The sequence below is a fragment of the Nocardia sp. NPDC059236 genome (assembly GCF_042754085.1).
In the GTDB taxonomy this organism is placed as follows: Bacteria; Actinomycetota; Actinomycetes; order Mycobacteriales; family Mycobacteriaceae; genus Nocardia.
This window is the reverse complement of record NZ_JBHZAF010000023.1, coordinates 57,672-144,816: the sequence shown is the minus strand read 5'-3', so window position 1 is coordinate 144,816 and position 87,145 is coordinate 57,672. Positions and strand designations below refer to the sequence as shown.

The window sequence follows — 87,145 nt, the reverse complement described above, 5'->3', positions numbered from 1 at the left end:
TCCTCGAACCTACCCACACCGAAGGTGTCGTTGTCCGGGTCGGCGGTCTCCATCTCGATCGGCTTGCCGTTCGACATCATCGGCTTGGCCGCACCCAGCGCCACGCCGCCATCGGCCTCACGCTTGAAATAGATATTGAAGAACGCGGCGAACCGGTGCCACGCCACACCCCAGTCGATATTGCGGCTGACCACCACGACCCACACCAGCGCCGTCATCAGCTTGCAGAACGCGAAGACCGAGACCGCCGCGGCGCTCGCGGGCAGCAGCTTGGCGATATTCATGCTGACGAAGTCGCTGGCGGCATGGTGCTCACCGGTGTAGGCCTGCACCAGTGCCTTCACACCGACCATGCTGATGCCCTCGGCGAGCACAATGAGCTCGACGAAGTAGGCCGCCAGGAAGTTGGAGCCGGAGAACCGCGAGAGCCGCGCGGGCCGCCGCGGGTGGTTGGCCTGCCGAATGATGATGAGCGCCAACGCACCGACGATGGTGCCCAGGCCCAGCAGCTCGTCGAGCAGGTGATAGACGAGGGTGTCACCGATCCACGGCCACGTGAAGGTGGGGCTGAAGATCTGCCCCTGCGCCTGGAAGACGGTGACGAACCCGAGCAGGAAGCCGACCATGACCAGCCAGTGCGCCCAGCCGACGGTCCGGAACTTCACCATGCGGGTGTGCGCCGCGAATTCCTTGACCAGGGTGGCGATTCGGGGCAGAAACGGCCCGAACCGGTCCGGTGCCGGCTGCCCCAGCCGGATGGTGCGCACGATATTGCGCACCGCCAAGACGAACCCGGCCCACGCGGGCACACCGACCAGTATGGAGATGATGCCCAGCGTTATTTGCAGGGGGCTCATGCAGTGGCCTTTCATTCACGAAGCGACGCTGTGTCGCTCGGCGCTCGTCGCATCATAACCTGAGCTAAGTTACCCACGGGTAACTAATCTCAATCTATGTTACCAGCGGGTAGGGTATCAGCATTCTCGGCGGATCGAGGCGCCCCACGCGCGCCGGATATGGTGTGCCGCAAATTCATTCGATACGACCGCGCTCATCTCAGCGGAACCGGCTCGTCGGCACGATGGGGCGCAGCGGATTCCGGGAGCGCCGGGCATAGGCGGCCGGGTCGATGCCGCGCAGTCGGCAGATCTCGGCGAGCCCGCCGGTCAGCAGCAGGTCGGCATCCGCCAGCGCGCGCACGGTTTCCGCGCCGAGCACCACCATGAGCTGCCGGATCTGCGTGAGCCACGCGGTGATCGCCGCGATCAGCGCATCGACACCCTCGGACTCGAGGATCGTCAGGAAGTGCCCGGATACCCCCACCGCGCGGGCGCCGAGCGCCAGGGCGCGAACGACATCGAGTGGAGTGCGCACCCCGCCGGAGGCGAGCAGCGTGACACCGTTCGTCAGGGCCGCTTCGGCTCCGTCGACCAGGCAGGCCGGGGTGGACAGGCCCCAGTCGGCCGGCAGGCCGAAGTCGGCTCCTCGTCGCCGGGCATTCTCGATCAGCGCGAAATTCGTTCCGCCATTGCCGGATACGTCGACGATCCGCACGCCGAGCTCGGCCAGCCGCGTGACCGTGTCGGCGCTGATTCCGAACCCGACCTCCTTCACGATCACCGGTATGCCCAGCGTCTCGGTGAGGCGAGCGATATGGCGCGGCCAGGCCGAGAAGTCCCGATCGCCCTCCGGCATCACGATCTCCTGGATCGCATTGACGTGCACCTGCAGTGCGTCTGCACCCAACAGCTCCACCGCGCGCATCGCCATCTCCGGTGTGGCATTGGCGTTGACATTGGCGATGACGTAACCGTCCGGATTCTCGCCGCGCAGCACCCGGTAGGTCTCGGCCACCGAACCGTCTGCCAGGTATGCGCTCATCGAACCCGACGCGATCGCCAAGCCGGTCTCCCGCGCGGCGATGGCCAGCCCACGATTCACCTCGCCGGTGCGGGCGCTGCCGCCGGTCATCGCGTTGATGTACAGCGGCACCGGCCACGTCGTGCCGCCCACCTCGGTGGCGAGCGAGACGGCGTGCTCCGCGGTGCCCCGCAGGGCGTGGTGGACGAAGGCGACCTCATCGAACGGAGACGGGCGATGCCCGGCCATCGATTCGCGATGCTGCGCGACGGCCAGGCGGACATGATCGTCCTTGCGGCTGGCATAGCTCATCTGATGCTCTCTTTCCTCTCGGGTACCCGGAGATTCAGCGGTTCGATGCCGGCGGCTCGCCAGCGCTGCCGCAGGGTCGGCGCGCGGGCGGGATCGATCAGGGCGATCCCGCAGTCGCCGCCGCCCGCGCCGGAGCTCTTGGCCGCGGCACCGAGTTCCTCGGCCAGAGAGCGCAATCGAGACAGTTCGGGGCTCTCGATGGCGGTACCGGATACCGCGGCCAGGTCACGCAGCAAGCGACCGGCGGTGCTCAGCGCGAGCTCGGCCGCTCGATCGTCGCCGGAGCGGCACGCCGTCGCGAACTGCTCGACGCACTGATCGCTGGCGGTGACGAACTGCCGATAGGCCGAACCATGGTGTCGGACGGCCCGTTTCATGGCCGTGACCAGCGCGCTCGAATCCGCTGGTCGCCCAACCCATCCCACTTCCAGGGACAGCTCGCGAGGGGGCGGTAGCGACTGTACCGTCAGATGTTTCCACGGCCGCCGGATCAGCGCCCCGAGTTCGGTGTCCGGCCGCGCCAGCGCCGCGGTCAGGGCCGCGCGATCCGGGGTCCGGTAGTACACCCAGCCGCCGTGCGCCGAGGCCGCGACATCACCTCCGGAGCAGTTGCGATCCACCGAGAACACCGACAGCAGAGCCAGTTTCGTCTCGATGTCCGGATCCAGCGGCAACCCGTAGGCCCGGGCGACAGCCCGTACCACCGCGACGGTCACCGCTCCGGAGGACCCCAGCCCGTATTTGCGTCCGGTGGCGGAATCATCCAGTTGGGAGTCGATTTCGAGGGTGAAGCCCACCGGCTCGTGCCCTGACTCGGCGGCGTAACGATCGACGATGGCCAGGGCCGCCAGCACATGGGACAACCCGGCCGCTTCGGCTGACCTCACCGAGACGGGCTCGAAACCCGTTTCCCGGCAGACGAATTCGGTTGGACGACCGGGGGCGCGGCTGGTCATGATCGTCCGGACAGCGGGACCGTTCGAGCTCACCGGGGTAAGGCGCACGCGCACGTAGCGATCGATGCCGACCAGCACCGCCGCGCTGCCCGGCTCCAGGACCGCGTATTCGCCGACGATGTACAGCTTGCCCGGAACAGCAACGGTGATCATCGTTCTCCGCTGTCGGAGACGGCGGCACCGGGCCCGGCGGTGGTGACCACGATCCGCTCCACTCCCCCGGCCACCTCGGCGACGGCCGCCGCGACGACGGCGCTGTCGCGGGAATCGCACAGCACCTTCACATTCGGACCGGCGTCCATCGTGGCCCAGGCGCCGATGCCCGCGGCACGCAACTCCAGCACGAGGTCCAGCACACGCAATGTGCCGGGTGCGAAATACCGTACGGCCGGTCGGGCGCCGAGCATGGTGGCATGCATCCCGAGGGCGTTGGCCTCGGCGATCTCCCCGACGGTCGCCAGATCGCCCTCGCGCAGCGCCGCCCGCATGCGGTCCAGGTCTCGGCCGGACTCCGCCACCCACGGCGGATAGAACGGCGACGTGGCCATGGTCCGCCGCATGGCTTCCCTACTGGGAACCGCCTTTTCGCGGGTATCGACCAGGGCCACCACCAGCGCCGGGTCCAGCAGCGGCGCCTCGATCGGCTCGGCGAAGCTGCTCAGGTCACCGGCCGCGCCGGCACCCACCCCACGCCACCACACCGCGAAGCCACCGAAGACCGAGCGTGCCGCACTGCCGGACCCGCGACGCGCCAGCCGGGACAGCGCCGCTCGATCCAGGTCCAGTCCGTAGGCGGTCGCGGCGGCCAGCGCCAGTGCGGCGAAACCCGCTGCCGAGGAGGCCAGTCCGGCTCCGGTCGGCACCGTGTTCACGGTGTCCACCACCGCGTACCGCCGGTCGCCGGACCGCTCGCGCACCAGCTCGAGAAACCGCGAGACCGGCGCGGCGAATGCCTCGGGTGCCGGGGCGCCGGCGAAGGTCACCCGGTCGGCGGTCGGGCCCGGCCCCACCGTGACCCTGGTCGTGGTCGGGAATTCCCGCAGGGTCAGCGACAGGCTGGTGGTCATGGGCAGGTGCAGGACCTCGTCCCGCTTGCCCCAGTACTTGATCAGGGCGATATTCGGATGCGCGATCGCCGCAACGGAATTCATACGTCCACCGGATTCAACGGAACCTCGAGACAGCGCTGGGCACCCGCCGCGAGCAGTGCCGCGCGGATGGCGGGGGCGTCGGTGGTCAGTGCGATGACGCAGCCGCCGAGTCCGCCGCCGGAGAGTTTGGCGCCCAGAGCTCCCCCGGCCAGCGCGGCGGCCACCAGCTCGTCGACGGCCGGGCAGCTGACGCCCAATCGCACCAGAATCCGCTGTGCGCCGGTCATGGCATCGCCCAGCTCGGCGAACCGCCCGAGCCGCAGATCCTCGGCAGCACCGTGGGTGAGCTGCCCGGCCCGCTCGAGCAGATCCTCACCTGCCGCGCCGAGGGCGTGCAGTCGCCGGCGCGCGGTCGCTACCGCCTCTCGGGTGCTGCCCGCCACACCGGTGTCGCCCACCACCAGGACCGCTCGATCCGCGCTGTGCGCCACCGGAAGTGGCCGCGCCACCCCGTCCTGGAACCAGAGCGGCCCGGCCGAGCCGATCACCGTGCGCGCGTCCACACCGCTGGCGTTCCCGTGCGCCAGCGCCTCCGATTCCTGAATCAGCGCGAAAAGTGTTTCGTCGGAAAGCTTTCGATCCCACAGATCGGCGACCGCCCTGATGATGGCCGCCGCGATCGCCGCGCTCGAACCCAGACCCCGCCCGCTCGGGATATTGCTGTCGACGGTGATGGCCAGGCCGTCATCGGGAACCCGGAGATGGTGGCAGACCGCCGCTACCGCCAGCCGCGACACCGCGGTATCGCCCGGCCCCGCAGCCGGTCCCCGACCTGCCGCGTTCGTCGACTCCACGGTGACCGGGCCCCTGGATCGGCGCGCGGTGGCGGTGACCCCCACGAGCGGCACCGGCAGCGAGATCGCCGGACGACCGTAGAGCACCACATGCTCACCGAGCAGGATCAGTTTGGCGACAGCCCGGCCATGACCGAGGGTGGGGTCCGCCGACCGTTCAGCACCCATCCTCATGCCTGGATCAGGTGACATGCCTCGTACATTCGCGAATGCTCGGCAACGGCCCGCAAACGGAACGGTCCGGCCCCGTCGACCGCCAATACCGTCGATGAACCGTCCTCGGGCAACTCGAAATCCCTTATCTCACGATATCTTTCGTAGGAGATCGGCTCCCGTCGCGCGATGGCGGACTGGTTGGCCGAGGTTCGCAGTCGCCGCCGATATCCCGGCACCATCGACAATCCGAAAAACTCCGCGACACAACCCGATCCGTAGCTCAGCATTCCGACGGAGCGCCCGCCGAGGTCCTCGGCGTGGTCGAGCAACGACATGAGGCCCACGTACAGCGAGGCCGTATAGCTGTTGCCGACAAGGCGATTGTAGATAGTGGTATGTGCGAGGTCCGCGTCCAGCCGCGCGCTATCGGTGTCGATACCGTGGATTTCCAGCAACCGCGCGTGGGCCTTGTAGGCCATTCTGGTGAACGGCTGGTGATAGCAGAACGCCGCGAAATCCTGGATCGCCCGGCCGCCGCGGACTTCGTAGTCCTTCCAAACCTGTTCCACCGCTTCGAGATACAACGAGACCGACAGCTTGCCGTCCACCATCGGTGTCGAGCGGTAGTTGGGTCGCCAGAAGTCCTGCACATTGGCGGTGTACAGACCCGACACGGGCTCGAGGACCGCGACAGCTGGGTCCGCCGACACCAGCATGGCGACGGCGGCCGCGCCCTGCGTGGCCTCGCCGGCGGAACCGACATCGTATTTCGCGATATCGCTGGCGAGCACCAATACCTTGTGGTCGGGGTCGCGGTGCACGAGTCCGGCCGCGAAGTGCAGCGCCGACGTGCCCCCGTAACACGCTTGCTTCAATTCCACCGCCCGCGTCGAGGACGGTAAGCCCAGCAGGTCCTGCACATGGATCGCGGCCGCTTTGGACTGGTCGATCCCGGTTTCGGTGGCGAGCAGGACGGCGCGGATATCCCCGGCATCGTGCTCGGCCATGATCTGCTTCGCCGCAGCGGCGGCCATGGTGACGATGTCCTCGTCCGTCGCCGGGACGGTCTGCGTGCTCTGCCCCAGACCGATGGTGTACTTGCCGGGGTCGACGCCGTGCCGCTCCGCCAGCTCCTCGAGGTCCAGCGCGTAATGCCCGGTCGCCAACGCGATATCGTGAATTCCAATAGGAGACACCACGTCAATTCTCTCTATCCGATGGTGGGCGTTCGAAATTCAGATGCGTCCGCATCAGTTCGCCGGCGTTCGTCTGGGCCGCCAGCAGCGACAGTTCGCCGCACAGCACCGCCGCCGCTGTCACCACGGCGAGCCGGCGGGCGTTCGCCCCCGTCGCCCGGTCCGCACCGCAGCCCAACCTGGCGAGATTCGCCGCGGCGAAATCCAGTCCCTTTCCGTTTCCGACGGTTCCGACAATGATGTTCGGCAGCGTGCACGAGAAATAGAGATCACCATCGCGGTCCTCGGCGTGCGTGATGCCCTGCGAGCCCTCGACGATATTGGCCGCATCCTGGCCGGTGGCCAGGTAGACCGCCAGCAACATGTTCGCGTAATGCGCGTTCGCGGAACGGATTCCGCCCGCCAGACTCGTTCCGATCAGGTTCTTGCGGACATTGAGAGCCGCTACCCGCCGCGCGGTCGTGTGCAGATCGTTCGCCACCACGGCACGCGGGATCAGCAGTTCGGTCACCACGTTCTTGCCGCGGCCGAGAATGCCGTTCACCGCGGACGCCTTCTTGTCCGTGCAGAAGTTCCCCGACACTGATTCGTAACGCAGACCGGGGAATACGCGCACCAGGTACGCGAGAAGGGCATCGGCGGCCAGGGTCGCCATATTGTGGCCGGAAGCGTCGCCGGTAGCGAATTCGAATCGCACGAACAGCAGATTTCCGGCGATCTGGTGCCGGACATCCAGGAGTTCGGCATAGCGGCTGCAGTCGGCGACGATCCGGCGCATCTCCCCCATGGAATCCCCGAGCCGGCGGACCGCCGCCAGTGCCGCACCGGCGTCGTCGGCCTCGAGCAGGACCGACCGGGTCATCCGTTCGTCGACGAGCGTGCACACGACGCCGCGGTCGCAACGCCTGGTGATCTTGGCGCCGCGCGCCACCGACGGCCACAGCGGTGACTCGTAGGTGGCCAGCGGGACCTCGATCGGTTCGTCCACCACATTGCCAGTGATCTTGATCGGGCCCACCCAGCGCAACGGGACGACCGCCGCGTCCTTTTCACGCTCGGTACCGGTCATGGACATCGAATCTCCCCGAGCATATTTGTGTGATTGCGATTTACATATACGGAAACCGAAGTCGGCCACGGTATTACCGCACATGTCGATCTTCGGGACAAGGGCCGAGCGCACGTCGCCGATCCCACCGAGTGACGTATCCGACTGTGAGCCTGCACAGTGCACCCAACCACACCCCGTCAGGTCGTCTGTCCTGCAGCGATGGCTCGAATCACGCTGTGCAACTGCGGCTTTCGCCCAGTTGCACAGTCCAGGGAGTGGCGCACGGCCTGTGGATCGACACACTCTCACGGCACACAGAACGGTGGGCGATCACAACAACCATGCCGACCGGTCGAGTCCTCTTGCCGGAAGGGTGAGGCTGCGGTAATTTTCGAATTCTGACCCTGTAAGACCAAGGGGCACTACATATTTGGAGCACTCCTCGAAATTGAACCGCGTCAGAACAACCTTAGAGATTGCATCGCTGGTTACTATCGGCTCCCCGAGATCCGAGGGTGAGGATCATTCGCACATCGAAAGGTTGGTCGAGGCCGAGTGGCCTTTGCCGCCCATTCTCGTTCATCGGCCCACAATGCGGGTCATCGATGGATTTCACCGCACATTCGCCGCGCGACTGAAGGGATTCACACATATTGATGCATATCTGGTGGACGGTTCCGAGGAACTCGCATTCATCGTCGGGGTACGCGAAAACACAACCCACGGCCTGCCGCTGTCCCTGAGCGATCGGCGCGCTGCCGCGGAACGCATCATGCGGACGCATCCGCACTGGTCGGATCGTTCGATCGCGACCACCGCCGGCCTGTCCGCGAAGACCGTGGCATCGATCCGCGGCCGGATCGACGACGATTCGCGATCGAGCCATCGCCTGGGAAGTGATGGCCGCCTACGACCCGTCGACACCAAATCGGCCCGGCGCACCGCAGCCGAGCTGATCCTGGCGCGCCCGGACGCATCCCTGCGCAGCATCGCTCAAGAAGTCGGCTTGTCCCCGTCCACCGTTCGCGATGTTCGCGCCCGGCTCGAACGCGGGGAGGATCCGCTCGTTCATTCGAACGAAAACAGAACTCCCCGTACCCCACCGGAGTCGGAGAGCAAACTCTCGGACACCCCCGATCGGCTGACACCCCCTTCGCCTCCCGAGAAGCCGGCGGATCTCGGCGCCCTGCTGGCCCTGCTGGCCCGGGACCCGGCGCTGCGTATGAGCGCCAGCGGCCGCGACCTCCTGCGCTGGATGCATCAGCACGCGGTGAAGAGCACCGATATCGAGAAAATAGCCGACGCCATGCTCCCGCATACCCGGGACCACATCATCGAATTCGCGTATCAATGCGCGGTCAATTGGTCGAATATCGCCCAGGATCTGCAAAATCGCCCGGGCGCGACGCAGAACAACTAATTACTGGAGTAGTCGACATGTCAAAGATTGCAGTCCTCACGAGCGGCTTGCAGTACGATATCGTCGGAAAGAATCCGGAACGTCGGGCGGCGATCGCCGCGGCGACCGCACATGTGGCGGGATTCTTGTCCGATCTGCGGAAACGCGGCTATCCCGTCTTTCACCTGCAGCTCATCAACGAACCCGACGATCCCCTCGCCGAGCGGTACGACGGCCGTGTCCCCGCGCTGCGCGGCACGGCGGGCGCCGAGGTGATCCGGGACTTCCTCGAGCCGGACGATATCGTTCAGGAGCGGAGCAAGGACAGCGGATTCTACGAGACCGATCTGCACGAACGGCTCCAGGCAATCGGGGTCGAGACCCTGATTCTCATCGGTCTGCAAACCCAGATCTGCATTCAGACGACGGCGGCCGACGCATTCTTCCGCGGATACATTGTCGGCGTGCCCAGCGACTGCGTATTCTCCGCTGTCGAAGCCGATCGGCAGCGCGCACTCGAATGGCTCGAGGGCTACTGCGCCACGGTCGCCGATTCCGAGGAGATTCTGCGGACGATCGATGAGAACGGCGGTCTCCCCCGGAAGGAGACCAAGACACCGTGACCCTCGCAACCCAGCAGATCCAACTCGACCACGGCACCGGCGCGACACTGTCGAGCGAACTCGTGGCATTCATCGCGGAGACCTTGGGCGACGTCTATGTGGGCGAGATGGAGGACAGTGCCGTCCTCGCGGTGGAGGGCAGCCGTATCGCGATGACCACGGACAGCTTCGTGGTCGACCCTCCGTTCTTCGGCAATGGCGACATCGGAAAGATCGCGGTGTGCGGAACCGTCAACGATCTCGCGGTCTCGGGAGCGGCTCCGCGGTATCTCACGCTCGGAATGATCCTCGAGACGGGACTGCCGTTCGACCGCCTGTCCCGAGTGCTGACCTCCATCAGGGACACTGCTCGCGAAGCCGGCGTGCAGATCGTGTGCGGCGATACGAAGGTCGTGCGTGCCGGGGAAGCGGATCAGTTGTACCTCAACACAAGTGGGGTCGGTTTCTTCGGCCGGGAGCCGCTTCGGATGGACGCCGTGCGCCCCGGGGATGCGGTCATCCTGTCCGGTCCCCTCGGTAATCACACTGTGCATCTGCTGTCGATCAGGGAGGGTCTCGGCTTCGAAAGCCGGGTCCTCAGCGATTGCGCACCCCTCAACACCATGATCGACGGCGTTTTCGCCGCGGTGCCGACCGGATCGATTCGCTCGATGCGCGATGTCACCCGCGGCGGACTCGCGGCGGTGCTGCACGAGTACGCGGGCAAGTTGGACAAGACAATCCGGATCGAGGCTCCGGCATTGCCCATCCAGCACGAGACCGCGATGGCTGCGGACATGCTGGGGATCAATCCACTGCACTGTGCCAACGAGGGCTGTGTGGCGATCTTCATCGATCCCGAGGCGACCGATCAGGTGCTCGCCGCGCTCCACGCGCACGAGTACGGCCGGCACGCCGTGGCGATCGGCGAAGTGACCGCACTCGATGGCGCGGTGGTCGTTCTCCGGGATTCCGCCGGCCGCGAATCCACACTGCAACCTCTCCGCGGCGCCGAGCTGCCCCGGCTGTGTTGAACCGATGTCATGACCGAACATGCGACCTGGAAAATCAGGGTTACCGGCGTCGTTCAGGGCGTGGGCTATCGCCCGTTCGTCTACAAGCTCGCCCGTGAAAGGCACTTGGCCGGATGGGTTCGCAACGATCCCGAGGGCGTGCTCATCGAGGCGAGCGGCCACGAGTCCGTGCTGCGACGCTTCAGCGAGGAATTGGCGAGCAAGGCTCCGGAGTTGGCCCGCGTCGACGGGGTGGTAGCTCTCAGCAGATCGGCGGGGCGGTCGGCGGCCACCGATTTCGAGATCGTGCACAGTGCGCACAGCGGAGCGAAAGTCGCTCTGGTGCCCGCGGATACGCATGTGTGTGCCGACTGTCTGGCCGAGTTGCGCGATCCGGCCGATCGCCGTTACCGGTACCCGTTCATCAACTGCACGAACTGCGGTCCACGGTATTCGATCATTCGCGGACTTCCGTACGACCGGTCGCAGACCACGATGCGCTCGTTCACCATGTGCCAGAGGTGCGACCGCGAGTATCGGGATCCGATGAGCCGGCGCTTTCACGCACAGCCCAATGCCTGTGCGGACTGCGGACCTCGTCTGTTCCTCGCCGACCGGCAGGGAGCGGTCCTCGAGGGCGAGGACGCATTGCGCCGGTGCGCACGGGAATTGACGGCGGGGCGGGTCGCGGCCATCAAGAGTGTCGGGGGCTTCCACCTCGCCGTGGATGCGTGCCGCGCCGAGTCGGTGGCCGTGCTCCGCGAGCGCAAACGCCGGGATTCGAAACCCTTCGCCGTCATGGTTCGGGATCTGGCCACCGCCCATCGGATCGTGGAACTGTCCGCAGCGGAGGAAGCACTGCTGCGGTCGCCCGCGCGGCCGATCCTGTTGGCGCGCAAGCGTTCCGGCGCGCTCCCGGAAAGCGTCGCCCCGAGGAATCCGAATCTGGGCCTGATGCTGCCCTCGGCACCGCATCATCACCTGCTGCTGGACGAATCCGGTCTGGACACGGTGATCATGACGAGTGGAAACATCTCCGGCTATCCGATAGTCCATCGCAACGAGGATGCGCTCCGACAGCTTTTCGAGATCGCCGACGTGATCCTCTACCACGACCGTGAAATCGAGATCCGGGTCGACGATTCCGTGGTCCGGTTGTCCGCCCACGCCGAGTTGGACGGGCCCCTGGTGACGTTCCTGCGCAGAGCGCGCGGGTATGCGCCCTATCCGGTGGACGTCGGTCGTCCGCTGGCTCCGCTCGTCGCCTATGGCGCCGAACTCAAGACGACGGTGGCCCTCTCCGCCGGTTCCCGGGTCTTCCTGAGCCAGCACATCGGCGACCTGAAGAACGACGAAACCTTTGCCGCTCATCGCAAGACGGCGGCACACCTGGCGTCGCTCTATGATCTGGAGCCCGCGGCGGGTGTCTACGACATGCACCCGCAGTTCCGCTCCAGCAGTGCGCACGAGGGCATCGGCGAACCGGGCGATCCCGTGTTCGTCCAGCATCATCACGCTCATATGGCCGCGTGCATGGCGGAGAATCGGCTCACCGGACAGGCCATCGGTGTGGTGTTCGACGGAGCCGGCTACGGCACCGACGGCACCATCTGGGGCGGGGAATTCCTGGTGGGCGGCTTCGAAAAGTTCGATCGGGCAACGCATTTGCGACGTCTGGCACTGATCGGCGGTGACCGAGCGGTGCACGAACCGATTCGAACCGGGGTATCGGTCGCCCTGGACGCATTCGGCGATATCGACACGGCCGTCAAGGCGTTCCCGGCGATCGGCCGGCTCGAGCCGGATCGCCGGCACGTGTATTCGACGATGCGAGCGCAAGGAATCAATTCGCCCGAGGTATCGAGCATGGGCCGGCTCTTCGACGGCGTGGCCGCCCTCCTGGATATCTGCTGCTACGCCGAGTACGAGGCCCAGGGCCCGATCGAGTTGGAGGGCCTGCTCGAGCGTGACCTCGCCATGGCCGACGGATACGAGTTCGACTACACCACAACCGAAGTCGACTTCGGACCGGTGATCCGCGCGATCGCCGCGGACCTCGCCGCCGGCCTGCCGCTCCCGCAGATCAGCCGTCGGTTCCATTCCGGTGTGGTCACCATGGTCCGGCGGCAATGCCGCGAGATCTCCCGTGCCACCGGCATCCGGCAGGTCGTCCTCTCCGGCGGCGTATTCCTCAACGAATTCCTCCTGGTCAACTCCCTCACGATCCTCGAGCGCGACGGATTCGACGTCTACAGCCACCGCCACGTCCCCCCGAACGACGGAGGCATAGCCCTCGGCCAGCTGCTTGTCGCGGACCACCGGCGCGCCCTCGGGAACGGACGGGTCGGGTGAGGGCCGAGGTGTAGTTGGTGGACTCGCGCCCGCCGAGCTGATACCCGTCCTGCACCGACCGCACTGCCCTACGCTGACCGCCATGGAAGCAGCCGACGTCCTCGACCTGCACCGGGCCTGCGCCCGGGCCGGCATCACGATCTGGATCGACGGCGGCTGGTGCGTGGACGCGCTGCTGGGCGAGCAGACCCGCCCGCACAGCGACCTGGATATCGCGGTGCGCCGCGGCCAGGCCGATCGGGTGCGCGAAATCCTCACGGGGATGGGCTATCTCGCCGACCCCCGGCCGGACCGCACGGCGTGGAACTACGTCATGTCCAAGGGCCCGGACACCTCGGTCGACATTCACGTGTTCGACCACGACGCCGACGGTCGTGTCACCTACGGCATCGAATATCCCGCCGATTCCCTGACCGGCACCGGCACCATCGACGGCGAAAAGGTCGACTGCATCGCGGCCCCTTGGATGTTCACCTTCAAAACCGCGTACCCGCCCGCCCCCAAAGACCGCGCCGACGTCCAGGCCCTCGCCGCCAAATTCGGCTTAGCCATCCCCGACTCGCACCGATAGCCGGAACTACCAGCGGACCATGGGCATCGGGCGCGTCGGATGGGTCAGCGCATACCGGGCGGCTTGCCGGGCCAGGAATGCGTGGAATCCGACATAGGGCAACTGTGCGACAACAGCTTTCACCTCGGCCGGGGTCACCGGTCGATGAAGCAGCCCGCGTGTCACATCGATACGGTCGGCGATGCGGAAGGTCTCGGCCAACCGATCGTCGACGCCGCGAAGGCGATGATGCTCGAGCACCATCCGACGTGCAGTCTCGATATCGCCGATACCGAATTCAGCAGCGTGACCGCCCACCAGATCCGCCGACGCATCCAAATAGTCCCAGCTTCCCCCCGTCCAGATCCCCAGATCGTGCACCGCCCACGCCAGCGCCGCGACATCCGGCACCGCCTCCCCCAGCAACAACTGCTGATAGTTCAAACAGCGCAGCACATGATTCCGGTACACCGGCAAGGAATCACCGATCTCCCGCCGATGCTGATCGAGCACGGCATCCACAATCGGATGAGAACCCAGGATCTGCATCCGATCATCATGTCGCATCGACCCATGATGCGGTGGGTATGCTCGTCATCCCAGCGGTCGGCCAGGCGATGTCGTCGACGGCGAGCCAGGAGGTTACGGCGACGGCGGTGGGGGTGATGCCGGAGAAGGCGACTATGTCGCGGTGGAGGTGGGATTGGTCGGCGTAGCCGGATTCGGCGGCGACGCGGGCCGGGTCGGTGCCGGCGGCGAGGCGGTGGACGGCGTGGTCGAAGCGGATCAGGGTGGCGGCTCGTTTGGGGGGCAGGCCGAGTTGGGTCTGGAATCGGGACCACAGGCGTTTGCGGGTCCAGCCGAGTTCGTCGGCGAGGGCGTCGACCCGGACCAGGCCGCGACCGGAGCGGATGCGGCGCCAGGCCCAGACCACCTCCGGGTCGGCCGATGGCGCGTCCGCGTAGCGGCGGGCGAGCAGGGCCTCGATCAGTGCGAAACGTTGGTCCCACGACGGGGTTTCGGCCAGTTGTTCGCGGATGAGCGCGGACTCGCGACCCCACAGGGCGTCCAAAGGCACCAGGGCATCGGATAATTCGGCGAGGGAGACGCCCAGGAGCGGACCCGCGATCAGGGGAGACAGGCGCACCTGCACGCATTCGATCTGCGCGCCGCGCACGCGCCGGGTGCCGGTCCCGAGCCCGCCGACCAGGCTGCCCCCGCAGCGGCCTGCAGCGTCGTCGACGGTGACCGCGCCGGGGCCGAACTCCAGCAGCAGGGTGATGTCGGGATGCGGCAGCGCCAGCTGGTCAACAGGATTCACCCCGTGATCGCGGAACCCGGCCATGCGGATGCCGGGGAGCCGGCCGGGCCGCGAGGGGCAGACGACATCCCAGACAGGTTCGGGTGCGGTGACGCGCACGCCTTCATGGTGAAGGCCGCGGAACATTTGTTCAAGCCGGGAGGTAGCGGCGACGGCGACAGTTAGTGCGTGAATTCTTCAGCTCTACTCCCCGACCATTCGCAGCCAGCGCAGGCCGGGCGCCGCGCCCGGAAACGCGGCCCGCGCCGCCCGATAGCCGCTGCTGTCGTCGGCGCGATGCTCGTGCTCGGCAGCGCAGCGGTGACGGCACCGCAGAGCGCCGCGGCCACCGGCGATTCGACGCTGACCATCGACGGCCAGGACATCCATGTCAGCCAGGACGGTCCCACCGGCGATCCGGCCCTGGTATTGATCCACGGCCTCGGCGCCTCCGCCCACTGGTGGGACCGGCTGACTCCACTGCTGCCCGGCTATCACGTCATTCGCGTCGACCTGCTCGGCCACGGCGGATCCGCCAAACCCGTGGGTGACGAGTATTCGATTCCGCAACAAGGACATCGGGTCGCCGGTGTGCTGGACCAGCTCGGCATCCGGCACGCGCTCGTCGTCGGCCACTCCACCGGTGGCGCGGTCGCCACCTCGGTCGCCGAACAACGCCCCGATCTGGTGACCGGCCTGGCCCTGATCGACGCCGGCCCCGCCATGAGCGACGACACCTCCGAAAGCCCGGCCTCCCAACTGCTCACCACCCCCGGCGTCGGCGACCTGCTCTGGCAGGTTCGCACCGACGACCTCCTGCGTCAGGCCCTGCACAGCGCCTTCGCCACCGACACCTACCCGATACCCCAGCAGTTCGTCGACGACCTGCGCGGCATGACCTACCACGCTCTCATCGCGACCGACGCCGCCAGCACCGACTACATCACCCGGCGCACCCTCCCGGACCGCCTCACCGACCTCGGCAAACCCCTCCTGGTGATCTTCGGCGACCAGGATCGCCGCTGGCGCCCCGACACCGCCACGGACGAATACCGCAGCGTCCCCGGTGCGACAGTAACCACCATCCCCGACGCAGGACACTCCCCCTTCATCGAGAACCCCTCGCGCACCGCCGCAATCCTGTTGCCCTTCACCAGGATTCACGCCTCGTGAGCGGCCCCGAAACCGTCAGGAGAGGACCACGCGGCGTCGGGATCGAGCGCGGGCCTATGGTGGTCACAGGGAAAGGCAGGTAGCTGAGCCGACGGAGGCGGTCGTGGCAACCGAGGACAGGAAGCGAGCAGCACACCGCGCCCTGGTGGACCGGGTGCTGAACGGGACGGGCGCGGCGCCGGAAGACCTGCGCGCCCGCGCCTTTCACAATGCCGATCTTCCGCCCCCGTTGCGCGAGCTCATCGACAAGGTCGCCACCAGGCCGACGCAGACCGCCGACGCGGACTTCGCCGCCGCGGAGGCCGCGGGCTACAGCCAGGATCAGCTCTTCGAGCTGGTCGTCTGCGCGGCGGTCGGCCAGTCGGCCCGGCTGTACGAGGCCGGGCTCGCCGCCCTGGCAGCCGCAGAGGAGGACGCCTGATGCGCCCGGATGTTCTCAACGACGGCTACCGCCCGGCGACCAAGCTCCTGTTCGGCCTCATCAGACTGTTCTCCCGCCAGCCCGTGCCCGATGCCGCCAAGCTGGTCTTCTACCGCCCCGACTTCTATGGCGCCCCGGCGAAAACCTTCACGCACGAGGCCATGCGCGGCCCCTCGGCCTGGTCGGTCGCCGACCGGGAACTGATGGCCGCCTATATCTCCAAGGTCAACGAATGCGACTTCTGCATCGGTGCGCACACCGCCACCTCCGCCCAGGCCTACGCGGATGACGACCGTGTCCGATCGGTGCTGACCGATGTGGATTCGGCGCCGATCGAGGACGGTCTGCGGGCAACCCTCCGGATGCTCGGCATACTCACGCGCGAGGGCGCGGTGACCAGCGCGGACATGCGCAACGTGCTATCGGCCGGCGTCACACCGCAGCAGATCGAGGACGCCCTGGCGATCTGCGCAGCGTTCAACACGACCAACCGTCTCGCGGACGCCTTCGACTTCGCACTCCTCAGCCCGGCGGCCTTCCGGGCGGGTGCCGAGTACCTGCTCAAACGCGGATACCGCTAGATCATCGGTCCTGGCAACGATCACGGTGTTTGGTGGTGCGCTTGTAACGGCGGCCGCTCGGGATCGGTTGGGACGCATTGGATCTGCGGAGTTCGTGACGCTGACGCCACGCGGTGAGGTCGGGGCGTTCCGCCGGTGCCGAGCCGGCACTATCGGCAGGTGCGGGCTTCATGGGTCCCCCCTGGGTGATTCGAATCCGTGGACGCGAACACGGTAGGGGGTACAACGCCCGGGCTCCAGCGAATATTGCCGGAGCCAGGGTCAGCGGGTGGCGCCGGAATCCGGCAGCGAACCGGGAGCGTCGAAGGGCACCACGGGTTCTCGCACGCCCATGGCCTGCTGCGCGCCGCCTGGGTACGGACCGTAGGTGATGGCGGAACCGTACTGGGGCCCGGCGAGCACGGCCGGATCGGGGCGGCTGCCGCCGAACGGGAGGAATTGGCCGCTACCGAGATCGTCGGAGGTGCTGAGGGCGGTCAGCAGGAGCGCCACCACGGCCGCGGCCAGCGGCTGGGCGATCAGCGCGGCCCAACCCTCCACGGCGGGAGCGAAATTCACGATGGTGTGGAGGGCGGGATGCTGGGGGCGGGTGTGCAACTGGTCGGCGACGGCCTCCCCCACCACCTTCATCAGGAGGGCGCCGCCCAGCGAGCCGAGCAGAATGCCCGACAGCAGCACGGGCCCCCGTGCCCGGCGCCAGCGCCAGGACGCGGCCGTGCCGAGGACACCGAGCACGATGCCGATCAGCACGAAAATGGCGAAGGCATCGAAACGATGCATGCTCTCGCCGGTGAGGGCGGTGCCGCGGTCGGTTTCGACCACCAGCAGCTGCTCGGCGGGAGCGAGGAACGCCCACACCACCCCGGCCAGGGCGCTCACCGCGACGAGGACGGTGCACACCACCGCCGCCGCGCGCACTTCCCGCATCAGTACGTCGACGCGTAGTCCGCCCGGCTCGGCGGTGAGTGTGGTTGCCACTAGCGGTGTTCCAGGCTCGTGGAGTCGAGAACACCGTGGCGGGAGCATTTCGCCCACCAGCCGTCGGGGCTGACCTGCACGATCATGCGGCGGCCGCACTGTTCGCAGAAGCGCGGGGGCTCGAGGCCCAGAGCGGCGGCCGCGGGAACCGGATCATCCAGACCCGGCACGATCCGCTTACCCGTGAAAGGGTTGTAGCGCTCCTCGATGTCCACGATCACCTCGATGGATCCTTCGTGTCTCAATAGCAGTGCACGGTAAAGCGGGCCGGAGAGACCGTACCGCCACGGTACCGGTTTTCCATAGCCCGCTCGTCTCAGAGGGTTTCGTTGAGCGCCTTGATCGGCATCTTGAGCTCACCGAGCAGATCGATGTCGGCCTCGGCGGGACGGCCCAGGGTGGTCAGGTAGTTGCCGACGATGACGGCGTTGATACCACCGAGGATGCCCTGCTTGGCGCCCAGGTCGCCGAGGGTGATCTCACGGCCGCCCGCGAAACGCAGGATGGTGCGCGGGAGGGCCAGTCGGAAGGCCGCGACGGCGCGCAGGGCGTCGGCGGCGGGCAGCACCTCGAGGTCGCCGAAGGGGGTGCCCGGGCGCGGGTTGAGGAAGTTCAGCGGAACCTCGTCGGGCTCCAGTTCGGCCAGCTGCGAGGCGAATTCGGCGCGCTGCTCCAGGGATTCACCCATGCCGAGGATGCCGCCGGAGCAGACCTCCATGCCCGCCTCGCGCACCATGCGCAGGGTGTCCCAGCGCTCGTCGTAGGTGTGGGTGGTGACCACGTTCGGGAAGTGCGAGCGCGCGGTCTCGAGGTTGTGGTTGTAGCGGTGCACGCCCATGGCGGCCAGCTGATCCACCTGCGCCTGGTTGAGCATGCCGAGCGAGCAGGCGACCTGGATGTCGACCTCGTTGCGAATGGCCTCGACGCCCGCGGCGACCTGCGCCATCAGCCGCTCGTCCGGACCGCGCACCGCGGCCACGATGCAGAACTCGGTGGCGCCGGTCTTGGCGGTCTGCTTGGCGGCCTCCACCAGCGACGGGATGTCCAGCCACGCCGCGCGCACCGGGGACTGGAAAAGGCCGGACTGCGAACAGAAGTGGCAGTCCTCCGGGCAGCCGCCGGTCTTGAGCGAGATGATGCCCTCGACCTCGACCTCGGGCCCGCACCACTTCATGCGCACGTCGTGCGCCAGGCCGAGCAGCTCCTCGAGCCGGTCGTCGCCGAGGCGCAGCACCTCGAGGGTCTGGTCCTGGGTCAGGCCGACGCCGCGCTCGAGCACCTGCTCGCGGGCGATGGCGAGAATGTCATCGCCTGCTGTGGTCACAGCATCGGTGGTGACGGCTGCCTGAGTCATGTCCGCGCGAATCCCTTCATCCGACCGATGTGGCCGAGCAACTTGAACGGTGTTCAGGGTAGGCTAGCAGTCCGGTACGTGAGCCGGAACACGAGAGGGTCGGGTTTTTCAGTGCAACTCCATCGCACGGACGTGGTCGACGGGGCCATCGCCATTCTCGACCAGTACGGTCTGGCGGATCTGACCATGCGCCGGCTGGCAAGCTCGCTGCACGTCCAGCCCGGTGCGCTGTACTGGCACTTCCCCAACAAGCAGGCGCTGCTCGGTGCGATCGCCGACCGGATTCTCGCGCCCATGGACGAACCGGTCCGGGCCGACGAATGGTCCAAGCAGATGACCGAATTGGCGCACCGGCTGCGCGAATGCCTGCTGGCCTATCGCGACGGCGCCGAATTGGTCTCGGCCACCTACGCTTCCCGCCTCACCACCAGCAAGGGCCGGGAACGCCTGGCCAGCGCCGCGATTCGCGCGGGCATGACGCGCGAGGAAGCCGAACTCGCCGCCTACACGCTGCTGTACTACGTGCTCGGCCAGACGGTGGACGAGCAGTCGCGCATCCAGATGGATTCCGCGGGCGCCCTGACCGAGGAGAACTCGCCGCTCTACGACATGCCCGACGCCACCGCCCGTTTCGACTTCGGGCTCCAGCTGTTCGTCAGCGGCGTCCGCCACCTGCTGGGCAGCCGCATCCGCTGATCCGCCCCGCCGCCGACGACGCCGTACGCTGATTCGCCGATCGGGTCAGCGCCCGACCGAGAAGACCGCCGCCTCGTCGGCCTGCACCTGCCGCACGAACGGCACCACCTGCTGCTCGATGACCGTGTTGTACTCCTTCGGCCGCTCGATCGGGTTGGCGTGCCCGGTGGTTCGCGTGGTCACCACCAGCAGTGTCCCGTTCACGCCACCGACCTGGTCGATCAGCGCCTGGTGCGAGTACTCCACATCCACGATCGGATCGTCGTACGGGTTGTGCGGCCGGATGAACACGATGGCCGGACGTGGTTTGCCCGCAGCGGGTTTGGACAGCGCCCGCAGATCGTCGACCGCGCCGCCGGCCACGATGGCCTTGAACTGGGCCTCGATCAGGCCGTTGCTGGCGGCATTGGTGTTCAGGATCTTGTCGCGCAGAACGTTCTGCAGGGCCGCGCGGAACTCGTCGCCACGGATCACATAGCGTCCGCCGACGAAACTCTCATGGCGCGCATACGTTTCCACGATCAGCCGCAGCAGCCGGCTCTCCCGCGCGCCGGGCACCCAGCCCATCCAGCGCAGCATTTCCTCACCCTGGTCGCGGCTCTCGGGGCGGACCGCGTTCAGATCCACCGGCGTGCAGTCCAGGATCACCGCCCGCACCCGCTTCCTGCTGTCCTGGTGCAGGTGCTTGGCGATCTCCAGCGCGATGACCCCGCCCATGCTGTGCCCGGTCAGCACCACGTTCGGCACCTTGGCCGCGTCGGTGACCTTCACGATCAGATCCGAGATGACCTTGGTGTCGATACCGGCATTGTCGTAGCGCACCGCCCACACCGATCCCAGCCGCCGCAGCGAGGGCAGCGCCCGGGCGGTGTCACTGGCGTCGAGGACACCCAGCCCGACCAGATCGAAGACGGCGGTGTCGCCGGCCTGCGGATCCGACGGGCCCGCGATGGGCAGCACGGCGGGTTCGGTGCGCGCCAGCCGCGCCTGCTCCGGCAGCACGTCCAGACCCATGTATTCGGCGAAGGCGCCCAGCGCCACCAGCGGCACCAGGCTCAGCCGCAGGACCAGCAGCCGGGTCCGCCGCCAGCGGACCCAGCCGACGCCCGAACGGGTCGCGCGCAGGCGCGCGCGACGCCGCCGGTCGTCGTAGTCGGCGACGCCGGACGGATTCGGAAAACCCGGCAGCGCCATACCAATCAACTGTACGAATTTCCGGCTGGTCATCCAGGCTTGTTCTGCCGGTCATCTCCTGGTAGCGCACAGGTCATTTCGGTGGGCAGCGGTCATCTCCGCGCAATCCAGCGGGATCGAGGGCGATTTCCCGGGCAGTGTCAGTGGATTTCGCGGGCGGTGTCAGTCCTCGGCGGCCTGCTCGGCGTGCTCGGCGAGTTTGGCCAGGGCCGCGCGGAAGCCGATCTCGTTCTCGTCGGGCGAGAGTCCGGGCGGCAGGTTCTCGTGGTACGCCGTCACGCGGGTCCCGCCCGGGACGTCGTCGAGGGTGTATGTCACCGTCATCTCGCCACGCAGTTCCGGGTCGTCCGTTTCGAATTCGAGGGTCTGCACCACCTCGCGATCGGGCACGACCCGGGCGAACACACCGTGGAAGGTGTCGGTGTGCGGGGCCGTCTTCCCAGCCCGGGTGTGCAGGTCGTAGGTCAGCGAGATCCGGATCCGCCCGCCGACGCGGGGATCGAACTCATGGATGCGACTGGTCATGCCGTCGGGAACCATCCACGTGCGCACCGAATGCGCATCCAGGAGCGCCCGGAAGACATTCGGACGCGGGGCACCGACGAACTTCTCGACTCGAGTGGAAGGCACCGCGCCACCCTACGCCCGATGTGATGAAGATCACGACAACTCCGCCGAGCTGTCCGATACGTCCTCGGGCGCGACCGGCAGCGCGAGCGTGGCCAGGGTGCCGCCGCCCGGCGCCGGAGCCAGGGTCACCGAACCGGAATGGACGGTCGCCACCCATCGCACCAGTGACAGGCCGATGCCGTGATGCCCGCGCGCCCCGACCGCGCCGCGCCGGAAGGGATCGGCGAGCGCGGGATCCAGGCCGGGCCCGTGATCGCGCACCAGCACCTGCCCCGCCGCCACCCGCACCTCCACGGGCGTGCCGCCGTGCACCAGGGCATTGTCGATGAGATTGCGGACCGCCAGGGCCAGCAGATCCGGATCCGCCCGCACCGCAGTGGGTTCCGCGGTGAGGGTGACGTCGCCGCCGCATTCCGCGACCACGCCCTCCACCAGCTGGTCCAGGTACAGGCGCTGCCGATCCAGTTCGCCCACACCGGTTTCGGCGCGGGTACGGGCCAGCAGCCCGGCCACCATGCGGCCCATGCGGTCGGTGAGCGCGCGGGCGTCGGTGACCGCGCGCCGGGTGTCGGCCGGATCACGCAGCGCGGCATCCAGATAGAGCCGCAAAGTGGCCAGGGGCGTGCGTAATTCGTGCGAGGCCTCGGACAGGAAGCGCTCCTGCTGGTCGAGCATGCGCACCGCCGGGCGCATGCTCACCCCGGACAGCAGGTGCCCGGCCAGGGCGGCCAGCGCCACCAGGGTCAGCCCGCCGGCCCACAGGGCCACGACCAGGCTGCGGTGGTCGCTCGCCCCCGGCGCCGGGTCGCCGCCCGCGAAAACGACGGCGCCGACGGTGGAGTCGTTGTCCCAGGCCGGGGCCGCCGCCAGCCGTACCGGATTGCCGTCGCGGTCGGTGCGGCTGTGCCACTGGGTGTCCTCGGCATCGGCGGCCTGCTGCGCGAGTCCGGTCAGGTCCGCGGGCAGTCCGGATCGCCTGTGCACGAACAGTTCCTGCCAGCGGCCGTTCTGGTCGCGGACCAGAATCGCGACGGCGCTGGGTCCGCTCGCCAGATCGTCGTCGCCGCGCACGGTCTCCAGATCGATGCCGCCGTCCTCGTTCCAATACACCTCGCGCGCCAGCCCGGTCACCACCCGGTCGACGCCCGCATCCAGGGCCTTCTCCCGCGAATGCCCATCGATGGAGGCCGCGAGGGACGCGAGCACGATCAGGCAGACGGCGGTCAGCGCGGTGAACAGCCCGGTCAGCAGCCACCGCGTGCGCCGCAGCCGGCCCGGCGTGGTCGGTTGCGACGTGGGCCCGCTTCGCCGCCGGCGGGCGAGCCGGCCGCGCGAATCATGGTCCGCCGCACCGGGATCGGCGTCCGCCGGTCGCGCGCCCGCCTCACCGGGACGGCCGTGGGATGTCGTGCGCCTCCGGAACTTCACGGCGTGATGGTGAAACCGGCGCCGCGGACGGTTTCGATGAGGGGCGGGGCGCCGAGCTTGCGGCGCAGCTGGGCTACCACGACGTCGACCACGTTCGACGCGGGTTCGGCCATTTCGTCCCAGCAGCATTCGATGAGTTCGGCGCGGGTCACGACGGTTCCGGCGCGGACCGCGAGGAGCTCCAGGACACCGAACTCCTTGGGAGTCAAGGTGAGCAGTGTGCCCGCGCGGTGGACGCGGCGGCGCGGCCGGTCCACCACGAGGGTGCCGACGACCGTGCGGGTGGGTGCGGGCAGCTCCCGGCGGCGGCACAGCGCGCCCACGCGGGCGGCCAGTTCGTCCATGGCGAACGGCTTCACGACGTAGTCGTCGGCGCCGTGGGCGAAGCCGTCGAGCCGGTCGGCGAGGGCATCGCGGGCGGTGAGCATGACGACCGGGGTGCGCTGCCCGGAGTCCCGATGGGCGCGCACCAGGTCGAGGCCGTCGCCGTCGGGCAGGCCGCGGTCGACGACCAGGCAGTCGTAGGTGTTGACGGTGATCTTCAGGTCGGCGTCGGCGCAGTCGCGGGCCAGGTCCACGGCGAAACCGGCCGCGCGCAGCCCGGCCGCGACCTCGTCGCCCAGATTCCTGTCGTCCTCGCACACGAGTACCCGCACCTGCGCAATTACAGCATCCGTACCGGTCACGCGGCCACGACCCCGGGCAGCGGACGCGGGGAACCGGGCAGGACGTCCGCGGCCGGGACGCCGAACCAGCTCTCGGCGAGGGTGGCGTAGAACTCGGTCATATCGACCGTGGCGCGCAGATTGCCGTCCGCGTCGAGGGCGTGCAGTGATGGTGTTTCCCCGAAGACGCCGGGATTCGTCGGCCCGAGCAGCAGGGCCGTCCCGGCCGCGCCGTGGTCGAGGCCGTCCGAGTCGTTCACCGGGACGCGGCGGCCGAATTCGCTGTACGCGGCGACGAGCACGCGATCGGCGATACCCCGGGCGGCCAGGTCCCGGCGGAAGGCGGCCAGCGCCGTGTCGAGCTCCCGCATCAGGGTCTCGTAGCGGCGCGGGTGCTTCGAATGGGTGTCGAAGTCCGCGCCCATCGGGACGTGCACGATGCGCAGGCCGTGGTTGTCGTCGGCGAGCAGCCGTGCGGCCAAACGCAATTGGACCCCCAGGTCACTGCCCGGGTAGCCGTCCGCGGCCGCCGGGAGGGTGGCCGCCACATCCGAGAACCGCAGGGCGGACGCGCTGCCCGCCCGGGCGGTGGCGAAGAGCGGTGCGTCGGCGCGGTCGGGGTGCGCCATGGCCCGCTGGGCGGCCAGCCAGGCGGCGCGGACGTTCTCGTCCTCGAAAACCGGGAACAGGCCGTCGTTTCCGGCATCCACGGACAGTGTGGTGACCCGTTCGCAGGCGAGCGCCGGTGTGGCGCCGACACCCAGCGACACGCCCACCGCGGGTGCGGCCGGGTCGCCGAGATGGTCGCAGAGCCGCCCGAGGAATCCGGTGTCCGGGCGGGCAGTGCCCTCGGGATCGCCGGTCTGCCAGCGGTGCAGCATCTCGAAATGCGACAGATCGGGTTTGGCGGTGCCCACGCCCGGAATCACCGAGACGCCTGCGGCGGCCAGTTCTCTCAGCTGCGGATGCAGGCCGAGCGCGCCGTCGATGGCGTGCACGTGCTCGGCGGCGATGGCGGTGCCGCGCCGCAGGTCGCGGTAGCGGGAGTCGGCGTAGGGCACGGCCATCGACAATCCGTCACTGCCGCCGGCCATTTCGATCACCACCAGCCGCCGCTTGTCGAGCGCCGCCGCCCGTACCGGCGCCGGCGGATGCCAGACCTCCGGCGCACCCGACGAGCCGAGCAGCCGATGGCCCGCCACCCCGCCGACCGCGGCCACCGCCCCGGCGCCGATACCCGCCCGCAGCACAGTGCGCCGATTCAACGAGACCATGGAAAGTCCTTCCGGTTCATGCCAGCGTGAATTCCGGCGAGGTGATGACCAGGGCCAGCAGGGCCGTCGCGGCCTGTTCCGGGTACCGGCGCAGTTCGAACGCCAGATCGCGGGCGGCGGTGCGGGTTCCGGGGCTCGGGTCGAAGATCGAGGCGCGGGTGAACGCGGCCGCGACCGGGTCGCCGGTCCCCGCGATCTCGGTCAGCGCAGGCGCGTTCACCGCCAGCGCCGCTCGCACGACGGCCGTACCCGGCGCGACCCACCGACTCCCCGGCGGCCAGCCCGCCACATTCGGCGGATAGAACGGCGATTGACCGAGCGCGGTCATCGTCTCGAAAGCGGTTGCCGCATTGTCGATCCCGCAGACGGCGAGGGCGGCGGTGACCCATTCGACCGGATAGCGCGGGCGCGTGTACCTCGCCTCCGCGAACGACGGATCGTGCAGGATCGCCGCCACCAGGGGCCGAATCTCCAAGCGCGCCTGCGTGAATACCGCAGCCAGCTCGGTCAGCCGCTGGTCCGAGGCGACCCGGCCGACCAGGAAGTGGTGCAGTTTCGCGGCGATGAACCGCGCGCTCTCGGGCCGATCGCACAGCACGTCGACGGCATCGCGGACGGTGGTCACCCGACGTCCCAGCAGCTCCACGGCCCGCTGATTCCCGGATTCCGGATCGAATGCCACCGACCCGTGGTCGTCGACACTCCACCCCGACAACGCGACCGCCGCGGCCTCCACATCCCGCTGCGTGTAGTTCCCCCGCCCAAGGGTGAACAACTCCATGAGCTCCCGCCCATGATTCTCATTGGGCGCCTGCGCTACCGAACCGGCACCGTCGAGCCATTGCAGCATGGCCCCGTCCACGGTCACCGCCTGCGCCAGCTCCCGGAAGTTCCCCAGCGCGAATTTCCGGAACAACAAATGCTGCCGCCACATCAGGTCCCAGGTATCGACCTTGTCGTGACTCGACGTGAAATGCCCATGCCAGAACCACACCATCTTCTCGTGTACCCCGGCCGCCGGATCCGCCACCGCCCGCAGCCACGAACCAACCGGCCCGCTCGACGCGGCATCGGCCTCCTCGTCGAACACCGGCGGCGCCGGCGTCAGCGGAGCGGCGGCCAGCACACTCTCGACGACATCCCCGCCACCGCCCCGGCCCACCAGGTCCTCCACCCGCCCCGGAAAGGGCCCGAAGGTGGTGCGCCGCAACACATGCGCAACGGCAGCCAACTCATCCATGCCCCCAGCATGCGGAACCGCCCGTTAGAAATTCATGAGGCAACCCACCCGCCACCTGTCCTCAGCATCGCGCCGGCGGCACTTCGCGTCGCCGGTGCGGCTAACAGACGGCGAGGATTGCGGCCCTACGAGGCACTGGCCCACCCCACCGATCGCTAGGAACGGGTCAGGAGGTGGCCGGCGGTCCAGGTCTGGTCGAACCAGGTGGGGGCAGCGGCGGTGAAATCGGGGGCGGGCCAGGAGCCGGCGCCGGCGGGGATGGAGCCGATGAGGTCGACGCCGGTTACGGCGGGGAGGTCGGTGCGGTTGCACTCGGAGGCGAGATCCGGGGTGGCGGGCCAGGATCCGATGACGAGACCTACGCAGGGGACGCCGGCGGCGGTCAGGGCTCGGGTGGTCAGTTCGCTGTGGTTGAGGGTGCCAAGACCGGGGGCCGCTACCAGTAGCACCGGGGCGCCGAGTTTTTGGGCCAGGTCGAGGAGTGTGAAGTCGCCGATGCGGACGAGCAGACCGCCGGCGCCCTCGACCAGGACGAGGTCCGCGTCTGCGCAGGACTCGATGCCGGCGATGGTCTCGGACAGGGTCAGCAGCGGTCGGCCGCAGCGCCGGGCGGCGGTGTCGGGTGCCAGGGGCTCCGGGTAGCGGGCCAGTTCCAGGGTGCGGGTGACCCCGCTCAATCGGGTGATTTCGGCAAGGTCGCCGGGTTCACCGGGGGCTACGCCGGTTTGGGCCGGTTTGCAGACGGCGACGTCCAGACCGGCGGCGCGGGCGGTCGCCGCCAGGGCCGCGGTGACGATGGTCTTGCCGACGTCGGTGGAGGTTCCGGTGATGAACAGGAGGCGGCTCATGCCGGGACCACCTGCCGCCCACGGGCTTCGGCGAGGACCTCGCCGAGAACGGTTGCGATGGTGGCCAGCTCGGCCTCGGTGAGGTCGGCGCGGGCGGTCAGGCGCAGGCGGGAGGTGCCCTCGGGGACCGACGGCGGGCGGAAGCAGCCGACGCTGAGACCGCGGGCGCGGCAGGCCTGGGCGGCGTCGTAGGCGACCTGGGCATCGCCGAGGACGACCGGTACGACGGCCGAATCCGGTTGGCCGACACCGGCGATGCGGGCCAGATCGGCGGCGCGGTCGAGCACCCGCTGGGCCATCGCGGGGTCGCGGCGCAGCAGCCGCAGGGCCGCGCGGGCCGCGCCGACGGCGGCGGGCGCCAGGCCGGTGTCGAAAATGAAGGTGCGAGCGGCGTCGATGAGGTGGGCGCGCACCCGCTCGCTGGCCAGCACCGCGCCGCCCTGGGCGGCAAAGGCTTTGGAGAGGGTCGCGGTGATCACCAGGTCGGGCTCCCCGGCCAGCCCGCACTCCTGCACCAGGCCGCGGCCGCCGTTGCCGCGCACCCCCAGGCCGTGCGCCTCGTCCACGATGAGCACCGCGCCATTGGCCCGGGTCACCCGGTGCAGTTCGGTCAGCGGCGCGAGATCCCCGTCGGCGCTGAACACCGAGTCCGTCAAGACCAGTGCACGGTCCTCGGTGCGCTCGGACAGCAGGCGGTCCACGGCCGCCGGGTCGCAGTGCGGTGCGATCTCCACCCGCGCCCGCGACAGCCGGCAGGCGTCGACCAGCGAGGCGTGGCTGCCCGCGTCCGAAACCACCAGTGCGCCACGGCCGGCCAGCGCGGTGACCGCGCCCAGGTTCGCGGCGTAGCCGGAGGCGAACACCAATCCGGCCTCCGCGCCGACGAATTCGGCGAGTTCGGTCTCGAGCTGTTCGTGCTCGGCGGTGGTCCCGGTGACCAGGCGCGAGCCGGTCGCGCCGGCGCCCCAGTACCGCACCGAGGCGACGGCGCCCTCGATCACCTCGGGGTGGCGGACCAGCCCGAGGTAGTCGTTGGAGGCCAGGTCGATGCTCACCGTGTCGGAGGTGCGGGGGCGCAGTTCACGGCGCAGCCCGGCGTCCACGCGCTCGGCGGCGCGGGTGTCGAGCCAGCTCAGGGGATCGGCAGTCACAGCTCGGAAGCATACTTGAACACCGTTCAGGGGGCCATGGGTGTCGGTACACGGCGCTATGCTGGGAAGTCGTAAGGAGGCTGCGCGATGCCACGATGGGCAATAGTGGTCGAGCAGACGACCGGCTTCGGCGACAGCAAAACCTGGAGTCCGAAGATCCTCACAGAGGTGGTGGGAACCCGCGAACAAGCTCTCGCGAAAGTCCCGGGCCTCGTCTCGAAATTCCAACCCGATCATCCGAAGCTGATCAGCCGCCGCACCATCCTGCGCGACGGCGACACCTACATGCTGATCGCCCGTGGCTGGTCCGACGACTATCACTGCGTATTCAAGGTCTGGGAAGTCCTGTCAGACAGTGACAATTCAGACAAGGTACGCGAAAGACGGGCCAACCGTTGACGGCTCGCACCGCGCGAGCCGGCACGGCACCACACCGGTAGCCGAGACCGCGTCGGCCTACCGGACCAATCGGCCCAGCAGGGCCGACGCGGTGGCGACGCCGAGGGTGGCGGCCCCGGCCAGTACACCGAAGTCCAGCCAGAGGTCGGCCTGTGTGCCGATCAGCAGGCCACGCAGCGCGTCCACCTCGTAACTGAGCGGGTTGACGTGGCTGACGACCCGCAGCCACGTCGGCATGAGGTCCACGGGGTAGAGCGCGTTGGAGGCGAAGAACAGCGGCATGGTGATGGCCTGGCCGATGCCCATCAGCCGATCCCGGGCGCGCACCAGCCCGGCGATGGTCATGGACAGGCAGGCGAAGAAGGCCGTGCCGAGGAAGACCACGGGAACGGTGGCGAGCACGCGCAGCGGGTTGCCGGTGAGGGCCACACCCATGAGCAGCGCCACGATCACGATCACCAGGATCTGGGCGATGGCGCGAACGCCTGCGGCGAAACACTTTCCGGCGATCAGCGCGGCCCGCGGGGTCGGGGTGACGAGCAGTTTGGTGAGAATGCCCGCATCCCGGTCCCAGATGATCTGGATGCCATAGAAAATCGCGATGAACAGCGCCGACTGGGCGATCACGCCGGGAGCGAGGAAGTCCAGGTACGGCACCGAACCGGTGGGCAGGGCGTGCAGGCGGGAGAAGGTAGTCCCGAATATCACCATCCACAACACGGGCTGGATTGCGCGGGTGAGGACTTCGGTCTGGTCGTGGCGCAGCTTCTGGATCTCCACCAGCGCGAAGGTGCCCATGCGGGAGGCCAGCCGGGGCAGGCGCGCCCAGCCGCGCGGCGCCAGGACCGGCGTGAACGCCGTATCAGCCCGCGCGCCGGGCGGTCCGGCGAGTGCTTCGGACATTGCGCATGTTCCCTTCGGTCACATCGTCGAGGCTCTCCCCCGCGTGATGCCGGAAGACATCCTCGAGGGTCGCCCCGGGGCCGATCCCGGCCTTCAGGTCGGCGGGCGAACCGGTCGCGCGCAGCACGCCCTTGTGCAGCAGCGCGATTCGATCGCAGAGCGCGTCGGCCTCGGCCATGTAGTGGGTAGTGAGCAGCACGGTGGTGCCGTAGCCGGCGCGCATCTCGGCGACCCGCTCCCAGACGCTGTCGCGCGCAATGGGATCCAGCCCCACCGTCGGCTCGTCCAGCACCAGCAGGGCGGGGCGGTTGACCAGGGCCTGGGCCAGTTCGAGGCGGCGGATCATGCCGCCGAGTAGCCGCCGGCCAGCCGGTCGGCCACGTCCAGCAGGTTCATGGCGTCGAGCACCTCGTCCACCCGCTCGGCCCGCTCGGTGCGCGGCACGTCGAACAGCCGGGCGAACCAGGCCACATTCTGCCGCCCGGTCAGCCCCGCCTCGATCGAGAGTTGTTGCGGCACATAGCCTAGGTTGTAGCGGACGTCCGCGGCGCGGGTCGTGACATCGAGCCCGAACACCCGGACGGTGCCGGACTGGATGGGCATGAGCGTGGTGAGCAGCTGAATGGTGGTGGACTTGCCCGCGCCGTTGGGGCCGAGCAGGCCGAACACCTCACCGCGTTCGATGGTGAGGGCGAGATCGTCGACCACGGTGCTGGTTCCGTAGCGGTGGGTCAGGCCGACGCATTCGACGGCGGGCACGCTGGTCATCGGTCGCCTCCGCGGGAGTGCTCGCGTTCGTGCAGCAGATCGGTGAGGCGCGTCATGGCCGCCAGACCGCTGCGCAGTTGCGCGCGTTCGGTTTCGGTGAGCTGGTCGAGCGCCTCGGCAACCACGGCGTGCCGCTGCCGCCGCGTCTCGTCGGCGATCCGCTGCGCGTCCGGGGTCAGGGACAGTCGCATGGTCCGCCGGTCCCGTGGATCCGGCTCACGCACCACGAGCCCCGCCTTGACCAACTCGGTCACCAGCGTCGACACACTGTTCGCCGCCGAACCCAGTTCTCCGGCAGCCTCTTTCACCGAGATCCCCGGCCGCCGCCCCACCAGCCGCAAGAACTCCGACTGCGCCCCGGAGAGCCCCGGCTCATCGAACGACCGCCCGGCCAGCCGGCCAACCTGCCGCCGCAAGCGGCCCATGGAGCCGAACAGCAGCGTCATCAGCTCGGCATAGCCGTCGCTTGCGGTGTTCTCCCGGGGAGTCTCGGACACGCTCCCACAATAGCTCTGTTTCAGAGGTATTTCGACCGGAGCGCGAATCCGGTGGTCAGACGGCTGCGGCGGCGCACATGGCGGCGGCTATGCGGTGGACGTCGTCGCGGGTGCTGATGAAGGGCGGCATGCAGTAGATGAGATTGCGGAACGGACGTAGCCAGACGCCGGATTCGACTGCGGCGTCGGTGGTTCTGCGCATGTCAACCGGGTGGTTCAGTTCGATGACGCCGATCGCGCCGAGGGTGCGGACGTCGGCGACGGCGGGGAGGTCACGGGCGGGGGCCAGGCCCTCGGCGAGGCCGGTGTGGATGTCGCGGACCTCGCTCTGCCAGTCGCGCGAGAGCAGCAGTTCGATCGAGGCCACCGCGACCGCGCAGGCGAGGGGGTTGCCCATGAAGGTCGGGCCGTGCATGAGGCCGCCGTGCGAGCGGCTGATGGTCTCGGCGATCTCGGTGGTGCACAGCGCGGCGGCCAGGCTCATGTAGCCGCCGGTGATGGCCTTGCCCACGCACATGACGTCGGGCCGGACACCCGCTTGCTCAGCGGCGAAAAGGGTTCCGGTGCGGCCGAATCCGGTGGCGATCTCGTCGAACACCAGCAGGACGTCGTGCTCGTCGCACAGTCGGCGCAGATCGGCCAGGTAGCGCGGATCGTGGAAGCGCATGCCGCCCGCGCCCTGCACCACGGGTTCCACGATGACCGCGGCCAATTCGTGCGCGTGTGCGGCGAGGGTCCGTTCCAGCTCCGAGACATATTGCGGCTCATAGGCTTCCGGCGGCGGGCCCGCGAAGACCTGCGGGACCAGGACATCGGTCCACAGCGAGTGCATGCCGCCCTCGGGATCGCAGACGCTCATGGGGGTGAAGGTGTCGCCGTGGTAGCCGCCGCGCCAGGTCATCAGCCGGTGCTTCTCCGGCCGCCCCAGCGCCCGCTGGTACTGCAGGCACATCTTCACCGCGACCTCCACCGACACCGAGCCGGAGTCGCAGAGGAAGACCTTGTCCAGGCCCTCGGGCGTGAGCTCGACCAGCAGCTGCGACAACCGCACCGCCGGCTCGTGGGTGAGCCCGCCGAACATGACGTGACTCATCTTCCGCGACTGGGCGAGCAGGGCGGCATCCAGCACCGGGTGCTGATACCCGTGCACGGCGGCCCACCAGGAGCTCATGCCGTCCACCAGTTCCCGGCCGTCGGCCAGGGTGAGCCGGGTGCCGGACGCGGAGGCGACCACCAGCGGCGCGGTGGTGGCCGGGAAACCGCCGTAGGGATGCCACACGTGGGCGGCGTCGATCGCGGTGATCTCGCCGGAGCGCTGCGCCCCGACGGGCCGGGTCGGTGCCGCAGCAGTTTCGGTCGGTGCCGCAACAGGCTCGGTCGATGCCACGAGAAGTCCTTCGAGGAGCGGGCTTGAACGGCGTTCAAGTTACCACGAACCCGGGGCACCCACCGGCACCCCCGGCGTATTCTTTGACTCGGTCAAAGGATTGGAGCCAGCATGGCCGTCGAGACGACCGATCGCCCGGTCGAGGCACAGCACATCGCCGCCGTCCGCGCCTTCAACCGGCGCTACACCCGCATCATCGGCGTCCTGCAGGGCGAGATGCTCGGCACCGAGTACTCGCTCACCGAGGGCAGAATCCTGTTCGAGCTGGCCCATTTCGGAGCCACCGAGGTGGTGGACCTGCGGCTGGCCCTGGATCTGGACCCGGGATACCTGAGCCGCATCCTGGCCCGGTTCGAGGAGCGCGGCCTGGTCGCCCGCCGCCGATCCGACGCCGACGGCCGGCGGCAGGTGGTGGAGCTGACCGAGGCGGGCCGGGCGGCCTTCACGGAGCTGGACCAGCGCACCCAGGACCAGATCGGGGATCTGCTGGTCCCGCACTCTCCCGTGGTGCGCACCCGGTTGGTCGGGGCCATGCGGACCATCGAGCAGATCCTCGACACCGACTCCGAGCCCGATCCCGCCGGCGTGATCCTGCGTGAACCCCGGCCCGGCGACCACGGCTGGGTGATCACCCGCAATGCCGTGCTCTACGCCGAGGAGTACGGCTGGAACGCCGAATACGAGACGCTGGCCGCCACCATCGTCGCGAACTGGCTGAGTTCCCATGACCCGCAACGGGAACGGGCCTGGATCGCCGAATACGAGGGCAGCCCGGTCGGCTGTGTCTACTGCATGCGCGAGGACGACACCACCGCCCGGCTGCGACTGCTGCTGGTGGAACCGTCCGCCCGCGGGCTCGGCGTGGGCAGCGCACTGGTCGACGAATGCCTGCGCTTCGCCACCGCGGCGGGATACACCGAGATGGTGCTGTGGACCAACAGCGTGCTGGACTCCGCGCGCCACATCTACCAGCGCGCCGGATTCGAACTGGTGGAATCGAATCCGCACCACAGCTTCGGCGTCGATCTGGTCGGGCAGACCTGGCGGCGGGGACTCGGTGGGGAGGACCATCCCGCCCGCTAGGGTCTGGATCATGCCTCCCGCGACTCCCGACACCACCGCGCTCGGTGTCTGGCCGGGGACCGCCTATCCGCTGGGCGCGACCTACGACGGCGCCGGAACGAACTTCTCGGTGTTCTCCGAGGTGGCCCGGCGGGTGGAGCTGTGCCTGATCGACGCGGACCACCGCGAGACCCGGGTGCCGCTCGACGAGGTGGACGGCTATGTCTGGCACGCCTATCTGCCCGGCGTCGGGCCCGGGCAACGCTACGGTTTCCGGGTGCACGGGGGCTTCGATCCGGAGCGGGGGCTGCGCTGCGATCCCAGCAAGCTGCTGCTGGACCCGTACGGCAAGGCGTTCGAGGGCGATTTCGGGACCGCCACCGCGCCCTACAACTTCGGGCAGAACTCGCTCGGGCACACCATGACCGGGGTGGTCATCAACCCGTATTTCGACTGGGCCCACGACCGCGCGCCGAAGCGGCCGTACCACGAGACCGTCATCTACGAGGCGCACGTGAAGGGCATGACCGTCACGCATCCGGAGGTGCCGCCGGAATTGCGCGGCACCTTCGCGGGCATGGCGCATCCGGCGATCCTCGAACACCTGCGGGGGCTGGGCGTGACGGCCGTGGAGCTCATGCCCGTACACCAGTACCTCGACGATCGCATTCTGCTGGACCGGGGACTGCGGAATTACTGGGGCTACAACAGCTTCGGCTATTTCGCGCCGCATCGGGGCTATGCCGCGGGCTCCTCCCCCGCCGCCGCGGTGACCGAATTCAAGACCATGGTGCGTGCCTTCCACGCCGCCGGTATCGAGGTGATCCTCGACGTGGTCTACAACCACACCGCCGAGGGCAATGAATTCGGGCCGACCATCAGCTTCCGCGGCATCGACAATGCCGCGTATTACCGCCTGGTGGACGATGATCCGCAGCATTATATGGATTACACGGGTACCGGCAACAGTTTCAATATGCGCCACCCGCACGCCCTGCAGCTGATCATGGATTCGCTGCGCTATTGGATCCTCGAGATGCGCGTGGACGGATTCCGCTTCGACCTGGCGGCCACCCTGGCCCGCGAATTGCACGATGTGGACCGGCTTTCCACCTTCTTCGACCTGGTGCACCAGGATCCGGTGGTGAGCCAGGTGAAGCTCATCGCCGAACCCTGGGATGTCGGCGAGGGCGGATATCAGGTCGGCAATTTCCCGGTGGCCTGGACCGAGTGGAACGGCAAATACCGTGACACCGTGCGGGATTACTGGCGCGGGCAGCCGGCGACGCTGGGCGAGTTCGCCTCCCGGCTCACCGGGTCCTCGGATCTGTACGAGGCCACCGGCCGCCGGCCCAGCGCCAGCATCAATTTCGTGACCGCGCACGACGGATTCACGCTGGCGGATCTGGTGTCCTACAACGAGAAACACAACGACGCCAATGGCGAGGGCAATCACGACGGCGAGAACTACAACCGCTCCTGGAACTGCGGCGTCGAGGGCCCGACCGAGGATCCGGAGATCCTGGCCCTGCGCGCGCGGCAATCCCGTAATCTGCTCGCCACCCTTCTGCTCTCCCAGGGCACCCCGATGCTGTTGCACGGCGACGAATTCGGCCGCACCCAGCGCGGCAACAACAATGTCTACTGTCAGGATTCACCGCTGTCGTGGATGGACTGGACGTTCATGGACACCAATGCCGATCTGCTCGAATTCACCAGGCGCGCGGTCGCGCTGCGCGCCGCGCACCCGGTGTTCCGGCGCCGCCGCTTCTTCGATCCGGCGCCCGATCCCGACGACCTCGGCGATATCTCCTGGTTCACCCCCGGCGGCGCGGCCATGACCGACGCCGACTGGGAGACCGGCTTCGCCCGCTCGCTGGCGGTGTTCCTCAATGGCGACGGCATCAACGAGCCGGACCCGCGCGGGGAACGCATCGCCGACGACTCGTTCCTGCTGTGCTTCAACGCTCACGACCAAGCCCTGGATTTCACCCTCCCCGACGCCCGGCACGGTAATGCCTGGTCGGTCGCCCTGGACTGCGCCGCGCCCAGCGGCCGACCCGCCGCCGACACCGTCCTCCCCGCTGCCGCAACGGTGCAAGTGCCCGCACGCTGTCTACTCGTGCTGCGCCGTACGGCATGATCGATACCGCCATGACCAGCTCGCCCGAACACCTCACCGGACCCATCGCCCGGCAGACGCCCGTGCGCAGCACCTACCGCCTGCAGCTGCGGCCCGACGCGCTCACCTTCACCGATGCGCGCGCCATCGCCGAATACCTGCAGCAACTGGGCATTTCGCATCTGTACCTGTCGCCCGTCATGACCGCGACACGCGGCTCCACCCACGGCTACGACGTCACCGATCCGACCACGGTGTCGGCCGCGCTGGGCGGGCCGACCGGGCTCAAGGCCCTCGCCGACGAGGTGCGCAGCCGCGGTATGGGACTCATCATCGATCTGGTGCCCAACCATGTGGCGGTGGCCGATCCGCGGCAGAACCAGTGGTGGTGGGATGTGCTGCGGCAGGGTAAGAAGTCCAAGTACGCCACCTGGTTCGATATCGACTGGACGCCGGGCAATGGCGCGGGCGGGCGCATCGCGCTGCCGGTGCTGGCCGGGGAGAACGATCCGGCGGCGCTGACCGTGGACCGCTCCGGGCCCGAACCCATGCTGGCACTGCACGATCTGCGCTTCCCCATCGCGCCCGGCACCGACGGCGAGAACGCGCTGCGCATTCACGACAAGCAGCACTACCGCCTGGTCAACTGGAAATCGGGGCTGTGCGGATACCGCCGCTACTTCACCGTGGGCGGGCTGGCCGCCATCCGGCAGGAGGAGCCGGCGGTCTTCGAGGCCACCCATCGGGAGCTGGCCGCCTGGTGCGAGCACGACCTCATCGACGGTGTGCGCGTGGATCATCCCGACGGACTGGCCCAGCCCGCCGAGTACCTGCGGCGGCTGCGCCAGCTCATCGGACCGCAGCGGCTGCTGCTGGTCGAGAAGGTGCTCTCCAATCGTGAGCCCCTCGACGCCACCCTCCCCATCGACGGCACCACCGGCTACGACTCCCTCGCCGACATCGGCGGCGTGCTCATCGACCCGGACGGCGAGAAACAGCTCACCGACCTGTCGCGGCAGTTCACCGGGCACGGCAGCGACCGGGCCTGGTTCACCGAGCAGGAACACCGGATTCGCCGCGCCGTCGCCGAGACCATGCTGGTGCCCGAGGTGCGGCGGCTGGTGGCCGCGGTCAAGCGCGACGCCCGCGCCGACGCCTTCGACACCATGGCGCTCACCAATGCCGCCATCGAGGTGCTGTCGTTCATGCCGGTCTACCGCACCGACTACGCGCCGCTGGCGGGCATGGTCGGGGCCGTCGTCGCCGAGGTGGCGCGGCGCAATGCCGAGCTGACCGCGCCGCTGCAGGTGCTGGTGACCGCGCTGGCCACCGGCGGCGAGGCCGCCACCCGCTTCCACCAGGTGGGCGGGGCGATGAGCGCGAAAGCCGTGGAGGACACCATGTTCTACCGCGCCGCGCGGCTGGTGTCGCTGCAGGAGATGGGCGCGGACCCGGCCCGCTTCGGCTGCTCGCCCATCGAGTTCCACCTCGCCAATGCCGAACGCGCGCAACGCTGGCCGGCCGGTATGACCGCGCTGTCCACCCACGACACCAAGCGCGGCGAGGACGTGCGCGCCCGCATCGGCATGCTCTCGCAGGTGCCCGACATCTGGGCGCGCTCGGTCAGCACCTGGGAGGAGATCGCACCCGGACCCGACGGCGCGACCACACTGTTCCTGCTGCAGAACATGTTCGGGGTGTGGCCCGCCGACGGCCGCCCCGCCGCGGCGGTGCCCGGGCTGCGCGAGCGGCTACATCAGTTCGCGGAGAAGGCGGTTCGCGAGGCCGGCACCCAATCCTCCTGGGAGGAACCGGATGTCGAGTTCGAGACGGCGGTGCACCGCTGGATCGACACCGTCATCGACGGACCGGTCGGCGCCGAACTGGGTGAGTTCGTGGCCGATCTGGCCGGCCACGCCTGGACCGACGCGCTGGCACAGAAGCTGCTGCAACTGTGCGGCCCCGGTATCCCGGACGTCTACCAGGGCTGCGAGCTGTGGGAGGACTCGCTCGTCGATCCCGACAACCGCCGCCCGGTGGACTTCACCCACCGTTCCCTGCTGCTGCAATCCCTCACCGGCACACCGGATCTCGACCCGACCGGTGCGGTCAAGATGTGGATCGTGGCGTACGCGCTGTGGCTGCGCCGCGAACGCCCCGACTGCTTCGTCGGCGGCGCCTACATCCCGCTGTTCGCGGCCGGCGACCGCGCCCAGCACCTGCTCTCCTACGCCCGCGGCCGCACCGGGGAGACCCCCGAGGTGATCGTGGCCGTCACCCGGCACAGCATCCGGCTGGACGAGGCGGGCGGCTGGGCCGACACCGTGCTGGATCTGCCGCAGGGACACTGGACCGACCGGCTCACCGGCCACACCTTCTCCGGGCGCGCACGACTGGAGAAGCTGTTCGCCCGGCTGCCGGTGGCCCTGCTGGTGCGCTGAGCGGCCGGCCGATCAGGCGGCGGATTCTTCCGGACCGCCGCCCGCGTCGTCACCGGCGGCACGTGACACCTGGTCGACGGGCTCGATGAGATCCGGCGGCACCGGACCGCCCCGATGCTCGCACCAGCGGTGAATATTGGCCGGGCGGTAGCCCTTCCGGTCCGGGACGCTGGCGGCCAGGAAGCTGTCCTGGTCCTCGGGCTGCAGCAGCTTGCGCCAGGAATCCCAGTAGAAGCGCGGGCTGCGCCAGCCGGTCGCCAGGCGGGCGTAGTTCAGCACCCGGAAGCCCGGGCTGAGCGAATCGTGCAGGTGCGTGGCGTCGAACGGGCAGCTGCTGAGCAGGGTGTCGAGGCGGTCGTGATCGAAGGCCAGTCCCTCGGCCTCGGCCTCGGCGATCATCCAGCGCAGGGTGATGTCGGACAGCCCGCAGTCGGCGTAGCCGCCGCCGATATCGCTGTGCACGCCCTCGAACCAGACCTGCTTCACCCGGTCGGGACGGTCGTAGAGCTCGCGCTGATCGGCGGGAATCTCCCACAGGCAGGGCGCGAAGGCGCGCCGCCGCTCGTCGATGGCCAGCGCCTGCCGCGCGCACAGCACGATGCGCGAGAGCCGCACATCGTGGAAGCTGTGCAGCCACGAGGTGATACCCGGGACGCCCATCGCGCCCACGGTGTCGAAGACGCCGAGAAAATTGATGACCGGCCTCTCGGGGTGGCAGTTCGCGGCGCGGAACGCCGCCCACTCCGGCGGATCCGGATCGTCGGGGTTCTGCTTGCGGGTCTTGTAGATCTCCAGCGCCTTCGGGTACTTACCCCCGATGATGGCCTCGTAGGTCAGGATTCCGAGCCGGTTGATCATCCCCGCCAGGCTGCGGGCGGTGTACGCGCCGCGGCTGAAGCCGAAGATGTAGATCTCGTCCCCGGGCTCCCAGTTCAGGGCCAGCTGCCAGTAGGCGGCCGACAGATTGGCCTCCAGGCCCAGACCGAACGCGCCGCCCAGCAACTTGTCGGACATGAAGCCGCGCGAGCCCGGACCCGAGACGTAGTTGATGCGCTGACCGACGGACTTCCCCTCCCTGTCCGTCCCGGTCAGCTTGACCGCTTCCGCGATCTTCACGATGTTCGACACCGTCGAGCTCGACTCGGCCTTCCAGGTGCCGTCACAACACACGACCAGCCTTTTCATGAACGTCAGCCTCCCGCCCTGACCGTTCGGTTTCACGCGTAGTGAACTACCCGATCATCGCGCCCGGGCCACGCGGTCGTTAACCCCGGCGCGTGCCCCCACAAGTACCCCTCCCCGCGGCGTTAACATCCCGCGCTCGCCCGGCGATCGCTCACGATTCGTTCATGATCCCTGTGGCACGGTGGCGGCATGTCCGACGATGGAGTGAGCGCCCGCAGCGTATGTGTCCTGGTGTGCGAGGACGACGAGCGGCTGGGCGAGCGGGTCGCGGACGGACTGCGGGCGGCCGGATTCATCGTCGATCTGACCCGCAATCTCACCGACGCCGCCGAGCAGTGCGGGGTGCGGATCTACGACTGCCTCATCGTGGACCGCGGGCTACCCGACGGCGACGGACTGGAACTGGTACGGCGGCAACGGGAATCGGGTGATCGCACCCCCGCATTGCTGATCACCGCGCGCGACAGTCCCGCCGATCGCAGAGAGGGCTACGCAGGCGGCGCCGACGACTATCTGGCCAAGCCGTTCTCGCTGGGCGAGCTCGCCGCGCGGGTGCGGGCGCTGTGCTCGCCCCGGCGCTCGCCGCACTCGCCCGTGCTCACCATCGGGGATCTGGTGGTGGACCGATTACGCCGGCGGGTGCGCCGCAGCGGAATCCTGCTGACCATGACCACCCGCGAATTCTGCGCGCTGGAACTGCTGGCCGCGCGCGCCGGAACCCTCGTCACCCCGGCCGAGATCGCCGCCTTCTGCAGCGATTCCACCTCGACCGCGGGCGTGGACGAGGTGATCACGCGGCTGGACCGCAAGCTCGGCCGGCCGCGGATCATTCACAGCTCGGCGGCGGGATACCTCCTGCACGCCTGAAAGCCCCACCGGGGCAACCAGACCCGTGTGATCCGAACGAGGGGTCGGATCACACGGGTCACCGGTCAGGTCAGATACCGGTAGGCGGGCGAGTTCGGATCCAGCCGCTCACACTGGATCGGCGACTTGTCCATCCGCCCGAGCAGCGGTTCCAGGCCCTCCGGGGTGCCCAGTTCGATACCGACCAGGGCGGCGCCGGTTTCGCGGTTGTTGCGCTTCACGTACTCGAACACGGTGATGTCGTCATCGGGGCCCAGGACCTCGTCCAGGAACCGGCGCAGCGCGCCGGGCTCCTGCGGGAAGTCCACCAGGAAATAGTGCTTCAGGCCCTGATGCACCAGCGAACGCTCGATGACCTCGCCGTAGCGGGAGACATCGTTGTTGCCGCCCGAGAGCAGCACCACCACCGTCGCACCCGGCTCGATCTGGACCTCGCGCAGCGCCGCCGTCGCGAGCGCGCCCGCCGGCTCGGCGACGATGCCCTCGTTCTGGTACAGCTCCAGCATGGCGGTGCAGATGGCGCCCTCGTCCACGTGCATCATGCGGAAAGATCCTGCGCCCGAACCGGTTTCGGTGCTCGTCAGCAGGGGCAGCGAGGCGTGCGAGCGGACCTGGCCGCCGAAGCGCACCACCGCCTGGTAGCCGACCCCGCCGACCCGGCGCACGGCGGCGCCGTCCACGAACGGGTCGATCTCGGGCAGCGTCACCGGGCCGCCGGCCACCAGCGCGGCCGTCATGGACGCCGCGCCCGTCGGCTCCACCGCGAGAATCGCGGAGTGGGGCGACCGTTCCCGCAGATAGGTGGCGATACCCGCCAGGCAGCCACCGCCGCCCACCGGAACCACCACCAGATCGGGCTCGCGGCCGAGCTGTTCGAGGAATTCGGCGGCGATGGTGCCCTGACCGGCCGCGGTGCGCGGATCGTCGAAGGGCGGGACCATGGTCGCCCCGGTGCGCTTCACATCGTCGGCGGCGGCCGCGGCGGCCGCGTCGAAGGTGTCGCCGACGGCGATGAGTTCCACGAATTCGCCGCCGTGGACGCGGATTCGGTCGCGCTTCTGCTTCGGGGTGGTGGTGGGCACGTAGATGCGGCCCGTCACGCCCATGGCCTTACAGGCGAAAGCCACGCCCTGCGCGTGGTTTCCGGCGCTGGCGGTGACCACGCCCGCGGCCTTCTCGGCGGCGGTCAGCTGCACCATGAGGTTATAGGCGCCGCGCAGCTTGTAGGAGCGGACGGCGGTGAGGTCCTCCCGCTTGAGGTAGACCTCGGCCCCGGTCAGCGCCGACAGCCGCGGAATCCGTTGCAGCGGCGTCGGCTCGATAATGTCCGAAATTCGCTTCGCGGCGGCATCGATCTCGTCCGCTGTCAACTCGGGCAGCGAACCGGACACTCTCTCGGCGATAACAAGCGGTTCAGACACCCGAACATGCTAGCTGGCAGCATGCGGCGGGCCTGCGGCAGCGCCACGAAAAGGTCCCGGTCACCTCGGACCGGGACCTTCTCTCACCGGCCGCCGCGCTTCCCGGAGATACGGCGGGCGGCGCTCAGGGGCGCGGGGTGAGGACGAAAAGCGGGATCTGGCGGTCGGTCTTCTTCTGGTATTCGGCGTAGTCGGGCCACACCTCGACGGCCCGCTTCCACCAGAGGGTCTTCTCGTCGCCGGTGGCCTCGCGGGCGTCGTAGTCCTTGACCACGTCCCGGTCACGCAGTTCCACATGCGGGTCGGCCTTGACGTTCCAGTACCAGACCGGGTGCTTGGGCGCGCCGCCCAAGGAGGCGACCACCGCGTACTCGCCGTCGTGCTCGATCCGCATGAGCGGGGTCTTGCGGAGCTTGCCGGACTTGTTGCCGCGGGTGGTCAGCAGGATGATCGGCACGCCTTGCAGGAGGTTGGCCTCCGCGCCCCCGGAGTTCTCGTACTGCTCGGCCTGCTCCCGCGACCAGTCGGACGGGCTGGGTTCGTACTCTCCGATAAGTGGCATGAACTGGGTAACCATCCACGATCATGTGTTGTTCCCGACAGAGGTTTCGGTTGCCCGAACTTTGGGTCACCGTCTACCCTTACCGTATGGCAGTGGTTCACCCTACGGACACCGAGCGGCCCCGCTCGCACGCTTCCGTGGACATCGCCGGGACAGCATGGCCGGTCTACAAGCTGGAAGCCTTGTTCGCCGGTGTGGTGGTCTGCCTGACACTCGCCCTGATCACCGGATCGGTGCAGGCCGCGGTGCTCGGCGCGACGGTGATCGCGGCGCTGCGCTGGATCATCGGCGGGGCGCGCAGCGTCCGCTGATCCGGACCTTCCGGCTCGCAGACCTATCAGTCCACGTTCGGCATCTTCACCGTCGGTAATCGCCACGAGTCCGTCAATCGCATCGTCGGCGACTTCCACCCGGCTGTGACAACACGTGTGCCCCTCGCCGAGACGAGGGGCACAGGGTGTGACGGGGGTATCGGGATCAGACCGCGCCCAGGCAGCCCGGGCCGAGGAGGGCCTTCAGGTCGCCCATGAGGGCCGAGGAGGGTGAGACCCGCAGGTTGTCGGCCACCTTCAGCATGGTGGTGCGATCACGGGAGCCGACGTGCTTGATGTGGACGTTCGCGGTGCCCGGATGCCGGGACAGCACCCGCTTGAGCTCGCCGATCTTGTCGGGGGTGCACAGCCGGGTGGGGATGACCACCGACAGCGGCTTGTCCACGCCGATGGACGAAAGGTCCGGCACCACAAGGTCGTTGGCGATCAGGGAGACGCGATCGTCGCGGGCGCTGACGCGAGCCTTGACCAGGACGATGGCGTCCTCGGTGACGTCCATGCCGTAGACGGAGTAGGACTGCGGGAAGAACAGCACCTCGATGCCACCGGTGAGGTCCTCGAGCTGGGCCGAGGCCCAGGGCAGGCCGTTCTTGTTCACGCGGCGGGTGACATTGGCGAAGATGCCGCCGATGGTGACCTGCGCGCCGTCCTTGATATCGCCGTCGAGAATGGCGGGGATCTGGGTGTCGGACTGGGCCGCGAGGACATGCTCCACGCCGTTGAGCGGGTGCCCGGACACGTAGAGGCCCAGCATCTCCCGCTCCAGGGCGAGCTTGTGCTTGGTCTCCCATTCCTCGTCGGGGACCTTCACATTGAAGACGCTGGCGATGGACTCGTCGGCGTCGTCGAGGCCGCCGAAGAGGTCGAACTGGCCGATGGCCTCGGCCTTCTTGGTCGACATGACCGCGTCGATGGCATCGGAGTGCACCAGCAGCAGGCCCTTGCGCGGATGCCCGAGCGAGTCGAAAGCGCCTGCCTTGATGAGGGATTCGGTGACCTTCTTGGTGCAGGCGATGGCGTCGATCTTGTTCAGGTAGTCGGAGAAGTCGGTGAACTTCGACTTCTCCTTGCGCGCGGCGATGATCGAGGCCACCACGTTCGCGCCGACATTGCGCACCGCGCCCATGCCGAAGCGAATGTCGTTGCCCACGGAGGCGAATTCGAGTTCGGACTCGTTGACGTCGGGCGGCAGCACCTGGATGCCCAGGCGGCGGCAGTCGGCCAGATAGACGGCGGCCTTGTCCTTGTCGTCACCGACGGAGGTGAGCAGACCGGCCATGTACTCGGCGGGATAGTTGGCCTTCAGGTACGCGGTCCAGAACGACACCAGGCCGTAGCCGGCGGCGTGCGACTTGTTGAACGCGTAACCGGCGAACGGGAGAATCGTGTCCCACAGCGCCTTGATGGCGGGCTTGGTGAAACCGTTCTCCAGCATGCCCTTTTCGAAGCCCTCGAATTCGGCCTCGAGGACTTCGGCCTTCTTCTTACCCATGGCGCGGCGCAGAATGTCGGCTCGGCCGAGGGAGTACCCGGCCACCTTCTGCGCGATCTGCATGATCTGCTCCTGATACACGATCAGGCCGTAGGTATCGCGCAGGATGTCCTTGAGGGGCTCTTCGAGCTCCGGGTGGATGGGCTTGACCTCTTGCCGCCCGTTCTTGCGGTCGGCGTAGTCGTTGTGCGCGTTCATGCCCATGGGGCCGGGGCGGTACAGCGCGAGCACGGCGACGATGTCCTCGAAGCCGGTGGGGATCATGCGGCGCAGCAGATCTCGCATGGCGCCACCGTCGAGCTGGAACACGCCGAGGGTGTCACCGCGCGCGAGCAGTTCGTAGGTGGCCGGGTCTTCCAGGGGCAGGGTGTCGAGGTCGAGTTCGATGCCCCGGTTGGCCTTGATATTGACCAGCGCGTCACCGATGACGGTGAGGTTGCGCAGGCCCAGGAAGTCCATCTTCAGCAGGCCGATGGCCTCACACGACGGGTAGTCCCAGCCGGTGATGATGGCGCCGTCCTGCGCGCGCTTCCAGACCGGGATCGCGTCGGTGAGCGGTTCGCTCGACATAATCACGGCACAGGCGTGCACGCCGGCGTTGCGGATCAGGCCCTCGAGACCGCGTGCGGTCTCGTAGATCTTGTTGACGTCCGGGTTGGTGTTGATGAGCTCGCGGACCTCGGCGGCCTCTTTGTACCGCTCGTGCTCGGGATCCATGATGCCGGAGAGCGGAATGTCCTTGGCCATGATCGGCGGCGGCAGCGCCTTGGAGATCTGGTCGGCGATGGCGAAGCCCGGCTGGCCGAACTGCACGCGGGCCGAGTCCTTCAGCGCCGCTTTGGTTTTAATCGTACCGAAGGTGATCACCTGGGCGACCCGGTCGCTGCCCCACTTGTCGGTGGCGTAGCGGACCATTTCACCGCGGCGGCGATCGTCGAAGTCGATATCGATATCGGGCATCGAGACGCGCTCGGGGTTCAGGAAGCGCTCGAACAGCAGACCGTGCGGAATCGGGTCGATGTTCGTGATGCCCATGGCGTAGGCGACCAGCGAGCCGGCCGCCGAACCACGGCCCGGGCCGACATTGATGCCGACCGAGCGGGCGTAGGTGATGAGGTCACCGACGACGAGGAAGTAAGCGGGGAAGCCCATTTCATTGATGACGCCGAGCTCGTACTTGGCGCGCGAGATGTACTCCTCCGGCGGCCCGCTCGGGAAGCGCCGGTCCAGGCCGACCATGACCTCGTGCTCGAGCCAGGTGGCCTGGGTGTGGCCCTCGGGCACCGGGAAGATCGGCATCCGGTCGCGGTGGGCCCAGACGTCGTCGTAGGACTGGACGCGCTCGCCGATCAGCACCGTGTTGTCGCACGCGCCGGGGACTTCCGCGTCCCAGATGGCGCGCATCTCCTCGGCGGACTTCAGGTAGTAGCCGGAGCCGTCGAACTTGAAGCGGGTCGGGTCCGAGAGCGTCTTGCCGGTCTGAATACACAGCAGCGCTTCGTGATTGGACGCGTCGTGCTCGTGCACGTAGTGGCAGTCGTTGGTGGCCAGCGGCGGAATGCCCAGCTTCTTGCCGACCTCGAGCAGGCCCTCGCGCACCCGGCGTTCGATGGACAACCCGTGGTCCATGATCTCCAGGAAGAAGTTCTCCGGCCCGAAGATCTCCTGCCACTTGGCGGCGGCTTCGAGTGCCTCGCGTTCGTGGCCCAGGCGCAACCGGGTCTGCACCTCGCCAGAGGGACAGCCGGTGGTGGCGATGATGCCCTCGGCGTGCTCGGCGATGATGTCGGCGTCCATGCGCGCCCACTTGCCGAGCTGACCTTCGATGGAGGCCAGACTCGACAGCTTGAACAGGTTGCGCAGACCCGTCGCGTTCTCGGCGACCATGGTCATGTGGGTGTAGGAACCCGAACCCGAGACGTCATCGCTCTTCTGCGACGGGTCGCCCCACAGCACGCGCTTGGTGTTGAATCGGGACTCCGGCGCGATGTACGCCTCGATGCCGATGATCGGCTTGATGCCCTGCTTCTTGGCGGAGTTGTAGAACTCCGACGCGCCGTACATATTGCCGTGGTCGGACATGCCGACGGCGGTCATCCCGAGCCGTGTCGCCTCTTTGAACAAGGGCGTGATCTTCGCCGCGCCGTCGAGCATCGAGTACTCGGTGTGGTTGTGGAGATGGACGAATGATCCCGACGAGGCTGACACCCGGACATACTATGCGGCCCCACCGACGAGTTCCGAAGGCACGCGGTGGCGATCACGCGAATCGGCGTGGCGGACTCTGCGTGTCGTGTGCGACGTCACGCGGAGCGGCCCGCGACTATGCGACCGAAGCGGCAGCGGGCAGGGCGGGGGTTGTGGTGCGGCGCGCCGCATTGGCGCCCCGCACCACCAGCGGCAGCACCCATGCCGACGCGAGTTGGTCCAGGCTCATCGACCCGATGCCGAGCCGATTGTGGACGAAGCCGACCGACAGTCCCAGGCGGGGTTCGGCCCAGCCGAACGATCCGCCCAGACCGATGTGCCCGAAGCCCGCGTGGGCTCCCGGAACGGGCAGCGAGTGATAGCCCATGTGCCACATCATCGGGATGTAGAACAGCGCACGGTCGAGCCGGTAGCTCTCCACCTGCCGCATGGCCCTGATGGTTTCGGGCGAGAGGAAGCGCCGACCCTGGTGCATGCCCTCGTTGGCGAGCGGGTCGTACACGGTGGCCAGGCCGGTCGCCGTGCAGACGCCGTTGCCCGCACCCAGTTCGGTGCGCAGGATGGGCGGATCGTCGCCTTCCAGCAGCTGGTCCAGGCCGGGCAGGAACAGCGCGCGGGCGACCGCGCCGAGTGGGCCGGGCAGCGAGTAGGCGCGGCCCAGCACCAACGAGGCATAGTTGGTGCCGACCGCCGACAGCTTGTTGCCGTGCAGCAGGGCGGCGCTGGTGCGCGACCCGGCCGGCGGGTTGCCCAGGTGGATGCCCTCGGTGCCCAGCGGTTCGGCGACCTCGGTGCGGAACAGCTCGGCCATGCCGCGGCCGGTGACCGCGCGGGCGAGGCCCGCCAGCAGCCAGCCGAAGGTGAGGGCGTGATAGGTCGGGATGCCCAGCAGATGATCGGGTTTGGCGGCGGCCAGGTGGTCTTCCATCATGCGGTGGTCGAGCACGTCGTCCAGGCCGCGGGCGATCTCGGGCAGCCCGTACAGCCCGGCCCGGTGGGACAGCACCTGCCGTACCGTGATCCGCCCCTTGCCGTTGGTGGCGAATTCCGGCCAGTAGTGGGCGACCGGGGCGTCGTAGTCGATGAGGCCGCGATCGGCGAGGCGGTGGATGACCGTGGCCGCAATGCCTTTGGTGGCGGAGAAGACGATGGCGCCGGTGTCGGCGTCCCAGGGCCGGCGCGGCCCGGCCTCCCCGATCCAGATCTCGACCAGCGGTTCCCCGCGCAGGTGCACCGTGAGCGCGCCCCCGGCGCCCGGGCGACCGCCGACCATCCGCGCGAAAGTGCGCACCAACGGACCGAATTCAGCGGCCGCGTAGCCGCCCACCGTGGCCGGCAGGTCCATGAGACCCGGCGGGGAAGCGTCATTGCTCACGAATTCCACGGTACGAGCGCCTGGTGACACCGGCAATGAGAAACGGAGAGAGTTACTCCCGTTGGCCCAGTGGTTATTCCGGGTGTCCGAGTAGTGACACCGGCGTTATCGGCGCGAGCCTTTCCGAGATCAGAGCGAGTTCCCGGGAGTGCGGGCGGGGGCTGCGTAGGCTGTCGCCATGCGAAGGGCGTGGTCGTTGGTTCCGGCAGTACTGCTCGTGATCGCCCTGGCGCTGACCGGGTGTTCGTCGTCGAAGCAGGAGGCCGCGCCCGCCGGCCTGACCGGGGACTGGCACGGGAGCATCGAGATTCCCGACCATCCGCTGGCCGTGGGGGTCAGCTTCACCGGCGGGGACCAGGCCACCATCGACATTCCCGCCCAGGGTATCGAGGCCGCGCCGCTGAGCGGAGTGAAGAACGATGCCGACGGCGTGGCCTGGACCATCACCAAGATTCCGGGCAATCCGTCGTTCCAGGGCAAGTACGACAAGGGCTCCGACAGCATCCAGGGGCAGTTCAGCCAATCCGGCCGGACCTTTCCGCTGAACCTGATGCGCGGCAAGGTCGAGGGCCCGCCGCGTCCGCAGGAGCCGAAGCCGCCGTTCGCGTACAAGTCCGAGGATGTCAGCTTCCCCAGCGGGGACATCACCATCGCCGGGACGCTGACCGAGCCCAACACCGGCGGGCCGTTCCCGACGGTCGTGCTGATCAATGGCAGCGGGGCCAACGACCGCAATGAGGAACTGCTGGGTCACAAGCCGTTCCTGCTGCTGGCCGACACCCTGACCCGCGCTGGTTACGCGGTGCTGCGCACCGACAAGCGCGGCGTCGGCAAGACCGGCGGGCACCTGGACACCTCGAGCTACCAGGATCTGACCGACGACATCGGCGCCGGAATGGCCTTCCTGCACGGGCGGCCGGAGATCGACGCCAAGCGGATCGGCCTGCTCGGGCACAGCGAGGGCGGGTATCTCGCGCCGCTGTACACCATGCGGCCGGACAGCGGAGTGGCGTTCGTGATCATGATGGCGGGGCCGGCGGTGCCGGGCTCGGATGTGCTGGTGGAACAGAATCGGCTGATCCTCACCGCGCAGGGGGCCACCGCGGAGCAGATCGATCAGCAGGTGGCGTTCAACTCCACCCTGTCGACCCTGCTGCGCTCCGGGGATCTGGAGGCCGCCAAAACCTATGTGCGACAGCACAATGACACCTTGCCCGCCGACAAGAAGCTGTCCGACGCGCAGATCGACGAGCTGGTGACGCCGTACATGGCGGCGCTGGTCGGCTACGACCCGGCCCCGGCGCTGTCGGCGCTGCGGGTGCCGGTGCTGGCCTTCTACGGCAGCAAGGATCTCCAGGTGTCCGCGGCCCAGAACGAGGGCCCGGCGCGCACGCTGCCGGCCGCCGATCCGGATGCGACCGTGCACGTCTTCGACGGGCTCAATCACCTGATGCAGCCCGCCGACAAGGGCACGCCCGACGAGTACGCCAAGATCGAGACGACCATCGATCCGCAGGTGCTGACCTTCGTGACGGATTGGCTGACGCAGCGATTCCCCGCCGCGCACTGATCGACTCGTGCACATTGCCAGAAGTAGTGGCGTGCATGCGATCCGGTTGCCAGAGTGGTGTCGTGGGAATCTACGAAGACCGGGTACTGCCCAGGCTGGTCGACCTGTGCTGTGGCTCGGAGCAGATGAACTCCGAGCGGCAGCGGGTCTGCGCCGGGCTGCACGGGCGCGTCGTCGAGATCGGGTTCGGATCCGGGCGCAATGTGCCGTTCTATCCCGATTCGGTGAAGTCGGTGAGCGCGGTCGAACCCGCCGACCTCGGGTGGCGAATGGCCGCCGGGCGGCTGGCCGCGGCGACGGTTCCGGTGGAACGGACCGGCCTGGACGGGCAGGCCCTGCCGTTCGAGGACGACAGCTTCGATTCCGCGCTGTCGACGTGGACGCTGTGCACCATCCCGGATGTCGAGGCCGCGCTCGCCGAGGTGCGCCGGGTGCTGGCGCCCGGCGGCACTTTTCATTTCGTCGAGCACGGTCTCGCACCGGATCCCGGTGTCCAGAAGTGGCAGCACCGGTTCAACCCGGTGCAGAAGGCATTGGCCGGTGGCTGCCACCTCGACCGCGATATTCGCGGGTTGATCGAGGCCGCGGGATTCGAGATCCGCGATATCGATCGGTATTACCAGCAGGGGCCGAAGCCCTGGGTTGCCTTCTCGTTGGGCACCGCGGTAGCCGGGTGAGGAGTTGCCGCGGTGACCCGCGTGAGAACTATTGCGGCCAGCCGCCGTACGGGACGGTGATCAACTCCATGTAGTGGCCGACGGGGTCGAGGAAATAGATCCCTCGGCCGCCGTCATTGTGGTTGATCTCGTTGACGCCCTGCTGACGCGGGTCGGCCCAATAGGTCATGCCATACCGCTCGATCTTGTCGTAGGCGGCGTCGAATTCTTCCTCGGAGACCAGGAAGGCGTAATGCTGCGGTTGCGGCTCGCCCTCGAAACCCGGTGGCAGATTGGCGAAGTCGAAGGTGACGCCATTACCGACGGTAATCGGAATGAACGGCCCATACGGCTTGCCCACCTCCAACCCGAGGATGTCCGCCCAGAATTCGGCGGAAACCCGATTGTCCGTGCACGCGACAATGGTGTGGTTGAACTGGATAGTGATAGGAATTCTCCTGCGTTCGTGACGATCCCGACCCTGGACCGGTACAAGTCGGCCGACAGGAGCATCGCCACGCCCTCGACGGTAACCACCCGCCGCCGATTCCGCCAAGCGCCCTGTGCGAACCGTCACAGCCCGCACCGGCCCCAGAAATTGGGGGCGGCTCAGGCGCGGCGGGGGGCGGAGTACTCCTGTTCCGGGCGGCCGGTGCTGCCGTAGCGCAGTTGCATGCGCAGGTCGCCGACGCCGACCAGGCTCGCGAGGTAGCGCTGAGCGGTGGCGCGGGAGATGCCGATGGCGGCCGAGACCTGGGCTGCCGACATCGGAGCGTCGGCATTGCGGACCGCTTGCAGGACAAGGTCTTTCGTGGGTGAGGCGGCGGTCGGTGCCCCGGGTGCGGCGGCACCGGCAGGGGCCGCGGCCGGGCGCAGCGCCGCCAGGGCGGCGTCCACATCGGCCGCGGTGACCTCCGGGGCGGCGAGCAGCCGCCGATATCGCGCGTACCCCGCCAGCCGGGCCGCGAGCACGGCATGGTCGAACGGCTTCACCAGGTAGCCGAGCGCCCCGGCCGACAGGGCGGCGCGCACGGTCTCCGATTCCGTTGCGGCGGTGAGCATCATGGCGTCGGACGGCATCTCGCGGACCAGGTCGATGCCGGAACCGTCGGGTAGGTAGACGTCCACCAGGGCCAGATCGACGGGGGTCTCGGCCATGGCGGCGCGCGCGGCGGCGAGCGTGTTCACGGTCGCCGACACCGCGAATCCCGGTAGCGCCGAGACGATTCCGGCATGCAGATTGGCCACCCGGAAGTCGTCGTCGACCACCAGCACGGTCAGCTCTCCTCGGCCCACGCCGCCTCCTCGTCCGTCAGCACGCCCGGCATCCGGGCAATGAACTCCGCTCCGCCCAACGGCGTCTCACCGGCGTCACAACGACCCCCGGTTACACCCACGCCTCCCGGGTCGGCCAAACGCACATCCCCGCCCCGAGCCCGTGCCACCTGTCGCGACAGCGCCAAGCCCAGCCCTCGCCCACCCGGGCCACCGCCCGATTTCGTCGAAACCCCCTCGGCGAAGACCGAATCCACCAGCCCGGGCGCGATGCCCGCCCCATTGTCGGCGACCGCGATATGCAGTGTCCCGCCCTCCTGCACCAACTCCACCTCGACCACCGGCCCCTCCCCCTCGACAACCGTGCTGTCTCGAAAATCCACAGCACCATCCGGATTCACGTCACCGTCGACCCGAGCGCCGGAGGCGTTGATCGAGCCGGAATTCGCCGCACGACGAAGGCTGCCGCCCACGCTGCCACCACCGGAATCCAAGTCAGCAGCTGAGGCCACGGCCTCAGCAGAATCTGCCGACACGCCGCAGCCAGGGCGATCGGTACGCCAACCGTCCGGATTCCGCTCGGACACAGCCGAACCCGCACCACCGCCGGCCGCAGCGGCGTCGATGGCGTTGTCGAGAAGATTTCCGAGGACGGTGGTGACATCGACGGGGGCGGCGAGGTTCGCGTCGACCCAGGTGTTGGGGCCGAGGCGGAGGTGGACGCCCTGTTCGCGGGCGTGGGCGGCCTTGGCGGAGAGGAAGGCCTGCAGGTAGGGGTCGCGGATGGTGTCGATGCCGGGGAGGGCCGCGCCGAGGGGGCCGGAGCCGAGGAGTTCTTCGACATAGTGGGTGGCCTCGTCGGGGCGGCCGGTGTGGAGGAGGCCGCTGAGCAGGTGGAGGCGGTTGGCGAATTCGTGGCGCTGGGCACGCAGGACGGTGCTCATGGTGGAGACTGCATCCAGTTGACGGGTCAGGGATTCCACGTCGGTGCGGTCACGGACGGAGAGGACCGCGCCCAGAGGGCGGGAGTCGCGGGTGACAGCGCGGGGGGTGACGACCACGATGCGGTCGCCCACCGCAGCCTGGACCGGTTGACCGTCGGCGGCGCGGAAGGCTTGCAGGACACGGGGTGTCAGGCCGATGGCGCCGATATCGCTGCCCGGTTCGGGGTCGATGCCGAGCAGGCGGCGGGCCTCGTCGTTGACGACGGTGATCCGCCAACCGCCGTCGGCGGCGACCACGCCCTCGCCGATGCCGTGCAGAACGGCGTCCTGCTCACGCACCAGGTCCGCCAGATCAGAAGGTTCCAGCCCCAGGGTCAGACCGTGCCAGCGACGGGCCAGCAACACCGATCCCGCAATGCCCGCCAGGAGCGCGCCGCCGATCAGCAGCCCGGCTCGGCGCAAGTCCCGGAGCAGCTGATCGTGGACTGCGGCCGTGGAGATCCCGACACTCACCTCCCCCACCACCCGGCCGCCCGCCGGGCTCGATGGTGGTGCGGTATCCGGTTGCAGGACGGGAACTTTCGCACGCACGGATTCACCGAGCGTTCCGTGTTCCCGGATCACGACCTCCCCGCCGGCCAGCGCCCGGGAGGGGTCGGTGCTGACCATTTCGCCGAGCCGGTCATGGTCGGGGTGGGCCAGGCGGATGCCCGCGTCATCGGTGATCACCACGAAGAGCGCGCCGGTGCGCAGGCGGGCGTTGTCGGCGATCTGCTCGAGGTCGCCGCCCGCGAGCTCCGATTTCAGGGCGGGACCGGCCTGCAGCGAGCTGTCGGCGTACCGCGCGACGGCGGCACGGACCTGCGGGTCGGAGGCGACGGTGCGGGCGATGGCCAGGGCCCGCTGGCCGTACTCGCCGGAGAGGCGGTCGCCGCTGACATAGGCGAAGACGCCGAAGGCCAGCCCGACGGTCAGGCCCACCACGGCGATCTGCAACAGCAGGATCTGGGTCCGGAGCCGGACGGAACGGGGGCCGAGCGAGAACACGGGCGACAGTGTAGACAACCCCTCGCAACCACCTGAGCAGAATGCGCAGAACGACCGAATCGCCGCTTGTGTGACTTGCGCGCACAACCGGGTGGAGTGTGACCCGGCCCACGTAGCTTCTGTCCAACGCCGCAGCGGCGGCATCGGAAACAGGAGCACTGATGAGCACAACGACCACTGAGCCCGGGCCGGGTCCCGCGCCTTTGATCGAATTGCGGGGCGCGACCAAGCGGTTCCCCGGCAACAACGGCGGCATCCACACCGCGGTGCGCGACCTGAACTTCACCGTCGCGGCCGGCGAATTCGTCGCCGTCGTCGGCCCCACCGGCTGCGGCAAGTCCACCACGCTGTCGCTGGTGTCCGGCCTGGAACCGGCCTCGGCGGGCCGGACCCTGGTGCGCGGCAAGGATGTTCGCGGCATCCCGGACGGCGTCGGCTACATGTTCCAGCAGGACGCCGTGCTGCCGTGGAAGACGGTCATCGACAATGTGGCGCTGGGCCCGAAGCTCCGGGGCGTGTCCAAGGCCGAAGCCCGTGAACGCGCTGCGCGCTGGGTGCGCACGGTCGGGCTGGCCGGGTTCGAGAACTACTACCCGCATCAGCTTTCCGGCGGCATGCGCAAGCGGGTGGCGCTGGCGCAGACGCTGGTCAACGATCCCGAGATCATCCTCATGGACGAGCCGTTCAGCGCGCTCGACGTGCAGACCCGCCAGCTCATGCAGGACGAACTGCTGCGCGTGTGGTCCGGCACCGACTCGGATGGCCGGGAAAAGGGCCGGGCGGCGGTCATCTTCGTGACCCACGATCTGGAAGAGGCCATCGCCCTGGCGGATCGGGTCGTCGTCATGACCGCGAGCCCCGCCACCGTGTGCGGCGACTTCAAGGTCACTCTGGACCGGCCGCGCAATGTCGAGGAGGTCCGCCTCACCGAGGAATTCCGCGACCTCTACAGGGAAATCTGGGAAACGCTTCGCGATCAGGTCGAGGCGGCCCGCACGAAGGGAGCGGCCCGTGTCGCTTGATGTCATGCCGCAGACCGCGGTCGCCGCAACGGAATTCGAGGTGGAGACCGAGGAGCAGATCCTGGCGCGGGTGCGGTCGCGGGCGCGCAGGAACAAGATCCGGACGTGGGGGCTGCGCGCGCTCATCGTGGCCCTGTGGCTGGGCGCGTGGGAGCTCACCGCCACCTACTGGATCGACCCGTTCTTCTACTCCAAGCCCTCGCTGATCTGGGACCGGCTGGTCGAATGGTTCACCGAGGGCACGCAATTCGGCTCCATCTGGCTGCAGCTGTACACGACGGTGCAGGAGGCGGTGCTGGGCTTCGCCATCGGCACCATCGCGGGCATCGTGCTGGGTGTGCTGCTGGGCCGCTCCCGCTACTGGGCCGATGTGCTGGCCCCGTTCATCAAGGCGCTCAACGCGGTGCCGCGCATCGTGCTGGCATCGCTGTTCATCATCTGGTTCGGCCTGGGCCTGCAGTCCAAGGTGGCGACGGTCGTGGTGCTGGTGTTCTTCGCGGTGTTCTTCAACGCCTTCACCGGTGCGCGTGAGGTGGACGGCAATGTCATCGACAATGCCCGCATCCTGGGCGCGAGCCGCCGTCAGGTGCTGAGCTCCATCGTGCTGCCCAGCGCGACCACCTGGATCCTGTCCTCGCTGCACACCGCCTTCGGTTTCGCGCTGATCGGCGCGGTGGTCGGTGAGTACGCCGGCGCCGGCAAGGGCCTGGGCCTGCTGATCAGCAATGCGCAGGGCACCTTCGACGCGGCGGGCATCTACGCGGGCATGATCATCATCACCGTCGTCGCGCTGGTGGCGGAGTGGCTGATCGGGCTGGCGGAGAACCGGCTGCTGAAATGGCGTCCCTCGCAGGCCGCCTCGGGCCACGGGATCTGAGCCATGAAGTACCGCAAGCACATTGCCGTGGTCCTGCTGGCGATCAGTGCGCTGCTACTGGTGACCGGCTGCCGCGATTCGCGCCGCATTCCGACCGAGAACGGGCGGCCGCAGATCACCATCATGGTGGGCGGGCTGGAGAAGGTCATCTACCTGCCGGCCATGCTCACCGAGAAGCTGGGCTTCTTCGAGGCCAATGACATCGACGTGCACCTGCTGGGCGAGCAGTCCGGCGCGACCGCCGAGACCGCGCTGCTCACCGGCGACGTCCAGGCCGTGGTCGGTTTCTACGACCACACCATCGATCTGCAGGCCAAGGACCAGTGCCTGAAGACGGTCGTGCAGTTCGCCGACGTGCCCGGCGAGGTCGAGCTGGTGTCGAAGCAGGACGCCGAGGCGATAAAGTCCCCGGCGGACTTCAAGGGCCGCAATCTCGGCGTGACATCGCTGGGCTCGTCCACCGACTTCCTCACCCAGGCGCTGGCCGGGCAGGCCGGTCTGCGGACCTCCGACTACACCCGGGTGAAAGTCGGTGCGGGACAGACCTTCATCGCGGGCATGAACCACAACGGCATCGACGCGGGCATGACCACCGACCCGACCGTCGCCAAGATGGTCACCTCCGGTGACGCCAAGGTGCTGGTCGACATGCGCAACGAGCAGGGCACCCGCGCGGCGCTCGGCGGCCTCTACCCCGCCGCCTCGCTCTACATGCGCTGCGAGACCGTGGCCGGCCACCCGGACATCGTGCAGAAGCTGGCGAACTCGTTCGTCCAGACCCTGCAGTGGATCAAGACCCACTCCCCCGAGGAGATCGCCGCCAAGATGCCCGGCCAGTACGCGGGCGGCGATCCGAAGCTCTACGTCAAGTCCATCGCCGATTCGATCAGCATGTTCAACGGCGACGGCCTGATGAAACCCGAAGGCGCGCAGAACGTCCTGCGCATTCTCGGCCAGTACTCGCGCAATGTCGCACCGGTGCAGGAGCGCATCGACCTCGACGCGACCTACACCAACGAGTTCGCGGAGAAGGCCCAGGGCGCTCGCAAACCCTGACCGGCCCACGTGGAACCGCACATCGAATGAGGGGTGTGCGGTTTCGCGCTATTCCGGGACGGCGACCACGCGGCGGCGGGAGCGGCGCAGGGCATCGACGGTGAAGATGGCCAGCGCCAGCCAGATCAGCGCGAACCCCGCCCAGCGAGACGCGGGCATGGGCTCGTGCCCCACCGCCACACCCCAGGCCAGCTGCAGCCCGGGCGTGAGGTACTGCAGAATTCCCATGGTGGACAACGGCACTCGCGGGGCCGCCAGCGCGAACAACACCAGTGGCACGAGGGTGACCGGGCCGGTCAGCATGAGCAATCCCGTATGCGGAAGTGAGGAACCGAAGGTCGCGTTGCCGGTCACCGCGATCACAATCACCGCGATCAGCGCGAACGGTGCGGCCGCCAATCCCTCTGCCGCCAAGCCGGGTAGCGCGTCGAGCCGAATCACCTTCTTGACCAGCCCATAGGTGGCGAAGGAACAGGCCAGGATCAATGCGATCCACGGCGGCCGGCCGTAATCGATGGTCAGCACGATCACCGCGGTGGCCCCCAGCCCCAGCGCGACCCACTGCGGAGCCCGCAGCCGCTCCCGGAAGACGATGACCCCGAACGCCACCGTCACCAGCGGATTGATGAAATATCCCAGCGCACACTCCACCACGTGATGCGAGATCACGCCGTAGACGTACGCGCCCCAGTTCATCGAGATCGCCGCCGATGCCACGGCCGCCAACCGCCAGGTCCGCGCATCGATCCGCCGCAGCTCCCCCAGCCGCCCGGCGAGCGTCATCACCAGCAGCGAGACCACCAGCGTCCAGAGAATCCGCTCGACCAGGACCTCGCCCGCGCTCGCGAAGGACAGCAGTCCGAAGAAGGCCGGAAACAGTCCCCAGATGAAATACGCCCCGATGCCGAAGGCGATGCCCGCGTCCCGGGCGCCCTCGTGTCCCGTCGGCCGATCCCGCCGCGTCGTATCGACCGCTGCGTCCGAGTTCCCAGGTCCTTCCGCCACCCGATTACGTTAGCCCGCGCAACAAACGTCACGACAGCGAATACATAGGATGATCCTCACACGCCTATCCCGCGCGTGACGGGCAGCTACGGGTCAGATTCTTTGGTCGCCCTTTACTGTGGAGGGCATGTCGATTACTGCGCAGGCAGCTAGTCCACCCAGCCCACCCGCGCTGGGGCTCACCTCCGCCGAGGTGGAGCAGCGGCGGCAGGACGGACTGACCAACGACGTGCCCGAGCGGGCCAGCCGGTCCGTCAAGGACATCGTCAAGGCGAATGTGTTCACCCGGATCAATGCGATCCTCGGTGTGCTGTTCATCCTGGTGCTGGCCACCGGCTCGCTCATCGACGGCATGTTCGGGCTGCTGATCATCGCCAACAGCGCGGTCGGCATCATCCAGGAGGTCCGAGCCAAGAACACCCTCGACAAGCTGGCCATCGTCGGGCAGGCCAAGCCCGTGGTGCGCCGCGAGGGCATCGCCGGCGCCGTCGCGCCACAGGAGATCGTGCTCGACGACATCATCGAGCTCGGTCCCGGCGACCAGATCGTCGTCGACGGCGAGGTGATCGAGACCGAACTGCTCGAGGTCGACGAGTCGCTGCTCACCGGTGAGGCCGACCCCATCGACAAAACCCTTGGCGCGCAAATCATGTCGGGCAGCTTCGTGGTGTCCGGCAGCGGCGCCTACCGGGCCACCAAGGTCGGCAGGGACGCGTACGCCGCCAAGCTCGCCGACGAGGCCAGCAAGTTCACGCTGGTCAAGTCGGAGCTGCGCAGCGGCATCGACACCATCCTGAAAGTCATTACCTACCTGCTGATTCCGGCGGGCCTGCTGTCCATCTACAACCAGCTGTTCTCCTCCAAGGAATCCTGGCGGCCCGCCGTCAACGGCATGGTGGCCGCGCTGGTGCCCATGGTGCCCGAGGGTCTGGTGCTGATGACCTCCATCGCCTTCGCGGTCGGCGTGGTCCGGCTCGGTGCGCGCAAATGCCTGGTGCAGGAGCTGCCCGCCATCGAGGGGCTGGCCCGGGTGGACGTGGTGTGCGCGGACAAGACCGGCACCCTCACCGAGAACGGCATGCGGCTCGCGGAAGTCCGTCCGGTGAACGACATTCCGGAGGCGACACTGCGCGAGGTACTCGCCGCGCTGGCCGCCGACGACCCGCGGCCCAATGCCAGCGTGCTGGCCATCAAGGAGGCACTGCCGGGCGCGCCCGGCTGGGACTCCACCGGGGTCGCGCCGTTCTCCTCCGCCAAGAAGTGGAGCGGCATGTCCTACGGCGAGCACGGCAACTGGCTGATGGGCGCGCCGGACGTGCTGCTGGACCCGGCCTCCGAGATCGCCGACACCGCACAGGACATCGGGGCCAAGGGGCTGCGCGTCCTGCTGCTGGCCCACAGCGACCGGCCGGTGGACGCGCCCGACGCGCCCGGGCAGGTCACCCCGGCGGCGCTGGTCGTGCTCGAGCAGAGGGTGCGGCCCGACGCCAGGGGGACGCTGGAATACTTCGCCTCCCAGCATGTTTCGACCAAGGTCATCTCCGGCGACAATGCGGTGTCGGTCGGCGCGGTGGCATCCTCGCTGGGGTTGCCCGGGGGCAACGACCCCGTCGACGCTCGCAAACTTCCGACCGATCAGAACGAGCTGGCGGACGTGCTGGAGCGCAAGACCGTGTTCGGCCGCGTCCGACCGGATCAGAAGCGCGCCATGGTCGGTGCGCTGCAGTCTCGCGGCCACACCGTCGCCATGACCGGTGACGGCGTCAACGACGTCCTCGCCCTCAAGGACGCCGATATCGGCGTCGCCATGGGCTCGGGCAGCCCGGCCACCCGCGCGGTGGCGCAGATCGTGCTGCTGGACAACAAGTTCGCGACCCTGCCCTATGTCGTGGGCGAGGGCCGCCGGGTGATCGGCAATATCGAGCGGGTCTCCAACCTGTTCCTCACCAAGACCGTCTACTCGGTGGTGCTGGCGTTCCTGGTCGGCATCGCGGGCATCGGGTCGCAGATCTTCAGCTATAAGGCCATCGGCTATCCGTTCCTGCCCCGACACGTGACGATCGCCGCCTGGTTCACCATCGGCATCCCCGCCTTCATCCTCTCGCTGGCCCCCAACAACGAGCGCGCCCGCACCGGATTCGTCGGCCGCGTCATGCGATTGGCGATCCCGTCGGGTGTCGTGATCGGCGTGATGACCTTCATCTCGTACCTGATCGCCTACAAGGGACCCGACGTCAGCGAGACCGCGAAGATCCAGGCCGGCACCACCGCCCTGATCACGCTGCTGATCATCGCGGTGTGGGTGCTGGCCATCGTCGCCCGCCCGTGGAACTGGTGGAAGATCCTGCTGGTGGCGGGTTCCATCGCGGGATACCTGATCCTGTTCGCGGTCCCGTTCACCCGCCACTTCTTCAAACTGGACCCGTCCAACATCGCACTGACGACATTGGCCATCGTGTGCGGCGGAATCGGCATCGTCCTGGTCGAGGTTGCCTGGTGGCTCAGCGCCAGGTACCTCGGCGAATCGCCCCACACGCCGGTACCGGTGGACGAAGACGCCTGATCCAGAAGCCGTTTCGAGCCGGGGCCGTGCCGCGACCCCGGCTCGAATCATGTTCAGCGCGATGTCGTTCGTCGGCAGCAGCCCGCTGTCGAAGAACGTGCGAGCCGAGGCCCGCCACGCAGCCCGGGAAACGTTGGGGCGGTTCCGGATTGCGGCGAGCCGAATGGCTTGGACCTGCGGTGACGGTCGAATTGGTCGCATGATTTGGCTCGCCGTGGGTGGTGCCGTCCTGGGCAGTAATTGAATTCGCAGGTACCTTGAGCGCCATGGAGGTCTTGCTGCATCAGCTCGACGCATTCGCCGACGCGCCGTTCTCGGGCAATCCCGCCGCGGTCATGCCGCTGCTGTCCTGGCTGCCGGACGAACTGCTGCAGCGGCTGGCCGAGGAGAACAATCTCGCCGAGACGGCCTTCTACACCTCGGCGCTGCCAGCGGAAGCGGGTGCGCCGCCGGACAACTCGCCCGCCTTCCATCTGCGGTGGTTCACGCCGACGGTGGAAGTGGACCTGTGCGGCCACGCCACCATGGCCGCGGCGGCGCAGATCCTGGACGACATGCATCCCGGGGCGGATCGGGTCCACTTCTATACGCGCAGCGGGTGGTTGCGGGTGGATCGGGACCGGGACGATCTGGTGCTCGACCTGCCGTCGGTGTCATCGGTGGAAATCGATGTGCACGACGGACTTCCGCATCAGCTGGCGCAGGCGCTGGGGGTGCGGCCGCTGCGCGCGTTCGAGGGGACCGATGTGGTGCTGGTCGTCACCGCCGAACACGAAGTGCGCGAATCCCGTCCGAACTTCTCGGCCTTTCCCGAATTGAACCGCGCCGCCATTCTCACCGCGACCGGCGACGAGGTCGACTTCGTGTCCCGGGTCTTCGCACCCGGTCAGGGCATTCCCGAGGACCCGGTCACCGGGTCGGCGCACGCCCAGCTCACCCCGCTGTGGAGTCGCGAACTCGGACGCACCAGCCTCACCGCCCGCCAGCTCTCCCGGCGCGGCGGGGCCCTGCGCTGCGCCCTCACCGGAGACCGGGTGCGGCTCACCGGCCGCTGCCGCCGCTACCTCGACGGCGTAGTCCGCCTGCCGGACTGAGCAATTCAGCGCTCGGTGACCTGGCGGGTGAGAGCGTTCAGGTCCGTGGTGCGGTAGCCCGGGTAGCCGTGCAGCAGCTCCAGCCATTCGGCGGGGACGGCCGAGGCGCCCCAGCGAGCGCCGAGCAGGCCGCCCGCGATGGCCGCCGTGGTGTCGGTGTCGCCGCCCGCGCGCACCGCGAGTTCCAGTGCGGCGGGCAGGGTTTCGGCGTGGGTGATGGCCCACCAGGCCGTCTGCAGGGCGTGCACCACCCAGCCGTTCTTGGGGAAGTCGACGGGGCTGCCGGTTTCGGCCTTGTCCAGCAACGGTTCCCAGAAGCCGGTGTCCACCTGGGACAGCGCCTCACGCAGGCCGTCATAGGTGCCGAACAGGATGGCGTGGCGGATGGCCAGGGTCCAGAGCTTGCACGCCTGCATGGCCTGCATGTCGTAGTGGGTCAGTGAACTGACGAGTTTGGCTGCCTTGCCGCACTTCTCGGCATCATCGAGATAGGCGAGCGCGACCGGGGCGGTACGCATGAGCGAACCATTGCCCGCCGTCAGGCCGGTCAGATCGTGGGCGCGCATCTGCATGGCGCGCCCGGTCCGATCACGCCACTGCAGCACCTCACGGGTCTGGTTGCCGATGTCCTTGGGTCCGGAATCCCACCACGCCACGAATTCGGCCGCGACCGCGTCCAGCCCCTCCGGGCTGCAGAGGTCCCCGACCCGCGCGGCCGCCTGCGCCACCGCGACCGCCATCGCCGTGTCGTCGGTCCACTCACCCGGCGCCCACGCGAACGCTCCACCGCCCCGCATCCGGATCTCGGCGTCCGGACCGGGCACGGTGAACTCGTAGCCTGCCCCCAGCGCGTCTCCGGCCGCGGTCCCCAGCAGTACCCCGGCGGCCCGGTCGGCCTGCTCCGGCGTCAATTCCATGTGCGCTCGCCTCTTCCGCTCCGATGCGTCCACATCGATCTATCACGACGTTACCCACCGCGTGGGCACGCCGAACCGCGCAGCCGCCGTCTTTACGGGTTCTGCACTAGGCTCGGGGACACTCCCGTGCAGCGTCGCCGCCGCAGTTGTTCCGTGCACTCCCGCTCCGTTACTCGGATGGAAGATCCGGAGGTTCTGCCGATGAACCAGGTCGCCGATCCCACCCTGACCGGGGTACACCCGTCGGCCACGCCACTCGCCCCCGTTCCCGACTCCGGCCACATCTTCGACGTCACCCGCCGCCTGGGCACCGTCGACATGGACGAGAACCAGTACCTGCGCATCGACGGCACCGCCCGCCACCTGCAGGACGCCGGCGTCGACCACCTCGCGCACATCGGCGCCCTCGCTTCACATCCGCACTGGATCGTGCGCCGCACCGTCATCGACGTACTGCGCCCCATCACCTGGCCCACCCAGCTGCGCATCCGCCGCTGGTGCTCGGGCATCTCCCCGCGCTGGTGCACCATGCGGGTCCGCATCGACTCCGACACCGGCGGCCTGATCGAAACCGAGGGCTTCTGGATCCACATGAACAAGGAGACGATGAGCCCGTCCCGGGTGGCCGACGAATTCTTCGAGCTCATGAGCACCACCACCGACGAGCACCGGCTGCGCTGGCGGCAATGGCTCGATGAACCCCAGCCGCCCACGCCCGCCACCCGTTTCCCCCTGCGCCGCACCGACACCGACCACTTCCAGCACATAACCAACACGGCCTACTGGCACGCGGTCCACGAATTCACCGCCGACGCAACGGATCTCGTCCAGGGACCGCACCGTTTCATCCTCGAATACAACAAGCCCATCCGGTACGGCGAAACCTTGGACATCCATACCGCTCGCACGCCCGACGCCCTCACCCTCTGGTTCTCCGTCGACCACGGCACCCGGGCCATCGCCCGACTCCGCCCCGTCGCATCCTGATCGCCCCGGGCCGATGATTGCGACGGTCTCGGCCCGTCTCGACTCGTATCAGCCCATCGAGGAGGAACGATGCTCGCAGATCCGGTATCGGCAGAGGACCTGAACATCTACGGCAAGGCCGAGCTGCCCTGGGACCGCGTCCAGAAGGCGATCGACGCATGGATCGGGCTGCCCGAGACCCCCCAATTCCTCGGCACCGTCAGCCCATCCGGCAAACCGAGCTCGGCAGGGATCGGCGGCATCGAAGCCGACGGCCACATCTACTTCACCAGCGGGCCCGACAGCAAGAAGTCACGCAACCTGACCACCAACCCGTTCTGCACACTGTCCATCCGATTCCCGGATGTCGACCTCGTACTGTCCGGAGCAGCGCACCGGATCATCGACCCTGCCGAACTCGATCGTGTCACCGCCGTGTACCGCGCCGGCGGTTGGCCCGCAGAACGATCCGGCGACGCGATCACCGCACCCTACAGCGCCCAGAGCGCCGGACCCGCCCCCTGGCACCTCTACCGCCTCACCATCCACACCGCAGTAGGCGTGGCCCTGACCGACCCCCACGGCGCCACCCGCTGGCACTTCGCCCACTGACCGCCATCGACAGTTGCGTCCGGCTCCTCCGGACCTGACCGCCCCGCACCCCCAAACCCGAAAGATAAAGAGCCAAAAGACAAAGATGCCTGGAGAAGGGAGGGGGGCGGGCTCACGTCCGCGCCTACACCTACCAGCCCCCTCACCTTTGAAGCCGCATGTGGGGTTACTGCAGGAGGTATTCCCTTGGATCACGGGGTTGGGGTCGCCACATGATGGCTTGCGCCCGTTGGGGACACTGCGGATCAGCAGTAGAGCCGGGGATCGACCTCCCGGCGGGCGGGCGGCAGTGTGGTGAGGACAGGGAGCCGGCCAGCGGGCTGGATTGGTCTCTGCTGCCCGGGATGGGGTCACCCGCCTCGTGGGCTCGTGCGTCGGCCACGAGCGGCGACCAGTTGTCAGGACTCCGAGCCCTTGGGCCGTGAAGATGTGGTTGGTCGACACACGCCGACGGCATCGAGCGCGTGCACCTGGTCCTGCATGAGCGCGATGAGTGGTGAGATGCCCACGTGCGGGCGCACCGACGCCGGAATCTGATAGCACAGCGATTTGCCGCCACAGGTGGCATGAGCACCAGGGCGTCGCCGCCGGCGATCACCTGGTCTTCGGTCGCGATCCCCCGACGGCGGTCGCCTGTAAAGCGGTGAAGGTGGCGGCGGCTGTCGGAGTGGTGGCCGTCGCAGGTACCGAATGCGATCGCGGTCCGGGTCGGCGATCACAGTAGTGGCCGAGGCGGTCATCCGGGATTCATGCGGCCCATGAACCCCACCTCTGGCAACTGGAATCGATGGCAGCGGCGACCCACTGCCCCACGTGATGCCTGTCGTTCACCCGAGGAATGCCGGTCGGGTCAAGCCTCTTCGGTGCAATCCACCCGGTACGCCCCCGATACGGGGAATCTTTGCCCACGACAACGGTTTTCCAACCGTCGGCACTGTCATTGACCAGCGCGTGGCAATGATCGCACACCAAGGTCAGATTGGTCAGATCCGTGGGTCCCCCCTTGGCCCAGTCGGTGATGTGGTGCACCGCGCACATCGACGCGGGCGCATCGCATCCCGGGCGGGTACAGCCCTTGTCGCGAGCGATAAGGGCCAGACGCTGCGCCGGGGTGGCCAAGCGCTCGCAACGACCCAGATACAGCGGCAGCCCGTCGGCATCGAGGACCGCCAGCACCGGGCGGGTGCCCTCGGCCATCTTCAACGCCTCGTCGATGCTCACGTGGCCGCCGGAAGCAGTGGTCGCGACCCCGGAACCACGCTCGAGATCAGCGACGGACATGGTCAGGATGGCCTGCACCGGCAAACCACGGTGCGAACCCAGCTTGGCCGCGTCGACACCGGGCTGCAACAACGCGAACAGCGCATCGTGGGAGCGCTGACCGGCATCACGACGGTCACGACGCGCAGCGGCCTCCAACACCATCGAATCGACGACCTTGACCGTGGCGGCGACGCTGTCGGCGTCGTCGATGTTGCACATACCCGGACGCGCGAGCTTGGCGAAGACGGCATCGAGCAGGGCCCGCAGTTCGGGGGTGATCCAGCCCTCGATCCAGCTCATCCCGTCCACCCCGGGGCGGCCCAGGATCAGGCCGCGGCGGCGACGGCGGTCGGTGTCGGAGACGACCTTGCCGTCGGGGTCGACACGGGCAAGGATGTCGCGACCGATCTTGGGCAGGTCATCGGGCCACCCGACCCGGGAGTGATCGACCAGGATGTCTTCGGCCTCGGCGCGGGTCTCGGCGGGAATGTCGGCGGGCAGGTGGTTCATCACGTCGATGATGTTGCGGACATGATCACGCGAGATATCGCCTGCCTCAAAGGCTTCGGCGGTCGAAGCCAACGCGGCCGGACGCAGGTGTCCGGTGGGTTCGAAGAATTCCCCGCACTGGCGGGCGACCTTCACTCGCACCGACGCGTCATACCTCGACAATCCCAATGTCTGCCGCAGGAACGGCATCACATCATTCACCCCACTCGATGTGGGCAGCGAACGGTTGCAGGCTTCGATGATCAGGCGTGAATCCAGCGCCGACAGTTGATGTTTGCAGGTTTCCAGGCGCTGCATCAACTCCACGACATCATCGTCGGAGAACGGGGTGAGGTCTCCGTTGAGGACGGAATTCGACAGGGTTTCGACGGCGGTCGCCAGGTCGGCGATGCCGCACGTGTCGAGTGTTTCCCCTTTCGAATCCATGTGCTAATTCTACCGCTATCGCGACCGCAATAGAAGTCGAATTCAGTTGTGATACAACAGTTTTCAGACATTGAACCATTTCGATTTTCAACCTCAGTAAGGTGCCAGGTATGGAGGAATCCGATGTCGCCCTTGCCATTCGAGCTGCGGAAGCTGCATCCGGAGTAATCCGTGATCAGTTCCGTGGCCCGGTCACCCGCTATGAAAAGGAGGATGATGACTTCGCTACCCAGGCTGATCTTGCCGCCGAGCGGACCATTCTCGATATCCTCCGGGCCGCTCGTCCCGGCGATCGTTTCCTCGCCGAGGAGTCCGGTACCACCGGGGACCGTTCGGACCGCACCTGGTTGATCGATCCGCTGTGCGGCACGCGGAATTTCGCTGCGGGAACACCGCTTGTCGCGGTGAATATCGCGCTGCGCGCCGGGGAAGCCGTTACAGCGGCCGCGGTGGCGGATCCCTTCTCCGGGGAGATCTTCTGGACCGACGGGACCGCTGCCGCCGTTCGCCGCGACGGCAACGACCACCCGCTGCTCCCTCAATCCGCGAGCCGCCTGGTCGAGATCGACGCCGACAACCCGTCGCCCTACATGGACTGGTTCTCCTCTGGCCGGCTCATGGCCGACGAGTCCTTCACTGCCGCCTTCTATCCCCGCGTTCTGTCCACCTCACTGGCCCTGGTCTGGGTGGCAGCGGGCCGTCGCGCCGCCTACCTCGTGGACCGCGATCTCCGCGACGACGTCCATTTCACCGCCGGCATCGCCGTGTGCCGGGCAGCCGGTTGCACGGTCACCGGCCTTACGGGGCAAGCCCTCCACACTCCACCCCACGGCCTGCTGGCCGCCGCCGACCCTGCCACCCACGGCCGGTTGCTCGACATCATCGCCGGGACCCGCTAGAGCGAGGCATGGTGCACGAGAGCGTCGGCGACCAGCGCCGCACCGGCCAGTAGCAGCAGGATGCGAACCGACCGGGGGCCGAAGCGTTTCAGCCCGCGGACCAATCCGCGATAGAAGCGCCGGGCCCGGGTCGATTCGAGGGTCGAGGTGACCAGAACCAGTAGCGGCGGCAGGAGCGCGATCAGGCAGTATCCGATGATGATCAACGGCCACATCGGCGGATGCGGATCCCGCGCCGAGATCATGGCCAGTGCCGCCAGGTACGGAACCGCGGTGGGCGCCTGCCCCAGTCCGATGGCGACGCCCACGAAACCCAGCAGCAAGGGCCTGCGCCGCGCCTCCAACGCCCACACGGGCACCGCCGCCCCACCCTGCTTGGACATGCGCAGGCTGCCGAGCGCCAGCAACACCAGGCCGACACCCAACTCGGCCCAGTAGCGAACCGTCGGGGTGATGTCGAAACTGACCAGGTCGGTGAGTAATCGAAGACCGAGCACGAAGGTGATGCCGAAAGCGGTTGTGACGGCGAACACTCCGGCGAGGAAGCTCAGCGCACCGGGCAAGGGCGAGCGACGGCTCAACCGACTGTCATAGACCACCGCGGTCGTGACGCCGACCAGCAGGACATCGAGCGAGTCCAGGAAGGCGAAGCCCGCGAGCGCCAGCAGAAAGATCACCATGACCCCACCGAACATACGGGGCATTCCCTGGCACCCCGTCACGAGCAGCCGGATGTCAGCGCCCTTTGCGACAACTCACCGCGCGCCGATCATGGCGTCGGATGCCCCCTCGGCCCGCCTCGAGAAGATCCGAGCGGAGCTCCTCGGCCTGGGCTGGTCATCGAGGACCGGGCGCTGGCGTAGGTCAGTTGCCGGGGACCGGCCCGTCGTCGAGGGGCGGACTGGCGGATTCGAGTTGTTCGGGCAGGAGCGGGGATACCGCGAAGACGGCGGCGGATGCGTCGGCGGGGAGTGCCTCGACGGCGCGAACTCCCGGGTGCGCGGCCAGCGTGCGGAGTTGCGCCGGCGTGCCGTGCAGAACGATGGCGACGACGCACGGGCAGTCGGCACCCAAGCGGCTCGCCACCAGGTTCTTCACCCGGGTGGAGCGGTCGTCGTAGGTGGGCGTCGACTCCATCTGGGCGGCAGCGGATTTCACCGACGCCACGGCCACGGCATCGCCCGCGGGGACACCGATCGAGATGATCGGCGTCGCCACCCGGTCGACGGCCACGTGATAGTCGATCTCCGAGATCCGCAGGCCGCCACTGAATTCCGGGATGCGGTCGGCGGTGACGCCCTCGGCGAACGACAGCAACGCCCAGTGCCCGTCGGAGTCGGTGCCCTGCAACGACTTCTGGGCCCGCTCCAGGTAGTGCGTCACCGGCTCACCGCTCTCCGGCCCCAGCCGGTCGGTGGAGATGATCGCCGACCGGGGCGGGATCGCCCACCCCAGCACCACGATCAGGATGGCGAAAAGCACCGCGGCCGCAGCGATCCCGGCGCGGCGCGGCGTCAGCGCATCCACTCGAGACCCCGGATCAGTGCGCGCGCAGGACGTCGAGGGCGTGTTCCAGATCGGCGGGGTACTCGCTGGTGATCTCGATCCAGCGGCCGTCGGCGGGATGGTTGAAGCCCAGCTGGCGGGCGTGCAGCCACTGCCGTTCCAGCCCCAGCCGCTCGGCCAGACGCGGGTCCGCGCCGTAGGTGAGGTCGCCGCAGCAGGGATGCCGCACCGCCGAGAAGTGCACGCGAATCTGGTGGGTGCGACCGGTTTCCAGGTGGATGTCGAGCAGGCTCGCCGACTGGAAGGCCTCGACGGTGTCGTAATGGGTGATCGACGGGCGGCCGTCCGCGGTGACCGCGAACTTCCAGTCGTTGCCACGCGCGCGACCGATGGGCGCGTCGATGGTGCCGCTGCTCGGATCCGGATGACCCTGTACCAGCGCGTGATACCGCTTCTCCACGGTCCGGTACTTGAACGCCCGCTTGAGCTGGGTGTAGGCGTGCTCGGACTGTGCGACCACCATCACACCCGAGGTGCCGACATCCAGCCGGTGCACGATGCCCTGCCGCTCATGGGCTCCCGAGGTCGAGATGCGGTAGCCCATGGCCGCCAGGCCGCCCACCACGGTGGGGCCGGTCCAGCCGACACCCGTGTGCGCCGCCACCCCAACGGGCTTGTCGACGGCCACGATGTCGTCATCGGCGTAGAGGATCTTCATCCCCTCCACCGGGGTCGCCTCCACCGTGAGTTCCCGCTTGGGCTCCGGGAATTCGACCTCCAGCCAGGCCCCGGCGGTCAGCCGGTCCGACTTGCCGGCCGAGATGCCGTCCAGCTGGACGCCGCCGTCCTCGGCCATCGAGGCCACCGCGGTGCGCGACAGCCCGAGCAGGCGCGACAGCCCGGCATCGACTCTCATACCGTCCAGCCCGTCGGGCACCGGCATGCTGCGGGTCTCCCTCATGCTGCCTTCCCCTCCGCGCTCGACGCCGCCTGCTGCCGATGCATGCGAGTGCCGTCGGGTTCGAACCCGAACACCGTCAGCGCCACCAGCAGAATGGCCCCGCACACGATCGACGAATCGGCCACATTGAACACCGGCCACCAGCCGACCGCCACGAAATCCACCACATGACCCTGCAGCGGGCCGGGCGCGCGGAACAGACGGTCGATGAGATTGCCGAGCGCGCCGCCCAGCACCATGCCCAGGCCGATGGCCCACGGCAGCGAGCGCAGGGTCCGGCCGATGCGTATGACACCGATCACCACGGCCGCGGCGACCAGGGTCAGCAGCCAGGTCATGCCGGTGGCCATGGAGAACGCGGCGCCCGGATTGCGGACCAGGGTCAGACGCACGCTGTCGCCGATGAGATAGATCGGCTTACCGGGCGTCATGGTCGCGACCACGATGGTCTTGGTCAGCAGATCCAGGCCCAGCAGCACCACCGCGATGAGCAAGAGCACCGGCAGTCGCAACGGCTGCGCGGGGGAAGTCCCGGCATCGGCCGCGGGGCTGATCTCCCCTGGCGATGTGTCTGGTTCCTCTGCGCCGGATTCGCGCGGCCGATCGGTACTCACCCTGACATCATTCCCTATTCATGCCGGGCGCCTCTGAACACCCCGAAACCACGGCCCCACAGGATCCCAGCTGTTTTTCAGGAACGCGCCGTAACCTGTTCGACGTGACGGTGTTGTCTTCCTCCCCCAGCTCGGCGAAAGCCACCGCACGCTGCTCCGGCACCCCGCGCCCGCCGCGGCGAGGCGCGGGCACGCGCACCACGCGCTCGGGGGTCCTGCTCCTGGTTCTCGCGGTGACTCTGACCGCCTTCGGCGTCGGCTGCAGCGATCGTACGGAGACCACGGCCGAGGCCGACGGCACCGAACCGGTGGGCATCAACAAAGAGGTCACCATGCCCATCGAGGCCGTGACCGCCACCGTCGTCGAGCCGGGCGCCGAGCCCCGCTCGCCGCTGCGCCGCACCCTCGAGGCGGGCGCCACCCAGCAGGTCACGCTGAGTACCGAACATCACATCGAGCAGCAGATCAATCAGCAGGCGCTGCGCGACATCTCCCCGCCCGCGATGACCATTCCGCTCACCGCGCAGTCCGGCACCGACGGGGTGGAGCTGACCGTCGGCAATGTCACCTCCCCCGACCCGACCCTGGCCAAGGCGCTGCTGCCCGCGGACGGTTCCCGCGTCGGCTTCGACGTCAGTGACCTGGGGGCGATCACCGCGCTCAAGCTGGCACCCAAGCCCGCCACCTCCGACTCCGCGCGGGCCGCGCTGGAGCAGGCGTTCTATCAGGCCGTGTACCAGTCCATCGCATTCCCGCCCGACGCCGTCGGCGTGGGCGCGGTGTGGACGGTGCGGCAACAGGTTTCCGGCAGCGTGCCGCTGGAGCAGGTGACCACCTGCACCCTCACCTCCCGGGACGGCAACCAGCTCACCATCGAACTGAATGTGGTGCAGACGCCGAAATCCACTGTGTGGCATCTGCCCAACGAGGCGGGCCAGCTGGAGATCGTCGACTACCTCATGCACGGCACCGGCACCATCGCGGTGGATCTCGGTCTGCCGCTACCGGTTTCCGGTTCGGTCGAGGTGGGCGGCAACCAGACCTACCGCGACCCGCGCAGCTCGGTGACGCTGCGGCAGACCCTGCGCACGGAGGTGCAGTGGGGCGCCTGACGCGGCTCGCGCTGCTGGCGGGGGCCCTGGCGCTGGCCGCCACCGCCTGCGGCAGCCACAAGGATTCCGCGCCCGCGCTGCCGAGTCTGGAGCCGGCCGTGCAACCGTCCGGAACACCCGGGGGCGCACCGGTTCTCGACCAGTTCACGCTGCGTTCGGAGCTGCTGGACGTGTCGGTGATGCCCGCGGGGTTCACCGCGCTCGACGATCCACCGCCCGGGAGTTCCGGCGGGGCGGGCGCCAAGACCGATCCAGCGCCGTGCGCGAATGTGCTGGCGGCCATGGCCGTTCAGGCTCCGGGGTCGGCGGCGCAGGCCGCGGCCCAGTTCGGCGGGCCGAATTTCGCCAGTGTGGATATCGATGCGGCGTCGTATGCGAATGGCGGAGCGGCGCAGGCTTTTTCCACCGTCCAGTCCATTCTGCCGGGCTGTACCCGGTACTCCGGTAAGGATGCCGACAATACGAAAGTCGAATTCCGGCTGGGCGGTTTGAATCAGCCGCAGGCCGGTGACGGCTCGACCGCATTCCAGGTGCGCACCACCAGCGACGGGCTCACGCTGTACACCGATGTGAGCATCACGATGGTCGGTTCGACGGTGGTGCAGATCGCCTACTCGGATGCGAAGGAACCCGATCCACAGCAGCTCAGTGCCATGACCGCAGCGCAGGTGCGCAAGCTGCAGGGGGCTGCGGGTCCGTAGTCACGGAACTTTCCCGCATATGCGGCAATTCGGGTGATCATTCGGAAATTCGAGTAATTCTTGTCGGCACCGGGGCATAAGCTCGACGCGTCCGGCAACAACCTCGAACGGAGGTTTTCGATGTCCGATGTCAAACCCATTCCCGAGGGCTACCCGACCGTCTGCCCCTCGCTCGCCTGCAATGGCGCCGCGCAGGCGATCGACTTCTACAAACGTGTTTTCGGCGCCGACGAACGTTTCCGCATGCCCGGGCCCGACGGCACGGTCGCGCACTGCGAAATGCAGTTCGGCACTTCGGTGATCATGCTCGGCGACCCGGCGCCGTCCATGGGGTTCCTGGATCCCAAGGCGGTCGGCGGCACGCCGGTCAATCTGTACGTCTATGTCGACGATGTCGACGCCGCCCACGCCGCGGCCCTGTCGGGCGGGGCGCAGGAGCTACAGCCGCCCGCCGACCAGTTCTACGGTGACCGCACCTCGGGCATCGAGGATCCGTGGGGTCACCGCTGGACCCTCGCCCTGCACGTCGAGGACGTCGAGCCGGAGGAGATGGCCAAGCGTATGGCCGACATGCAGGGCTGAGGCCCGGCATGCGGTCCGGTAGCACGGTCTGAAAACGCCGCCGCACCCGTTTCCGCGCGGAAACGGGTGCGGATCGCGGTCGCCGGCCGGGCGGCTATTGCCGCCCGGCCACGGTGATCACTGCCAGCCGGTCACATTGATCGGGCCGGGATTCCAGAGACCGCTGTGCGGGTCCGTGGTCACCACGGGCTTGGCGGTCTGTGCGGAACCGTCGATCCGCTCGAGCCGCTGCAGCTCACCCCAATCCATGCGCGGGTCGTGGTCGAGGTAGGTCGCCAGGGTGACCGGGCGCAGCAGCATCGAGCTCCAGCCCAGGGCACCGCCGCCGTCATGGCTCTGCCACAGCGTGGTCATGGCCGCGCCGCCGCGGTCGGGCATGATGCGGTAGTCGGGCACCTCGGCGATACCGTCGAGGTGATCGAACGGCCGCTGGCACGGGAACTGCAGGCCCACTTCCCAATCCAGCAGCACCGGCTTGTCCCGGCCGACGTAGTCCTCCAGCGTCACCGTCTGCGGGATGCGCGGCGGGGTGAGCGCCACCCACTGCTTGGGGTCGCTGTCACGATCCTCGGCGAGTACGCGAATCGCGGTGGCCTGGGCCGGAATATCGCTCAGCGGCACCCGCAGATTGCGCCACGTCGGCGCGGGGCCGATATCGATGGGCGTGACGCGGCCCTGCGGTTCGACCGAACCGTCAGCGCCCGGCACACCGTACTCGATCTCGACCGATTGGCCCGGCGTCACGATGCCGTCCTTGCTCACCGAGCGGATCCGCCCGGCGGCCGTCATCGCGATGATGCCGGAGCGATCCTGCTGCCCGGGCAGGGCGTACCAGCCGGTGGTCAGGGTGGAGACCGCCTCGGAGCTGTTGTAACTGCCCAGCACCGGGGTATCGGAGGCGAGCCCGAAAGGCAGTGGCGCGGTGGTTGTTCCGTCCACGGTAGTGCTGCCGCGGTTGCTGACCGCACTGGAGACGCTGCCGCCGGTATCGACGTCATCGTCGGGGCGTAGGTCGGTGGACACGCCCTTGGGCGAGAAGCCGACTGCGTCTGCGGTGAAGGTACTGAGCGCATCGCCGTTGAGCGGCTTCAGCATGCCCTGGTTCGGGTCCGTCTCGACCAGCACGTCGCGGGCCAGGCCGCACGGCTTGCCCAGCACCGCATCCACATTCGAGCGCGCCAGCGAGTAGGCGGGGTACTGCGCGACCGCGCCCTTGGCGAGCGAGCCCACCTCGAACAGCACCATGAACGCGGCCGCCACGGTCAGCGGCGGAATCGCCACGAAGCGCCAGCCCAGCTTCGAGATCCGGTGCGGGCCGGGCTGTTCCGGCGCGCGCACATGGAACCAGCCGGCCAGGGCGAGCAGCGCCACCGTGAGCGCCAGGAAGATCTTGTCGACCTCGATCCCGGCCAGCACCACCGACTTGTCGTGCCAGGGCACATTCCAGTTCGAGACGTACCACCAGCCGTTGATGCTGGAGAACGCGACCGCGAGAGCGAACGCGATCACCGCAGCGAACAGCGCACGATTACGCGGGGAGCGCATCACCCGCGGGCCGACCGCCACCGCGGTCAAAACCGCGATGACTCCGGCCAATCCGGCGTAGATGCCGTTGTGGTGGGTCCACTTGGTGGGGGTGAACATCATCAGCGCGATGACGCCCACACCGGTGCCGAGCACCCGGCGCACGGGGCCCGGCGCGGTGAACGGGATCCGGCCGCCCTTGCGCAGCAACACGAACGCGCACACCAGCAGGCCGATCCAGAACGCGAACATGCCGAAGCGCCGCGCCAGCGAACCATCGATGGTGGGCATGAAAAGGTATTGGTAGCGAATGTATTCGCCGTCCCAGTGCACATCCGGGCCGACCGCGGTGTGCACCCGGCTCATCTCGAACATCGACGACAGCGGCTGATCGCAGAACATGATCGCCAGCACCACCGCACCGGCCGCCGCCAGCGGGGCGGCGAGGGTGAGGTACGCGCCGAAGCGGGCCTTCAGGATCGTGAAGGCGCTCGCGCCGGGGGCGGTCGGCTTGCCGAGCACGGTCGCGTGCTTGTTGAGGATCCGCCAGGCCGGCCGGATACCGGCCAGCAGCGGCGCGAAACAGATGATGCCGGACGGGCCGACGGTGCAGGTGAACGCGCCGATCATGATGGCCACGCCGTAGGGCAGCAGCCGGCCCGTCGCGATCGCCCGCTCCACCGAGACCCAGGTGAGCAGGACACCCAGCGCCACCAGCGGTTCCGGGCGCAGGCCGTTGTTGTACGGCAGCCAGACGGCCAGGAAACCCAGCGCACCGGTCCACACCGCGACGCGGTCGCGGCGGATCCGCGCGCCCAGGCGGGGAATCACCTCGCGGCTGAGCACCAGCCAGATCACGATGCCGGCCAGCAGGGCGGGCAGGCGCATCCACACGCTGGCCGGGCTGACCTGCGCCATGTGGCCGATGAGGTCGTAATACGGAGTGCCGACCGGGGTTTCGGGGACACCGAAGTAGCCGAAGTAGTTGGCCATATACCCGGCGTGGATCGAGGCCCGGCCCATGCCGTACTGGTAGCCGTCGTCGGAGGTGGTCGCGCCGATGAAATGCCAGAGGATCAGGGTGCCCAGCACCACGGCGTCGACGGGCTTGAAGGTCCACCAGTGCTGCGGCAGGAAGCGGCGCGCGCGCCGGCCGTCGAGGCGGTCCAGGCGGAACAGCGCGAAGAGGGCGACGAGGGTGCCGAGGATGGCGGTCCAGATGGCGATCCGCTTGATCGTGCTCGGCGTCGAGGTGAAGCGGCTGTCCACCTGCGCGCTGACCTTGGCGCCGTCGGAGACGGTCAGGTCGCTGAAGATGCCGACCAGCTGCGGCCGGTAGTCACCGTTCAGGGTGACCGGGGCGGCCGTGGATCCGCTCAGGGTCGCGGTGGAGGAGGTGAAATCCGAGTGCACGGTGAGCGCGCAACCCGCGCCGAGCTGGTCGACGGGCACGCTCACCAGCGTCTTGTGATGCAGAATCGCTTCCAGTTTGCCCGGCGTGGTCACACCATCGGTGGTGGATGCCGCTGTGACCCGGGCCACGAAGCCGTACTTCTCGAGGTCCGGCGCACCATTGGGCGCGGTGGCGGCGAGCGTGCCGCCCTTCGAACCCAGCTGCGTCACAGCCGAACAGGGAATGGTGGCGTCGAAGTTCAACGGCGCGTAGGTCACCAGCGGAGCCTCGATGCTCTGCGCCGAATTCCCCTGCGGCCAAGTCAAAGTCGTGTGGTCCACCCGGACCGGCAGGAACGGCACCGCCAGCGCCGCCAGCACCGCGATCACACCGGCGATCAGAGCGGTCGGCCGCGCCCAGCCCCCTCGAATCCTTCTCTCGGGTTCAGCACCAGCACTCCCGGCGGCGTCCTGCCCCGCCTTCTCCAACACGTCGGTCACGACCGCCGATCCTAAGCGGAACTCATCTTCCCTCGCTCGCCCCTCTCCACGATCGACCCCGCAAACCCCCGGGACACCACCCCACCCGGTCGAATATCCATGCTCCCGCACCACTTGCTGTGCGCCACCTCACAATTCCGGGCCCGATCCAGACCGAGCTATCGCCCCGCCCGCAGTCCCGGCACGACCACCTCAGGATCCACACCGAGCCGCTGCCTGCCACCAGAACAGAGCTGAGGCCCCCGGACGGGCCGGAGCCGAGGCATAGCCCGCATCCGAGGCACAGTCCGGCCCCCGGAGCCGAGACACAGTTCGGCGCTCGGGGCCCAGGCCGAGGCCCAGGAGCGGGATTGTGACCTCGTGCTCGGCTCTCGGGCCTATTGACCAGGACCAGGGCCCGACCTATCACTGCGCTCCGACCCACTTCCTGGCCCCGGCCCTTGCTCATGACCTTGCCCTGCGCCATTGCCATGATCGGGGCCATCGCCTCGGCCAACATCGTGCCCTGGCCCATGGCCGGGATCATGTCCATGACCGCCGTTCCCGGCCTATGGCCATTTCGATGTCCTTGCCCCGGCTCATGACTGTGCCCTGGGCCACCATGACCGCAGCCCTTGCCATGGCCAGGGTCCTATCCGTGCCCTTGCCCCTGGCCGGGGTTGTGTCCATGACCGCTGTTCCCCGGCCGGTCGCCATGTCCAGGTCCGTGGCCATGCTCTTGTCCCGGCCCGTGGCCGTGTCCCGGCCCACGCGGCGGGTGCGGCGGGATCGGGTTCGGTGGGTGGGGATGCACTGGCTTCGGCTCGGGCCCGGGGCGCGGCGGCGGGGCCGGCTTCGGCGGTTGCTCGGGTTCCCACACGCTCTCGGGCGGAGGCGCGGGCGCGGTGTACTCCGGAATCGGCGGAATCGAGAAGTACCGCGGCGTATAAGGAATCAGCGACGTCGTATCCGGCACCTCGTCATCGTGAGGCGGTCGCGGCAACTCAACCGTCGGATGCTCACTTCCCGGAGGCAGCCGCCACGTCAACCGCGGATCCTGCCCCGGGGCACGAGCGCCCGACTCCGGCGTCGAACCCTCACCCTCCTCAGGCAAACGCCAAGTCAGCGTCGGATCCTGACCCCGCACAGGACCGCCCGACTCCGGAGCCGAGCCCTCACCCTCCACCGGCAAACGCCAAGTCAACCTGGGGTCCTCAACCGGCCTTTGCCGCTGCGGCTCCGGCGTCGAGCCTTCACCTTCCTCAGGCAACCTCCACGTCAGTCTCGGATCCTGTCCCGGCGCAGGATTGCTCGGCGCTGGGGCTGAACCGTCGCCTTCAGCAGGCAGACGCCACGCCAAGCGGGGATCCAGAGCGGGACGGGCTGGGGTGGCAGGGTTTTCGGCCTGGCCGGCTCGACGGTAGTCGTCGAGGTCGGCGCGTAGTTGCCTGCGGATGTCTCCCAGATCGCGCATGCGCTGCTGGATGCCTTCGCGCTCCTCGAAGTACTTGTCCGGCCGCAGGTTCGCCTCGTCGAGGCGGGCCTGCGCCTCCGACAGCTCGGCCGTGCGGCGCATGACCGTGTCCATACCGGCCCGGCCCATGCGCTCCGGGCTCATTCCTTCCGGATCGATGCCCAGCGAACGCAGCAGTGCGCGAGCCGAATCCAGCGCTTCGGCGGCCGTGCGCGGCCGCTCGGACTGCGGCTCCGGGCCTGCTTTCTCCCCAGACTCCGGCGTCGACTCCGGTCCACGACTGGATTGCGGGTGCGGCTCGGGCTCGCCGCCCGAGACCGGTTCCCGTTCGTGCGGGCGCGGTTCCGGCCCGCCCGTGCCGCCGGACTCGGGCCGGGTTTCCGTTGCGGACCCGCCCTTCGGCTCGATCCCGGATTCGTGCACGGCCACCGGTTCGGACCGGGCCGGGACCGGTGCGGAGCCGTCGCCACGGGCCGGCGCACCCGCGCGCGACTCGGCGGCAGGCCCGCCGGTTGCCGAGCGCGACGGGTTGGCGGGATCGGTGCCCGCCCGGGTTGCTGCACGCGAGTTGGGCTCGGGCGCAGCCGAGCCGCCAGGACGCGAATTAGACTCGGCCGCAGGTGAATTCCCGGTGTGCGGGCTGGACTCGCTGCTGGGCGTGGTCCCGCGAGCGCCGGACTCCGAGGCGGACGGGGTGCCGCCGCGCGAACCCGGCTCGGTGGCGGGCGAACTGGTTCCGCGCGTACCCGGGTCCGGAGCGGACGAGGGTTCGGTGCGGGTGCCGGGGTCGCCGAACAGATTGGTGAGGGGTCGGGGCGATTCCGTGGTGGAACTGGTTGCGGACGTATGGGTTTGCGGGCCGGGGTCGCCGGTGGACAGGCCCGCGGCCGTGGATTGGGGGTGCGGGGTCCCCGCGGGCGCGCCCGACGGATCGGGCGTGGCCGTCGGGTGGGAGGCCGCCGCCGGTTCCGGATGGGGGGCCGGGGCGCTGCCGTCGCCCCCGGTAGGCAGGTTCATGCGCGCGCCGGAGGGTGCCTCGAAGGAACCCGGGTGGACGCCGCCACCGGTGGGCAGGCGGAAGCCCTTGGTGCCGCCGGTCAGGACGCCATAGGAGGTGGCGCTGGTGAGCAGCCGGGGGTCCCAGGTCCACCCGTCCGTGGTGCCCTTGGTGATGAGGGTGGGGAGGCCGCCCACGCCCCACGAGGCGAAGGCTCCGGCGATGCCCGCGCCGGTGCCGACGAGAGCGCCGCGAATCGCATTGCCGAAGGGATTGCCCGCGAACGGAAGTCGGGTGGCGGCCTTGCCGAAGATCTCACCGGCGGGTCCGCCGGCCGCGCCCGCGGCAGCCGCCGTGAGGGCGGTCATGCCGACCCGTTCCCAATCCATGCCCTTGCGGTGGCCCTCGGCGATCTGGAGACCCTGGATGGCGACGTCCTGACCAGCGCCCAGAACGGTGCTGATGACGACATGTTTCGCGAGGAAGCGGGCCAGCGCGGCGACGCCCAGTTTCTCCGCGTAGCGGGCGATGGCGGAGACCGCGCGCTCGCCCAGCAGCCGCACGGCGGTGCGCGTGATCAGGGTGGCCGCGGCCTCCTCCGCGGGCGCGGTGGGCGGGAAGCACCACGCCAGTGCGATCTCCACGGCGAGCATGCCGAGAGAGGAGAGGATCATGATCTTCGTGTACTGGATCTCGGTGCCGAGGCCGTCGGCCGCCTCGGAAACCTGATCGAGGATGTCGGCCAGCGTCTGGAAGGACTGCGGGCCCGAATCGAGGTTGTTCAGGGCCGTGACCATGGCCTCGAGACCGTCGCCCCAGGGGTAGGCCGCGATGGTGGCCTTCTTGGCGGCCTCCAGTTCGGGTATCAGGTCACGCAATTGGCACGCGGCGGTGCTCCAGTCGGAGGCGATGTCCCACATCGCGTCTTCGTCGCCCTGCGGCCAGGCCGAACCGGCGACCCAGCCCAGCCACTGCAGTTCGCCCGGAATATCGATGGACAATGGCGGCCGGTCTACCGGTAGTGGCCAGCGTTGCCGTGGTCCATCCGCTCGAGAGTGTCCGCGGCCTCGTTCTGCCCGGACGCGTACGACCCCAGGGTCGTTGCCATATTGCGGAGTCCGTCCCGCAGATTGGCGTGGGCCGCGGCGTACCCCTGTCCGCCGTCGGCGAAGGTGCTGCCGTAGCTGTCGTCGCCCCAGGCCGCGCCCTTGGCGGACAGCGCCTGTTCCAGGGTGGCGAGAATGCCGTTGACGCGGCTTTCGAGATCCTGCATCTGCCCTGCGGCACTGCGCAATCGATCAGGAGTAACGCCGACTTTCGTTGCCACTGTTGCCCTTTCGCCGATGGACGGAAGATCAACGATGGCAACGGGTGCGGGCCGCGCAACAGGCCGGCGACCCCGAATTAACGCCGCCCTGACAGGTTTCGCCGTCTTCTTGACGAAACTCCGTGTGGGACAGGCAAAACCCGGTCCGGCATCCGCCGTTCGATGCCGGACCGGTCACACGGAACTAGCTGCAGGCCGGGGAGGTCTGGTTGGCCAGCGAGAGTGCGTTGCAGATCCATTCCTTCTGGACCTTCCACTTGCCGTCCTCGGCCACGAAGGGCACGACGGCCTGCTGCGGCGCGCCGCCGTTGATCGCGACCTGGGCGTCGGCGGTGATGGTGCCGTTGCCGAGGTCGGTCACGTTGGTGACGGTGATGGTGGCGTTGTTCTGCTTGTAGGCCTCCGCCAGCCGGGTGGGCAGGCTCGGGTCGGCCGAGACGCCCTGCAACATGTCGAGCTTCTCCGAGTCGGGGATGCTCGGGTCGAGCGCCTTCTGCAGTTCGGTGTTCAGGTCCGCCGCGGTCGGGGCCGGCGGGTAGTTCGTCTGCGCCGCGGTGGTCTTGGAGGTGGTGACCTTGGCGGGCTTGCTCTCCTTCTTGTCACCGCTCCCACACGCCGACAGCCCGAGTACGGTCACGACAGCCAGTGCCGCGACCGCGATGCGTCCAGTCTTCTGAAGCTTCAACTGCTCGTCCTTTGCGTTCGAGTAGGTCCGTTCGACAACGTGCCAGCTACACCCGACCGGCGGCGCTGCACGACACGCGACACTACCAACGCGGCGTCTCAGAAGCCGCCTTCGCGACGCACGGCGCGGCATTTTCAGGCTGAATCCTCATAATTCACGCATTCGGGCCACAGCGGTGGGACAAGCCCCGATAGCCCCGAAAAGTAAGGAAGACGGGCCTGGCTCCCGTACCCCCGGATGGCGCCGGAACCGGCTCAGCGCAGGCTGCCCAGAGGGTCGGCACGGGTGAGGTCGGGGTCCTCGGCGGGGAACGTGCGGGCAGGACCCGGCCCCGTGGAACGGGTTTCGAACCTGATGGTCACGACCCCGTGGCCCGCGCCCTGTACCCAGCCGTGCCCGAATTCGGGGTGTTCGACATCGAGTCCCGGGTACCAGGTTCCGACGGCGAAGGAGCGAGTCGCGGGCGGCACCACCGGATCCGGGCCCTCGGGCACCGCGAAGGCGGGCTCCTCGGAGACCGCGCCATCGGTGTCGACCGTCTGATCCAACTCGGGGAACAGCGATTCCTGCCGAATCTCCGATAGTCCGGCGAAACCCACTCCCACCAGGCGAATCGGCCCGATCTCGGCCGGGTCCAGGGCGGACCGCTGCGCGGCGGCGGTGAGGGTGGCGAGATCCTCGGTGGCGTAGGGCAGCGTGGAGGAGCGGGTCACGATGCTCATGTCGGTCTTCTTGAGCTTGAGCACCACGGTGCGCGCCGCGCGGCCGTCGGTGGTGAGCCGCCGATGGGCGGAGGCGGCCATGGCGTCGATGGCCGGGCGCAGCTGGGCGAGGGTGAGAATGTCGGTCTCATAGGTGGTTTCGGCGCTGATCTGCTTGGCCTCCGCGCGCTCGGCCACCGGCCGGTCGTCGATGCCGCGGGCCAGCCGGTGCAGCGCCACCCCGATGCTGCCGCCGAGAATCGAGGACGCCTCCGACTCCAGCAGCGCCGCCAGCGCCCCCACGGTCTCGATTCCCAGTGAGCGCAACCGGCTTTCGGCCACCGGCCCGATCCCCCACAGTTTGCGTACCGGCAGCGCGGACAGGAACCCGTCCTGCTCGGCCGCCGGAATCACCCGCACCCCATTGGGTTTGGCCAGCCCGGAGGCGATCTTGGCGAGCTGCTTGCCGCTGCCCGCCCCGACCGAGGCCACCAGCCCGGTGCGCTCCCGCACCGCCGCCCGCAGCTCCTCGCAGAATTCGAGCACCCGCGCCGGAGTGGCCCCGGACAGTTCCGCGGGTTCCCCGAACGCCTCGTCGAACGACAGCGTCTCCAGCACCGGGATCCGGGTCCGCAGGGTGTCGAAGACCTGCCCGCTGAGTTCGCCGTACACCGCCCCGCGCGGTGGGATCACCACCGCCGCCCCGCCGACCAGCCGTCGCGCCTGATGCATGGGCATGGCCGAGCGCGCTCCGAACACCCGCGCCTCGTAGCTGGCGCCCGCCACCACGCCGCGCCCGCCCATGCCGCCCACGAGCACCGGCCGTCCGCGCAGGGTCGGGCGGGTCAGTTGCTCGACCGAGGCGAAGAACGCGTCCATATCTATATGCAGCACCCATCGCCGCTGTCCCGTACCTCGGGACCCGCTGTCGATTTGCTGTGTGTCCGCGCCCGCCCCGGCCGGCCCGCCGCCCCTGTCCTCCGGCCCTGCACAACCGGCTCCACCAGGCATGATGTCCCGGTTCGCGGGGTCGGCAGACGTGTTCACACCGGGAAATCTACAAGCGACTACCGACAGGCACGACCCGCCGGATGTGTGATGATTCGTCCATGACGATTCGCAAGGCCGTGATTCCCGCAGCGGGTATCGGCTCGCGCCTGCTGCCGCTGACCAAGGCGATCCCGAAGGAAATGCTCGCGGTGGGTGACAAGCCCGTCATCGAACACACCGTCCGCGAGCTCGTGGCCTCCGGCATCACCGACATCACCATCGTGGTGAGCGGCGGAAAGTCGTTGATCCAGGATCACTTCCGCCCCAACCCCGCCCTGGTCGCCCAGCTGCGCGCCGACGGCAAGACCGCCTTCGCCGACGCGGTCGAGGAGGTCGGTGAGCTGAGCCGGCAGGGCCACATCACCTATCTGGACCAGCACGGCCCCTACGGCAACGGCACCCCGGTGCTGAACGCGGCCCGCCACCTGGGCAACGAGCCCATGCTGGTGCTGTGGCCCGACGACGTCTTCGTCGCCGAGGTGCCGCGCGCCCAGCAGCTCATCGACGCCTACGAGAAGACCAACGCGCCGGTGCTGGCGCTGATGCCGATGGATCCGTCCGAGTCGCAGCGCTACGGCGTCCCGGTGGTCGAGGAGACGGTCGGCGAGGGTCTGATGCGGATCAGCGGCCTGAAGGAGAAGCCCAAGCCGGAAGACGCCCCGTCCTCCTTCGCCGCCATCGGCGGCTACGTGGTCACCCCGGGCATCATCGCCGAACTGCGCAAGCAGGTCGACAACTGGTACACCCACCGCACCGGCGAGGTGTATCTGACCGATGCCATCAATGTCTTCGCCGCCGAGAATCCGGTGTACGGCCAGGTGATCCGCGGGCGCTGGTACGACACCGGCAACCCGGCCGACTATCTGACCGCGCAATTCGCCTCGGCGCTGGCGCATCCGGAGTACGGTCCGCTGTTGCGCCAGCTCGTCGCCGAGTAGTCCGCCGCCGCCCCACAGGCCGCCAGCTTCGGCGCACAGGTGCCGTGCACCCAACCACGCCAGACCGAATTTGTCGAAACCCGAAACATGGGGGCATGTTTCGACGATCATGCCGGTGGGTCGGGATACCCCTCTGGATCGAAGGTCGGTTTTGCTAGGCGGATTGGGCACCCGGGCGGCACTGCTCGCGGCGGCAAGTTGTTCTCTTGTCACTACGTTCACCATGGTCGTACCCGCTGGTCCGGCCCTCGGTGCCCCACCCGACCCGATAACCAGTACGGCGAGCCTCGCGGGCACCGCGGTGTCCGACGACGGGTCCGCCATCACCTCCTTCGAGGTGCACGACTCCCGCAACCTGACGCTGCACGTGCACTCGGCGGCCATGTACTCCGATATCACGGTCGAGGTGCAGCGTCCCGCCGACACCTCCGAGCCGCGCCCGGTGCTGTATCTGCTCAATGGCGCGGGTGGCGGCCAGGACACGGCGACCTGGAAGCGCAATACCGATTCCACCCAGTTCTTCATGGACAAGAACGTGAACGTGGTGATGCCGATCGGCGGCGCGTTCACCTACTACACCGATTGGCGCAGCCCCGATCCCCGGCTGGGGCAGCCCATGTGGAAGACCTTCCTCACCGAGGAGCTACCCCCGCTGGTCGACGCGGCCCTGGCCACCAATGGGATTCACGCCATCGCGGGCATGTCCATGTCGGGCACCTCGGTACTGCAGCTTCCGATCGCCGCGCCCGGCCTGTACCGGGCCGTCGCCGCCTACAGCGGGTGCGCCCAGATCAGCGATCCGGTCGGCCAGAAGTTCACCGACCTGGTGGTCTCCATCGGCGGCGGCAATCCGGTGAACATGTACGGGCCGATGGACGATCCGGAGTGGGCCGCCAACGACCCCTACGTGCACGCCGAGGCGCTGCGCGGCCTGGGGATCTATGTCTCCAACGGCTCCGGCCTGCCCGGCCGCCACGACAATGTGGCCGATGTGCGCAGCCTCGGTCCGGCGGACGGCGGTCTGCCGCAGCAGATCCTGGTCGGCGGCATCCTGGAGGCGGCCAGCGACTGGTGCGCCCGCAATCTCAAGACCCGCCTGCACCAGTTGGACATTCCCGCCACCTTCGATATCGCCAAGCCGGGCACACACTCGTGGGGCTACTGGCAGGACGCGCTGCGCGCCTCGTGGCCGGTGCTGGCCCAGGGCCTGGAGCTGCCCGAAACGGACTGAGCCGCGGCCGGTTCCGGCCCTCGGTGTCCTTCCGGCGAAGCCGCTAGCCCTCGTCGGCGGCGTTGTAGCGCACGAGATAGGCCGCGAGCCGTTCGACATCCGCGTCGTCCCAGTCGGCGAACCGTTCGGTGAACGCGGCGCTGCGGTTGCGCGCCGCGGCGCGGGCCACCCGTCTGCCCTCGGCGGTGGCGTGCAGCACCAGGTTGCGGCGGTTGGCCGGGTCGACCTCGCGGGCCAGGTAGCCGTCGCGTTCCAGCGCGGCCACCTGGCGGCTGACCGTGGACTTGTCGAGGTGGAAGTGCCCGGCCAGATCCGAGGCCAGGCACCCGTTCCGCTCGATCACCAGGTCGAGAATGCTGGAGGCCACCAGCGACAGCTCCGGATGCAGTTCGGCGGCGCGCCCGCGGGCGCGCCGGGCGAAGGCGGTGAGCTCGCGCTGTATGACCTCGATCGCATCGGATCGGCCGGGAAATGCGTCAGCGCTCTTCATAGTTGTAGACTACAACCTCGATTGGTTGTATTTACCAACTATTGGAGAAGAACCCATGGCCTCGCATCAGATCCGGCATGTCGCCGTGCACCTGCTCACCCCGCTGCTCATGTGCCTCGGCATGGGGCTGGCGTACCTGGGCGCGTTCCACCAGCCCGAGCCCAACCACCTGGCGGTGGCCATCGTCGGCGACAGCCCGCAGGTCAAGGTGCTCGCGCAGACCCTGAAGGACAAGGGCGGCAATGCCCTCGACGTGATCACCGTGCCCACCCGGGACGACGCGGTGAGCCAGCTGCGCCACCGCGACCTGGCCGGCGCGTACGTCCCCGACACCGAGAAGCCCGAACTGCTGGTCGCCAAGGCCGGATCCGATACCACGGCCATGGCCGCCGAGGCCGTCTTCGGCCAGGTCGCCGGACTGCAGAACGCGCCGCTGACCGTCACCGACGTCACCACCCCCAGCTCCGGCGACCCCACCGCGCAGGGCATCTTCTTCCTCCTGGTCGCCCTGAGCATCGGCTCCTACGGCAGCGTCGCCGCGATCGGCGCGGCGGGCGCGGGCCTGTCCATGTGGCTGCGCGGTGCGATCGGCCTGGTCACCTCGCTGCTGGTGAGCCTGATCGGGCTGGCCCTCGCCGGCCCGGTCTTCCACGTGGTCGACCACGACCTGGGCGCGATCTGGGGCATGTCGTGGCTGTACTCCGCGGGCATCCTGACCATCGGCATCGGCCTGCACACCTTCCTGAAGCGCTGGACCACCCTGGCCCTGATGGTGCTGTTCGTCATGCTGAACTTCACCAGCTCCGGCGGCGTCTACAGCCCGTGGCTGCAGAACGACTTCTTCGGCACGCTGCACCACTTCTGGAACGGCGCGGGCTTCGTCGAGGGCGCACGCAGCCTGCTCTACTTCGACAGCACCGGACTGGGTGGCCGGATGGCGAGCCTGGCGCTCTGGCTGGCGGCGGGCGTGCTGCTCCTGATCGTGGCGGGCCTGACCGAAAAGCGGCAGGCCGCAGCGCAATCCGAGCCGCACCACGCCGCCCCCGAGCCCGTCGGGCAGGCCCCGTCCGCCGAGACCGCGGTGGCGGCCGAGGAGGAGATGGAGGAGGCGGTCGGCGTCTGAGGCCGGCCTACCGAATACCCAACTGCGACAAGGCGGTCCGGATGCCCACCCGGACCGTCTCGTTGTCTCCCATGCCCCCGCTGACGGCCACGCCGTCGCGGGTCAGCAGCAGCGCCCGGGCGGCATCGTCGATGTCGGTGCGCCCCGCGGCGCGCAGCCTGTCGGCCATCAGATCCCGGAACCAGCCGCGATAGTCGTCGACGACCTTGCGGACGGCGTGCTCCGGATTCGGGAACTCCACGGCCGCATTGAGAAACGGGCAGCCCCGGAAGCCCGGTCCGCAGCTGAGCTCGCCCAGCCGCTCGAAGATGCCGACGATGGAGTCGGCGCCGGCGCCGGGGATGGCCTCCAATACCTCGCGCTGACGGCCGTATTCGCGCACCAGGTAGGCGACGACCAGGTCTTCCTTGGTCTTGAAGTGCCGGTAGAAGGTGGCCTTCGCGATGCCCGCCTCGGCGATGATGCGGTCGATGCCGACGGTGTGGATGCCCTCGGCGTAGAACAGCCGGGTCGCGGTGTCCAGCAGGCGATCACGGGCTTCACTCATGGCTGACCTGCACTCCTTCCCCTCATCGGGCTTCGGTATTGACGATAGCAGACAGATCTGTCTACCCTGAGTCGCGTCTGAACAGACAAGTCTGTCTAGGGAGATTCGAAATGGCTAAGCTCTTCACCTCGTCCGCTACCTCCGTCGGCCGCGAGGGCCGCTCGGTCAGCTCCGACGGTTACCTCGACCTGAAGCTGGCCCAGCCCAAGGAGGCCGGCGGCAGCGGTGACGGCACCAACCCGGAGCAGCTGTTCGCGGTGGGCTACTCGGCCTGCTTCGCCGGCGCGCTGCAGGTGGTCGCCCGCAACCAGGGCATCGAGCTGGGCGACACCTCGGTGACCGCCGACGTCAGCCTGAACAAGGACGAGGAGACCGGTTTCGGCATCTCCGTCGTGCTGCGCGTCGAGCTGCCGGAGGAGCTGCAGAACGACAAGGGCCGCGAGCTGGTCGAGGCCGCCCACCAGGTGTGCCCCTACTCCAAGGCCACCCGCGGCAACATCCCCGTGGAACTGGTTGTCGAGTAAGACGATTCAGTAGAAGCGGCGAATGGTGTAGATGTCGAACTGGCTCAGCGGAGTCAGGCCGACGGGCACACCCCAGTCGTACGCGTTCAGCACATTGCCGCCTCCCGCGTAGATGCCTACGTGGGAGGCGTCGTCGTTGAGGACGACGACGTCACCGACCTCCATGGAGCCGACCGGCACCTCGAGTCCGGCGTCGGCCTGCTGCCAGGTGGTACGTGGCATATCGATGCCGACGCTGCGAAAGGCCCACTGCACCAGGCCCGAGCAGTCCCAGGCGTCCGGGCCGGTGCCGCCCCAGCGATAGGGCTTGCCGGTCTGGGTGGTCGCGAGCGCAAGCGCGAGCATGGCCCGCGGACTGGCCACCGGCAGCTGCGCGGAACCGCTCGCACTGCCCGAGGCCGACCCGCTGGCGCTGCCGGAGGCGGACCCCGACGCCGAGCCGGTATCCGCGTGCGCCAGGCCGGCCCAGAGCGCGACGCTCAGCACCAGGGCCGCGGTCGTCGTGACGAATGATGCGAAACGGTGAACCTGCCTTCGAGCCATATGCGTGCCCCTTCATCGGCGATACCGCAGCAACATCTCGAGGGAGACTATTAGCTAACTGATAGCTGTTCTAGCGCACGCGCAACATACGTCACAAGAGAACCCGGCTCGGCGTGTCTCGAACCTCCGTCGCTCACCTCAAAAAACGCCTGTTCAAGCGATTGGACCCCGAAAAGCCGAGAGCGCCCGCCCGAACTTCGGGAAGGCGCTCAAAGTTTGCCAAAGGCCGATGCTGCAGCGTCCGCCAGCGATCAGCGGTGCAGCCGCAGGGTCAGGTGGTGGTTGGCCTTCATCAGCATCGGGATCAGGACGTAGGCCGAAGTGGGCACCACGATCGCGGTCAGGACAAGGGTCCGCACGAACACCGGCAGGCTCGCCATCTCGGGGCCGAGCAGGGCCAGAGCGATGGTGATGGTCGGGTACACGGCCAGCCAGGTGATGAGCGCGCGCCGATGCGCCGACGGAACCACCATGGGCGCAGCGGCATTCGCGGCAGCGACAGTGGCGGGGGTGGTGGTGAGGGTGGTCATTATGCGCTCCTAGCGACCGTGTTCCCGATTGTCGGCGAGACGGTCCGTCTCGTCTCATGGGTAAG

At 68.4% G+C, this 87,145-nt stretch carries 78 protein-coding genes and 2 pseudogenes; 32 read left to right on the top strand and 48 right to left on the bottom strand.

All coding sequences use genetic code 11. From position 1 onward, the window contains the following. The 7 genes and pseudogenes from ACFXIV_RS40135 to ACFXIV_RS40105 all read right to left on the bottom strand — a co-directional run. Positions 1-857, bottom strand: a pseudogene (locus ACFXIV_RS40135) (Fe-S oxidoreductase); the annotation flags it as partial. Between the two features lie 199 nt (positions 858-1,056). After that, complete coding sequence (gene fni / locus ACFXIV_RS40130; protein WP_379401724.1) at positions 1,057-2,172, bottom strand: type 2 isopentenyl-diphosphate Delta-isomerase; 1,116 nt, start codon at positions 2,170-2,172, stop codon at positions 1,057-1,059. Continuing rightward, positions 2,169-3,281 (bottom strand): phosphomevalonate kinase, encoded by a 1,113-nt coding sequence (locus ACFXIV_RS40125; RefSeq protein ID WP_379401722.1) that lies wholly within the window; start codon positions 3,279-3,281, stop codon positions 2,169-2,171. The genes fni and ACFXIV_RS40125 overlap by 4 nt, the downstream gene beginning before the upstream one ends. Then, on the bottom strand, positions 3,278-4,279 hold the full coding sequence (gene mvaD, locus ACFXIV_RS40120) for a diphosphomevalonate decarboxylase (protein ID WP_379401721.1): 1,002 nt from the start codon (positions 4,277-4,279) through the stop codon (positions 3,278-3,280). The genes ACFXIV_RS40125 and mvaD overlap by 4 nt, the downstream gene beginning before the upstream one ends. Beyond that, on the bottom strand, positions 4,276-5,241 hold the full coding sequence (gene mvk, locus ACFXIV_RS40115) for a mevalonate kinase (RefSeq protein ID WP_379401720.1): 966 nt from the start codon (positions 5,239-5,241) through the stop codon (positions 4,276-4,278). Before mvk ends, mvaD begins: the two co-directional genes overlap by 4 nt. Positions 5,242-5,243: 2 nt before the next feature. Further along, positions 5,244-6,425: a hydroxymethylglutaryl-CoA synthase gene (locus ACFXIV_RS40110; protein ID WP_379401719.1), complete on the bottom strand. Its 1,182-nt coding sequence runs from the start codon at positions 6,423-6,425 to the stop codon at positions 5,244-5,246. Positions 6,426-6,429: 4 nt separating this feature from the next. Further along, a complete protein-coding gene (locus ACFXIV_RS40105) occupies positions 6,430-7,500 on the bottom strand; it encodes a hydroxymethylglutaryl-CoA reductase (RefSeq protein WP_379401718.1) in 1,071 nt (356 codons plus the stop codon). A 424-nt stretch (positions 7,501-7,924) separates the two neighbouring features. Here ACFXIV_RS40105 and ACFXIV_RS40100 point away from each other — a divergent pair, with 424 nt between their 5' ends. The 5 genes from ACFXIV_RS40100 (at position 7,925) to ACFXIV_RS40080 (ending at position 13,413) form a co-directional block, all read left to right on the top strand. Then, complete coding sequence (locus tag ACFXIV_RS40100) at positions 7,925-8,896, top strand: hypothetical protein (RefSeq protein WP_379421419.1); 972 nt, start codon at positions 7,925-7,927, stop codon at positions 8,894-8,896. A gap of 17 nt (positions 8,897-8,913) precedes the next feature. Then, positions 8,914-9,498, top strand: coding sequence for a cysteine hydrolase (locus ACFXIV_RS40095; RefSeq protein WP_379401716.1), 585 nt, complete (start codon positions 8,914-8,916; stop codon positions 9,496-9,498). Then, positions 9,495-10,511: a hydrogenase expression/formation protein HypE gene (gene hypE, locus ACFXIV_RS40090; protein ID WP_379401715.1), complete on the top strand. Its 1,017-nt coding sequence runs from the start codon at positions 9,495-9,497 to the stop codon at positions 10,509-10,511. The genes ACFXIV_RS40095 and hypE overlap by 4 nt, the downstream gene beginning before the upstream one ends. Positions 10,512-10,520: 9 nt before the next feature. Then, positions 10,521-12,842, top strand: coding sequence for a carbamoyltransferase HypF (gene hypF, locus ACFXIV_RS40085; protein WP_379401714.1), 2,322 nt, complete (start codon positions 10,521-10,523; stop codon positions 12,840-12,842). A gap of 82 nt (positions 12,843-12,924) precedes the next feature. Continuing rightward, positions 12,925-13,413 (top strand): nucleotidyltransferase domain-containing protein, encoded by a 489-nt coding sequence (locus ACFXIV_RS40080; protein WP_379401713.1) that lies wholly within the window; start codon positions 12,925-12,927, stop codon positions 13,411-13,413. A 6-nt stretch (positions 13,414-13,419) separates the two neighbouring features. Here the strand turns inward: ACFXIV_RS40080 and ACFXIV_RS40075 are convergent, their stop codons facing one another. Together ACFXIV_RS40075 and ACFXIV_RS40070 are read right to left on the bottom strand one after the other, a co-directional pair. Beyond that, positions 13,420-13,941, bottom strand: coding sequence for a hypothetical protein (locus ACFXIV_RS40075; RefSeq protein WP_379401712.1), 522 nt, complete (start codon positions 13,939-13,941; stop codon positions 13,420-13,422). A gap of 7 nt (positions 13,942-13,948) precedes the next feature. After that, a complete protein-coding gene (locus ACFXIV_RS40070) occupies positions 13,949-14,812 on the bottom strand; it encodes a helix-turn-helix domain-containing protein (RefSeq protein WP_379401711.1) in 864 nt (287 codons plus the stop codon). A gap of 69 nt (positions 14,813-14,881) precedes the next feature. On the opposite strand from ACFXIV_RS40070, the gene ACFXIV_RS40065 reads away from it, so the two are divergent. The 3 genes from ACFXIV_RS40065 to ACFXIV_RS40055 all read left to right on the top strand — a co-directional run bounded on the left by ACFXIV_RS40065 (position 14,882) and on the right by ACFXIV_RS40055 (position 16,867). Then, positions 14,882-15,865 carry an alpha/beta fold hydrolase gene (locus ACFXIV_RS40065; RefSeq protein ID WP_379401710.1) on the top strand — a complete coding sequence of 328 codons (984 nt, stop codon included), beginning with the start codon at positions 14,882-14,884 and terminating at the stop codon, positions 15,863-15,865. Positions 15,866-15,968: 103 nt separating this feature from the next. Then, positions 15,969-16,286: a hypothetical protein gene (locus ACFXIV_RS40060; protein WP_379401709.1), complete on the top strand. Its 318-nt coding sequence runs from the start codon at positions 15,969-15,971 to the stop codon at positions 16,284-16,286. Then, positions 16,286-16,867 (top strand): carboxymuconolactone decarboxylase family protein, encoded by a 582-nt coding sequence (locus ACFXIV_RS40055; RefSeq protein ID WP_379401708.1) that lies wholly within the window; start codon positions 16,286-16,288, stop codon positions 16,865-16,867. The genes ACFXIV_RS40060 and ACFXIV_RS40055 overlap by 1 nt, the downstream gene beginning before the upstream one ends. A gap of 261 nt (positions 16,868-17,128) precedes the next feature. On the opposite strand, the gene ACFXIV_RS40050 is transcribed toward ACFXIV_RS40055, so the two are convergent. From ACFXIV_RS40050 to bioB, 3 genes are all read right to left on the bottom strand, one after another. Next, positions 17,129-17,845, bottom strand: coding sequence for a DUF2567 domain-containing protein (locus ACFXIV_RS40050; RefSeq protein ID WP_379401707.1), 717 nt, complete (start codon positions 17,843-17,845; stop codon positions 17,129-17,131). Beyond that, positions 17,845-18,060 (bottom strand): hypothetical protein, encoded by a 216-nt coding sequence (locus tag ACFXIV_RS40045; protein WP_354843205.1) that lies wholly within the window; start codon positions 18,058-18,060, stop codon positions 17,845-17,847. Before ACFXIV_RS40045 ends, ACFXIV_RS40050 begins: the two co-directional genes overlap by 1 nt. A gap of 101 nt (positions 18,061-18,161) precedes the next feature. Further along, entirely contained in the window at positions 18,162-19,199 is a 1,038-nt protein-coding gene (gene bioB, locus ACFXIV_RS40040; protein ID WP_379401706.1) for a biotin synthase BioB, read from the bottom strand. 111 nt (positions 19,200-19,310) lie between these two features. On the opposite strand from bioB, the gene ACFXIV_RS40035 reads away from it, so the two are divergent. Continuing rightward, positions 19,311-19,895 (top strand): TetR/AcrR family transcriptional regulator C-terminal domain-containing protein, encoded by a 585-nt coding sequence (locus ACFXIV_RS40035; RefSeq protein ID WP_354842849.1) that lies wholly within the window; start codon positions 19,311-19,313, stop codon positions 19,893-19,895. Positions 19,896-19,940: 45 nt separating this feature from the next. Here ACFXIV_RS40035 and ACFXIV_RS40030 read toward each other — a convergent pair whose 3' ends face one another. The 8 genes from ACFXIV_RS40030 to ACFXIV_RS39995 form a co-directional block, all read right to left on the bottom strand. Beyond that, positions 19,941-21,089: an alpha/beta fold hydrolase gene (locus ACFXIV_RS40030; protein WP_379401705.1), complete on the bottom strand. Its 1,149-nt coding sequence runs from the start codon at positions 21,087-21,089 to the stop codon at positions 19,941-19,943. 162 nt (positions 21,090-21,251) lie between these two features. Further along, a complete protein-coding gene (locus ACFXIV_RS40025; protein WP_379401704.1) occupies positions 21,252-21,719 on the bottom strand; it encodes an SRPBCC domain-containing protein in 468 nt (155 codons plus the stop codon). Between the two features lie 30 nt (positions 21,720-21,749). Beyond that, positions 21,750-23,147, bottom strand: a complete 1,398-nt coding sequence (locus tag ACFXIV_RS40020; protein WP_379401703.1) for a sensor histidine kinase — start codon at positions 23,145-23,147, stop codon at positions 21,750-21,752. Continuing rightward, entirely contained in the window at positions 23,144-23,833 is a 690-nt protein-coding gene (locus ACFXIV_RS40015) for a response regulator transcription factor (RefSeq protein WP_379421418.1), read from the bottom strand. Before ACFXIV_RS40015 ends, ACFXIV_RS40020 begins: the two co-directional genes overlap by 4 nt. Next, on the bottom strand, positions 23,830-25,086 hold the full coding sequence (locus tag ACFXIV_RS40010) for a DUF1501 domain-containing protein (protein ID WP_379401701.1): 1,257 nt from the start codon (positions 25,084-25,086) through the stop codon (positions 23,830-23,832). The genes ACFXIV_RS40015 and ACFXIV_RS40010 overlap by 4 nt, the downstream gene beginning before the upstream one ends. A 16-nt stretch (positions 25,087-25,102) precedes the next feature. Continuing rightward, entirely contained in the window at positions 25,103-26,326 is a 1,224-nt protein-coding gene (locus tag ACFXIV_RS40005; protein WP_379401700.1) for a DUF1800 family protein, read from the bottom strand. A gap of 155 nt (positions 26,327-26,481) precedes the next feature. Next, positions 26,482-27,174, bottom strand: a complete 693-nt coding sequence (bioD, locus tag ACFXIV_RS40000; RefSeq protein ID WP_379401699.1) for a dethiobiotin synthase — start codon at positions 27,172-27,174, stop codon at positions 26,482-26,484. Next, positions 27,171-28,325, bottom strand: a complete 1,155-nt coding sequence (locus ACFXIV_RS39995; RefSeq protein WP_379401698.1) for an 8-amino-7-oxononanoate synthase — start codon at positions 28,323-28,325, stop codon at positions 27,171-27,173. Before ACFXIV_RS39995 ends, bioD begins: the two co-directional genes overlap by 4 nt. Before the next feature lie 105 nt (positions 28,326-28,430). Between ACFXIV_RS39995 and ACFXIV_RS39990 the strand changes: the two genes are divergently transcribed. After that, positions 28,431-28,724 (top strand): hypothetical protein, encoded by a 294-nt coding sequence (locus tag ACFXIV_RS39990; RefSeq protein WP_379401697.1) that lies wholly within the window; start codon positions 28,431-28,433, stop codon positions 28,722-28,724. 57 nt (positions 28,725-28,781) lie between these two features. Here the strand turns inward: ACFXIV_RS39990 and ACFXIV_RS39985 are convergent, their stop codons facing one another. From ACFXIV_RS39985 to ACFXIV_RS39970, 4 genes and pseudogenes are all read right to left on the bottom strand, one after another. Continuing rightward, positions 28,782-29,522 (bottom strand): ABC transporter permease, encoded by a 741-nt coding sequence (locus ACFXIV_RS39985; RefSeq protein WP_354843208.1) that lies wholly within the window; start codon positions 29,520-29,522, stop codon positions 28,782-28,784. Between the two features lie 64 nt (positions 29,523-29,586). Next, positions 29,587-30,395, bottom strand: a pseudogene (locus ACFXIV_RS39980) (ABC transporter ATP-binding protein). Further along, the gene (locus tag ACFXIV_RS39975) at positions 30,392-30,892 is read right to left on the bottom strand and encodes a MarR family winged helix-turn-helix transcriptional regulator (protein ID WP_379401696.1); all 501 of its coding nucleotides are present in this window, start codon (positions 30,890-30,892) and stop codon (positions 30,392-30,394) included. The pseudogene ACFXIV_RS39980 and the gene ACFXIV_RS39975 overlap by 4 nt, the downstream one beginning before the upstream one ends. Before the next feature lie 55 nt (positions 30,893-30,947). After that, entirely contained in the window at positions 30,948-32,195 is a 1,248-nt protein-coding gene (locus tag ACFXIV_RS39970) for an adenosylmethionine--8-amino-7-oxononanoate transaminase (protein WP_379401737.1), read from the bottom strand. 195 nt (positions 32,196-32,390) lie between these two features. Here ACFXIV_RS39970 and ACFXIV_RS39965 point away from each other — a divergent pair, with 195 nt between their 5' ends. Genes ACFXIV_RS39965 through treY form a run of 3 tightly spaced genes read left to right on the top strand, consistent with a single transcriptional unit; the run spans position 32,391 to position 37,904 of the window. Beyond that, entirely contained in the window at positions 32,391-33,362 is a 972-nt protein-coding gene (locus ACFXIV_RS39965) for a GNAT family N-acetyltransferase (protein ID WP_379401695.1), read from the top strand. A gap of 10 nt (positions 33,363-33,372) precedes the next feature. After that, positions 33,373-35,484, top strand: a complete 2,112-nt coding sequence (glgX, locus tag ACFXIV_RS39960; RefSeq protein ID WP_379401694.1) for a glycogen debranching protein GlgX — start codon at positions 33,373-33,375, stop codon at positions 35,482-35,484. Positions 35,485-35,495: 11 nt separating this feature from the next. Beyond that, complete coding sequence (gene treY, locus ACFXIV_RS39955) at positions 35,496-37,904, top strand: malto-oligosyltrehalose synthase (RefSeq protein WP_379401693.1); 2,409 nt, start codon at positions 35,496-35,498, stop codon at positions 37,902-37,904. Positions 37,905-37,916: 12 nt separating this feature from the next. On the opposite strand, the gene ACFXIV_RS39950 is transcribed toward treY, so the two are convergent. Continuing rightward, a complete protein-coding gene (locus tag ACFXIV_RS39950) occupies positions 37,917-39,089 on the bottom strand; it encodes a DUF2235 domain-containing protein (protein WP_379401692.1) in 1,173 nt (390 codons plus the stop codon). 189 nt (positions 39,090-39,278) lie between these two features. On the opposite strand from ACFXIV_RS39950, the gene ACFXIV_RS39945 reads away from it, so the two are divergent. Beyond that, positions 39,279-39,956: a response regulator transcription factor gene (locus ACFXIV_RS39945; protein ID WP_379401691.1), complete on the top strand. Its 678-nt coding sequence runs from the start codon at positions 39,279-39,281 to the stop codon at positions 39,954-39,956. Between the two features lie 65 nt (positions 39,957-40,021). Here ACFXIV_RS39945 and ilvA read toward each other — a convergent pair whose 3' ends face one another. Next, positions 40,022-41,377: a threonine ammonia-lyase IlvA gene (gene ilvA / locus ACFXIV_RS39940; protein WP_379401690.1), complete on the bottom strand. Its 1,356-nt coding sequence runs from the start codon at positions 41,375-41,377 to the stop codon at positions 40,022-40,024. A gap of 124 nt (positions 41,378-41,501) precedes the next feature. Continuing rightward, positions 41,502-41,939: a nitroreductase family deazaflavin-dependent oxidoreductase gene (locus tag ACFXIV_RS39935; RefSeq protein WP_379401689.1), complete on the bottom strand. Its 438-nt coding sequence runs from the start codon at positions 41,937-41,939 to the stop codon at positions 41,502-41,504. Between the two features lie 86 nt (positions 41,940-42,025). Here ACFXIV_RS39935 and ACFXIV_RS39930 point away from each other — a divergent pair, with 86 nt between their 5' ends. Continuing rightward, positions 42,026-42,250 (top strand): hypothetical protein, encoded by a 225-nt coding sequence (locus ACFXIV_RS39930; RefSeq protein ID WP_379401688.1) that lies wholly within the window; start codon positions 42,026-42,028, stop codon positions 42,248-42,250. A 166-nt stretch (positions 42,251-42,416) separates the two neighbouring features. Here the strand turns inward: ACFXIV_RS39930 and dnaE are convergent, their stop codons facing one another. Both dnaE and ACFXIV_RS39920 read right to left on the bottom strand, forming a co-directional pair. After that, a complete protein-coding gene (gene dnaE, locus ACFXIV_RS39925) occupies positions 42,417-45,971 on the bottom strand; it encodes a DNA polymerase III subunit alpha (protein WP_379401687.1) in 3,555 nt (1,184 codons plus the stop codon). A 115-nt stretch (positions 45,972-46,086) separates the two neighbouring features. Next, complete coding sequence (locus ACFXIV_RS39920) at positions 46,087-47,346, bottom strand: serine hydrolase domain-containing protein (protein ID WP_379401686.1); 1,260 nt, start codon at positions 47,344-47,346, stop codon at positions 46,087-46,089. Between the two features lie 178 nt (positions 47,347-47,524). Here ACFXIV_RS39920 and ACFXIV_RS39915 point away from each other — a divergent pair, with 178 nt between their 5' ends. After that, complete coding sequence (locus ACFXIV_RS39915; RefSeq protein WP_379401685.1) at positions 47,525-48,916, top strand: alpha/beta hydrolase family protein; 1,392 nt, start codon at positions 47,525-47,527, stop codon at positions 48,914-48,916. A 62-nt stretch (positions 48,917-48,978) separates the two neighbouring features. Then, a complete protein-coding gene (locus tag ACFXIV_RS39910; RefSeq protein ID WP_379401684.1) occupies positions 48,979-49,593 on the top strand; it encodes a class I SAM-dependent methyltransferase in 615 nt (204 codons plus the stop codon). A gap of 28 nt (positions 49,594-49,621) precedes the next feature. On the opposite strand, the gene ACFXIV_RS39905 is transcribed toward ACFXIV_RS39910, so the two are convergent. The 3 genes from ACFXIV_RS39905 to ACFXIV_RS39895 form a co-directional block, all read right to left on the bottom strand. After that, positions 49,622-50,020 carry a VOC family protein gene (locus tag ACFXIV_RS39905; RefSeq protein WP_379401736.1) on the bottom strand — a complete coding sequence of 133 codons (399 nt, stop codon included), beginning with the start codon at positions 50,018-50,020 and terminating at the stop codon, positions 49,622-49,624. 161 nt (positions 50,021-50,181) lie between these two features. Further along, on the bottom strand, positions 50,182-50,868 hold the full coding sequence (locus tag ACFXIV_RS39900) for a response regulator (RefSeq protein WP_379401683.1): 687 nt from the start codon (positions 50,866-50,868) through the stop codon (positions 50,182-50,184). Further along, complete coding sequence (locus ACFXIV_RS39895; RefSeq protein WP_379401682.1) at positions 50,850-52,838, bottom strand: ATP-binding protein; 1,989 nt, start codon at positions 52,836-52,838, stop codon at positions 50,850-50,852. The genes ACFXIV_RS39900 and ACFXIV_RS39895 overlap by 19 nt, the downstream gene beginning before the upstream one ends. A gap of 161 nt (positions 52,839-52,999) precedes the next feature. Between ACFXIV_RS39895 and ACFXIV_RS39890 the strand changes: the two genes are divergently transcribed. The 3 genes from ACFXIV_RS39890 to ACFXIV_RS39880 are packed head-to-tail and all read left to right on the top strand — an operon-like array spanning position 53,000 to position 55,793. Then, entirely contained in the window at positions 53,000-53,860 is an 861-nt protein-coding gene (locus ACFXIV_RS39890; protein WP_379401681.1) for an ABC transporter ATP-binding protein, read from the top strand. After that, on the top strand, positions 53,850-54,737 hold the full coding sequence (locus ACFXIV_RS39885; RefSeq protein ID WP_379401680.1) for an ABC transporter permease: 888 nt from the start codon (positions 53,850-53,852) through the stop codon (positions 54,735-54,737). The genes ACFXIV_RS39890 and ACFXIV_RS39885 overlap by 11 nt, the downstream gene beginning before the upstream one ends. Positions 54,738-54,740: 3 nt before the next feature. Further along, the gene (locus ACFXIV_RS39880) at positions 54,741-55,793 is read left to right on the top strand and encodes an ABC transporter substrate-binding protein (RefSeq protein WP_379401679.1); all 1,053 of its coding nucleotides are present in this window, start codon (positions 54,741-54,743) and stop codon (positions 55,791-55,793) included. Between the two features lie 48 nt (positions 55,794-55,841). On the opposite strand, the gene rarD is transcribed toward ACFXIV_RS39880, so the two are convergent. Further along, on the bottom strand, positions 55,842-56,708 hold the full coding sequence (gene rarD / locus ACFXIV_RS39875) for an EamA family transporter RarD (RefSeq protein ID WP_379401735.1): 867 nt from the start codon (positions 56,706-56,708) through the stop codon (positions 55,842-55,844). Between the two features lie 217 nt (positions 56,709-56,925). Between rarD and ACFXIV_RS39870 the strand changes: the two genes are divergently transcribed. Together ACFXIV_RS39870 and ACFXIV_RS39865 are read left to right on the top strand one after the other, a co-directional pair. Further along, positions 56,926-59,361: an HAD-IC family P-type ATPase gene (locus ACFXIV_RS39870; RefSeq protein ID WP_379401678.1), complete on the top strand. Its 2,436-nt coding sequence runs from the start codon at positions 56,926-56,928 to the stop codon at positions 59,359-59,361. A gap of 266 nt (positions 59,362-59,627) precedes the next feature. Beyond that, entirely contained in the window at positions 59,628-60,455 is an 828-nt protein-coding gene (locus ACFXIV_RS39865; protein ID WP_379401677.1) for a PhzF family phenazine biosynthesis protein, read from the top strand. A 5-nt stretch (positions 60,456-60,460) separates the two neighbouring features. Here ACFXIV_RS39865 and ACFXIV_RS39860 read toward each other — a convergent pair whose 3' ends face one another. After that, the gene (locus ACFXIV_RS39860; protein WP_379401676.1) at positions 60,461-61,372 is read right to left on the bottom strand and encodes an ADP-ribosylglycohydrolase family protein; all 912 of its coding nucleotides are present in this window, start codon (positions 61,370-61,372) and stop codon (positions 60,461-60,463) included. A gap of 201 nt (positions 61,373-61,573) precedes the next feature. On the opposite strand from ACFXIV_RS39860, the gene ACFXIV_RS39855 reads away from it, so the two are divergent. Next, on the top strand, positions 61,574-62,359 hold the full coding sequence (locus ACFXIV_RS39855) for an acyl-[acyl-carrier-protein] thioesterase (RefSeq protein ID WP_379401675.1): 786 nt from the start codon (positions 61,574-61,576) through the stop codon (positions 62,357-62,359). A 69-nt stretch (positions 62,360-62,428) separates the two neighbouring features. Continuing rightward, the gene (locus ACFXIV_RS39850) at positions 62,429-62,950 is read left to right on the top strand and encodes a pyridoxamine 5'-phosphate oxidase family protein (protein ID WP_379401674.1); all 522 of its coding nucleotides are present in this window, start codon (positions 62,429-62,431) and stop codon (positions 62,948-62,950) included. A gap of 747 nt (positions 62,951-63,697) precedes the next feature. Here ACFXIV_RS39850 and ACFXIV_RS39845 read toward each other — a convergent pair. Continuing rightward, positions 63,698-65,149 (bottom strand): DUF222 domain-containing protein, encoded by a 1,452-nt coding sequence (locus tag ACFXIV_RS39845; RefSeq protein ID WP_379401673.1) that lies wholly within the window; start codon positions 65,147-65,149, stop codon positions 63,698-63,700. A 110-nt stretch (positions 65,150-65,259) separates the two neighbouring features. Between ACFXIV_RS39845 and ACFXIV_RS39840 the strand changes: the two genes are divergently transcribed. Continuing rightward, positions 65,260-66,048, top strand: a complete 789-nt coding sequence (locus ACFXIV_RS39840) for an inositol monophosphatase family protein (protein ID WP_379401672.1) — start codon at positions 65,260-65,262, stop codon at positions 66,046-66,048. Here ACFXIV_RS39840 and ACFXIV_RS39835 read toward each other — a convergent pair. The 4 genes from ACFXIV_RS39835 to lspA all read right to left on the bottom strand — a co-directional run bounded on the left by ACFXIV_RS39835 (position 66,045) and on the right by lspA (position 69,129). Beyond that, positions 66,045-66,728 carry a GAP family protein gene (locus tag ACFXIV_RS39835; RefSeq protein ID WP_379401734.1) on the bottom strand — a complete coding sequence of 228 codons (684 nt, stop codon included), beginning with the start codon at positions 66,726-66,728 and terminating at the stop codon, positions 66,045-66,047. The genes ACFXIV_RS39840 and ACFXIV_RS39835 overlap by 4 nt on opposite strands. 184 nt (positions 66,729-66,912) lie before the next feature. Continuing rightward, positions 66,913-67,575 carry a hypothetical protein gene (locus ACFXIV_RS39830; protein WP_379401671.1) on the bottom strand — a complete coding sequence of 221 codons (663 nt, stop codon included), beginning with the start codon at positions 67,573-67,575 and terminating at the stop codon, positions 66,913-66,915. Positions 67,576-67,588: 13 nt separating this feature from the next. After that, entirely contained in the window at positions 67,589-68,515 is a 927-nt protein-coding gene (locus tag ACFXIV_RS39825) for an RluA family pseudouridine synthase (protein ID WP_379401670.1), read from the bottom strand. Continuing rightward, positions 68,512-69,129 carry a signal peptidase II gene (lspA, locus tag ACFXIV_RS39820; RefSeq protein ID WP_379388877.1) on the bottom strand — a complete coding sequence of 206 codons (618 nt, stop codon included), beginning with the start codon at positions 69,127-69,129 and terminating at the stop codon, positions 68,512-68,514. The genes ACFXIV_RS39825 and lspA overlap by 4 nt, the downstream gene beginning before the upstream one ends. A 215-nt stretch (positions 69,130-69,344) precedes the next feature. On the opposite strand from lspA, the gene ACFXIV_RS39815 reads away from it, so the two are divergent. The 3 genes from ACFXIV_RS39815 (at position 69,345) to ACFXIV_RS39805 (ending at position 71,524) form a co-directional block, all read left to right on the top strand. Beyond that, the gene (locus ACFXIV_RS39815; protein WP_379401733.1) at positions 69,345-70,241 is read left to right on the top strand and encodes a hypothetical protein; all 897 of its coding nucleotides are present in this window, start codon (positions 69,345-69,347) and stop codon (positions 70,239-70,241) included. Then, positions 70,229-70,942, top strand: coding sequence for a hypothetical protein (locus tag ACFXIV_RS39810; protein ID WP_379401669.1), 714 nt, complete (start codon positions 70,229-70,231; stop codon positions 70,940-70,942). Before ACFXIV_RS39815 ends, ACFXIV_RS39810 begins: the two co-directional genes overlap by 13 nt. A 120-nt stretch (positions 70,943-71,062) precedes the next feature. Continuing rightward, positions 71,063-71,524: a VOC family protein gene (locus ACFXIV_RS39805; protein ID WP_379401668.1), complete on the top strand. Its 462-nt coding sequence runs from the start codon at positions 71,063-71,065 to the stop codon at positions 71,522-71,524. Positions 71,525-71,641: 117 nt separating this feature from the next. On the opposite strand, the gene ACFXIV_RS39800 is transcribed toward ACFXIV_RS39805, so the two are convergent. The 5 genes from ACFXIV_RS39800 to ACFXIV_RS39780 all read right to left on the bottom strand — a co-directional run bounded on the left by ACFXIV_RS39800 (position 71,642) and on the right by ACFXIV_RS39780 (position 80,983). Beyond that, entirely contained in the window at positions 71,642-74,941 is a 3,300-nt protein-coding gene (locus ACFXIV_RS39800; protein WP_379401667.1) for an arabinosyltransferase domain-containing protein, read from the bottom strand. Positions 74,942-75,572: 631 nt separating this feature from the next. Then, positions 75,573-78,392, bottom strand: coding sequence for a hypothetical protein (locus ACFXIV_RS39795; RefSeq protein WP_379401666.1), 2,820 nt, complete (start codon positions 78,390-78,392; stop codon positions 75,573-75,575). Between the two features lie 11 nt (positions 78,393-78,403). Beyond that, entirely contained in the window at positions 78,404-78,718 is a 315-nt protein-coding gene (locus ACFXIV_RS39790) for a WXG100 family type VII secretion target (protein ID WP_379401665.1), read from the bottom strand. 184 nt (positions 78,719-78,902) lie between these two features. Further along, positions 78,903-79,403, bottom strand: coding sequence for a hypothetical protein (locus ACFXIV_RS39785; protein ID WP_379388871.1), 501 nt, complete (start codon positions 79,401-79,403; stop codon positions 78,903-78,905). A 254-nt stretch (positions 79,404-79,657) separates the two neighbouring features. Then, positions 79,658-80,983: a DNA polymerase IV gene (locus ACFXIV_RS39780; protein ID WP_379401664.1), complete on the bottom strand. Its 1,326-nt coding sequence runs from the start codon at positions 80,981-80,983 to the stop codon at positions 79,658-79,660. Positions 80,984-81,213: 230 nt separating this feature from the next. On the opposite strand from ACFXIV_RS39780, the gene ACFXIV_RS39775 reads away from it, so the two are divergent. Further along, positions 81,214-82,092, top strand: coding sequence for a UTP--glucose-1-phosphate uridylyltransferase (locus ACFXIV_RS39775; protein ID WP_354842978.1), 879 nt, complete (start codon positions 81,214-81,216; stop codon positions 82,090-82,092). 223 nt (positions 82,093-82,315) lie between these two features. Further along, entirely contained in the window at positions 82,316-83,323 is a 1,008-nt protein-coding gene (locus tag ACFXIV_RS39770; protein ID WP_379401663.1) for an alpha/beta hydrolase, read from the top strand. A 43-nt stretch (positions 83,324-83,366) separates the two neighbouring features. Here the strand turns inward: ACFXIV_RS39770 and ACFXIV_RS39765 are convergent, their stop codons facing one another. Further along, positions 83,367-83,813 (bottom strand): MarR family winged helix-turn-helix transcriptional regulator, encoded by a 447-nt coding sequence (locus tag ACFXIV_RS39765; protein ID WP_379388868.1) that lies wholly within the window; start codon positions 83,811-83,813, stop codon positions 83,367-83,369. Positions 83,814-83,868: 55 nt separating this feature from the next. Here ACFXIV_RS39765 and ACFXIV_RS39760 point away from each other — a divergent pair, with 55 nt between their 5' ends. Then, positions 83,869-84,936, top strand: coding sequence for a hypothetical protein (locus ACFXIV_RS39760; protein ID WP_379401662.1), 1,068 nt, complete (start codon positions 83,869-83,871; stop codon positions 84,934-84,936). A 7-nt stretch (positions 84,937-84,943) separates the two neighbouring features. Here ACFXIV_RS39760 and ACFXIV_RS39755 read toward each other — a convergent pair whose 3' ends face one another. After that, positions 84,944-85,483: a TetR/AcrR family transcriptional regulator gene (locus ACFXIV_RS39755; protein ID WP_379401661.1), complete on the bottom strand. Its 540-nt coding sequence runs from the start codon at positions 85,481-85,483 to the stop codon at positions 84,944-84,946. A gap of 110 nt (positions 85,484-85,593) precedes the next feature. Here ACFXIV_RS39755 and ACFXIV_RS39750 point away from each other — a divergent pair, with 110 nt between their 5' ends. Beyond that, positions 85,594-86,007 (top strand): organic hydroperoxide resistance protein, encoded by a 414-nt coding sequence (locus ACFXIV_RS39750; protein WP_354842991.1) that lies wholly within the window; start codon positions 85,594-85,596, stop codon positions 86,005-86,007. Between the two features lie 6 nt (positions 86,008-86,013). Here the strand turns inward: ACFXIV_RS39750 and ACFXIV_RS39745 are convergent, their stop codons facing one another. Both ACFXIV_RS39745 and ACFXIV_RS39740 read right to left on the bottom strand, forming a co-directional pair. After that, on the bottom strand, positions 86,014-86,550 hold the full coding sequence (locus tag ACFXIV_RS39745) for an NlpC/P60 family protein (RefSeq protein ID WP_379401660.1): 537 nt from the start codon (positions 86,548-86,550) through the stop codon (positions 86,014-86,016). 251 nt (positions 86,551-86,801) lie between these two features. Beyond that, positions 86,802-87,080, bottom strand: coding sequence for a hypothetical protein (locus ACFXIV_RS39740; RefSeq protein WP_379401659.1), 279 nt, complete (start codon positions 87,078-87,080; stop codon positions 86,802-86,804). Between the last annotated feature and the right edge of the window lie 65 nt (positions 87,081-87,145).

Coding starts and splice junctions, on each gene's coding strand:
- ACFXIV_RS39850 (WP_379401674.1), top strand. CDS start 62,429: ATGCTCGCAGATCCGGTATCGGCAGAGGACCTGAACATCTACGGCAAG.
- ACFXIV_RS39760 (WP_379401662.1), top strand. CDS start 83,869: ATGGCCTCGCATCAGATCCGGCATGTCGCCGTGCACCTGCTCACCCCG.
- treY (WP_379401693.1), top strand. CDS start 35,496: ATGACCAGCTCGCCCGAACACCTCACCGGACCCATCGCCCGGCAGACG.
- ACFXIV_RS39765 (WP_379388868.1), bottom strand. CDS start 83,813: ATGAAGAGCGCTGACGCATTTCCCGGCCGATCCGATGCGATCGAGGTC.
- ACFXIV_RS39950 (WP_379401692.1), bottom strand. CDS start 39,089: ATGAAAAGGCTGGTCGTGTGTTGTGACGGCACCTGGAAGGCCGAGTCG.
- ACFXIV_RS40055 (WP_379401708.1), top strand. CDS start 16,286: ATGCGCCCGGATGTTCTCAACGACGGCTACCGCCCGGCGACCAAGCTC.
- ACFXIV_RS40005 (WP_379401700.1), bottom strand. CDS start 26,326: ATGGATGAGTTGGCTGCCGTTGCGCATGTGTTGCGGCGCACCACCTTC.
- ACFXIV_RS39835 (WP_379401734.1), bottom strand. CDS start 66,728: ATGGTGATCTTTCTGCTGGCGCTCGCGGGCTTCGCCTTCCTGGACTCG.
- ACFXIV_RS40105 (WP_379401718.1), bottom strand. CDS start 7,500: ATGTCCATGACCGGTACCGAGCGTGAAAAGGACGCGGCGGTCGTCCCG.
- bioD (WP_379401699.1), bottom strand. CDS start 27,174: ATGAGCCGCCTCCTGTTCATCACCGGAACCTCCACCGACGTCGGCAAG.
- fni (WP_379401724.1), bottom strand. CDS start 2,172: ATGAGCTATGCCAGCCGCAAGGACGATCATGTCCGCCTGGCCGTCGCG.
- ACFXIV_RS39985 (WP_354843208.1), bottom strand. CDS start 29,522: ATGGGCACCTTCGCGCTGGTGGAGATCCAGAAGCTGCGCCACGACCAG.
- ACFXIV_RS39740 (WP_379401659.1), bottom strand. CDS start 87,080: ATGACCACCCTCACCACCACCCCCGCCACTGTCGCTGCCGCGAATGCC.
- ACFXIV_RS40080 (WP_379401713.1), top strand. CDS start 12,925: ATGGAAGCAGCCGACGTCCTCGACCTGCACCGGGCCTGCGCCCGGGCC.
- glgX (WP_379401694.1), top strand. CDS start 33,373: ATGCCTCCCGCGACTCCCGACACCACCGCGCTCGGTGTCTGGCCGGGG.
- ACFXIV_RS39870 (WP_379401678.1), top strand. CDS start 56,926: ATGTCGATTACTGCGCAGGCAGCTAGTCCACCCAGCCCACCCGCGCTG.
- ACFXIV_RS40095 (WP_379401716.1), top strand. CDS start 8,914: ATGTCAAAGATTGCAGTCCTCACGAGCGGCTTGCAGTACGATATCGTC.
- ACFXIV_RS40030 (WP_379401705.1), bottom strand. CDS start 21,089: ATGGCGCTGCCGGGTTTTCCGAATCCGTCCGGCGTCGCCGACTACGAC.
- ACFXIV_RS39770 (WP_379401663.1), top strand. CDS start 82,316: ATGGTCGTACCCGCTGGTCCGGCCCTCGGTGCCCCACCCGACCCGATA.
- ACFXIV_RS39840 (WP_379401672.1), top strand. CDS start 65,260: ATGGAGGAATCCGATGTCGCCCTTGCCATTCGAGCTGCGGAAGCTGCA.
- ACFXIV_RS40125 (WP_379401722.1), bottom strand. CDS start 3,281: ATGATCACCGTTGCTGTTCCGGGCAAGCTGTACATCGTCGGCGAATAC.
- ACFXIV_RS39945 (WP_379401691.1), top strand. CDS start 39,279: ATGTCCGACGATGGAGTGAGCGCCCGCAGCGTATGTGTCCTGGTGTGC.
- ACFXIV_RS39750 (WP_354842991.1), top strand. CDS start 85,594: ATGGCTAAGCTCTTCACCTCGTCCGCTACCTCCGTCGGCCGCGAGGGC.
- ACFXIV_RS39845 (WP_379401673.1), bottom strand. CDS start 65,149: ATGGATTCGAAAGGGGAAACACTCGACACGTGCGGCATCGCCGACCTG.
- ACFXIV_RS39805 (WP_379401668.1), top strand. CDS start 71,063: ATGTCCGATGTCAAACCCATTCCCGAGGGCTACCCGACCGTCTGCCCC.
- ACFXIV_RS39855 (WP_379401675.1), top strand. CDS start 61,574: ATGAACCAGGTCGCCGATCCCACCCTGACCGGGGTACACCCGTCGGCC.
- ACFXIV_RS39860 (WP_379401676.1), bottom strand. CDS start 61,372: ATGGAATTGACGCCGGAGCAGGCCGACCGGGCCGCCGGGGTACTGCTG.
- bioB (WP_379401706.1), bottom strand. CDS start 19,199: ATGACTCAGGCAGCCGTCACCACCGATGCTGTGACCACAGCAGGCGAT.
- ACFXIV_RS39865 (WP_379401677.1), top strand. CDS start 59,628: ATGGAGGTCTTGCTGCATCAGCTCGACGCATTCGCCGACGCGCCGTTC.
- ACFXIV_RS40010 (WP_379401701.1), bottom strand. CDS start 25,086: ATGGTCTCGTTGAATCGGCGCACTGTGCTGCGGGCGGGTATCGGCGCC.
- ACFXIV_RS39825 (WP_379401670.1), bottom strand. CDS start 68,515: ATGAGGGAGACCCGCAGCATGCCGGTGCCCGACGGGCTGGACGGTATG.
- ACFXIV_RS39915 (WP_379401685.1), top strand. CDS start 47,525: ATGCGAAGGGCGTGGTCGTTGGTTCCGGCAGTACTGCTCGTGATCGCC.
- ACFXIV_RS39935 (WP_379401689.1), bottom strand. CDS start 41,939: ATGCCACTTATCGGAGAGTACGAACCCAGCCCGTCCGACTGGTCGCGG.
- ACFXIV_RS39775 (WP_354842978.1), top strand. CDS start 81,214: ATGACGATTCGCAAGGCCGTGATTCCCGCAGCGGGTATCGGCTCGCGC.
- mvk (WP_379401720.1), bottom strand. CDS start 5,241: ATGGGTGCTGAACGGTCGGCGGACCCCACCCTCGGTCATGGCCGGGCT.
- ACFXIV_RS40075 (WP_379401712.1), bottom strand. CDS start 13,941: ATGCAGATCCTGGGTTCTCATCCGATTGTGGATGCCGTGCTCGATCAG.
- ACFXIV_RS39965 (WP_379401695.1), top strand. CDS start 32,391: ATGGCCGTCGAGACGACCGATCGCCCGGTCGAGGCACAGCACATCGCC.
- mvaD (WP_379401721.1), bottom strand. CDS start 4,279: ATGAATTCCGTTGCGGCGATCGCGCATCCGAATATCGCCCTGATCAAG.
- ACFXIV_RS39880 (WP_379401679.1), top strand. CDS start 54,741: ATGAAGTACCGCAAGCACATTGCCGTGGTCCTGCTGGCGATCAGTGCG.
- ACFXIV_RS39930 (WP_379401688.1), top strand. CDS start 42,026: ATGGCAGTGGTTCACCCTACGGACACCGAGCGGCCCCGCTCGCACGCT.
- ACFXIV_RS39755 (WP_379401661.1), bottom strand. CDS start 85,483: ATGAGTGAAGCCCGTGATCGCCTGCTGGACACCGCGACCCGGCTGTTC.
- ACFXIV_RS39745 (WP_379401660.1), bottom strand. CDS start 86,550: ATGGCTCGAAGGCAGGTTCACCGTTTCGCATCATTCGTCACGACGACC.
- hypF (WP_379401714.1), top strand. CDS start 10,521: ATGACCGAACATGCGACCTGGAAAATCAGGGTTACCGGCGTCGTTCAG.
- ACFXIV_RS39780 (WP_379401664.1), bottom strand. CDS start 80,983: ATGGACGCGTTCTTCGCCTCGGTCGAGCAACTGACCCGCCCGACCCTG.
- ACFXIV_RS39890 (WP_379401681.1), top strand. CDS start 53,000: ATGAGCACAACGACCACTGAGCCCGGGCCGGGTCCCGCGCCTTTGATC.